Origin of the sequence: Streptomyces sp. NPDC007901 (assembly GCF_042959465.1) — a bacterium.
Taxonomy (GTDB): Bacteria; Actinomycetota; Actinomycetes; order Streptomycetales; family Streptomycetaceae; genus Streptomyces.
The window spans coordinates 54782-166148 of record NZ_JBIBKW010000001.1; the positions used below are offsets into that span (position 1 = coordinate 54782).

The 111367-nt window shown below is 70.4% G+C and carries 118 protein-coding genes and 1 pseudogene (1 of these 119 only partly in view); 69 read left to right on the forward strand and 50 right to left on the reverse strand.

Annotated elements, in window-relative coordinates:
- Positions 1–66: 66 nt before the first annotated feature.
- The 6 genes from ACFZDK_RS00290 to ACFZDK_RS00315 form a co-directional block, all read right to left on the reverse strand.
- Positions 67–2688, reverse strand: a complete 2622-nt coding sequence (locus ACFZDK_RS00290) for a hypothetical protein (RefSeq protein ID WP_390968296.1) — start codon at positions 2686–2688, stop codon at positions 67–69.
- Positions 2685–4361 carry a substrate-binding domain-containing protein gene (locus tag ACFZDK_RS00295; protein WP_390968298.1) on the reverse strand — a complete coding sequence of 559 codons (1677 nt, stop codon included), beginning with the start codon at positions 4359–4361 and terminating at the stop codon, positions 2685–2687. Before ACFZDK_RS00295 ends, ACFZDK_RS00290 begins: the two co-directional genes overlap by 4 nt.
- Positions 4361–5872 (reverse strand): phosphate ABC transporter permease PstA, encoded by a 1512-nt coding sequence (pstA, locus tag ACFZDK_RS00300; RefSeq protein WP_390968300.1) that lies wholly within the window; start codon positions 5870–5872, stop codon positions 4361–4363. Before pstA ends, ACFZDK_RS00295 begins: the two co-directional genes overlap by 1 nt.
- Positions 5873–5874: 2 nt before the next feature.
- The gene (pstC, locus tag ACFZDK_RS00305; RefSeq protein WP_355709858.1) at positions 5875–6849 is read right to left on the reverse strand and encodes a phosphate ABC transporter permease subunit PstC; all 975 of its coding nucleotides are present in this window, start codon (positions 6847–6849) and stop codon (positions 5875–5877) included.
- Positions 6850–7149: 300 nt separating this feature from the next.
- A complete protein-coding gene (locus tag ACFZDK_RS00310) occupies positions 7150–7800 on the reverse strand; it encodes a hypothetical protein (protein ID WP_390968302.1) in 651 nt (216 codons plus the stop codon).
- Between the two features lie 185 nt (positions 7801–7985).
- Positions 7986–8531 (reverse strand): hypothetical protein, encoded by a 546-nt coding sequence (locus tag ACFZDK_RS00315; protein ID WP_390968304.1) that lies wholly within the window; start codon positions 8529–8531, stop codon positions 7986–7988.
- A gap of 166 nt (positions 8532–8697) precedes the next feature.
- Here ACFZDK_RS00315 and ACFZDK_RS00320 point away from each other — a divergent pair, with 166 nt between their 5' ends.
- The 5 genes from ACFZDK_RS00320 to ACFZDK_RS00340 all read left to right on the forward strand — a co-directional run bounded on the left by ACFZDK_RS00320 (position 8698) and on the right by ACFZDK_RS00340 (position 12629).
- Entirely contained in the window at positions 8698–9720 is a 1023-nt protein-coding gene (locus ACFZDK_RS00320; protein ID WP_390968306.1) for a cytochrome c oxidase assembly protein, read from the forward strand.
- Between the two features lie 91 nt (positions 9721–9811).
- A complete protein-coding gene (locus ACFZDK_RS00325; RefSeq protein WP_390968308.1) occupies positions 9812–10306 on the forward strand; it encodes a MarR family transcriptional regulator in 495 nt (164 codons plus the stop codon).
- Between the two features lie 136 nt (positions 10307–10442).
- Positions 10443–11252, forward strand: a complete 810-nt coding sequence (locus ACFZDK_RS00330) for an MBL fold metallo-hydrolase (RefSeq protein WP_390968310.1) — start codon at positions 10443–10445, stop codon at positions 11250–11252.
- Complete coding sequence (locus ACFZDK_RS00335; RefSeq protein WP_390968312.1) at positions 11243–11665, forward strand: nuclear transport factor 2 family protein; 423 nt, start codon at positions 11243–11245, stop codon at positions 11663–11665. The genes ACFZDK_RS00330 and ACFZDK_RS00335 overlap by 10 nt, the downstream gene beginning before the upstream one ends.
- Positions 11666–11837: 172 nt before the next feature.
- The gene (locus tag ACFZDK_RS00340; protein WP_390968314.1) at positions 11838–12629 is read left to right on the forward strand and encodes an SAM-dependent methyltransferase; all 792 of its coding nucleotides are present in this window, start codon (positions 11838–11840) and stop codon (positions 12627–12629) included.
- Between the two features lie 28 nt (positions 12630–12657).
- On the opposite strand, the gene ACFZDK_RS00345 is transcribed toward ACFZDK_RS00340, so the two are convergent.
- A complete protein-coding gene (locus ACFZDK_RS00345; RefSeq protein WP_390968316.1) occupies positions 12658–13179 on the reverse strand; it encodes a hotdog fold thioesterase in 522 nt (173 codons plus the stop codon).
- A gap of 51 nt (positions 13180–13230) precedes the next feature.
- Positions 13231–13734 (reverse strand): winged helix-turn-helix transcriptional regulator, encoded by a 504-nt coding sequence (locus ACFZDK_RS00350; RefSeq protein ID WP_390968317.1) that lies wholly within the window; start codon positions 13732–13734, stop codon positions 13231–13233.
- Positions 13735–13896: 162 nt separating this feature from the next.
- Between ACFZDK_RS00350 and ACFZDK_RS00355 the strand changes: the two genes are divergently transcribed.
- From ACFZDK_RS00355 to ACFZDK_RS00375, 5 genes are all read left to right on the forward strand, one after another.
- Positions 13897–15534 (forward strand): MFS transporter, encoded by a 1638-nt coding sequence (locus ACFZDK_RS00355; protein ID WP_390968319.1) that lies wholly within the window; start codon positions 13897–13899, stop codon positions 15532–15534.
- A gap of 160 nt (positions 15535–15694) precedes the next feature.
- Positions 15695–16102 carry a hypothetical protein gene (locus ACFZDK_RS00360; protein WP_390968321.1) on the forward strand — a complete coding sequence of 136 codons (408 nt, stop codon included), beginning with the start codon at positions 15695–15697 and terminating at the stop codon, positions 16100–16102.
- Positions 16103–16211: 109 nt separating this feature from the next.
- The gene (locus ACFZDK_RS00365) at positions 16212–16694 is read left to right on the forward strand and encodes a hypothetical protein (RefSeq protein WP_390968323.1); all 483 of its coding nucleotides are present in this window, start codon (positions 16212–16214) and stop codon (positions 16692–16694) included.
- A gap of 280 nt (positions 16695–16974) precedes the next feature.
- Positions 16975–18006, forward strand: coding sequence for a cation diffusion facilitator family transporter (locus ACFZDK_RS00370; RefSeq protein WP_390968324.1), 1032 nt, complete (start codon positions 16975–16977; stop codon positions 18004–18006).
- A gap of 117 nt (positions 18007–18123) precedes the next feature.
- The gene (locus tag ACFZDK_RS00375) at positions 18124–18813 is read left to right on the forward strand and encodes a M24 family metallopeptidase (protein ID WP_390968326.1); all 690 of its coding nucleotides are present in this window, start codon (positions 18124–18126) and stop codon (positions 18811–18813) included.
- Between the two features lie 40 nt (positions 18814–18853).
- Here the strand turns inward: ACFZDK_RS00375 and ACFZDK_RS00380 are convergent, their stop codons facing one another.
- On the reverse strand, positions 18854–19525 hold the full coding sequence (locus ACFZDK_RS00380; RefSeq protein WP_390968328.1) for a hypothetical protein: 672 nt from the start codon (positions 19523–19525) through the stop codon (positions 18854–18856).
- A 302-nt stretch (positions 19526–19827) separates the two neighbouring features.
- Here ACFZDK_RS00380 and hemL point away from each other — a divergent pair, with 302 nt between their 5' ends.
- The 8 genes from hemL (at position 19828) to ACFZDK_RS00420 (ending at position 27872) form a co-directional block, all read left to right on the forward strand.
- The gene (hemL, locus tag ACFZDK_RS00385; RefSeq protein ID WP_390968330.1) at positions 19828–21156 is read left to right on the forward strand and encodes a glutamate-1-semialdehyde 2,1-aminomutase; all 1329 of its coding nucleotides are present in this window, start codon (positions 19828–19830) and stop codon (positions 21154–21156) included.
- Entirely contained in the window at positions 21153–21845 is a 693-nt protein-coding gene (locus ACFZDK_RS00390; protein WP_390968332.1) for a histidine phosphatase family protein, read from the forward strand. Before hemL ends, ACFZDK_RS00390 begins: the two co-directional genes overlap by 4 nt.
- A gap of 146 nt (positions 21846–21991) precedes the next feature.
- Positions 21992–23257, forward strand: coding sequence for a hypothetical protein (locus ACFZDK_RS00395; RefSeq protein ID WP_390968334.1), 1266 nt, complete (start codon positions 21992–21994; stop codon positions 23255–23257).
- A gap of 78 nt (positions 23258–23335) precedes the next feature.
- Positions 23336–23926, forward strand: a complete 591-nt coding sequence (locus ACFZDK_RS00400; protein ID WP_390968336.1) for a redoxin family protein — start codon at positions 23336–23338, stop codon at positions 23924–23926.
- A gap of 1 nt (position 23927) precedes the next feature.
- Positions 23928–24692, forward strand: coding sequence for a cytochrome c biogenesis protein CcdA (locus tag ACFZDK_RS00405; RefSeq protein ID WP_390968337.1), 765 nt, complete (start codon positions 23928–23930; stop codon positions 24690–24692).
- 3 nt (positions 24693–24695) lie between these two features.
- Positions 24696–26402, forward strand: a complete 1707-nt coding sequence (locus ACFZDK_RS00410) for a cytochrome c biogenesis protein ResB (RefSeq protein WP_390968339.1) — start codon at positions 24696–24698, stop codon at positions 26400–26402.
- Complete coding sequence (gene ccsB / locus ACFZDK_RS00415; protein WP_390968341.1) at positions 26399–27493, forward strand: c-type cytochrome biogenesis protein CcsB; 1095 nt, start codon at positions 26399–26401, stop codon at positions 27491–27493. Before ACFZDK_RS00410 ends, ccsB begins: the two co-directional genes overlap by 4 nt.
- 25 nt (positions 27494–27518) lie before the next feature.
- The gene (locus ACFZDK_RS00420; RefSeq protein ID WP_390968343.1) at positions 27519–27872 is read left to right on the forward strand and encodes an SRPBCC domain-containing protein; all 354 of its coding nucleotides are present in this window, start codon (positions 27519–27521) and stop codon (positions 27870–27872) included.
- 95 nt (positions 27873–27967) lie between these two features.
- Here the strand turns inward: ACFZDK_RS00420 and ACFZDK_RS00425 are convergent.
- The 4 genes and pseudogenes from ACFZDK_RS00425 to ACFZDK_RS00440 form a co-directional block, all read right to left on the reverse strand.
- Positions 27968–28216 (reverse strand): annotated as a pseudogene (locus ACFZDK_RS00425) (hypothetical protein); the annotation flags it as partial.
- A 124-nt stretch (positions 28217–28340) separates the two neighbouring features.
- The gene (locus ACFZDK_RS00430; protein ID WP_390968345.1) at positions 28341–28946 is read right to left on the reverse strand and encodes a hypothetical protein; all 606 of its coding nucleotides are present in this window, start codon (positions 28944–28946) and stop codon (positions 28341–28343) included.
- Positions 28947–29007: 61 nt separating this feature from the next.
- Positions 29008–29988: a 2-oxoglutarate and iron-dependent oxygenase domain-containing protein gene (locus ACFZDK_RS00435; RefSeq protein ID WP_390968347.1), complete on the reverse strand. Its 981-nt coding sequence runs from the start codon at positions 29986–29988 to the stop codon at positions 29008–29010.
- Positions 29981–30433 carry a deaminase gene (locus ACFZDK_RS00440; RefSeq protein WP_390968349.1) on the reverse strand — a complete coding sequence of 151 codons (453 nt, stop codon included), beginning with the start codon at positions 30431–30433 and terminating at the stop codon, positions 29981–29983. The genes ACFZDK_RS00435 and ACFZDK_RS00440 overlap by 8 nt, the downstream gene beginning before the upstream one ends.
- A 111-nt stretch (positions 30434–30544) precedes the next feature.
- Here ACFZDK_RS00440 and ACFZDK_RS00445 point away from each other — a divergent pair, with 111 nt between their 5' ends.
- The 3 genes from ACFZDK_RS00445 (at position 30545) to gcvH (ending at position 33625) form a co-directional block, all read left to right on the forward strand.
- Positions 30545–31936, forward strand: a complete 1392-nt coding sequence (locus tag ACFZDK_RS00445) for a PucR family transcriptional regulator ligand-binding domain-containing protein (RefSeq protein WP_390968351.1) — start codon at positions 30545–30547, stop codon at positions 31934–31936.
- 201 nt (positions 31937–32137) lie between these two features.
- Positions 32138–33148 carry a CorA family divalent cation transporter gene (locus ACFZDK_RS00450; protein WP_390968353.1) on the forward strand — a complete coding sequence of 337 codons (1011 nt, stop codon included), beginning with the start codon at positions 32138–32140 and terminating at the stop codon, positions 33146–33148.
- Between the two features lie 87 nt (positions 33149–33235).
- On the forward strand, positions 33236–33625 hold the full coding sequence (gene gcvH, locus ACFZDK_RS00455; RefSeq protein ID WP_390968355.1) for a glycine cleavage system protein GcvH: 390 nt from the start codon (positions 33236–33238) through the stop codon (positions 33623–33625).
- A gap of 23 nt (positions 33626–33648) precedes the next feature.
- On the opposite strand, the gene ACFZDK_RS00460 is transcribed toward gcvH, so the two are convergent.
- The 3 genes from ACFZDK_RS00460 to ACFZDK_RS00470 all read right to left on the reverse strand — a co-directional run bounded on the left by ACFZDK_RS00460 (position 33649) and on the right by ACFZDK_RS00470 (position 36210).
- A complete protein-coding gene (locus ACFZDK_RS00460) occupies positions 33649–35055 on the reverse strand; it encodes a cytosine permease (protein WP_390968356.1) in 1407 nt (468 codons plus the stop codon).
- A gap of 155 nt (positions 35056–35210) precedes the next feature.
- Complete coding sequence (locus ACFZDK_RS00465) at positions 35211–35453, reverse strand: chaplin family protein (RefSeq protein WP_390968358.1); 243 nt, start codon at positions 35451–35453, stop codon at positions 35211–35213.
- 106 nt (positions 35454–35559) lie between these two features.
- Complete coding sequence (locus ACFZDK_RS00470) at positions 35560–36210, reverse strand: NAD(P)H-dependent oxidoreductase (protein ID WP_390968360.1); 651 nt, start codon at positions 36208–36210, stop codon at positions 35560–35562.
- 100 nt (positions 36211–36310) lie between these two features.
- Between ACFZDK_RS00470 and ACFZDK_RS00475 the strand changes: the two genes are divergently transcribed.
- Positions 36311–36664: a winged helix-turn-helix transcriptional regulator gene (locus ACFZDK_RS00475; protein ID WP_390968362.1), complete on the forward strand. Its 354-nt coding sequence runs from the start codon at positions 36311–36313 to the stop codon at positions 36662–36664.
- On the opposite strand, the gene ACFZDK_RS00480 is transcribed toward ACFZDK_RS00475, so the two are convergent.
- On the reverse strand, positions 36661–37065 hold the full coding sequence (locus ACFZDK_RS00480) for a hypothetical protein (protein ID WP_390968364.1): 405 nt from the start codon (positions 37063–37065) through the stop codon (positions 36661–36663). The genes ACFZDK_RS00475 and ACFZDK_RS00480 overlap by 4 nt on opposite strands.
- Before the next feature lie 105 nt (positions 37066–37170).
- On the opposite strand from ACFZDK_RS00480, the gene ACFZDK_RS00485 reads away from it, so the two are divergent.
- Together ACFZDK_RS00485 and ACFZDK_RS00490 are read left to right on the forward strand one after the other, a co-directional pair.
- Positions 37171–38064: a Scr1 family TA system antitoxin-like transcriptional regulator gene (locus tag ACFZDK_RS00485; RefSeq protein ID WP_390968366.1), complete on the forward strand. Its 894-nt coding sequence runs from the start codon at positions 37171–37173 to the stop codon at positions 38062–38064.
- Positions 38027–38137 carry a DUF397 domain-containing protein gene (locus tag ACFZDK_RS00490; RefSeq protein WP_390970024.1) on the forward strand — a complete coding sequence of 37 codons (111 nt, stop codon included), beginning with the start codon at positions 38027–38029 and terminating at the stop codon, positions 38135–38137. Before ACFZDK_RS00485 ends, ACFZDK_RS00490 begins: the two co-directional genes overlap by 38 nt.
- A gap of 3 nt (positions 38138–38140) precedes the next feature.
- Here ACFZDK_RS00490 and ACFZDK_RS00495 read toward each other — a convergent pair whose 3' ends face one another.
- Positions 38141–38668, reverse strand: coding sequence for a peptidoglycan-binding protein (locus tag ACFZDK_RS00495; RefSeq protein WP_390968368.1), 528 nt, complete (start codon positions 38666–38668; stop codon positions 38141–38143).
- A gap of 251 nt (positions 38669–38919) precedes the next feature.
- On the opposite strand from ACFZDK_RS00495, the gene ACFZDK_RS00500 reads away from it, so the two are divergent.
- Positions 38920–39135, forward strand: coding sequence for a LamG-like jellyroll fold domain-containing protein (locus ACFZDK_RS00500; protein WP_390968369.1), 216 nt, complete (start codon positions 38920–38922; stop codon positions 39133–39135).
- A 16-nt stretch (positions 39136–39151) separates the two neighbouring features.
- On the opposite strand, the gene ACFZDK_RS00505 is transcribed toward ACFZDK_RS00500, so the two are convergent.
- Entirely contained in the window at positions 39152–39418 is a 267-nt protein-coding gene (locus tag ACFZDK_RS00505) for a PLD nuclease N-terminal domain-containing protein (RefSeq protein ID WP_365692644.1), read from the reverse strand.
- A gap of 86 nt (positions 39419–39504) precedes the next feature.
- Between ACFZDK_RS00505 and ACFZDK_RS00510 the strand changes: the two genes are divergently transcribed.
- On the forward strand, positions 39505–39999 hold the full coding sequence (locus ACFZDK_RS00510) for a DUF3515 family protein (protein ID WP_390968371.1): 495 nt from the start codon (positions 39505–39507) through the stop codon (positions 39997–39999).
- A gap of 13 nt (positions 40000–40012) precedes the next feature.
- Here ACFZDK_RS00510 and ACFZDK_RS00515 read toward each other — a convergent pair whose 3' ends face one another.
- Entirely contained in the window at positions 40013–40573 is a 561-nt protein-coding gene (locus ACFZDK_RS00515) for a redoxin domain-containing protein (RefSeq protein ID WP_390968372.1), read from the reverse strand.
- A gap of 64 nt (positions 40574–40637) precedes the next feature.
- Between ACFZDK_RS00515 and ACFZDK_RS00520 the strand changes: the two genes are divergently transcribed.
- From ACFZDK_RS00520 to ACFZDK_RS00560, 9 genes are all read left to right on the forward strand, one after another.
- A complete protein-coding gene (locus ACFZDK_RS00520) occupies positions 40638–42095 on the forward strand; it encodes a menaquinone biosynthesis decarboxylase (protein WP_390968374.1) in 1458 nt (485 codons plus the stop codon).
- Entirely contained in the window at positions 42092–42994 is a 903-nt protein-coding gene (gene mqnP, locus ACFZDK_RS00525) for a menaquinone biosynthesis prenyltransferase MqnP (RefSeq protein ID WP_390968376.1), read from the forward strand. Before ACFZDK_RS00520 ends, mqnP begins: the two co-directional genes overlap by 4 nt.
- Positions 42995–43040: 46 nt before the next feature.
- Positions 43041–43613 (forward strand): Uma2 family endonuclease, encoded by a 573-nt coding sequence (locus tag ACFZDK_RS00530; protein ID WP_390968377.1) that lies wholly within the window; start codon positions 43041–43043, stop codon positions 43611–43613.
- A 55-nt stretch (positions 43614–43668) separates the two neighbouring features.
- Positions 43669–44313: a UbiX family flavin prenyltransferase gene (locus tag ACFZDK_RS00535; protein WP_390968379.1), complete on the forward strand. Its 645-nt coding sequence runs from the start codon at positions 43669–43671 to the stop codon at positions 44311–44313.
- Between the two features lie 60 nt (positions 44314–44373).
- Positions 44374–44829, forward strand: coding sequence for an Lrp/AsnC family transcriptional regulator (locus ACFZDK_RS00540; protein ID WP_132787112.1), 456 nt, complete (start codon positions 44374–44376; stop codon positions 44827–44829).
- Positions 44830–44867: 38 nt separating this feature from the next.
- On the forward strand, positions 44868–46031 hold the full coding sequence (mqnE, locus tag ACFZDK_RS00545) for an aminofutalosine synthase MqnE (RefSeq protein ID WP_390968380.1): 1164 nt from the start codon (positions 44868–44870) through the stop codon (positions 46029–46031).
- Between the two features lie 183 nt (positions 46032–46214).
- Positions 46215–46739: a GNAT family N-acetyltransferase gene (locus ACFZDK_RS00550; RefSeq protein WP_390968382.1), complete on the forward strand. Its 525-nt coding sequence runs from the start codon at positions 46215–46217 to the stop codon at positions 46737–46739.
- Between the two features lie 80 nt (positions 46740–46819).
- Positions 46820–47131 carry a DUF4229 domain-containing protein gene (locus tag ACFZDK_RS00555; protein ID WP_390968384.1) on the forward strand — a complete coding sequence of 104 codons (312 nt, stop codon included), beginning with the start codon at positions 46820–46822 and terminating at the stop codon, positions 47129–47131.
- A 40-nt stretch (positions 47132–47171) separates the two neighbouring features.
- A complete protein-coding gene (locus tag ACFZDK_RS00560) occupies positions 47172–47858 on the forward strand; it encodes a TetR/AcrR family transcriptional regulator (RefSeq protein WP_365692613.1) in 687 nt (228 codons plus the stop codon).
- On the opposite strand, the gene ACFZDK_RS00565 is transcribed toward ACFZDK_RS00560, so the two are convergent.
- The 5 genes from ACFZDK_RS00565 to ACFZDK_RS00585 all read right to left on the reverse strand — a co-directional run bounded on the left by ACFZDK_RS00565 (position 47824) and on the right by ACFZDK_RS00585 (position 52639).
- A complete protein-coding gene (locus ACFZDK_RS00565; RefSeq protein ID WP_390968386.1) occupies positions 47824–48228 on the reverse strand; it encodes a hypothetical protein in 405 nt (134 codons plus the stop codon). The genes ACFZDK_RS00560 and ACFZDK_RS00565 overlap by 35 nt on opposite strands.
- Complete coding sequence (locus ACFZDK_RS00570; RefSeq protein ID WP_390968388.1) at positions 48225–48839, reverse strand: hypothetical protein; 615 nt, start codon at positions 48837–48839, stop codon at positions 48225–48227. Before ACFZDK_RS00570 ends, ACFZDK_RS00565 begins: the two co-directional genes overlap by 4 nt.
- 25 nt (positions 48840–48864) lie before the next feature.
- A complete protein-coding gene (locus tag ACFZDK_RS00575) occupies positions 48865–50157 on the reverse strand; it encodes a DUF6716 putative glycosyltransferase (protein ID WP_390968389.1) in 1293 nt (430 codons plus the stop codon).
- 215 nt (positions 50158–50372) lie between these two features.
- Entirely contained in the window at positions 50373–51209 is an 837-nt protein-coding gene (locus tag ACFZDK_RS00580) for a MaoC/PaaZ C-terminal domain-containing protein (RefSeq protein ID WP_390968391.1), read from the reverse strand.
- Between the two features lie 128 nt (positions 51210–51337).
- Positions 51338–52639 carry a 3-oxoacyl-ACP reductase gene (locus ACFZDK_RS00585; protein ID WP_390968392.1) on the reverse strand — a complete coding sequence of 434 codons (1302 nt, stop codon included), beginning with the start codon at positions 52637–52639 and terminating at the stop codon, positions 51338–51340.
- 361 nt (positions 52640–53000) lie between these two features.
- Here ACFZDK_RS00585 and ACFZDK_RS00590 point away from each other — a divergent pair, with 361 nt between their 5' ends.
- The 3 genes from ACFZDK_RS00590 to ACFZDK_RS00600 all read left to right on the forward strand — a co-directional run bounded on the left by ACFZDK_RS00590 (position 53001) and on the right by ACFZDK_RS00600 (position 57263).
- Positions 53001–54905: an AMP-binding protein gene (locus ACFZDK_RS00590; protein ID WP_390970026.1), complete on the forward strand. Its 1905-nt coding sequence runs from the start codon at positions 53001–53003 to the stop codon at positions 54903–54905.
- Positions 54906–55059: 154 nt separating this feature from the next.
- Positions 55060–56043 carry a DUF1259 domain-containing protein gene (locus ACFZDK_RS00595; protein ID WP_390968394.1) on the forward strand — a complete coding sequence of 328 codons (984 nt, stop codon included), beginning with the start codon at positions 55060–55062 and terminating at the stop codon, positions 56041–56043.
- Positions 56044–56069: 26 nt separating this feature from the next.
- Entirely contained in the window at positions 56070–57263 is a 1194-nt protein-coding gene (locus ACFZDK_RS00600) for a cytochrome P450 (RefSeq protein WP_390968396.1), read from the forward strand.
- 42 nt (positions 57264–57305) lie between these two features.
- Here ACFZDK_RS00600 and ACFZDK_RS00605 read toward each other — a convergent pair whose 3' ends face one another.
- On the reverse strand, positions 57306–58028 hold the full coding sequence (locus ACFZDK_RS00605) for a TetR family transcriptional regulator (protein WP_390968398.1): 723 nt from the start codon (positions 58026–58028) through the stop codon (positions 57306–57308).
- 91 nt (positions 58029–58119) lie between these two features.
- On the opposite strand from ACFZDK_RS00605, the gene ACFZDK_RS00610 reads away from it, so the two are divergent.
- Entirely contained in the window at positions 58120–58980 is an 861-nt protein-coding gene (locus tag ACFZDK_RS00610) for an NAD(P)H-binding protein (protein WP_390968400.1), read from the forward strand.
- A gap of 81 nt (positions 58981–59061) precedes the next feature.
- On the opposite strand, the gene ACFZDK_RS00615 is transcribed toward ACFZDK_RS00610, so the two are convergent.
- Entirely contained in the window at positions 59062–59700 is a 639-nt protein-coding gene (locus ACFZDK_RS00615; protein ID WP_390968402.1) for a methyltransferase domain-containing protein, read from the reverse strand.
- 45 nt (positions 59701–59745) lie between these two features.
- Positions 59746–60162: an ATP-binding protein gene (locus ACFZDK_RS00620; RefSeq protein ID WP_390968403.1), complete on the reverse strand. Its 417-nt coding sequence runs from the start codon at positions 60160–60162 to the stop codon at positions 59746–59748.
- Between the two features lie 133 nt (positions 60163–60295).
- Here ACFZDK_RS00620 and ACFZDK_RS00625 point away from each other — a divergent pair, with 133 nt between their 5' ends.
- The 3 genes from ACFZDK_RS00625 to ACFZDK_RS00635 are packed head-to-tail and all read left to right on the forward strand — an operon-like array spanning position 60296 to position 64554.
- On the forward strand, positions 60296–61162 hold the full coding sequence (locus ACFZDK_RS00625; protein WP_390968405.1) for a Scr1 family TA system antitoxin-like transcriptional regulator: 867 nt from the start codon (positions 60296–60298) through the stop codon (positions 61160–61162).
- Entirely contained in the window at positions 61159–61401 is a 243-nt protein-coding gene (locus ACFZDK_RS00630) for a DUF397 domain-containing protein (RefSeq protein ID WP_390968407.1), read from the forward strand. The genes ACFZDK_RS00625 and ACFZDK_RS00630 overlap by 4 nt, the downstream gene beginning before the upstream one ends.
- Positions 61402–61413: 12 nt before the next feature.
- Positions 61414–64554, forward strand: coding sequence for an NACHT domain-containing protein (locus tag ACFZDK_RS00635; RefSeq protein WP_390968409.1), 3141 nt, complete (start codon positions 61414–61416; stop codon positions 64552–64554).
- A 44-nt stretch (positions 64555–64598) separates the two neighbouring features.
- Here ACFZDK_RS00635 and ACFZDK_RS00640 read toward each other — a convergent pair whose 3' ends face one another.
- Both ACFZDK_RS00640 and ACFZDK_RS00645 read right to left on the reverse strand, forming a co-directional pair.
- A complete protein-coding gene (locus ACFZDK_RS00640; protein WP_390968410.1) occupies positions 64599–64913 on the reverse strand; it encodes an AzlD domain-containing protein in 315 nt (104 codons plus the stop codon).
- A complete protein-coding gene (locus tag ACFZDK_RS00645) occupies positions 64910–65581 on the reverse strand; it encodes an AzlC family ABC transporter permease (protein ID WP_390968412.1) in 672 nt (223 codons plus the stop codon). Before ACFZDK_RS00645 ends, ACFZDK_RS00640 begins: the two co-directional genes overlap by 4 nt.
- A gap of 68 nt (positions 65582–65649) precedes the next feature.
- On the opposite strand from ACFZDK_RS00645, the gene ACFZDK_RS00650 reads away from it, so the two are divergent.
- On the forward strand, positions 65650–66225 hold the full coding sequence (locus ACFZDK_RS00650; RefSeq protein WP_390968414.1) for a helix-turn-helix domain-containing protein: 576 nt from the start codon (positions 65650–65652) through the stop codon (positions 66223–66225).
- A gap of 93 nt (positions 66226–66318) precedes the next feature.
- Here ACFZDK_RS00650 and ACFZDK_RS00655 read toward each other — a convergent pair whose 3' ends face one another.
- Entirely contained in the window at positions 66319–66522 is a 204-nt protein-coding gene (locus tag ACFZDK_RS00655; RefSeq protein WP_007490911.1) for a cold-shock protein, read from the reverse strand.
- Positions 66523–66835: 313 nt separating this feature from the next.
- Here ACFZDK_RS00655 and ACFZDK_RS00660 point away from each other — a divergent pair, with 313 nt between their 5' ends.
- The 7 genes from ACFZDK_RS00660 (at position 66836) to ACFZDK_RS00690 (ending at position 76935) form a co-directional block, all read left to right on the forward strand.
- Entirely contained in the window at positions 66836–67684 is an 849-nt protein-coding gene (locus tag ACFZDK_RS00660) for an MqnA/MqnD/SBP family protein (protein WP_390968417.1), read from the forward strand.
- Between the two features lie 42 nt (positions 67685–67726).
- Positions 67727–69304 (forward strand): protein kinase, encoded by a 1578-nt coding sequence (locus ACFZDK_RS00665; RefSeq protein ID WP_390968419.1) that lies wholly within the window; start codon positions 67727–67729, stop codon positions 69302–69304.
- Between the two features lie 304 nt (positions 69305–69608).
- Entirely contained in the window at positions 69609–74075 is a 4467-nt protein-coding gene (locus ACFZDK_RS00670) for an FtsK/SpoIIIE domain-containing protein (RefSeq protein ID WP_390968421.1), read from the forward strand.
- Between the two features lie 183 nt (positions 74076–74258).
- A complete protein-coding gene (locus ACFZDK_RS00675) occupies positions 74259–74561 on the forward strand; it encodes an SAV_915 family protein (protein WP_390968423.1) in 303 nt (100 codons plus the stop codon).
- Positions 74554–76011: a hypothetical protein gene (locus ACFZDK_RS00680; protein ID WP_390968425.1), complete on the forward strand. Its 1458-nt coding sequence runs from the start codon at positions 74554–74556 to the stop codon at positions 76009–76011. Before ACFZDK_RS00675 ends, ACFZDK_RS00680 begins: the two co-directional genes overlap by 8 nt.
- A gap of 25 nt (positions 76012–76036) precedes the next feature.
- Positions 76037–76636 carry a DUF3592 domain-containing protein gene (locus ACFZDK_RS00685; RefSeq protein WP_390968427.1) on the forward strand — a complete coding sequence of 200 codons (600 nt, stop codon included), beginning with the start codon at positions 76037–76039 and terminating at the stop codon, positions 76634–76636.
- A complete protein-coding gene (locus ACFZDK_RS00690) occupies positions 76633–76935 on the forward strand; it encodes a hypothetical protein (RefSeq protein ID WP_390968430.1) in 303 nt (100 codons plus the stop codon). Before ACFZDK_RS00685 ends, ACFZDK_RS00690 begins: the two co-directional genes overlap by 4 nt.
- A gap of 86 nt (positions 76936–77021) precedes the next feature.
- On the opposite strand, the gene ACFZDK_RS00695 is transcribed toward ACFZDK_RS00690, so the two are convergent.
- Positions 77022–77282, reverse strand: a complete 261-nt coding sequence (locus tag ACFZDK_RS00695) for a WXG100 family type VII secretion target (protein ID WP_352225532.1) — start codon at positions 77280–77282, stop codon at positions 77022–77024.
- 203 nt (positions 77283–77485) lie between these two features.
- On the opposite strand from ACFZDK_RS00695, the gene ACFZDK_RS00700 reads away from it, so the two are divergent.
- Together ACFZDK_RS00700 and ACFZDK_RS00705 are read left to right on the forward strand one after the other, a co-directional pair.
- Positions 77486–77746, forward strand: a complete 261-nt coding sequence (locus ACFZDK_RS00700) for a hypothetical protein (RefSeq protein WP_365692566.1) — start codon at positions 77486–77488, stop codon at positions 77744–77746.
- 40 nt (positions 77747–77786) lie between these two features.
- Positions 77787–78626, forward strand: coding sequence for a hypothetical protein (locus tag ACFZDK_RS00705; protein ID WP_390968433.1), 840 nt, complete (start codon positions 77787–77789; stop codon positions 78624–78626).
- A gap of 106 nt (positions 78627–78732) precedes the next feature.
- Here ACFZDK_RS00705 and ACFZDK_RS00710 read toward each other — a convergent pair whose 3' ends face one another.
- The 15 genes from ACFZDK_RS00710 to ACFZDK_RS00780 form a co-directional block, all read right to left on the reverse strand.
- Positions 78733–80169 (reverse strand): PE-PGRS family protein, encoded by a 1437-nt coding sequence (locus ACFZDK_RS00710; RefSeq protein ID WP_390970028.1) that lies wholly within the window; start codon positions 80167–80169, stop codon positions 78733–78735.
- A gap of 277 nt (positions 80170–80446) precedes the next feature.
- Complete coding sequence (locus ACFZDK_RS00715; RefSeq protein WP_390968435.1) at positions 80447–81127, reverse strand: hypothetical protein; 681 nt, start codon at positions 81125–81127, stop codon at positions 80447–80449.
- A 107-nt stretch (positions 81128–81234) separates the two neighbouring features.
- Positions 81235–82050 (reverse strand): hypothetical protein, encoded by an 816-nt coding sequence (locus ACFZDK_RS00720; RefSeq protein ID WP_390968437.1) that lies wholly within the window; start codon positions 82048–82050, stop codon positions 81235–81237.
- Entirely contained in the window at positions 82031–82357 is a 327-nt protein-coding gene (locus ACFZDK_RS00725) for a hypothetical protein (protein ID WP_390968439.1), read from the reverse strand. The genes ACFZDK_RS00720 and ACFZDK_RS00725 overlap by 20 nt, the downstream gene beginning before the upstream one ends.
- Positions 82358–82397: 40 nt before the next feature.
- Positions 82398–83894, reverse strand: a complete 1497-nt coding sequence (locus ACFZDK_RS00730; RefSeq protein ID WP_390968441.1) for a C2 family cysteine protease — start codon at positions 83892–83894, stop codon at positions 82398–82400.
- Complete coding sequence (locus ACFZDK_RS00735) at positions 83894–84271, reverse strand: hypothetical protein (RefSeq protein WP_390968443.1); 378 nt, start codon at positions 84269–84271, stop codon at positions 83894–83896. Before ACFZDK_RS00735 ends, ACFZDK_RS00730 begins: the two co-directional genes overlap by 1 nt.
- 151 nt (positions 84272–84422) lie before the next feature.
- Positions 84423–85052, reverse strand: a complete 630-nt coding sequence (locus ACFZDK_RS00740; protein WP_390968445.1) for a hypothetical protein — start codon at positions 85050–85052, stop codon at positions 84423–84425.
- 36 nt (positions 85053–85088) lie between these two features.
- Positions 85089–87074 carry a hypothetical protein gene (locus ACFZDK_RS00745; RefSeq protein WP_390968447.1) on the reverse strand — a complete coding sequence of 662 codons (1986 nt, stop codon included), beginning with the start codon at positions 87072–87074 and terminating at the stop codon, positions 85089–85091.
- Between the two features lie 53 nt (positions 87075–87127).
- Positions 87128–87460 (reverse strand): hypothetical protein, encoded by a 333-nt coding sequence (locus ACFZDK_RS00750; protein WP_390968449.1) that lies wholly within the window; start codon positions 87458–87460, stop codon positions 87128–87130.
- 19 nt (positions 87461–87479) lie between these two features.
- Positions 87480–88565: a hypothetical protein gene (locus tag ACFZDK_RS00755; protein WP_390968451.1), complete on the reverse strand. Its 1086-nt coding sequence runs from the start codon at positions 88563–88565 to the stop codon at positions 87480–87482.
- Positions 88556–89233, reverse strand: coding sequence for a hypothetical protein (locus ACFZDK_RS00760; protein WP_390968452.1), 678 nt, complete (start codon positions 89231–89233; stop codon positions 88556–88558). The genes ACFZDK_RS00755 and ACFZDK_RS00760 overlap by 10 nt, the downstream gene beginning before the upstream one ends.
- A 474-nt stretch (positions 89234–89707) precedes the next feature.
- Positions 89708–90031, reverse strand: coding sequence for a hypothetical protein (locus ACFZDK_RS00765; RefSeq protein WP_390968454.1), 324 nt, complete (start codon positions 90029–90031; stop codon positions 89708–89710).
- Positions 90028–90375: a DUF6247 family protein gene (locus ACFZDK_RS00770; protein ID WP_390968456.1), complete on the reverse strand. Its 348-nt coding sequence runs from the start codon at positions 90373–90375 to the stop codon at positions 90028–90030. The genes ACFZDK_RS00765 and ACFZDK_RS00770 overlap by 4 nt, the downstream gene beginning before the upstream one ends.
- A 29-nt stretch (positions 90376–90404) precedes the next feature.
- Positions 90405–90782 (reverse strand): hypothetical protein, encoded by a 378-nt coding sequence (locus ACFZDK_RS00775; protein WP_390968457.1) that lies wholly within the window; start codon positions 90780–90782, stop codon positions 90405–90407.
- Entirely contained in the window at positions 90782–91120 is a 339-nt protein-coding gene (locus tag ACFZDK_RS00780) for a hypothetical protein (protein ID WP_390968459.1), read from the reverse strand. The genes ACFZDK_RS00775 and ACFZDK_RS00780 overlap by 1 nt, the downstream gene beginning before the upstream one ends.
- 157 nt (positions 91121–91277) lie before the next feature.
- On the opposite strand from ACFZDK_RS00780, the gene ACFZDK_RS00785 reads away from it, so the two are divergent.
- Both ACFZDK_RS00785 and ACFZDK_RS00790 read left to right on the forward strand, forming a co-directional pair.
- Positions 91278–91574, forward strand: coding sequence for a GntR family transcriptional regulator (locus tag ACFZDK_RS00785; RefSeq protein ID WP_390968461.1), 297 nt, complete (start codon positions 91278–91280; stop codon positions 91572–91574).
- A gap of 455 nt (positions 91575–92029) precedes the next feature.
- Positions 92030–92680 carry a hypothetical protein gene (locus tag ACFZDK_RS00790; RefSeq protein ID WP_390968462.1) on the forward strand — a complete coding sequence of 217 codons (651 nt, stop codon included), beginning with the start codon at positions 92030–92032 and terminating at the stop codon, positions 92678–92680.
- Between the two features lie 3 nt (positions 92681–92683).
- Here ACFZDK_RS00790 and ACFZDK_RS00795 read toward each other — a convergent pair whose 3' ends face one another.
- Both ACFZDK_RS00795 and ACFZDK_RS00800 read right to left on the reverse strand, forming a co-directional pair.
- On the reverse strand, positions 92684–94795 hold the full coding sequence (locus tag ACFZDK_RS00795) for a hypothetical protein (protein WP_390968464.1): 2112 nt from the start codon (positions 94793–94795) through the stop codon (positions 92684–92686).
- A 48-nt stretch (positions 94796–94843) separates the two neighbouring features.
- Positions 94844–95161, reverse strand: a complete 318-nt coding sequence (locus ACFZDK_RS00800) for a hypothetical protein (RefSeq protein WP_390968465.1) — start codon at positions 95159–95161, stop codon at positions 94844–94846.
- Positions 95162–95571: 410 nt separating this feature from the next.
- Between ACFZDK_RS00800 and ACFZDK_RS00805 the strand changes: the two genes are divergently transcribed.
- The 11 genes from ACFZDK_RS00805 (at position 95572) to ACFZDK_RS00855 (ending at position 104259) form a co-directional block, all read left to right on the forward strand.
- On the forward strand, positions 95572–96240 hold the full coding sequence (locus tag ACFZDK_RS00805; RefSeq protein WP_390968467.1) for a hypothetical protein: 669 nt from the start codon (positions 95572–95574) through the stop codon (positions 96238–96240).
- Entirely contained in the window at positions 96240–97265 is a 1026-nt protein-coding gene (locus tag ACFZDK_RS00810) for a hypothetical protein (RefSeq protein ID WP_390968469.1), read from the forward strand. Before ACFZDK_RS00805 ends, ACFZDK_RS00810 begins: the two co-directional genes overlap by 1 nt.
- A gap of 451 nt (positions 97266–97716) precedes the next feature.
- Complete coding sequence (locus ACFZDK_RS00815) at positions 97717–98442, forward strand: hypothetical protein (RefSeq protein WP_390968470.1); 726 nt, start codon at positions 97717–97719, stop codon at positions 98440–98442.
- Positions 98443–98459: 17 nt separating this feature from the next.
- Entirely contained in the window at positions 98460–99299 is an 840-nt protein-coding gene (locus ACFZDK_RS00820) for a hypothetical protein (RefSeq protein ID WP_390968472.1), read from the forward strand.
- Positions 99296–100603 carry an ATPase, T2SS/T4P/T4SS family gene (locus tag ACFZDK_RS00825; protein ID WP_390968474.1) on the forward strand — a complete coding sequence of 436 codons (1308 nt, stop codon included), beginning with the start codon at positions 99296–99298 and terminating at the stop codon, positions 100601–100603. Before ACFZDK_RS00820 ends, ACFZDK_RS00825 begins: the two co-directional genes overlap by 4 nt.
- 6 nt (positions 100604–100609) lie before the next feature.
- Positions 100610–101608, forward strand: a complete 999-nt coding sequence (locus ACFZDK_RS00830; RefSeq protein ID WP_390968475.1) for a type II secretion system F family protein — start codon at positions 100610–100612, stop codon at positions 101606–101608.
- A complete protein-coding gene (locus tag ACFZDK_RS00835; protein WP_390968477.1) occupies positions 101605–102528 on the forward strand; it encodes a type II secretion system F family protein in 924 nt (307 codons plus the stop codon). Before ACFZDK_RS00830 ends, ACFZDK_RS00835 begins: the two co-directional genes overlap by 4 nt.
- Positions 102529–102617: 89 nt before the next feature.
- Complete coding sequence (locus ACFZDK_RS00840) at positions 102618–102869, forward strand: hypothetical protein (RefSeq protein WP_390968479.1); 252 nt, start codon at positions 102618–102620, stop codon at positions 102867–102869.
- Positions 102870–102901: 32 nt separating this feature from the next.
- Positions 102902–103372, forward strand: coding sequence for a TadE/TadG family type IV pilus assembly protein (locus tag ACFZDK_RS00845; protein WP_390968481.1), 471 nt, complete (start codon positions 102902–102904; stop codon positions 103370–103372).
- Positions 103373–103801, forward strand: a complete 429-nt coding sequence (locus ACFZDK_RS00850) for a TadE/TadG family type IV pilus assembly protein (RefSeq protein ID WP_390968482.1) — start codon at positions 103373–103375, stop codon at positions 103799–103801.
- A complete protein-coding gene (locus tag ACFZDK_RS00855) occupies positions 103798–104259 on the forward strand; it encodes a pilus assembly protein TadG-related protein (protein WP_390968483.1) in 462 nt (153 codons plus the stop codon). The genes ACFZDK_RS00850 and ACFZDK_RS00855 overlap by 4 nt, the downstream gene beginning before the upstream one ends.
- A gap of 3 nt (positions 104260–104262) precedes the next feature.
- Here ACFZDK_RS00855 and ACFZDK_RS00860 read toward each other — a convergent pair whose 3' ends face one another.
- Positions 104263–105801: a sigma-70 family RNA polymerase sigma factor gene (locus ACFZDK_RS00860; RefSeq protein ID WP_390968485.1), complete on the reverse strand. Its 1539-nt coding sequence runs from the start codon at positions 105799–105801 to the stop codon at positions 104263–104265.
- Between the two features lie 222 nt (positions 105802–106023).
- Here ACFZDK_RS00860 and ACFZDK_RS00865 point away from each other — a divergent pair, with 222 nt between their 5' ends.
- The 4 genes from ACFZDK_RS00865 to mqnC form a co-directional block, all read left to right on the forward strand.
- Positions 106024–106374, forward strand: a complete 351-nt coding sequence (locus tag ACFZDK_RS00865; RefSeq protein ID WP_390968487.1) for an SsgA family sporulation/cell division regulator — start codon at positions 106024–106026, stop codon at positions 106372–106374.
- A 228-nt stretch (positions 106375–106602) separates the two neighbouring features.
- Positions 106603–109560, forward strand: a complete 2958-nt coding sequence (locus ACFZDK_RS00870) for a hypothetical protein (protein WP_390968489.1) — start codon at positions 106603–106605, stop codon at positions 109558–109560.
- Complete coding sequence (locus ACFZDK_RS00875; RefSeq protein WP_390968491.1) at positions 109557–110459, forward strand: prepilin peptidase; 903 nt, start codon at positions 109557–109559, stop codon at positions 110457–110459. Before ACFZDK_RS00870 ends, ACFZDK_RS00875 begins: the two co-directional genes overlap by 4 nt.
- A gap of 72 nt (positions 110460–110531) precedes the next feature.
- Positions 110532–111367: the 5' portion of a cyclic dehypoxanthinyl futalosine synthase gene (mqnC, locus tag ACFZDK_RS00880; RefSeq protein WP_359210281.1), read on the forward strand. The gene runs 364 nt beyond the window's last position; 836 of the gene's 1200 nt are visible here — the first part of the coding sequence; it begins with the start codon at positions 110532–110534; the stop codon falls past the right edge of the window.

Consider the following 111367-nt stretch of genomic DNA (forward strand, 5'->3'; position numbering starts at 1 on the left):
GGAGCACTTGGCTCCGGTGGGGCTCTGACGCCCCTCGGGACGGCGCCCCTTCAGGGGCGCGGGGCGCTATCCATGTGCGGCTCCGCCGCGTGGGCGCGACCAGCCACGACGCGCCCGCAGCCGACGAACTGCCGCCACGGCGGAAGCCATCGACAGCCGCCGCCCGCCGGCGAACGGTGCGCCGACCCCGGCGACCGCCCCGAGCGCGGCCCCCGCCGGAACGGCGTACCGCAGCGGGTTCGCCGGGTCGGCCGGCGTGTTACCCGCCGCCGTCGTCTCCAGCGCCTTCCCACCGTCGAACGACGCCTTCACACTCGGCGTCGCACTGGCACCGTCGCCCGGCGTGCCCGTGCCGGCACCGCCTCCCGTGGTCCCCCCGACGGACGCGTCCGTCCCGGACGGCCCGCCGCCCGAGGTGTCCGTGCCGCCGCCGTCCGCCGAGCCGCCGCTGTCGGTCGACGTCGGACCGGCGTAGGCGAGCAGCGCGTTCGCCGCCTTCACGGTCTGCGCGCGCAGCTTCGTGGAGAGCGGGGCATACCCCTCGGGCAGCTTGCCCGGGTCGGCGCCCAGGGTCTGCCCGGTGCCGGAGGCGTATCGCAGCAGGGCCGCGTAGTCCTGGCGGGCGGCCTTGCTCACCTTGCCGGGCCGGACCGCCGCGTACACCAGCTCGGCGAGCGGGTAGGCGGCCTTGGCCGTGGCGTTGTCCGGGGTGATCTCGGCGACGCCGCTGCCGGAGGCGGTCGCGGCGGCCGCGGTCAGCCCGGCCGCGGTCGGGGCGACGTACTTGCCGGCGGTGTTCTTCAGCTGGGCGGTCTGCAGGCCGTACCGGGCGGCGGAGGCCGCGTCGGTGATCGTGATGATGAACCGCGAGCCGACCGTCTGCGGGCCGGGGCTCTTGTACGCCTGCGGGCTGGACAGCGCGTCCCAGGTGGACTTCCACAGGGTGTCCGCGCGCCGGGTGTGCAGGGCGCCGGCGTGCATGTCGTCCACGTAGGGGTGGAAGTCGGTCATGCACTGGGTGGCCGTGGACGGGGCGTCCGAGCCGGGCGGCACCGTGCACCACGGGTCGCTCTTCGGATAGTCGTCGGTGCTCGACGGGTCGAAGGCGACGCCGGTCGGGTTCAGGTCCTTGTTGGTGCTGTAGTACGGGTTGACCCGCATGCCGTCGTCGTCCGGGACACCGGCGAGGAACTGCCGGGCGTCCTTGTCGGCGAGGACCCACTGCCAGATCGCACGGGCGGTGTCGGAGTGGCCCAGCGAGGTGATCAGGTCGGTGTCGGTGGCCGGGGTCTCGGCGACCGACAGGTACCGGAACTCCGGGTTCAGGGCGATGAACTCGGGGTCGGAGGCGATACCGGCCGGGTTGGTCTTCGCCCAGCCGTACCCCTTGGCCGCCGTGCCGTTGATGATCGAACCCCAGGTGGAGTTGCGGTACGACTCGGTGAGGAGCTTGGCGACCAGGCGGGCGTCGAGCTTGAGGGACTCGACCTTGGTACCCGCGAGTTTCTTGATGCTGTCCGGTGCGTCGGACTTGGCTCTTCGCTCGATCGTGAAGCCGATGACGGCTCCGGAGAGCGCGACCGGCGCGTACGTCGTCGTCCCCGACGGCGCCGTGGTGCCCGCGTCGGCGCCCAGCTTGCGGGTGGTGAAGGCCATGCCCGTGGACGAGGCGTCCGAGGTCAGCCGGGACCGGGTGTCGGGCTCGCCGAGCTCGGTGTAGCCGTAGACCTTGCCGGTGGAGCAGAGCTGGGCCTGCCAGCTGGTCATCGCGTCCGCCACCAACTCACTGCCGGTGGTGGGGCGCTCGTCGGCGCCCAGCGCGCAGTTGGTGCCGACGCTGTTGAAGTTCAGCTTGATCGCGATCCGGTTCTTCCAGTTGGTGGAGGAGACCGGGGAGCCCGCGTTGACCTGGCTCGTGTCCGCGTACGGCTTGCCGTCCAGGTCCAGATGGCCCTGCGGGACGATCACCAGCCAGCAGGAGCGCGGCTTGCTGACGCCGTCGGTGGTCACCGGCTCGCCGCAGCCGAGGTGGGGTGCCTCGTTGGCGGTCTGTACCTCGAAGTACTCCTTGCCCGTGCCGTTGGTGCCGGTGCGGGCGAAGTCGATCTCGTTGGTGGTGTTGTAGTTGAACAGCGCGTTGTTCTGGGTGTTCGTGGTGATCGTGGTGCCGTCGACCGACTTGAAGGGGACCTCGCCGCCGGCGTTCGGGTTGGCGGCGCCGTACCGGTTGTCCTGGCCGTAGTTGGTCGGGTCGGCGCTGTAGAAGACCTGCCGGGTGTCGTCCAGGGCGTTGCCCGGCCAGCTGGTGCGGTTGGTGGTCGGGGAGGCGCCGTACTGGCACTGGGTGCGCGGCGGGCCGGGGTTGGCGGCGACCGTGCCGTCGTCGTCGCCCCAGCACTGCATGATCTGGACGAAGTCGGTGTTGAACTGAGTGCCCGCGAAGGTGGTCGCGGTACCGCCGGTCCAGCTCACCGTGACGGCCTGGCTGGTGAGGTTCTTGGTCTGGGAGACCGTGAACTTCATGTCCTTGAACTCACCGCGCCCGGAGACGGTCACGGCGGAGCCGGTGGCCGCGGTCGCGGTGGGCGCGGTCTGGGCGACCGCGAGTCCGGCGAGGGCGCCGACGGTGGCGCCGGCGAGCAGGCGGACCAGCGTGTTGCGTATCCGGGTGCGACTTGTCCGTCTCATCGGGAACCCCCGTCGTCGGAACGCTTGTTGCCCACCAGCCGGGAGACCACCGAGGGCAGCAGGAGCAGGCCGAAGACCAGCAGCGCGGCCAGCAGCATCAGCGTCTGGGTGCCGGTCCAGCCGTGCCCGGTGGCCACCGCGACGGGCTGGGCGAGGGCGACCGTGCCGCCGGCCGCCGCCGCACCGGTGCCGCCGGACGCGGAGCCCGTGGAGCCGTCCGGGGAGATGGTCTGGCCGGTGTCGGGGTCGACGGAGGGCTGGGCGCTGCCGCCGCCGGTACCGCCGGTGCCGCCGGTCGAGGCGTCCGTGGAGCCGGTGCCGCCGGTGGTGCCGCCGGTGCCGGCGGAGCCGCCGCTGCCGGAGCCGCTGCCCGAGCCGGACTTGGCGCCGCCGCTGCCGCTGGTGCAGGGCGCGGCGCCCTTCTTGTCGCAGGCGGCCGGGTAGGGCGCGGTCTGCGCGAGCTTGTTCTCGCCGTTCGCGGTGAACGTCGGGTTGTTGCAGTTCTTGATGTTGATGTTCTGCGCTGCCACGCCCGGGATCCGGCGGATCTGGTCGAAGCCGGCCTGGACGAGGTTGATCGGCAGCGGCGAGTAGCCGAGCTTCGGGGCCTGTTGCTGGCCCTGGCACATGAAGTAGTAGGAGAACGCGCCGAGCGTCTTGCCCTTGGCCTTGGTGAAGGTGCCCTGCACCTTCAGCGGCAGGATCATGTACGAGTAGCTGGACAGCGGGTAGTTGCGCTTGTCGCTGTCGTTGTAGACGCCGTTGAGCTGCTGGGTGAGGTAGTCCGCCGAGTTCTTGTTCGTGTTGATCTGCGCCTTGAGGAGGGAGACCGCCACGTTCTGCGGGGTCGGCTCGGTGTAGTAGCCCGCGTGGTTCAGGATCTTGGCGACCGGGTAGTGCGCGTTGAGCGCGTACGAGTAGTTGACGTACCCGATCGCGCCCTCGCCGTAGTTCTGGGCGACGTAACCGGCGACACCGAGGTCACCGGACTGGGCGATCATGCCGGAGACGGTCGGGTAGTACGACGTCTGCCCGCACGCTCCCGAGCGGCCGACCTTGGCGCAGTAGGCGTTCCACAGCGCCTTGTGCTGGTTCGCCATCCACATCGTGAACTGGGCGGTGGAGCCGGAGCCGTCGGAGCGGACGACGGGGACGATGGTGCGGTGGGGGAGCTGCAGCCCCGGGTTGTCGGCCTTGATCACCGGGTCGTCCCAGGTCTTGACGACCCCGGTGAAGATCTTGGTGACCACGTCGCCGGAGAGACGGAGGTTGGTGACCCGCTTGCCGTTGACGGTGAGGTGGTACATGAACACCGTGCCGCCGGCCACGATCGGCATGTAGGCGTAGGAGCCGGACGCGGGGCGCTCGGCCGCGCTGCCGTCGGTGGGGTTCGTCTGGAACGGGATGTCGGAGACGGCGAAGTCGACGGTGCCGGAGAGGAACTGGCGGCGGCCGTCGGAGGAGCCGGTGCCGGCGTAGCTGATGCGCATGCCGTACTGGTTGACGGCCCGGCGCCACTCGTCGACGGCGTTCTCCGCCCAGGTGGAGCCGGCGCCGGCGATGGGGGTGTACGTGTCGGCGGCGGCCGGGGTGCCGGCGATCGTGCCGAGGATGCCTATCAGTGCGGCCAGGATGCCCAGCCGTCGTAGGGCGTTGATGACTTGGCTGGACATCAGTGACTGTCTCCTGTTGCGGGGTCCGTGTTCCCACCCGCACCACCCGTGCGGGTTTCGTCGTCGGGTGCGGGTGGCCCCTGCGGGGCGGATTCGCCGTCGGCGGGTGCGGGTGCGGGTGCGGGTTCGGGGGCTTGGCCGTCGTTGCCGGGTGCGCGTTCGGGGGCCGGTTCGCCGTTGTCGGGTGCGGGTGCGTCGTGGCTGGTCGCGCCGTTCTCCGCGCCCCCGAGAAGGGCGCTGGTCTCGCCGGAGTTGTCCGTGGCCGTGGGCTCGAACAGCTCCAGGCCCGGGGTGTGGAGTTGGCTGAACCGGTCGGTGTCGCGGCGGGAGGCGCGGGCGGCTCGGCGGGCCTGGCGCTTGCTCTGGTGGCCGGGGCCGCGGCCGCCGATGACGCGGGCGATGGCGAAGAGGATGAGGACGAGGGCCATGAGGACGGCCGCGGAGCCGAAGCCTCGGGCGATCATGGTCGGTTCGGGGGACTTGACGAAGTTGAAGACGGCCAGCGGGAGGGAGACCATCGGGCCGTTCGTCGGGTCGGCGTTGAGCGCGGCGGTGAAGCCCGCCGTGAGGAGGACCGGGGACGTCTCGCCGATACCGCGGGCGGTGCCGAGGATGACGGCGGTCGCGAGTCCGGAACGGGCCGTCGGCAGGACCACGTGCCAGACGGTCCGCCAGCGGGGCGCGCCCAGGGCCTCCGAGGCCTCCGTCAGGTTGCCCGGCACCAGGCGCAGCACCACGTCCGCCGCGCGGATCACGATCGGCAGCATCATCACGCTGATCGCGAAGCCGGCCGCGAGGCCCGACTTCTGCATGCCCAGGCCGAGGATCCAGACGGCGTACACCATCAGGCCGGCCACGATGGACGGCAGCGCGGTCATCGCCTCGACGATCGTGCGGACGAACCGGGAGAAGCGGCCCGGGATCTGGTTCAGGTACACCGCGCAGGCCAGGCCCAGCGGGACCGTGATCGCCAGCGCGATGGTGATCATGATGAGCGTGCCGACCATGGCGTGCGCGATGCCGCCGTGGGTCAGCGGGTCGAGGGGGCCTGCCGCCTGCATGTCCTGGGTGAAGAAGTTGCCGTGCGGCAGGGCCTCGCGGCCGCGCCAGGCGGTGAAGCCGACCACCATCGCGAGCGCGCAGAACATCAGCCCGCCCGCGGTCCACAGGACGACGGTCATCACCCGGTCCCGGACCGCCTGCGCGTCCTCCTCAAGCCCTGTCAACACCGCGTAGATACCGAGGAATGCGAGGTACGCGGTGACGAAGAAGCCGAATGCCCCGGAGAAAGGGGCGAGTTCGCCGAAGAGGAGGACGGTGACGCACAGCCCGGAGGCGGCGGCGCCGAGCAGCGACAGCACACCGGAGCGGGTGAACCCGCCGATCCGGCGCGGCACGTCGGGGAGTTCGGCGGCGGGGCCGGCGGTCGCGGGACCGGTCGCGGGGGCGTCCTGGGGAGCCGGCCGAGGGGCGTCCTGGGGGACGTCCTTCTCAAGGTCTACGACGGTCATCGTCACGCCTCGCTCTGTGCGCCGGACCGTGACCGGGCCACGATCGAGGAGGCGGTGAAGTTGACCGCCAGGGTCAGCAGGAACAGCGCGAGGCCCGCGGCCATCAGTGCCGACATGCCGAAGGTGGAGGCATCGCCGTAGTGCAGGGCGATGAGGGAGGAGACGGAGTTCGAGCCGGTCTGCAGGATGTGCGGCTGGATGGTGAAGACCGGGGAGATGATCAGGTAGACCGCGATGGTCTCGCCGAGCGCCCGGCCGAGGCCCAGCATGGTGCCGCCGATGATCCCGCCCATGCCGTAGGGCAGCACGACCGCGCGGATCATGCCCCAGCGGGTGGCGCCGAGCGCGTAGGCGCCCTCGCGTTCACCGGCCGGCGCCTGGGCGAACACCTCGCGCATCACCGAGCACTGGATCGGCGCGACCATCAGCGCGACGACGATCCCGGCGACGAAGGTGGACGCGGTGTAGACGCTCTGGGAAGCGAGTGGTTCGCCCGGCTGAGTGCCGTCGACGTGCAGGAAGGGGATCCACCCGAACCAGTCCGACAGCCAGCGGGACAGCCCGATGACGTGCTGCTGGAGGAAGAACAGGCCCCACAGGCCGTAGACCACGGACGGCACGGCGGCCATCAGGTCGACCATGGTGACGAGCGTCCGGCGCAGTCCCCGGGGGGCCACGTCCGAGATGAACAGCGCGGTGCCGACGGCCAGCGGCACGCTGATCGTGACGGCGACGGCGGCGATCAGCAGCGTGCCGGTGAGCACGGCCGCGATGCCGAACTTGTGGACGTCCGGCTGCCACTGGGCGGTGGTGAGGAAGGCCCAGACGCCCCGGGCCCTCAGCGCCTGTCCGGCGCGCAGGAGCAGGAACAGCCCCACGGCGGCCATGATGGCGAGGACGACGCCACCGGTGGCCGTCAACTGGTACCGGAAGATCCGGTCCCCGAGCCCTCGGGCGGTCGACAGCCGCCTGGGCACGGGTCTCTCGGATTCCGCCCCGGCGGAACCCTCTAGCGCGGACACCACTGTGCCCCCCCTGTTCGGAAACGATTCGCCCCACACGGCTCCGAATCGGGGTGCCGCGCCGCAGAGTCAATGGCCGGTTCCTTGCGCACCAACGCGTCGAAAGTGGAGAGCGCGTGAACAGTGCATGCCATTTCAGTGGGGGAGATGTGGGTGGCTGTGTACTGGAGGGTCCTGAGGGGCAAAGCTTTCGCGGCCCTGTGCCGTCCGGCGTGCGGTCAGGTGTACGGCGGAGGTGCGGCCGTGCGAACGACTTCAGCCGCGGGCCGCGCGGTCCAGGGCGCGGACGGCGGCCTGCTCGTCCTGTCCGAGGAGCGCCTTCTCCAGGCTGTGGTCGTCATGTCGGGAGAATCGTTCCCCCTCCGCGATGTCGTCCTCGCCGAGCACCCGTCCGCACCACTCGCCCCGGTCGCCGGTGTGGTCGTCGAAGGGCACGGCGGCGCCCTCGCCGAGCACCGCCCAGGCTCCCTCGTGCCAGCGCACGGCGAGCAGATAGGTGTGTCCGGCCTGGAAGCGGGGCGAGTCGACGGCCATCTGCGCGACCCGGGTGCCGCTGGGCCGGTAGGCCTTCCAGCCGGGGGCGACCAGGTCGAAGCCGGAACCGAGCGCGTGCCGGGGCGACTTGGCCGACCACAGCCGGCGCTCGGTCCGGAAGCTCACCAGCCGGTCCGCCGTGTAGGCGACGGCCCCCTTGGCGTAGTCCCGCCGGTTGGTGTCCCGCTCCCGCGTCGGACTGGCGACGACGACATGATCGGCGTACGACACCCAGTCCTGCGCGGTCTGTGAGGGGTAGAGCTCCCCCGACGGGCCGCACCCGGGCACCGACTCCAGCCCCGGTCTTCCGACCAGCGCCCCGGCGAGAACCCCGACGGTGGCCAGCAGCGCGGCGACGGGCCGTGCCGGCATGCGCCGAGGCGCGACGAATCGTTCCCCCATGGTGAAAAGCCCCCCGTGTTCCCCGTGTCCCCGTGCGGCGGTGGAGCTCGTCAAGATCCACAGGCCGCCTTGATCACTGTAGGCACGGCCGACGGAAAGTGAACAAGGGTCACCTCGGCCTGGCACAGAACTGTGACGCGGGCCGGGCGAGCGGCTCAGCAGCCCTCGTGGGCCGGGACGAACTCCAGCCGTGCGTGGTCGTCGGCGGCCCGGGCGTCGTCGTAGACCGTACGGCCGACCTGGTACCAGACGTCGTCCGTCTTCTGGTCGCCGTTCACGTCGTCCAGCTCCACGCACCACTCCTCCGCGCGGACGGTCCTGCGGTAGGTCTCCGTGCCGCTGCGGACCTTGGTGCAGGACCGGTACCGCTCGGTGGTGTACCAGGTGCGGGTCCTGCGCTTGCTGCCGCTCCCGCTGCTGGAGGTGTGCCGGACCCGGCGGGTGCTGGTGGCACACTTCCTGACCAGGTGCGGCCGGGTGGCCCTGGCGGTCTTCGCGGCGATGTGCCGGACGTCGTCCTTCAGTCCGTGGACGGTGTCGTCCTGGGCGGGGGCGGAGGTGGTGGCGCCGGTGCCCGTGTCGTCCTGCTCGTAGGTGACGCCGTCGTCGAACCCGCTCTCGTCCCCGCCGCTGGAGCACGCGCCGAGCGCGCCGATCAGAATCGCGATGGCCCCGCTCACGAAGAGCCGCTTACCGAACATGAATCCCACCCCTGTGAACCTCTGCGAACTGCGCCGATCACCGGTCTGATGATCGCGCCGATTCTGCAGGCCACCCCTGTGCGAGGGCCGGGCGGGCCCGGTATAGCGTCGCGCAGTGGGCCAGACCTGACCCGTTTCGTCCCGGATCTTGAGGAGCGTGAGCCGGATGGCCGAGCTGACCGTGGGCCGGCTGCTGACGTCGTGGCAGCTGGACGTACCGGCGCTGCTGCTGGTCCTGGCCCTGGGCGGGCTGTACGGCTGGGGCGTGACGCGGGTGCGCGGCAGGGGGGAGCCCTGGTCGGCGGCCCGCACCGCCGCCTTCACGGTCCTGGGCCTCGGCGCGCTGGTGGTGGCGACGATGTCGGCGCTCGCCGTCTACGACCACGTGCTCTTCTGGCCGGCGGCCGTCCAGAACATCCTGCTCGACCTGGTGGCTCCGCTGGGCCTGGCCCTGGGCGACCCGCTCCGGCTCGCGCTGGCGGCGCTGCCGGACGGCGCGGCGGCCCGGCTGCGCCGGACGATGACCGGCCGGGTGCTCCGGGTCCTGACCTTCCCGCTGGTCAGCACGGCGCTGGTGCTCGCCACCGAGCTGACGGTCTACTTCACCCCGTACTTCGCCACCGCCCTGCGGGTCGGCTGGCTGCACGAGCTGATGTACCTGAACCTGCTGGCGGCGGGCTGCCTGTTCGTCGTACCGGTCCTGACCCGGGAGGAGACCCTCCCCGCCTGGTGCACCCATCCGGTCCGGGCGGCCCTGGTCTTCCTGGACAGCGTGGTCGACGCGATCCCCGGGCTCGTCGTCATGACGCACGGCACGCTGATCGCCGGCGCCTGGTACCTGCACCACCATCCGTCCTGGTCCCCGGACGTCCGCCACGACCAGCAGATCGGCGGCGGCGCGATGCTGGGCATCGCCGAACTGGTCGCCCTGCCCTTCCTGCTGGCGATCCTCTTCCAGTGGGCACGGGCGGAACGGGTCCAGACGGCGGCGCTCGACCGCCACCTGGACCGGCAGCAGGCCGCCGCGGCCCCCGCCCCCACTCCTGCCACCGCCCCGGCCACCGTGTCCGTCCCGGCCGCTCTGTCCGCTCCTTCCGCCCCGGCCGTCGACCGGGTCCGCCCCTGGTGGGAGACGGAGGAGAACGAGGTGGCCGCCCGGATCCGCCGGCAGCACGGCGAGACCGACTAGCGCTGCGGCGGCACGCGTTGGCCGGTCCGGTCCCGCTCGGGGATGATCGGACGGAAGCGGGTGCGGGTACGAGGAGAGGGGTTCCGGGGTCGTGGACGAGCAGGTGGAGATCTCGACGCCGCGGGACGCCGCGAACAACCCGTTGGTGCTGGCCTTCGGGCGGTTGCAGGGGGCCGCGAACCGGCTGGAGTACCTCCTGGGGCGGTCCCTGGAGCAGGAGTGCGGGATCAGCCACCTCATGTACGAGGTGCTGCTCATCCTGGGGCGGGCGGGCGAGCCGGGACTGCCGATGCGGGCGGTCGCGCAGGAGCAGGTTCTGACCACCGGGGGAGTGACCCGGCTGGTGGACCGGATGGAGGCGGCCGGGCTGGTCGAGCGGGCGGAGGATCCCGCCGACCGGCGCGGCCGTCTCGTCCGGCTGACGGCCAAGGGCGCGGAGACCGCCGTGGCCGCCTCCCGGGTGCACGTGGAGAACATCCGCCGTTTCTTCCTGGAGCCGCTGCCGCCGGAGGACCGTGACCGGTTCGCCGAGGATCTGCGGATCCTCAGCCATGCGGCGCGGGACGTGCTGCCCCGGCTGCCCTGACCCCGGATGCGGGTGTGACGGGAGCCACACGCACAGAGAAATACCTGACGTGTCAGTTACTGTTCTGTCAGATGAATCGCTCGCCTTCGGCGGCCCTCCTTACGCCGCCCTCTCCCTCTGCGTTCAGGAGCACCCCATGAGCCCCGCCCTCGACTTCACCGTCCTCGACCTGGACTTCCCCGCCGGCTCCCGGAACAAGACGGCCACCCTCGTCACCGGCGAGCACGAGGCCCTGCTCGTCGATGCCGCCTTCACCCGCGCCGACGGCCACCGCCTCGCCGCCGCGGTCCTCGACTCGGGCAAGAAGCTGACCACCGTCTTCGTCAGCCACGGCGACCCCGACTTCTACTTCGGCGCCGAGGTCCTCGCCGACGCCTTCCCCGACGCCCGGTTCGTCGCCACCCCGATCACCATCGAGCACATCGCCCATTCCTACGAGGGCAAGCTGAAGGCCTGGGCGGCGCTCGGCCCGAACCTCCCCACCCGCCTGGTCGACCTGGAGCCGCTGACCGGCGACCTCACCCTGGAGGGTCACCGCTTCGAGCTCCGGGGCGGCCCGGCCGGGCTGCCCGACCGCCACTACCTGTGGCAGGCCGGGCACCGCGCCCTCCTCGGCGGTGTCCTGCTCTTCCAGCGGGAGCACGTGTGGGTCGCCGACACACCCGCCCCCGAGGACCGTTCGGCCTGGATCCGGCTGCTGGACGAGATGGCGGCCCTGCGGCCGGAGCTGGTCGTGCCCGGGCACCGGCTGCCCGGCACCCCGGCCGACGTCACCGCCGTCACCGCCACCCGTGACTACCTGCTCGCCTTCGAGGAGGAGCTGGGCCGGGCCGCGGACGGTGCCGCGCTCACCGAGGCGCTCGTCGCCCGCTACCCCGACCACGGCATGCTGATCGCCGCCCAGATCGGTGCGAAGGTCGCCAAGGGCGAGCTGAAGTGGGGCTGACCGTGAGCGAGTTCGCCCTGTCCGCCGCCCCCGCCGACGTCGTACGACGGCAGTACCTCGCCTCGGCGGCCGGTGACCTGGCCGCCCTGCGCGCCACCCTCGCCCCCGACGTGGAGTGGACGGAGATGGCCGGCTTCCCGCTGGCCGGCACCTACCGCACCCCCGAGGGCGTCACCGCCCACGTCATGGAGAGGCTCGGCGAGGAGTGGGACGGCTGGACCGCCCACGACGACACCTATGTCGTCGACGGCGAGAACGTCGTCGTCCTCGCCCGCTACACGGCCGTCAACAAGGCCACCGGGCGACCGGTCGACGTCCGGGTCGCCCACCACTTCGTCGTACGCGGCGGCCTGATCGTCCGCTTCGAACAGTTCGTGGACACCGCGCTGGTCCGTGCGGCCATGACCGGCTGACCGGACGCGCACCCGGACCCTGCCGTACGCCCGACCGTGCCAACTCCCCGCGGTGTGGCCTACGGCAGGGTCCCGCGCACCCCAAGTCTCCCCTTGCGCAAGGCAGATGGGATGTCCGAGTACGATCGCCGCGAACCCGGTCCGAACCTTCCACCGGCGCGATGGAGTTGCCATGCCGACCAGCCCTCAGCCGTCCTCCCCGATCGACACCAGCAGGGCGCATCCCGCGCGGGTCTACGACTGGCTGCTCGGCGGCAAGGACAACTACCCGGTCGACGAGGCGGTCGGTGAGAAGCTGCCGCCCGAGGCGCGGGACGCCGCGATGCAGAACCGTCGGTTCATGAACCGGGCGGCCGCGTGGCTCGCGGCGCAGGGCGTCGACCAGTTCCTGGACATCGGCACCGGAATCCCGACCGAGCCGAACCTCCACCAGATCGTGCAGGACGTCGTGCCGTCGGCGAAGGTCGTCTACACCGACAACGACCCGATCGTGCTGCGGCATGCCGAGGCGCTGCTGATCTCCCGCCCGGAGGGGGCGACCGACTACATCCAGGCGGACGTGCGCGACCCGGAGGCCATCGTCCGGCACGCCCGGCACGTCCTGGACTTCGACCGCCCCGTCGCCCTCTCCCTCATCGCGCTGATGCACTTCATCACCGACGAGCAGGACGCCCACGGCATCGTCCGGGCCCTGATGGAAACCCTGCCGTCGGGCAGCTACCTGATCCTGTCGCACGCCGCGTCCGACGTGTACCCGGAGCTCGCCGCGCAGGTCGTCGCCGAGTACGCCAAGGGCGGGATCCGGCTCGCCTTCCGCTCCCGCCCGGAGGTGGAGCGCTTCTTCGACGGTCTGGACCTCGTCTCCCCCGGCCTGGTGACGGCGACGCAGTGGCTCGGTTCCGCACCGGCCCCGGAACCGGAGCCGGACGCCGGTATCTACGCGGGCGTGGCCCGCGTCCGCTGACCCTCCGCCTGCCCCGGCGGCGGAGCCGTCAGCGGGCCGCGACCGGGAAGAGCAGGCAGCTGCTGGTGGCGTGGGCCAGCAGCCGGTCCTCGGAGTCGCGGAGCTCGGCCTGGGCGAGGGCGGTGCGGCGGCCGTTGTTGAGGACGGTGCCGATGGCGCGGACCTTGCCGGTGTCGACGGTGATCGGGCGCAGGAACTTCAGGGTGAGGTCGATCGAGGTGTACCCCGTGCCCTGGGGCAGCACGGACTGCACCGCGCAGCCGGCCGCCGAGTCGAGGAGCGTGGCGTAGACGCCGCCGTGGACGCTGCCGATCGGGTTGTAGTGCTCCTCGCCCGGCACCAGCACGAAGACCGCCCGGCCGTACTCGGCCTCCTCCAGGGTGAAGCCCAGGGTGGCGGCTATCGGCGGGGCGGGCAGCCGCCCGGCCAGGATCTCCCGGAGGAAGTCGAGGCCGCTGTGGTGCGGGACGGCGCCGGCGGAGACGGCGGGGTCCTCCCAGCCGAACGTGCGTGACCTGGACCCCTGCCCGGGGTTCGCGTCGTGGGTCAAGACAACTCCTCGTAGTGCGTTCTGGTGGGGTGGTTCCTGCTGCCGCCGGGTTCAGCGGCCGTCCGGGCCGACCCGGATGAGACCCGGCCCGGCGTCGACGAACGACTCCCCGCGCCGGACGTCGTGGCCGTCGTCGCAGCGCAGCACCGCGCGCACCGGGGCACCGCAGTCCTTGTGGCGGACGACGAGCGGGGGCCCCTGTTCGTCCGCGGCCCAGGTGTCGCCCCACTGCCGCAACGCCGAGAGGACGGGCAGGAAGTCCCGTCCCTTCTCGGTCAGTTGATAGGCGTACCGGGTCCGCTGGCCGGGTTCCTGGTAGGGCACGCGTTCCAGGAGCCCGGCGGCGGTCAGTTCCTTCAGGCGCGCGGAGGCGGCGGGTTCGCCGATGCCCACCCGCTTGGCGAAGTCGTCGAAGCGCCGGGTACCGAAGAACGCCTCGCGCATGATCAGCAGCGCCGTGCGGGTGCCGGCGATCTCCAGGGTCCGGGCGACGGAGCAGTTGGCCATGGACCAGGCGTCCCGGTCCCGCAGCAGGCCCTTCGTCTCTTCGTCCACCGCCGCGTCCTCCACCGCTCCACCTTCCGGCTGGCTTGCCTCGCGCGAAGTCAGCCTATAGCGTCGCAGCTGACTTCTGTAATCGTCAGTCAGGTCGGGTCTCCGGGGCGCGCCGCCGCCTGCCGCCCGCTGCCCGCAGCCCGGCTCCGAGACGAGGACACCATGGCACCCGACGCTCCGATCCCTTCTCCCGCTCCTGGCCGGCTCAAGCAGTCCGACCGGCACCCCGGCGACCGCCTCCCCTCCCACCAGCCGCACCAGCCGCACCAGCCGCACCAGCTCTCCCGGCGTGCCGCGGCCGTCACGCTCGTCGCGATGTGCCTGGGTGCCATGACGACGTTTCTGCTGATCACCGCGTCGGTGTCGGCGCTGTCGGCCATCCAGGACGACCTGCGTGTCTCCCCGACCGGCCTGGTCTGGATCCCCTCCGCGTACACGCTGCTCGTGGCCAGCCTGGTGATGTCCGCGGGCACCCTCGGCAACCGTTACGGCCGCAGACGCGCCTTCCTCGCCGGCGCCGCGGTCATGATCATCGGGTCGCTCACCGTCTACACCGCCGGGTCGACGGGAGGCGTCATCGCCGGCCAGCTGATCTCCGGCCTCGGCGGCGCCCTCATCCTGCCCAACAGCCTGGCCGTCCTGGGGGCCGCCTTCCCCGACCCGCACCGGCGCACCGAGGTCGTCACCGCCTGGGCGGCCGCCTCCGGCATCGGACTCGCCGCCGGCCCGCTGATCGCGGGCACCCTGCTCGACCACTTCCACTGGAACACGGTCTTCCTGTCGACCGCCGCCCTCGCGGTCGTCACCATGGCCGCCGCCGTCTTCGTCGCCGAGTCGCGCGGCCCCGCCGGCAAGCTCGACATCCCCGGCCAGGTCCTGGCCGCCCTCGGCATCGCCGCCCTCGTCTACGCCCTCATCGAAGGCGGGCACGACGGCTACACCAGCCCCCGCATCCTCACGGCCTGGATCGTCGCGGCCGCGGCCCTGGGCGGCTTCGTCCTCGCCGAGCGGGCCGCCCGCACCCCCATGCTGGACATGAGCCTGTTCCGGTCGCCGTCCTTCAGCGCCGTCATGTTCGTCGCGGCCGTCTCCCTGTTCGGCTTCACCGGGGTGGCCATCCTCTCGGTGCTCTTCTACGAGCGCGTCCAGCACCTGTCCGCCCTGGACGTGGGCTGGCGGCTGCTGGCCTTCTTCGGCGTCTACGTCGTCGTCGCCTACGCCACCGGACGCGTGATCCGCCGTACCGGCTTCAAGCTCCCGCTCACCCTGGGCTTCCTCGTCGGCGCCGCCGCCACGGCCGGGTTCACCACGCTGGAGCCGACCACCCCCTACGCCCGCGTGTGGTGGCTGTACGTGCTCTTCGGCGCCGCGTCCGGGATGGTGGCCGCGCCGAGCACCGCCGCCGCCCTGGTCAGCGTCTCCCACGAACACGCCGGCATGGCCTCCGGAGCCGTCAACGCCTTCCGCCAGATCGGCTCCGTCACCGGCTCCGCCCTCCTCGGTGCCCTTCTTGCCAGCCGGCTCCAGTCCGGGCTGCCGGCCCAGCTCGACGCCCACCACGTCCCCCGAGCCGCCTGGCCCGCCGTCGAGCACGCCGTCGCCACGGGCACCGGCGGCCACGGGGCGACCCCGCCGAACGTGACCGCCGCGGTCGGCGACGCCTTCACCTCCGGCGTCCACGCCGGCATGACCGTCGTCGCCGCCGTCTTCCTCTGCGCGGCCCTCGCCTCGGCCCTGCTGATACGCAACCGACCGCACCACACCACCACGACGACGGCGACGTCCGGCAACGGGAAGTAGTGCTCTCCGGGGGAGAGCGGGTCTGCGTGCCCCCGCGCGCCGTCTGTACCGGCTGTACCGGGATGTTCGGGTGAGGTGTGCCGCGTGTTGCCCACATCACCTTGTGGGCCTGTGAGTTCGGGCCGGGCGCGGGGGGCGGGCGGGTAGCGTCGTGACGTCGGTGGGAGCACACGTCGGGAGTTCCGTGGTGGTACGGCGCATGGCGGCGGCAGTGGTGCTGCTGGCCGCTGCCGTACTCCTGCACATCGCGGTCCCCCACCACACCTCCTACGCCGTGCACACGGCGGCCGTGACGGCAGCACCTGTGCTCGCGGCGGAGCCGGCGGGGGCCGCCGGTGCCGGTTCGGTCCACGTGGACGCGGCGGCGGACTCGCCGGTCCGTGCTCCGCGCACCGGCCAGCACGCCGTCGCGCCGTCGCCCGCCGAGATCCCGTCGACCGGTACCGCGACGGTGGCGGACGCCGACGCACCGGCCCGCGCGGTCCGTCCCCGTACGGCGAGGGATCCCCGGAGTCCCGCCGCGGCCCACACCCCCGACGCGGCCGCCCTCCAGACGTTCCGCCGCTGACCGGCCACCCCACCCCGCCCCACGTGCTGAACACCCGTCGGTGTTCGGCCGTACCCCCCTTCAGGGGTCCCCCTTCACCCGCGCAACCGCGATGAATCGGAGCCGTCCCGTGCCCCAGCAGCAACGACGTTCACCCACTGGCCGACTGGTTCGCGGTGCGGCCGTCGTCGGCAGCCTCGCCCTCCTCCCGCTGACCGCGGCCTGCAGCGGTGAGGACGACGCCACCGACGAGAAGTCCTCCGGGAAACGGACGGTCTCCGCCCAGGAGGCCCAGGTCGTGGCGCCCGCCAAGGTCGAGGTCATCGCCAGCCTGACGCAGTGCAAGGCCAAGATCCGGGTGGACGCGGAAGAACTGCGCGAGGGCGTGTGCCACACCAAGGGCGGCGACTACCTGATCACCACGTTCCCGGAGCAGCGGTTCCAGGACACCTGGCTGGAGACGATCAGCATGTACCAGGGCACCTACCTGGTCGGGACGCGCTGGGTGGTCAGCGCCCAGCCGAAGGTGCTCAAGGAGTTCCGGCCCAAGCTCGGCGGCGACATCGTGCACATGACCGGCATGGGCCCGGGCGTCACGCAGAGCCCCTCCTGACCACGGCCCCGGGGCGGCGCGCGGAACGCCGCCCCGGGGCCCCGGGGCAACTCCGCGCGGCGGCCGAGCGGCGCCGGCGCCCGGCGGGACGAGTGAGAACGTTCAGCCGGACAGCCCGTCCGAAACGGGCCCGGCCGCCTCCCGGGCAAGTCGCGTTTCCGCAGGCCAGGGCCGTGCTAACGGAGATGACAACGGTCACCGGTGCAGCCTTTGGCGTTCACCCCGGCCATGCGTTTCACTGCGAGGCGGAACACCCGACGCGAGGGGCGAGGCAACCGCCATGGGCGATCACGATCACGGGCACGACCACGGCCATGGCCACGGCGAGGGCGGACACGGCGGGCACTCCCACGGCGTCTCGGCGGACGCCGACCGCCGCTGGCTGGCCTTCGCCCTCACCCTCATCACGGTGTTCATGGCGGCGGAGGTCGTCGTCGGTGTCGTCGCCGGCTCCCTGGCCCTGATCTCCGACGCGGCGCACATGCTCACCGACGCCGCCTCGATCGTGCTCGCGCTCGTCGCGATGCGGCTGTCGGCCCGCCCCGCCCGTGGCGGCTTCACCTACGGCCTCAAGCGTGCCGAGATCCTCTCCGCGCAGGCCAACGGCCTCACCCTGCTGCTGCTCGGGACCTGGCTGGCGTACGAGGCGGTGCGGCGGCTGATCAGCCCGCCCGAGGTCGAGGGCGGCCTGATGCTGGCCACCGCGCTCACCGGGATCGTCGTCAACGTGGCCGCCACCTGGTGCATCTCCAGGGCGAACCGCAGCTCGCTGAACGTCGAGGGCGCCTACCAGCACATCCTCAACGACCTGTTCGCGTTCATCGGTACGGCGATCGCCGCGCTGATCGTCGTCCTCACGGGCTTCGCCCGCGCCGACGCGATCGCCACGCTCGTCGTGGTCGCGCTGATGTTCAAGGCCGGCTACGGCCTGGTCCGGGACTCCGGGCGGATCTTCCTGGAAGCCGCCCCGGTCGGCTTCGACCCGGACTCGATCGGCGACGAACTGGCCGACCGGCCCGCGGTCGTCGAGATCCACGACCTGCACCTGTGGACCATCACCTCCGGCGAACCCGCCCTCTCCGCCCACGTCCTGGTCGAACCCGGCGGTGACTGCCACGCCGTGCGCCGCGACCTCCAGCAGCTGCTGCGCGACCGGCACGCCATCACCCACGCCACCCTCCAGGTCGACCACCTCGGCGAGGACGGCGACAGCGAGGAACTGCTGCAGATCGCCACCCCCTCGACCGAACCGGCGGACCACTGCGACGACGCCCACGGCCCGGTCCACCGGCCCGGCCCGCACGAACACTGACGACAAGCGAACCGGTCATGATCCGGCCGCAGCCGGTGTCGGCGGGGTCGGCGTGCTCGGTTCCGTGAAGTCCAATGTGATTGACTCGGATGTTTATTGGAACGTACTTTCGCTGCCATGGCTCACGACGAACCCACCCGTGCGGCACGTCTGCTGGACGCCCAGGCCAAGGCCGAGCGGCTCTTCACGGAGATCGAGGCACGCGGCCTGGTCGCCCCCGGCGAGGGCGAGCGGGCGGTCAGCGACCGGGTGCGCGACCTGGCGAACGAACTCTTCGGCACCACCCGGCACTGGCACAAGCGGATCGTGCGCTCCGGCCCCAACACCCTGGCGCCGTACCGGGAGAACCCGCCGGACCGGGTCATCACCGCGGACGACATCGTGTTCGCCGACTTCGGGCCGATCTTCGAGGAGTACGAGGCCGACTTCGGCCGGACCTTCGTCCTCGGCGACGACCCCGACAAGCACCGGCTCCGCGCCGACCTGCCGAGGATCTTCGATGCCGGCAAGCGGCACTTCGCCGAGCACGGCGACATCACCGGCAAGCAGCTGTACGCCGAGGTGGAGCGGCTGGCCGCCGAGGCCGGCTGGGAACTGGGCGGCTGGCACGCCGGGCACCTGGTCGGCGAGTTCCCGCACGAGTGGATCGACGGCGCCGACACGGAGTCCTACATCACCCCCGCCAACGACACCCCGCTGCGCCGCACCGACAAGGCCGACCGCACCTGCCACTGGATCCTGGAGATCCATCTCGTCCACCGGGAGCGCCAGTTCGGCGGGTTCCACGAGGAACTGCTCACCCTCTGACAGCGCGCCGACGCGCCCCCGAACAGAACGAAACCTCAGGTCAGGGCCACACCAGGCAGTACGGCTGATGCCCCGCCTCATGCAGCCGATGCGAGAAGTCCTGCCACTCGTGCAGCAGCTGGTACACGTTGAACGCGTCCCTCGGGCCGCCCCGGTCCGGGACTGTCGACCAGATGAAGGCCGCCGCGCCGACCGCTTCCTCGCCTATGCCGCGCAGCGGGTCGACGACTGTCATGGGGAGCTTGACCACGGCGTAGTCCGGGTGCAGGACGACCAGTTCCAGCGGTGGCACCTTGTGCAGAGGTACGCCTTCGATGCCCGTCAGCACCATCGCGGCCATGGTCTCCGGCTTGATCTTGGTGAACATGCCGTTCATGCCGAGCTCGTCGCCGCCGAGTTCCTCGGGACGCATCGAGATCGGGACACGGGCCGCGGTCGCGCCGTCCGGTGCGCCGAAGTATTTGTACGTCACCCCCACCCGACCACCATTCCTGCTCCCGCTCTCAGAACGGTCGATCGCGCGATCGATCCGCCGGCCCCTTTGGTCCCACTGATCGATACGTCGGTCGCGCCGCTCCGACTCACTCGGTACGCCTTGTTCCTGACGTGCTGCTTCCGCCGCTTCCTCCGCCTCGCGTCGGTGCCTTCCCCGATGGGCGCGTCGAGGACCCAGGTCATCGGTCCCCTCGCCCAGTCCGCCACCGCGATGCATATCTCCACCCGACTGCTTTTCTAGGACGCGTGGCCCCCGCCGCGCAACCCGATCATCGTGTCAGTGACCTCCCCCACGGCCGCCCGCCGAAACGTGCGTCGAAACATCAGTCCGCAGGATCTTTACAGCCTCCGGCCGCCTGCGTACCGGATGAGCTGGGTGTATCGGATCACAGTCTCGCAGATGCCCCGCCCGCCGACCGGAGACTGCCGTCCTCCGCTGCGAGAAGACCACCGTCCTCCGCCTACCCTGAGGAGGTCACCCAGCAGCCGGAGTCCGAGAAGTCGGAGAAGTCGCACGTCATGAGTGCCCAGAGCGAAAAGCCCTATCCCTACGACGCGCCCGTCTCACAGGCGCTCTTCGACCGTGCCTCCGTCGTCACGCCCGGTGGTGTGAACTCGCCGGTGCGTGCCTTCCGTGCCGTCGGCGGCACGCCTCGTTTCATGGTCTCCGGCAAGGGGGCCTACCTGACCGACGCGGACGGGCGCGAGTACGTCGACCTCGTGTGCTCGTGGGGGCCGATGATCCTGGGGCACTCGCACCCCGAGGTCATCGCCGCCGTCCAGGACGCCGTCTCCCGCGGTACCTCCTTCGGTACGCCCGGTGAGGGTGAGGTCGCCCTCGCGGAGGAGATGGTCGCCCGGATCGAGCCCCTGGAGCAGGTGCGGCTGGTCAGCAGCGGGACGGAGGCGACCATGTCCGCCATCCGGCTCGCCCGCGGCTTCACCCGGCGCACCAAGGTGATCAAGTTCGCCGGGTGCTACCACGGACACGTCGACAGCCTCCTTGCCGCCGCCGGGTCCGGCGTCGCCACCTTCGCGCTGCCCGACACGCCCGGAGTCACCGGTGCCCAGGCCGGGGACACGATCGTGCTGCCGTACAACGATCTCGAAGCCGTGCAGGAGGCCTTCCACCGGCACCCCGGCGAGATCGCGTGCGTGATCACCGAGGCCTCGCCGGGGAACATGGGCGTCGTGCCGCCCGCGCCCGGGTTCAACCAGGGGCTGAAGAACGCCTGCCGCGAGAACGGCGCGCTGTACATCTCCGACGAGGTCATGACCGGGTTCCGGACGAGCCGGGCCGGATGGTTCGGGATCGACGGCGTGGTGCCCGACCTGATGACCTTCGGGAAGGTCATGGGGGGCGGCTTCCCGGCCGCGGCCTTCGGCGGGCGGGCGGACGTCATGGCGCACCTCGCCCCGGCCGGTCCCGTCTACCAGGCCGGCACCCTCTCCGGGAACCCGGTCGCCACCGCCGCCGGGCTCGCCCAGCTGCGGCTGCTCGACGACGCGGCGTACGACAAGGTCGACGCGGTGTCGGAGCAGATCCGGGGGCTGGTCGGCGAGGCGCTGAACAAGGAGGGCGTCGCGCACCAGGTGCAGACCGCCTCCAACATGTTCTCCGTCTTCTTCACCAACCGCCCGGTGCGGAACTACGAGGACGCGCGGGCCCAGGAGTCCTTCCGGTTCACCGCCTTCTTCCACTCCCTCCTCTCCGACGGTGTCTACCTGCCGCCGTCGTCCTTCGAGTCCTGGTTCGTGTCCACGGCCCACGACGAGCGGGCCATCCAGAAGATCGCCGACGCCCTCCCGGCGGCGGCCCGAGCGGCCGCGGAGGCCACGGCAGCATGAGCGAGCAGAGTGAGCAGCGGGACATCACCGTCGTGCATGTGATGCGGCACGGGGAGGTCGCCAATCCGGAGGGCGTGCTGTACGGGCGGCTCCCCGGCTATCACCTCTCCGAGCTCGGGCGGCAGATGGCCGACCGGGTCGCCGAGCACCTCGCCGGCCGGGACGTCACCCATGTCGTCGCCTCCCCGCTGGAGCGCGCGCAGGAGACCGCGACCCCGATCGCCAAGGCGCACGGGCTCGGCCTCGGCACCGACGAGCGGCTCATCGAGGCGGAGAACATCTTCCAGGGCAAGACCTTCGGGGTCGGCGACGGGGCGCTGAAGAACCCCGCCAACTGGAAGTACCTCGTCAACCCTTTCCGGCCGTCCTGGGGCGAGCCGTACGTCGACCAGGTCGTCCGGATGCGGGGCGCGCTGGACGCGGCCAAGGACCAGGCGCGCGGTCACGAGGCCGTGCTGGTCAGCCACCAGCTGCCGATCTGGATCCTGCGGTCGTACGTCGAGAAGCGCCGGCTGTGGCACGACCCGCGCAAGCGGCAGTGCACCCTCGCCTCCCTGACGACGTTCACCTACGAGGGCGACAGGATCGTTTCCGTGGGCTACTCCGAGCCCGCCATCGACCTTGTTCCGGCCCATCTGCGCGCCGGTGCCAAGCCGGTGAAGGGGAAGGACAAGGCCTTCGGGGCGTGAGCCGGGTGTGAGCTCAAGGTGACGTACGGTACATAGCCGTACGTTCGTGATATTTGTCGTGAAATACAACAGACGCTGCGGAACCCGCTTGTTCGTCACGCCCTCTGACTGGGTGACCACCAGAGGACGTGACGAATCGGGGAAGCATGCGGACCATCACGCGAAGGGGAATGCTCGGCGTCGGCGCGGGTGCCACGGCCGGGCTCGCGCTCGGGCTCAGTGGCTGCGGCACTCTCACCCCGTCGGACGGACCGACCCCCGCCGCCGGTTCCACCAAGCGGCCGTCGGGCAGGGCCTCCAGGAAGCCCAACGCCCGTCCCCTCGGTGACGGCTCCACCTCCGACACCGGACGGCAGCCCCATCAGCCCGCCGCCCCCGAGCCGCTGGAGCCCGGGCAGACCCCGCCGCAGTTCGTGATCTTCTCCTGGGACGGCGCCGGCGAGGTCGGCAACGGCCTCTTCCCGCGCTTCCTGGACCTGGCCAGGGAGCACGGTGCGTCGATGACCTTCTTCCTCTCGGGCCTGTACCTCCTCCCCGAGTCGAAGAAGCGGCTCTACGACCCGCCGAACAACCCCCGCGGCGCCTCCGACATCGGCTACCTCACCGACGAGCACGTCAGGGCGACCCTCACCAACGTCCGCCGCGCCTGGCTCGAAGGGCACGAGATAGGCACCCACTTCAACGGGCACTTCTGCGGCGGCTACGGCACGGTCGGCAACTGGACGCCCAAGCAGTGGCGCAGCGAGATAGACCAGGCCAAGGCGTTCGTGAAGGGCTGGCGGACCAACACCGGCTGGACCGACCTGCCCGCCCTGCCCTTCGACTACGACAAGGAACTGGTCGGCGGCCGTACGCCCTGCCTGCTCGGCCAGAACAACCTGCTGCCCACCGCCCGCGAGCTGGGCTGGCGCTACGACGCCTCCTCGCCGGGCGGCCGCCAGGTCTGGCCGACGAAGAAGCTGGGCATCTGGGACCTGCCGTTGCAGCAGATACCGTTCCCGGGGCGCTCCTTCGAGGTCCTCTCCATGGACTACAACATGCTCGCCAACCAGTCGGTGAACTCGACGAAGGCCCCGGCCTACAACTACCCGGGCTGGCGGCAGCAGTCCGGGCAGGCGTACATAGCGGGATTCGAGCGGGCGTACAAGACAAACCGGGCGCCGTTCTTCATAGGCAACCACTTCGAGCAGTGGAACGGCGGCATCTACATGGACGCCGTCGAGGAGGCCTTCAAGCACATCGCCCGGGAGAAGGAGAAGGGCGCCGACGTGCGCATGGTCTCCTTCCGGCAGTTCGTGGACTGGATGGACGTCCAGAAGCCGGAGGTGCTGGAGCGGTTGCGCACGCTGGACGTCGGGCAGCGCCCGACCGGCGGCTGGAGGTCATTCCTCAAGCAGGGAACCCCGGCCTGAAAGGGTTCCCGAAAGGGGCCGTTCCCGGACCGAGGGGGGTGCGCAAGATCCCCAGAACGGGCATGCGAAACTTTTCACATGAGTACCCGTAGCCGCGCCGTCCTGCTTGGCGCCATGGCCGCCGCGGCGGCCCTGACCCTGTCCGCGTGCGGCAACGGCGGCACCTCGGGCGGAGGCGGCAACACCAACTTCGTCACCGGCAAGGACGGCATCGACACGGTCGCGAAGGGCCACCGCGCGGCGGCCCCCGACCTGTCGGGCAAGACCATCGACGGCAAGACGCTGGACGTGGCGAGCTACAAGGGCAAGGTCGTCGTCATCAACGTGTGGGGCTCCTGGTGCAGCCCGTGCCGTGCCGAGGCGCCCTACTTCGCCTCCGTCTCCAAGGACTACGCGAGCAAGGGCGTCCAGTTCGTCGGCATCAACACCCGCGACACCAGCACCGGTTCCGCGGTCGCCTTCGAGAAGCAGAACGGCATCGAGTACCCGAGCCTGTACGACCCGACGGGCAAGCTGATGCTCCGCTTCAAGAAGGGCACGCTCAACCCGCAGGCGATCCCCTCCACCCTGGTCCTCGACCGGCAGGGCAACGTCGCGGCGCGCTCGCTGGCCGCGCTCAGCGAGGAGAACCTGCTGAAGATGATCAAGCCGGTCGTCGCGGAGAAGTGACGTGAGCACACTCGCCGCCGCCGTCGGCACCAATGGGACCGTCCTCAACGGCGCCCTGCTGGTCGCCCTGCCGATCGCGCTGCTGGGCGGACTCGTCTCCTTCTTCTCGCCCTGCGTGCTGCCCCTCGTCCCCGGTTACCTCTCGTACGTCACGGGCGTCGCCGGCACCGATCTCGCGGAGGCCCGGCGTGGCCGGATGGCCACCGGCGCCGCGCTCTTCGTGCTCGGCTTCACCGTCGTGTTCGTGTCGAGCGGCGCCCTGTTCGGCTACTTCGGCCAGGACCTGCAGGAACAGTCCGGCACCCTCAACAAGGTGCTCGGCGTCCTGATGATCGCCATGGGGCTGTTCTTCATGGGCCTGATGCCCTGGTTCACCCAGCGCGAGTTCCGCTTCCACCGGCGTCCGGTGGCCGGCCTGCTCGGGGCGCCGCTGCTCGGCGCGCTCTTCGGGATCGGCTGGACCCCGTGCATCGGCCCGACGCTCGCCGCCGTGCTGAGCCTCTCCTCCCAGCAGGGCAGCGCGGGGCGCGGTGCGATACTGACCGTCGCCTACTGCCTGGGACTCGGTGTGCCCTTCGTGCTCACCGCGATCGCCTTCCGCAAGGCGCTCGGTGCCTTCGGCTGGGTCAAGCGCCACTATGTCTGGGTGATGCGGATCGGCGGCACGATGATGATCGTGACCGGTCTGCTGCTGCTGACGGGTGCCTGGGACCGTCTCGTGCAGGACATGCAGTCCTGGTCCGCCGGCTTCACTGTGGGGATCTGATCGATGAGCAAGACCGAAACCGACAACGGCGAGCAGGACCTCGGAGCGGCCGCCTCCCAGCTCTCCACCGCCCCCGTCGAGGAGTCGGCGATCGTCCCCGGTCTCGGGGTCGTCGGCTGGGCCCGCTGGTTCTGGCGGCAGCTGACCTCGATGCGGGTCGCGCTGCTGCTGCTCCTGCTGCTGTCGCTGGGCGCGATCCCCGGCTCGCTGATCCCGCAGAGCGGCGCCGACATCTCCAAGGTCGCCGGCTTCCGCAAGTCCCACACGACGCTGGCGCCGATCTACGACAAGCTCGGCCTGTTCCACGTCTACAGCTCGGTGTGGTTCTCGGCGATCTACATCCTGCTGTTCGTCTCCCTCATCGGCTGCATCATCCCGCGCGCCTGGCAGTTCGTGGGCCAGCTGCGCGGCCGCCCGCCGGGCGCCCCCAAGCGGCTGGACCGGCTGCCCGCGTACACGACCTGGCGGACGGCGGCCGAGCCGGAGGAGGTCCGCGAGGCGGCCCTGAAGCTGCTCAAGAAGCGGCACTTCCGCGCGCACCCCGTCGGCACCGCGGTCGCCGCCGAGAAGGGCTATGTCCGTGAGTTCGGCAACCTGGCCTTCCACATCGCGCTGATCGTGCTGCTGGTCGCCTTCGCCTCCGGCCAGATGTACAAGTCGGACGGCACCAAGCTGGTCGTCGAGGGCGACGGGTTCGCCAACTCGATCCTCCAGTACGACGACTTCAAGTCCGGCTCGATGTTCAGCACCGACGACCTGGTGCCGTTCAGCTTCGACCTGAAGAACTTCTCCGCGAGCTACCAGACGAGCGGCCCCAGCAAGGGCACCGCGGTCTCCTTCAAGGCGGACATCGACTACAGCGAGGGGGCCTACGGCAAGTCGAAGCGGACCACCATCAAGGTGAACGAGCCGCTGCACATCGACGACGCCAAGGTCTACCTCGTCAGCCACGGCTACGCGCCCGTCATCACGGTCCGCGACGGCAAGGGCAACGTCGTCTACCACGACGCCGTGCCGCTGCTCCCGCTCGACGCCAACGTCACCTCCCAGGGCGTGGTGAAGGTGATGGACGGCTACAAGAACGCCCAGAACGTCAGCGAACAGCTCGGCATCTCGCTGTTCTTCCTGCCGACCTACGGCGGCGGCTCCTCGGTGCTGTCCAGCTTCCCGGCGCTGAACAACCCGGTGCTGAACCTGACGCCGTACCACGGCGACCTGGGCGTCAACTCCGGCATCCCGCAGAGCGTGTACCAGCTGGACAAGTCCCACATGAAGGAGTTCAAGGACTCCAAGGGGGCGCAGTTCCGCGACAACCTCAAGCCCGGCCAGACCATGCAGCTGCCGAACGGCGCCGGCTCCGTGACGTTCGAGAAGGACGTCAAGGAATGGGCCGGCTTCGAGATCGTGCAGGAGCCCGGCAGCGGCTGGGCGCTGGCCGGCGCGGTCGCCGCGATCTTCGGCCTGGCCGCCTCGCTGTTCATCCAGCGCCGCCGCGTGTGGGTGCGCGCGGTGCAGGGGCCCGACGGCGTCACCGTCGTCGAGATGGCCGGCCTCGGCCGCAGCGAGTCCGCGAAGGTGCCCGAGGAACTGGGCGACCTCGCGGGCATCCTCTACGACCAGGCACCAGGGGCCCCCGACCCCGACACCGAAGACCCCGCAGAATCCCCCGACCCCGAAGTCGTACCTTCCGAAGGGGCTGAGAAGCGATGACTTCCGCCGCCGCAACGACCCTCGCCGCGACCAACGAACATCTGGCGAGCATGAGCAACACGCTCATCTACTCCTCGATGGCCGTCTACACGCTGGCCTTCTTCGCGTACATCTTCGAATGGCTGCTCGGCAGCCGCAGCCGGGTGGCCCGTACGGCCAACGCGCTGACCGCCACGGCGGAGACGAAGAAGGCGCCCGCCGTCACGGTCAAGAAGGCCGGCGGCACCGCCGTACTGGAACGCCCGCAGGTCGTCGTGCGGTCCGCCGCGGGTTCGCGGGACGTCCCGGACGGCCCCGGCGCCCACGGCGGCGACGAACAGGGCGACCTCTACGGCCGGATCGCGATCTCCCTCACGGTCCTCGCCTTCCTCGTGGAACTCGCGGGCGTGATCGCCCGCGCGGCCTCCGTGCAGCGGGCGCCGTGGGGCAACATGTACGAGTTCAACATCACGTTCTCCACGGTCGCGGTCGGCGTCTACCTGACCCTGCTGGCCCTGAGGAAGAACGTCCGCTGGCTCGGCCTCTTCCTGATCACCTCGGTCCTGCTGGACCTGGGTCTCGCGGTCACCGTCCTCTACACGGCGAGCGAGCCGCTGGTCCCGGCCCTGCACTCGTACTGGCTGTACATCCACGTCTCGACGGCCATCTTCTGCGGCGCGGTCTTCTACGTGGGCGCGATGGCCACGGTCCTCTACCTCTTCAAGGACTCCTACGAGAGCAAGCTGGAGGCCGGCGGCAAGCCCGGCCGCTTCGCCACCTCGGTCCTGGAGCGCCTGCCCGCCTCCGCCTCCCTCGACAAGTTCGCCTACCGCGTCAACGCGGCGGTCTTCCCGCTGTGGACCTTCACGATCATCGCGGGCGCGATCTGGGCGGGCAGTGCCTGGGGCCGCTACTGGAACTGGGACCCCAAGGAGACCTGGTCCTTCATCACCTGGGTCGCCTACGCCTGCTACCTGCACGCCCGCGCCACCGCCGGCTGGAAGGGCCGAAAGGCCGCCTACCTGGCGATGATCGCCTTCGGCTGCTGGCTGTTCAACTACTACGGCGTCAACATCTTCGTCACCGGCAAGCACTCCTACGCGGGCGTCTGAGCCGACAAAGGGCGACACTGGTGCCATGGCCGTCCTTCAGCTGCTGATACGACTGCCGAGGCCGATGGACCAGGTCTGGCCGAGCCTCTCCACTCCGGAGGGCCTGGCCGCCTGGTTCACCCCGGCGGACGTCCTGCAACCGAGACTGGGCGGCACGGTCACCTTCGGTGATCTGGGCACCGGCACCGTGACCGCCTGGGACGTCGACCGGATCGCCGAGTACACCGTGGAGGGCGGCGGCCGGATCCGCTTCCACCTGGAGCGCGACGGGGAGAGCGGTACGGCCCTGCGCTTCACCCACGAGTTCAAGGGCGAGGTGGACACGGAACAGGCATGGCGGACGCGTTTCGAACGCCTGATCGACTCCTTGGCTTCTTGATACGCCCCGGCTGAAGCGCCCCGTCAGGGGCGCGGGGCTGTGTCACTTTGCGGCTCCGCCGCGTGGGCGCGACCAGCCCCCACCGAACCCGCGGCTCACGACGGCGGCAGACACTCCGAACCCGGCGGCTTCCCCTCCGGCCACGCGATCGTCACGAACCGCGACCCACCCTCCGCCCGCAGCTCCACGATCGGCACCGCCTTGTCGTACGGGTTCCCGTGTGCGTCGAGGCAGATCCACCCGCTCGCCCCGGCCACCCGCAGCGACCCCTTCACCAGCGGCCACTGCAGACCCACGTCGGCCGGCGTCGGCACCCGCCGGCCCTCCGGCACCGCCTCCCGGATCCAGCAGGGCCCGGACCAGATACCGCTCGGCGTGCTCGCGGGAGGTGCCGCCGGCCCGGAAGTGCCCGGAGAGCAGGATCAGCCCGCGCTGGGCGTGTCCGCCGGCGTTGGGGTAGGTGCGGTATCAGACGGACGCCTTCTGCTGCCGGCGGCTGGCGAAGCCCTCGGCGACCGACTCCAGGGTGGCCTCGATGGCCCCGGAGACCAGCGGCCCGGTGCCGGTCGCGGCGGCCACCACCTTCGCGGTCACCTTCCCGGCCCAGCGCCCGGCGAGCCCGCTGATCCACGAGCCGCTCTCGTTCAGCAACAGGATCCGCTCCACCTCGCGCCGGATCCGCTCCGAGTCCGCGTCGCCCCAGCCGCCCGCGGCCACCGCGACCAGGCCCGACATCAGCCGTGGGAAGGTGATCCGCCCGGCGCCCGTCACCGGCTCGGCCAGCTGCTCGGCGATCACCAGCAGCGCCTGCGCGACCGGCGACCAGGACTCGGCGGGCCGCTCGGCCGGCGGCCCCGCGAACTGCGGCTCCGCGCAGTCGACCAACGCGACCGGGGTGTGCCCCTTGTACGCGTCCCGCAACTCGCCGAGCACCGCGCTCTTGCCGAGCCCCCGGGCACCGGTCAGCACCACGAACGGCAGCTCACCGGGGTGTTCGAGGGGATGGGCACGGTGCTGGTACGGCCGTAACCCGACGATCCTCGGCACGAGCCCGGCCGGCTCGACGTCGAACAACGCCCCACGCCCGTGCAACCGTCTGTGCAACTGTTGGGTCACGAATCCTGACGCTGTGAGATCAGCCGACGGTGATGGAGTCGAGCTTCCCCCGCAGATAGACGTGCGAGTCGACCGCCGGGTACGCCACCCGGCCGACCGGGGCCGGTACGGACTCGACGAGGGTGCCCGGGGTGCACTCGCCGAAGTAGACGAGGGACATCAGTTCCTCGGCGGGGGCGTCGGTGGGCGGCGGCAGTACCCGGTGCCGTCCGGAGCGCCACCGGTCGCCGGTCCAACGGGCCATCAGGTCGCCGATGTTGATGGTGAAGGCGGCCGGGTCGAAGGGAGCGTCCTCCCAGCCGCCCTCGTCGGTGTACACCTGGAGTCCGCCCTTGCCGGCCTGCCGGTCCAGGATGGTCACCGTCCCGAAGTCGGTGTGCGGACCGATCCGGAACTGGCCGGGCTCGGGCTCGCCGATGACGTCCGTCCCCGGGTACCAGTTGATGTTGAAGCCGTACGTCGGATGGTCCATGTGCCGGGAGAAGAAGTCGGGTTCCAGCCCGAGGGCGTACCCCAGCAGGGACAGCAGCTCCTTCTCCAGCCCGGCCATCCGCTCCAGGTACTCCTCGCAGAGCGTCCGCAGGGCGGGGATCTCGTCCGGCCACACGTTGGGGGCGTACCACTCCGCGTTGACCGCCGGGTCGTCGAAGGGCTCGTGGGTCGCGAAGGTCAGCGACTCCTTCAGGTCGGGCGGGGTCTCGGTGCCCTCCGAGTAGCCGTTGGCCTCGGCCTTCGGCCCCAGCCAGCCCCGGCCGCCGACCTTCACCTCGTACGCCTGCTTGACCTCGGCCGGCAGCGCGAAGAAGGCGCGCGCGGCCTCCCGTACGGAGTTGCGCAGCTCCGGGTCCACGCCGTGCCCGGTGACCAGCAGGAAGCCGGCGGTCTTCAGGGCCGCGTCGACGGTCCGGGCGATCTCCTGCCGGGCGGCCTCGTCACCGTCGAGCCAGGGCCGCAGGTCGATGGTGGGGATACGGGGGCTGGAGCTTGTCGTGTCACTCATCGCCGATGTCCTCGTTCCACAGGGCCGGATTGTTGTCGATGAAGTCGCGCATCAGGCCGGTGCACTCCGGGTCGTCCAGCAGGACGATCTCCACACCGTGCTCGGCGAGCCAGTCGTGGCCGCCGTGGAAGGTGGCCGCCTCGCCGACCACCACCCGCGTGATGCCGAACTGGCGGACCAGACCGGAGCAGTACCAGCACGGCGACAGGGTGGTCACCATGGTGGTGCCCCGGTACGACCGCTGCCGGCCCGCCGCGCGGAAGGCGGCCGTCTCCGCGTGCATGGAAGGGTCGTCGTCCTGTACCCGCCGGTTGTGCCCGCGGCCGAGCAGCGCGCCGTCGGCGCCGTAGAGCGCGGCGCCGATCGGGATGCCCCCCTCGGCGAGGCCGGCGCGGGCCTCGGCGACGGCGGTGGCGAGCCAGGCCCGGGCTTGTGACTGATCCATGTCTCCACTCTCCTGTGGCCGAAACACGAGGGCAACGTGCGGAAAGTACCCTCCGGGCAACCCGCGGCCGGACGAAATGTCAGGGCCCGTGCCCGTCCCCTGGAGGTCCCCGTGCCCGCACTCACCCTCCGCGAAGTCCTCGCCCTCGACCCGGTGCGGGCCGCCCGCCCCGAACTGCTCGCCGGGGAGGACGCCCTCGACCGGCCCGTGCGCTGGGTGCACTCCAGCGAGGTCTACGAGGGCGCCAACTTCCTCGACGGCGGCGAACTCCTGCTCACCAACGGCTTCGGGCTGACCGACGCGGGCGAGGAGGTCCGCCGCCGCTATGTCCGTGAGCTGGCCGCGCGCGGTGCGGCCGGACTCGCCGTGGAGGTCGGCCGCTCCCTTCCCGCCATGCCCACGGAGGTCACCGACGAGGCCCGCCGGCTCGGCCTGCCGCTGCTGGCCCTGCACCGGGTGGTGCCCTTCGTCCGGATCGCGGAGGCTGCGAACCGCGCGATCGTCGCCCGCGGACTGGCCGGGCGGTCGGTGGTACGGCCCTGGGGCGACGACCACACGGCGGCCCTGCTGGCCGACCTCGCCGACCGCGCCGCCCTCAACCAGCCGGAGGTGGAGGCCCGGTCGGCGCTCGCCGGGTTCCATCCGGGGCCCGGTTCCCGCCTGATCGGGGTCTCGGTCCACGGACCCCGCGAGACCGGAACCGTGGACCGCGCGGTCCGCCTCCTGAGCGGCGCGACGGTACTGCGCGCCGCGTTCCCCGGCGACGTGCTGGCGCTGATCGCCCTGCCGGGCGCGTACCGCGGGCGGAGTGGGGGTGGTGGCGCTGACGGCGGGCGCGGAAACGTGGCACGGGGTGGGGCTGTCGACAGCGGCCGAAGGGGTGCCGGGCGGGGTGGCAGGGGTGCGGTGCCCGGCGGGGGGCTCGGTGCCGGTGATCCGGTCCGAGCCGTGCAGGAGGCTTTCCGTACGGCCGCCGGTCCCGGGCTCACCGTAGCCCTGGGACACGCCGTCGAGGCCGACGGCGGCTGGCTGCACTGGAGCGAGACGCTGCGCGCGGCCCGTACCACCCTGGAGCTGGCCCTGACCGTGCCGTCCGCCGAACCCGCCGTTCCCGAGGGCCCGTTGGTGACCTCCGCGCGCGCCCTCGCCCTGGAACGCGAGCTGACCCGGGGCGGCACCGCCGCCAACCGCGACCGCCTCGCCGCCCTCGTCCGGCACACCCTCGGCCCACTGCTGGCCTGGGAGGCGGCCCACGCCAGCGACCTGGTCCGCACCCTGGAGGTGCATCTGCGGCACGGCTGCTCCCCGACCCGCACGGCCGCCCTGCTCCACATCGGCCGCCAGTCCCTGTACCAGCGCCTGGAGCGCATCGAGTCCCTCCTCGGCCTGGAGATCGACGACCCGGACCTGCTGGGCGAGCTGCTGACGGCGGCCTGCGCGCACCGGGTGGTCCGGGGCGTGAGTACGACGGCGGCGGCGGGCCGGCTGCGCACGGTCGCCTGACGGAACCCCGTCACCGCGCCCGGAGCGAGGATGCGGGTCCGGCCCTGCTCCACCCCGCGGCAGATGATCTGGGCCGCCTTGGCCGGGCTGGTCGGGGTCATGGCCTCGGACTCGGCCGGCCCTCACCCGTTCGGGGCCGTCCCGCGCGGCAGCCGAGGGCATCCGGATGCGCCGGGCGCCCGCCGCACACACGCTGAAGGTGTGGGCCACGGGACCAGTGGTGAGGCGATGATCGTGACGGTGGTGTCGGTGCCGGACGGGGGCACCGCGCGGATCTCCGTGGCGGAGGCGCGGCAGCGGCTCGCCACCGACCGCTTTCTGCTCCTCGACGTCGAACTGCCCGACGAGGAGGGCCCGGCGGCGGCGGACGAGCCGGTGGCCCGCCGGCTCGGGCTGGAGGACGAGGACCTGGGGTGGTTCGGTAGACGGGACGAGTCCGCGCGGGCCGAGTTCCTGGGCGAGGTCGCCGGGTTCGTCGTGCCGGTCGTGCACGACGGTGACATCGCCCAGGTGCACGCCCTGGCCTCGGAGCGCTTCCTGGTGGTCGCGCACTGGGGCCGCCGGGCCGGGCTGGCGGCGGCCATCACGGCGCAACTGCGGCGGGAGCGGCCCTCCGACGCCGTCGCCTCGCTGTTCCTGCTGCTCCAGGAGTCGCTGGTGACGTTCCGCCGGGCCGCGGTGCGGGCGGTGCTGCGGGTGGAGGAGCTGGAGGACGACATGTTCGAGGGGCGGCGGCCCGAGCAGATCTACCTGCTGTCCCAGGAGCGCCGCTGGTCCGCCCGGCTGCACCACGCGCTGCTGCCCTATCTGCAGGTGGTCGAGGAGGTGATCACCCGCAGGATGATGAGCCCGGACTTCCCGGTGGAACGGCAACGCCTCGCCCTGGAGTTCCAGCGCACCGCACGCCTGGTGCTCGCCGACATCGAGTCCCTCCAGGACGCCGCCCGCCGGGCCTTCGCCAGTTACGGCTCCCTGGTCGCGGGCGAACAGAACGGCGTGATCAACCGGCTGGCGATCGTGTCGGTGATCTTCCTGCCGCTGTCCTTCCTGACCGGGTTCTTCGGCATGAACTTCGAGTTCCTGACGAACCGGCTGGAGACCCGGGACGAGTTCTGGTTTCTCGCCGTGGGTCTCCAGCTGGTCGCCGCGCTCGGCTCGCTGCTCCTGCTGCACCGCAGCCGCATCTGGCGCCGCCTGCGCGACGACGACTAGGTCACCCGGGTGGTGTATCCGGTCCGTTACGCAGAGCGAGAGAGGTGGCAGGCTGATGGCGCCGACCGACTTCGAAGGAGCTGTGCCATGGCCATCTACCCGACGGACTACAAGTACACCCGGGGCCACGAATGGGTCCGCGTCGACGGCGGCACCGCCACCGTCGGGATCACCGAGTTCGCCCAGAAGCAGCTCGGTGACATGGTGTTCGTGGACGTCCCGACCGTGGGCCGGACGGTCGAGACGGGCGAACCTTTCGGCACCGTGGAGTCCGTGAAGTCGGTGAGCGACCTCTTCATGCCGGTGGGCGGCAAGGTGGTCGCGATGAACGAGGAGTTGAGCGACGAGCCCGAGTTGCTCAACTCCGAGCCGCACGAGGCGTGGGTGATCAAGATCCAGGTCACCGACAAGGCGGCTCTCAAGGAACTGCTGAGCGCCGACCAGTACGAGAAGTACCTCGCGTCGGAGGCCGACTAGCGCCCCCGGTCAGCCGGTCCGGGTCACGGCGTCGGCCGGACCCGGCCCCGGCTCCGCAGCGCCGCGTACAGCAGCGCGCTCACCGCGAAGCCGACCACCGGGGTGATGTCGCCGAAGGCCGGGTGGTGCTTCGGCACCCAGCCCACGTAGTCCTCCTGGTTGGAGAAGAGCGGGACGGACACCACCACGCCGATCAACAGGGAGGCGAGCCCTGGCCAGTTGGTGAAGGAGTGGTCGGTCAGCCGGGCGGCGAGTTCCGCGTCGGTCGCGGTACGGCGCTGCAGCCACCGCTCGACCAGGACCACGCCCAGCCAGGGCGCCACCCAGTACGCGATGACCAGCAGGAACGCCTCGTAGGCCGCGCCCGCGTCGTCCAGCGAGGCCCAGGCCGCCGCCGTGCCGGCGATGCCCGACACCACGACCAGCGCGCCGCGGCTCAGCCAGGTGGGGAGCTTCAGGCCGAAGGAGGCGATGGAGATCGCTCCGGAGTACACGTTGAGGGCGTTCGCCGAGACCCCGCCGAGCATGATGGCGATCAGCACGAGGTCGCCGAGCCAGCCGGGGAGATGGCCGGTGAAGGCGGCGGTCGGGGTGGCGTCCTTCGGGGCGAGGATGGTGGCCGAGGCCGCGCCGATGACGGCAACGATCGACACGGACACGAACAGGCCGACGGCCGGCCAGAGCACCGTCCGCACCTTGTCCGCCGTACGCGGCAGATAGCGCGAGTAGTCCGAGGCGTACGGGTTCCAGCCGGCCGCGTAGCCCCAGGCCGCGCTGAACGCGAGCAGGAAGCCGCCGATGCCGCCGCCCGAGCCGCCTCCGCCGAGGTCGGCGTCCTTGAAGGTCCACACCCCGGCGAGCAGGAAGATCACCGCGAGCCCCGGGAACGCGTACTTCTCGAAGGTGTGCACGAAGTTGTGGCCGATGAAGCCGATCAGGATCTCGGCGACCACCACGAGGAGAAGCGAGGGGAGCGGGCGCAGTCCGGTCAGCGTGTTGAGGGCGAAGGCGGCGCTCACGCTGTTCACCGCGAACCAGCCGACGCCCGCGAGCAGTCCGTTGGCGGCGGAGGGCAGGATGTTGCCGCGGTGGCCGAAGGAGAACCGGCCGATCACCATCTGGGGGACGCCGAACCGGGGGCCGTCCAGGGACAGCACACCCTGGGTGACCGCGCCGAGCGCGGTGCCGAGCAGGATCGCGGCGGTGGCCGTCCAGAAGTCCAGGCCGAAGAAGAGGACCGCGATCACGCCGATGTAGACGGTCGCGAACTCGATGTTGGGGGACGCCCAGGTCCACAGGAGCTGGAGCGGGCTGCCGTGGCGTTCGGCGTCGGGGATCGGTTCCGAGCCCGCCGCCTCCACGGCGATGACCCGGTCACCGTATTCGGGTGCGCTACTGGTGGTGGTGGAACCGGCGGGAGCAGTCGTCATACGAGGTAAGTGTCGGGTTCGTTCCCGGTCCGGCCCAGAGGCGCACTGTCCGCTTCGGGCGGCTCACCGGCGTACAACCTGCACGTACGCGAGGAACTTCCGGAGGCGCGTCGTCCTCCGGAAGTTCCTCGAGCATACGGCTTCCGCGGCCGGGGTCAGCCGTTCTTGCAGGTGTTGCCGATGGCCGGGCTGAGCAGGCCGATCACGTTGACGGTGTTGCCGCACACGTTGATCGGGATGTTGATCGGCACCTGGACGACGTTGCCCGACAGGATGCCGGGGCTGTTGGCGGCGAAACCCTTGGCCTCGGCACCGTTGTCGGCGTAGGCGGCGGTGGAGCCGGCGAGGGCGAGGACCGCGGTGACGGCGCCGGTGACGGCGAGGGAACGGATGCGCATGACTGCCTCCTGGGCATCGGGGGGCGCAACCCGTCCATCACAACCGCACGCCACCGGCATGCGCTGCTGGGCCGATCGGCGCAATCGGACCGGCGGGCGGGTGGCGCTACGCGGCGAGACGCTCCGCGAGGGTCTTCGCCTTGGCCGCCGCCTCCTGGAGGGCGCGCTCCCGGGAGGCCTCGTACAGCGGGACGAGCTCGGCCATCGCCGGGTTCTGCGGAGCCATCGTCAACTCCGGGACGATGAAGTCGAGTTCCAGGCCGAGCCCGTCGCCGAGCGCCGCCGCCAGGTAGTTCTGCACGTACTCGAACGGCTCGCGCGGGGTGCCCGGCGCGTAGGAGCCGCCGCGGCTGGCGACGACGGTGACCGGGGTGCCCTTGGCGGAGGGGTTCTCGCCCATCGTGCGGCCGAAGAGGATCACGTTGTCCAGCCACGCCTTGAGCGTCGAGGGGATCGTGAAGTTGTACATCGGGGCGCCGATGAGCACGGCGTCGGCCTGCTCCAGCTCCTCGATCAGCTTCACCCGCTCCGCGAAGGCCGCCGCCTGCTCCGGGCTGTGGGCGGCGGGGTCCATGAAACCGGCGGTGTGCGCGGCCGCGGTGATGTGCGGCACCGGCTCCACGGCGAGGTCGCGGTAGACCACCGTGCCGTCGGGGTGCTGTTCCTGCCATGCCTTGCGGAAGGCGTCCGTGACGGAACGGGAGGAGGAGGCCTCGCCCGGGAGGAGCGAGGAGTCGATGTGCAGAAGGGTGGCCATGAGAATCTCCGAGTGGCTGAGGTTTCGTACTCAGCTATAGATAACACAGGTACTTACTTTTTTTCACCCCCTTTCCTCTCCAGGGCTGTACCCTGATGCCATGGCGTTGGAGCAGGCCCATGACCCGGAACAGTGCAAAGCCGTGGACACCGGCATCACGCGCGTCTTCCAGGTGCTCGGCAAGCGCTGGAACGGCCCGATCCTGTCCGTCCTGATGGACCAGCCGACGCACTTCGCCAACCTGCGCCGCGCCATCCCCGGCATCAGCGAACGCATGCTCTCCGACCGGCTCACCGAACTCGGCGCCGCCGGCCTCCTCGTCCGCGAGGTCGACGAGGGCCCGCCGCTCCGCGTCTCCTACCGCCTCACCGCCGCCGGCGCCGCCCTCGAACCCTCGCTGAAGGAACTCGGCCAGTGGGCGAAGGTCCACCTGCCGGACGAACCGTCCTGCTAGCGTCCCGGCGTCCCCCAGTGGTCCCCGCGCAGATGTCTGCGCAGGAGCACGGTGGCGTCGGTCGTCCCGCTCGCGTCGGCCCCCGCCTCGGCGGCATCCCGCCGCCCGGCGAACTCCGCGCAGGCGACGCAGCCGGGCACCGGCTCCGGGGCGGGCAGGTCCGGCACCGGGTAAGTGAGGGCGGTGGAACGGCGGTTGGCCGCCCGCACCTCCGCGCTGAGCCGTTCCTCCGCGGTCGCCGGGCGGATCAGCTCCGGCCGCGTCTCCCACTCCCGGCCGCCGCCGAGCGGTCGTAGCAGCGCGTAGGGGCCCGCCGCCCCGCGGTACTCGCCGACCTTGTCCCAACGGGTGTCGTAGACGACCGTTCCCGCCGGGATCTGACGTTCGGTGTCCTGGTCCATGCGCTCTCCGTGACTCTGGGTGTATCGAGCGTCGCGGAGGGGAACGGTCGGTATCAATGCCCGGCGCGTGACACCGGGCGTTGTCACGGAAGGGGGCTCGGGACGGTGACCACCAACGCCGCCATTTTCGGGGAGCTGCTACGGCACTTCCGCGAGGCTGCGCTCCTGACGCAGGAGGCGCTGGCCCGGCAGATCCCCTGCGACCGGTCACTGGTGGCGCGCGTGGAGGCGGGGACGCGGGTGCCGCAGGACACGTTCGCGAAGAGGGCGGACGAAGTGCTGGGCACCGGCGGGGCGTTGGGACGGCTGTGGGGGCTGGTCGACTGGTATCCGCAGGTGGAGCATCCGGACTGGTTCGCGCGCATGGTGGAAATGGAGGCGAAGGCTGTTGCGCTGTCCGCCTACCAGTCCATGGTCGTGCCCGGTTTGCTGCAGACCCCGGACTACGTGCGGGCGCTGGTCTCCCGGAGGGCCAGCGGTGACGTGCTCGACAACCGGGTTCGAGCCCGCCTGAGTCGACAGCCGCGCTACCTCGCCGAAGGCGGACCGACGTACATCGCCGTACTGGACGAAAGCTGTCTGCGCCACCCGGTGGGTAGCCCCGCCGTGATGCGGGACCAGTGTGCGCATCTGCTGCGGGTGGGACAACTCCCCAACGTCCGCATCCAGGTGGCTCCGAGCGGTCGATTCGATCTCCATCGCCCCAACCAGCCGATGTCGCTGATCACATTGCCCGACGGCGACCGCTGGATCTACTCGGAGTCGCTGAGTCGCGGCTATTTCAACAACGATCCGGACGCGTACGTCGAGATGAGCCGTATCTATGATGTGCTCAGGGCGGACATCCTGTCGGCTCGCGAATCCGCCGTCTGGATCAGCGACTTGATGGAGGGCTACGGTGACCTCAGTGACGTGGATCAAGAGCAGCCACAGCGGCGACGACGGCGGCGACTGCGTCGAAATCGCCCCCGAGTTCACCTCCGTCGTCCCCGTCCGTGACAGCAAGAACCCCGACGGCCCGGTCGTCGTCGTCGACCGGGCCGCCTGGGACGCCTTCGTCTCGTCGCTCTGACCGTCAGCCGCAGGCCGCCGCCTTGGTGTACGAGGCGTCCTTGTAGCCGATGCTCGTCGACTTGCGGACCTCGTAGCGGCCGTTGTTGAGGTTGATCTTGAACCAGACCTTGCGGGCGATGCCCTTGTAGTAGGCGACCTCGTAGTGGCCGCTGTAGTAGTCGTGGACGAGGCGGTTGTCGGCGCTGGAGAAGCTCTTCTTGCCGGCGATGCCGTCCACGGCCAGGTGGTAGTAGTCCTGGAACATCTTGGTCGCGGTCTTCGTCCTGGCGCCGAACCGGCAGTCGATGTCGCGGGCGTTCAGGAAGCCGTCGGCGAAGAGCACCGCCTGCCACAGTGCCGTCGCGCTGCTGTGGGCGTGCGAGGAGGTGCTGAGGGTGCCCTCGTCGCCCCAGTCGCCGGTGATCGGGCCGGAGCCCATCGTGACGTAGCCCTGGGACGTGCTCGCCGACGCCGGTGCCGTGCTTGCCGCCACCCCGCCCGCGAGGGCCGTCGCGAGGACGACGGCGGCGGTCCGCTTTCGAACGGACATGGTGTTCCCCCTTCGTGTCGGGCCGCCCCCGTGCCGGCCGGCCCTCGGTACACCGGGAACGTAGGCGCCGGACCGGGGGCGGCGCGTCCCGTGGGGGTTTGAGTTCCGGGGACGGCTGCAACCTCCGTCGTACGCCCGCGCACCACGCTCGGTTGACACGGTGTCCTTGAGGGCAGACCAGGGGGCAACTTGCCGGACGGGGACGGGATTTGGTCATCCTCGGCATCGGGCCCGCCCTATGCTGACCGGGTTTGCGGGAGTCGGTGGCGCGGGAGGGATCGTGGCAGCTCTGGAGCCCGGTGACCCGCGCCCTGTCGTACTCCGTCCCCGAGCCGGGGGTCTGGACCCACCTGGTCGGTGTCTACGAGGGCGGCCGCAACCAGCTGGTCCTGTATGTCGACGGCACCCAGGAGGCCGGTGTCAACGACACCAACCCCGTCGCCGCCCAGGTCAGGGTGCTGCTGTAGTGGCCCGCGGCCGGTGTCAGTCGGTGCGCGGGTCGTCAGGCTTCAGGGACTTCAGGAACTCCGGGTTGTCGTCCGGCGCGACCCACCGCTCCCGCGGCTGCCGGCTCCGGCCCGCGACCAGCCAGGCCACCGGGCCGACCAGGACCTCCCCGAACAGCAGGATGACGAAGACCCACGCCAGTTTCGGCATCCCGCGGACCTCGTCCTCGGGGGTGTTCAGGCAGTCCACGAAGGCGTAGATCCACAGCGCGAGGACCAGCAGGAAAGGCAGATACCTGAGCATGGCGGCCAGGGTAGCGGGTGGGTGGGGTCCGTGACCGGGGGCACGGGCATGATGGGTGCCTTCGGGCGGGAGGGGGAGCGGTGAGGGTGCGCGGGTGGTCCCGCAGGGGCCGGGCCGCGGTGGGTGTGGCGGTGGCCGGCCTGCTGGCGGGTGCCGGACTGGTGGCGGGCGAACTGGACTCGCCGGTGTTCGGCCTGGCACAGGGCCCACGGGCCGGGGACCCGGCCTGCGCGCGGCTCGCCGACCGCTACCCCGACCGCCTCGGCGGCGCCGACCGGGACCGGGTGACCTTCGCGGGACTCGCGGTCTGGGGCCACGGCGAGGTGGAGCTGCGCTGCGGGGTGAACCCGCCGGGCCCGACGACGGACGCCTGCGTCAGCGTGGACGGCGTGGACTGGGTGTGGCGGGAGCGGGCCGGGGACGGCGCCCGCAAGGACCTGGTCACCTTCGGCCGCAGCCCGGCCGTGGAGGTCTCGGTGGCGAACTCCGTGACCGCCCTGGACACGGTGCTGCTGGACCTGAGCCATCTGGTGACGCCGATCGCGGCGCACGCCAAGTGCCTGGAGAGCACCGGGGGTTAGTACCGGGGGTTGGTCAGGACTTCGCGGCCTGCTCCGCGAGCAGCGGCCGGACGATGGCGCGGACCTCGGCCCCATTCAGCGGGCTCAGGTACTTCGCGGCGATCCTCCCGTCGCGGTCGATGAACAGGGTGTACGGCAGCGCCTGCGGCAGATACCCCTTCGGGAACCGGACGAGCTTGCGGCTGCCGGGGTCGTGCAGGCTCGGGTAGACCAGCCCGTGCTCCCGCTGGAACGCCCGTCCGCTGTCCCGCCGGGCCTCCGTGTCCACGCCCAGCACCTGGACGCCCTTGGCCGCCAACTCCTGCTGCGCCTTGGACAGTTCCGGTGCCTCGGCCCGGCAGGGGCCGCACCAGGACGCCCACACGTTCAGGACGACGACCTTGCCCCGGTACTCCGCGAGGCTGACCGTGCCGCCGTCCAGGCTGCTGCCCGACAGGTCGGGCGCCGCCTTCCGCTCGGCGACCGGGACGCGGGTCAGCGGGGAGACGGCGGAGCCGCCGGCCTCCTGCCGGGGCGCACAGGCGGCGAGCACGAGCAGCAGGGCGAGCAGCGGTATCCGGCGATGACCTCTCACGGCCGACGAGTATCGCAGGGGGCGGTGACCGGGGTCGGACCCCGGGTGGCCGATACTGGGACACATGGCTTACGACGATCTTCGCTCCCTGCTCAGGGCACTGGAGCGCGAGGGAGACCTCAAGCGTGTCAAGGCCGAGGTCGACCCGTATCTGGAGGTCGGGGAGATCGTCGACCGGGTCCAGAAGTCCGGCGGACCGGCGCTGCTCTTCGAGAACGTGAAGGGCTCCGCGATGCCCCTCGCGATGAACGTGTTCGGCACCGACCGGCGGCTGCTCAAGGCCCTCGGCCTGAAGTCGTACGGCGAGATCTCCGAGAAGATCGGCGGGCTGCTCCGCCCCGAGCTGCCGCACGGCTTCGTCGGGGTGCGCGAGGCCTTCGGCAAGCTCGGCGCGATGGCGCACGTACCGCCGAAGAAGGTGAAGTCCGACAACGCGCCGGTGCAGGAGGTCGTGCTGCAGGGCGACGAGGTCGACCTGGAGCAGCTCCCGGCCCTCTTCACCTGGCCGCAGGACGGCGGCTCCTTCTTCAACCTGGGCCTGACCCACACCAAGGACCCCGAGTCCGGCATCCGCAACCTCGGCCTCTACCGGCTCCAGCGCCACGACAGGCGCACCATCGGCATGCACTGGCAGATCCACAAGGACAGCCGCAACCACTACCAGGTGGCGGCCCGGCGCGGTGAACGCCTCCCGGTCGCGATCGCCTTCGGCTGCCCGCCCGCCGTGACCTACGCCTCCACGGCCCCGCTCCCCGGTGACATCGACGAGTACCTCTTCGCCGGGTTCATCGCGGGCAAGCGGATCGAGATGGTCGACTGCAAGACGGTCCCGCTCCAGGTCCCGGCGCAGGCCGAGGTCGTCCTGGAGGGCTGGCTGGAGCCCGGCGAGATGCTGCCCGAGGGCCCCTTCGGCGACCACACCGGCTTCTACACCCCGCAGGAGCCCTTCCCGGCCCTGAAGATCGACTGTGTGACGATGCGGAAGCGCCCGCTGCTCCAGTCGATCGTCGTCGGCCGCCCCCCGACGGAGGACGGTCCCCTGGGCCGCGCCACGGAACGCTTCTTCCTGCCCCTCCTGAAGATCATCGTCCCGGACATCGTGGACTACCACCTCCCCGAGTCCGGCGGTTTCCACAACTGTGCGATCGTCTCGATCGACAAGAAGTACCCGAAGCACGCGCAGAAGGTCATGCACGCGATCTGGGGGGCGCACATGATGTCGCTCACCAAGCTGATCGTGGTCGTCGACTCCGACTGCGACGTCCACGACCTGCACGAGGTCTCCTGGCGGGCCCTCGGCAACACCGACTACGCCCGCGACCTCACCGTCGTGGAAGGCCCCGTCGACCACCTCGACCACGCCTCCTACCAGCAGTTCTGGGGCGGCAAGGCGGGCATCGACGCGACGAAGAAGTGGCCCGAGGAGGGCTACACCCGGGACGGGGGCTGGCCGGACATGGTCCTGTCGGACCCGGATACGGCGGCCCTCGTGGACCGCCGCTGGAAGGAGTACGGCCTGTGAGCTCCGCCTCCGCAGCCCTCCCGCAGCCGGGACGGACGAAAGCCTTCCTGCGCCTGGTGATGATCGAGCACTCGGTCTTCGCCCTGCCCTTCGCGTACATCGCCGCGCTGACCGCGATGTTCGAGCTGGACCGGAACATCCACTGGGGGCGGCTGCTCCTGGTCACGATCTGCATGGTCGGCCTGCGCACCTTCGCCATGGCCGTCAACCGGATCATCGACCGCGAGATCGACGCCCGGAACCCGCGCACCGCCCACCGTGAACTGGTCACCGGCGCGATGAGCGTGAAGCACGCCTGGACCGGTGCGCTGATCGCGGTCGCGGTCTTCCTCGGCTCGGCGGCCCTGCTCAACCCCCTCTGCCTGGCCCTGGCCCCGGTCGCCGTGATCCCGATGGTCGTCTATCCCTACGGCAAGCGGTTCACGAACTTCCCCCAGGCGATCCTCGGCCTCGCCCAGGCCATGGGCCCGATCGGCGGCTGGCTGGCGATCACCGGCGAGTGGTCCTGGGACGCGGTGATCCTCGGCCTCGCCGTCGGCATCTGGATCGGCGGCTTCGACCTGATCTACGCCTGCCAGGACGTGACGACCGACCGCGAGATCGGCGTCATGTCGGTCCCGGCCCGCTTCGGCATCCCGGCGGCGATCTGGGGCGCGCGGGTCTGCCACGCGATGGTCACGGCCCTGTTCGTCTGGTACGCGATCGCCACCGACGCCGGCGCCTTCTTCTGGCTGGGCCTGGTGATCGTGGCCGGGGCCTTCCTCTACGAACACTCCATCGTCCGCCCCCACGACCTCTCCCGTCTCAACCGCGCCTTCTTCAGCGTCAACGGGTTCATCGGGATTGCCCTGTTCGTGTGCGCGCTGCTGGATCTTCTGGCTCGGGGTCTGAGCGTCTGAGTACGGTGCGGCCTACCATCGAGGACAGGACACCAGGGAGGCCACCGTGACCGTCTCGGACCTTGACCGCCTGCACTCGCAGCTCAGCCGGTTCGAGGACATGTTCCCCGGCTATCACATGGAGATTGTCGAGGGCAACGTCGTGATGAGTCCGGTCAAGCCTCACCATGCGGAGACCATCCGACTGGTGTGGAATGCCCTCCGTGAGCAGGTGGCCGAAGAGTGGGGCTTCACCAGCGACGTCGCCTTCCCCTTCGACGAGGACAACGAGTTCTGCCCCGACCTGGCGATCATCCCGGCCGCGGAGGTGTCGAAGAACGAGGGCGCCTACCCGCCCGATCTCATCGAGCTGGTGGTCGAGGTCGTGTCCAAGGGCAGTATCCGCCGGGACTACGAGGTCACATCGCGCTGGTACGCCTCGCGCGGTATCGCCAACTACCTGATTTTCGATCCCCTCCAGGGGCATGTCCTCACACTCTGGAACCCTGGCCCCAACGGCTATGCGGGCCGGGACACCCTTCCCTACGGCCCCGAACTGATCGTCGCCTCGACGCTCGGCAAGCTCACCCTGTCCACCTCCGGTCTTCCCGTCGACCCGAAGGCGCCCGACCGATCCTGAGCCCTCCCACCCGCACCGGTACGCTCAAGATGTGAACGCAGGAGAAACGCAGCGCGTGCCTTGGATCGTGGGGGTGTCCGGGGCGTCCGGTACGCCGTATGCCGCCGCTGTGCTGCGTGCCCTGCTGGCCGCCGGGGAGAGCGTCGACCTGGTGGTCTCCCGGGCCTCGCGTCTCACCCTGCTGGACGAGACCGGGATCTCCTTCCGGGACGCCCACTGGCGGGACGACCTGGGGGAATGGCTGGCGCGGGGCGCCGACGGCAAGCCGGGGACCTTCGAGGCGGACCTGGCACGGGTGCGGTACTGGAACGCGGGGGACCTGGCCGCCGGGCCGTCCTCCGGGTCGTACCGGACCAAGGGCATGCTGATCGTGCCGGCGTCCACCGCCGCCGTCGCCGGGGTCGCGCTCGGACTCTCCAAGGACCTGCTGCAGCGGGCGGCCAGTGTCACCCTGAAGGAGCGCCGGCCGCTCGTGGTGGCCGTCCGCGAGACTCCGCTGGGCGGGCAGACCCTGCGCCACCTGGTCACCCTGGACGACCTGGGGGCGGTCGTCGTCCCCACCTCCCCGGCGTTCTACGCGGGAGCCACGCACATCCAGGACCTGGTGGACTTCGTCGCCGGGCGGGTGCTGGACGCGGCGGGCGTCGGGCACCGGCTCTACCGCCGCTGGGAAGGGGACCTCGGCGGCGGAAGCAAGTAGCTGTACCTCTGCAGTACCTCTCATCTACTTCGGGATTTTTCAGCGGAAGGCTTCGATCGCATGGACGCCGTGGACAGGCAGCTCATCCAGGCCCTGAGGGAGAACGGCCGGGCCTCGTACGCGGAGCTGGGGCGCCTCGTCGGACTGTCGGGACCCAGCGTCACCGACCGCATCAACCGGCTGGAGGCGGCCGGCGTCATCACCGGCTACCGCGCCACCGTCGACGCGGCCTCGCTCGGCCTCGGTGTCATCGCCCTGATCGGCATCTCGCTCTCCGACGCCGCCGACCACGAGGACGTGGCGCAGCGGCTGCGGGACCTGCCGGAGATCGAGGACTGCTGGTTCATCGCCGGCGACGACTCCTTCATGCTCAAGGTGCGCTCGACGGACGTCGACGGCCTGGAGAAGACCATCCGGCGGCTGTCCGGCACGAAGGGCGTCTCCCGGACCCGTACCACGATCGTGCTGTCCACGAAGTGGGAGAACCGGGTGGGGGAACTTCCGGAAGAGGTCTAGGCGTACGGTTGGTCAGGCTGTCGTAGAAAGGGTGAGGTATGGACGTCGGGCTCAAGCGTGAGCTGGAGGAGAAGGTCCGCTCCGGTGAGCGGCTGTCCCGCGAGGACGGCATCGCGCTGTACGAGTCGGACGACCTGGCCTGGCTGGGCGGCCTCGCCCACGAGGTGCGCACGCGCAAGAACGGTGACGTCGTCCACTTCAACGTCAACCGCCACCTCAACATGACGAACGTGTGCACCGCGTCCTGCGCGTACTGCTCGTTCCAGCGCAAGCCGGGCGAGAAGGACGCGTACACGATGCGCATCGAGGAGGCGGTGAGGCTCGCCAAGGCGATGGAGGGCGAGAACCTCACCGAGCTGCACATCGTCAACGGCCTGCACCCGAACCTGCCGTGGCGCTACTACCCGCGGTCGCTGCGCGAGCTGAAGGCGGCCCTCCCGAAGGTCTCCCTGAAGGCCTTCACGGCCACCGAGATCCACCACTTCGAGACGATCTCCGGGCTGTCCGCCTCCGAGATCCTCGACGAGCTGATCGACGCGGGTCTGGAGTCCCTGACCGGCGGTGGCGCGGAGATCTTCGACTGGGAGGTCCGCCAGCACATCGTGGACCACCGCACCCACTGGGAGGACTGGTCCCGGATCCACCGCCTGGCGCACGAGAAGGGTCTGAAGACCCCGTGCACCATGCTCTACGGCCACATCGAGGAGCCCCGCCACCGCGTCGACCACGTCCTGCGCCTGCGTGAGCTCCAGGACGAGACCAACGGCTTCCAGGTCTTCATCCCGCTGCGCTACCAGCACGACTTCGTGGACATGAAGGACGGCAAGGTCCGCAACCGCCTCCAGGCCCGCACCCAGATGGCGACCGGCGCGGAGGCCCTCAAGACCTTCGCGGTGTCCCGGTTGTTGTTCGACAACGTCCCGCACGTCAAGGTCTTCTGGGTCATGCACGGCGTCCAGACCGCGCAGCTGGCGCTGCAGCACGGCGCCGACGACATGGACGGCTCGGTCGTCGAGTACAAGATCACCCACGACGCGGACAACTACGGCACGCCGAACAAGCTGACCCGTGAGGACCTGCTGGACCTCATCCGCGACGCCGGCTTCCGCCCGGTGGAGCGGAACACGCGGTACGAGATCATTCGCGAGTACGACGGCCCGGACCCGGCGCGTCGCGAGTCCCCTCAGCCGATGCGGGTGTGAGGGGGCCGACGGTCCGATTTCGAGTGCGGGTGCGTGGGGGCTGATCGCGCAGTTCCCCGCGCCCCCAAAGGGGCGCGGGGAACTGCGCGACAAGCCACGACGCACCCGCACCCGAACACGCACCTCGGTCCGCATGGCGAGTAGTCGTCGCACGCCCCTCTGTGTAATAGATACCATCCCGCCATGTCCCTTACCTTCACCCTCGATCCCGCCGTCACCCCCACCCTCCGCGACGGTGTCCTCAGCCTGTGGACGGACGTGTCGAACGCCGGCGGTGCCGTAGGGTTCGTCGCGCCGGTGACGGCGGAGGAGATCCGGCCGGAGCTGGTGAAGCACCTGGCGGCGATGGCCGAGGGACGGCACCGGCTGCTCGTGGGGCAGGACGAGACCGGTGCGGTGGCCGCCACCGCGTTCCTCTCCTTCAACACGCACCGCCTGATGAAGCACTGGGTGTGGCTGTACACGGTGATGGTGCACCCGACGCACCAGGGCCGGGGCCACGGGCGGGACCTGCTCGCGGCCGCCGCCGACGAGGCCCGCCGCTTCGAGGGGATAGACGCGATACGGCTCACCTGCCGCGGCGGCCACGGCCTGGAGCACTTCTACGGCTCCTGCGGCTACAAGGAGGTCGGCCGCGTCCCCGCCGCGATCCGGGTCGCGCCCGGCGACGACCGCGACGACATCACCATGCTGCTCCCGCTGGGCTGAACAGACCCCGGTGCAAGATCGGTCCCACCCCGTGCTTCACTGGACGGTGCCCTTTTTCGTCATCGGAAGACTGGATTGAGATGCTCCGCTACACGCTGATGCGCCTCGGTATCTTCGCGGGCTGCCTCCTCCTCGTCTGGGGCCTCGTCTACGCCGGCGCGTTCCCGCGTGGCTTCGGCGACTCCAACTTCCTGTGGGTCCTGCTGCTCTCCCTCGTCCTGTCGGCGCCCATCAGCTTCGTCGTGCTGCGCAAGGAGCGGGACCGCGCCTCGGTCAAGGTCTCGCAGCGGGTCGACCGGATGAAGGCCAACATCGAGGCCAACCGCAGCCAGGAGGACGAGGCCGTGGACGAGGCGACCCAGGCGCAGGGTCAGGCCCAGACCTCCTCCTGAGCGGCGCCCGCGCCTCCGGGCCCAACTAGGCTGGGTCTCCATGGGGACCGTGAAGACCAAGCGGATGCCGCGCGCGGTACGGGAACAGCAGATGCTCGACGCTGCCGTGCGGACCTTCGGCCAGCGCGGCTACATGGCCGCGTCGATGGACGAGATCGCCGAACTCGCCGGTGTCTCCAAGCCGTTGGTGTATCTGTACCTCAACTCCAAGGACGACCTGTTCACGGCGTGCATCCGCCGTGAGGCGAAGGCGCTGACCGAGGCGGTACGGGCCGGTGTGCACCGCGAGCTGCCCGCCGACCGGCAGCTCTGGGACGGGCTGCGGGCCTTCTTCACCCACACCGGCGAGCATCCCGACGGCTGGTCGGTGCTGCATCTGCAGGCACGGACGCACGGCGAGCGGTTCGCTTCCGAGGTCGCGGCGATGCGCACGGAGATCGTGGAGTTCGTGACCCAGCTCATCGTCGTCGCCGCACGGGAGGCGCACCGCGATCCCGACCTGGCGGAGGGCGAGGTGGCGGGCCTTGCCGAGGCCCTGGTCGGCGCGGCCGAGTCCCTCGCCACCTGGGCCAACGCCACCCCCGGTGTCACCGCGCACCAGGCGGCGGCGACCCTGATGAACTTCTCCTGGGCGGGGCTGGGCAACCTGATGGAGGGCCGCGCGTGGTCCCCGTCGCACCCGTCCCGGTCCGTCAGCGCGGGTCCCAGGACGTCGTCGGCCGGATAGCCGTCACCTCGTCGAGGAAGGCCGCCGCCCGCTGGGACGTCCGTGGCCGCAGCCATGTGGTGGCCTCCGCGCAGACCGTGATCTCCACGCCCGTCCCGGCCAGTACCAGCGGCAGCGTCCGCAGCACCGACGACGGCAGGCTGATCAGCTCGGCGGCCACCGGTCCGCGCAACAGCTCCAGCTCCAGGGGCAGTTCGGGACGTACGATCTCCAGCTCGCCGTACTCGGCGAGCAGCCGCAGCTTGTCGGGGTCCTCGCGGCGGTGGGCGTAGTAGCGCTCGACGTTGCGCTGGTGGGCGATCGACGTCACCTCCTCGGCATAGCGTTCCGTCCCGATCAGACCGGTCTCGGCGAGCGAGCTGCCGATCATGTCCGTGCCGGGCCGCACCTGCGGCGGGCCGAAGCGGTCCCGGGCCCAGGTGTAGGCGTTGCCGGAGGCGACGGCGCCGGGCGGCAGGCGCAGCCTCTCCGACAGGAGAAGACCTCCAGCCGCCGTCCGTCGCCGGGGGTCAGCCGGCGGCCGGTACGGGCCGCCGCGTGCGAGGCCCGGCCGCGATGGTGCCGGCGGACCAGCGGGCGGCCGGCGAGCAGCGCACGGGACAGCTCCAGCGTGGCCGTGCCGTCGTCGACGAGGACCAGGTCACGGGCGGGGGAGAGCGGGAGCAGCCGCTGGATCACGCCCGAGAACGGGTCGCCCACGACGAGCCGGTCGGCCGTCGCCGGCCTCGGCCCGAGCGCCGTGACCGCCCGCGCGAAACCGACGGGCACGCGGCGGATGTCGTAGTGGCCGACGGCCGGCCCCTCCGCCTCCGCCAACTCCGCCGTCACCCGGAGCTGGTGCCGGGTGACGGCCTCCCGGGGCAGCAGCACCGCGACCTCGCAGAGCGCCGGGTCCGGTGCCCCGTCGCGCTCGCCGAGCGCCCACTCCAGCAGGTTCAGCAGCTGGGCGGGGGACTCGACGAGCGCGAGGGTGCGGCTCATGAGACACCGGCCCGGGAGGCGGTGTTCACACGGCACCCCAGCGGCGCAGGGCGGGCGCGAGCCGCTGGTGACCGACGCGGTACAGCTTCTTGGCCCCCCGCCGGGCGACCCGTCGTACCGCCTTCTTCATCCGCCCCGTACCGGCGGTGCCCAGCGGCGCGGGCAGCGGGCGGCCCTCCTCGTCGAAGCCGTTGTGGCGGAGGATGGTGCCGAGGTAGATACCGGCGGACTGCGCCGTGTAGTAGGGGCGCAGCGGGGGCAGCGGGCCGGCGGCGCGCAGCGCGGCGACGCGGGCCCGGGCCGCCGCGTACGGGTCGCTCTTGCCGATGCCCTGGGCCGCCGCCCACTCCGGGTCGGGCTGCGGGAGCGTGCCCGCGTCGATGTCGTCCCAGGAGGCGAGGCAGCCCGAGTGCACGAAGTAGTGGTTGCCGTGGGCCTCGCGGACGCCGAAGTCGGTGAGGATCGCGGTGGGTATCCGCCGGTGCATCGACTCCAGGGCGGCCGTCGAACTCACCGTGACCAGCAGGTCGGTACGGTCCAGTACGTCGCCCATGTTGCCGTAGGCGAGCTGGAGGTTGGCCGGGGCGGGTGCGGCGAGGGAGTCGACCAGATGCTGGTAGGGGTCGGCCTCGACATGGGTGGTCTGCTCGCCGGGCAGGCTGCGCAGCTTCACCAGCACCAGCCGCTCCGGGTGCAGCCGGGCGTGCGCGGCGGCGCGCTCCAGGAGGCCGAGCCGGGACGGCCGGTCCTTGGGCACGGAGGGCTGGACCGCGAAGGTGACGGTGAACGGCCGGTCGGCGGACGGCCGGTAGGGGGCGCCGGACAGGAACGGCAGGGCGCACTCGACGACCGAGTCGGGGTCGACGTCGACGCTCTCGAAGACGGACCGGAAACGCCGGTGGTCGTGGCCGGAGTTGGCGAGTACCAGATCCGTGCCGGCCCGGGTCAGCAGACCGTCGACCATCTTCTCGTAGACCACGCCGACGTACCCGCTGACCGTGACCGGCCGGTGCTCCCGGTCCGCCCAGGCACGTCCCAGGCTGTGGACGAGCGCCAGCACCGTGCCGCCGGCCACCGCCAGCACCACCAGGTCGGCGTCGGCCAGTTCCGCGTCGTCGACCAGCCCGGCGGCGGGTGTCTCGCGCCGGGTGTCGGGCACGATGCCGATCTCGGCGAGCTGCCGTTCGGTGGGAGTGGACCGGGAGCTCAGGAAGTACGCGTCGAGTGCGTGCTCGGGGGCGAGTTGCCGGGCCACCGACGCACCCCATTTCCAACGGGTGTCCGAGTCGGCGAGTACTGCGACGCGTCCGGGAGGCATGCTCAGTGCCTTTCGTGCAGTGGATCAGAAAGTGAGCAGAGGCTAAGAACGCTGTCTAAGCGCAGTATTAGGGAATCCTTTATGCCATCTTGGACACGCTGGGAATCCGATGTGGAACCGGCCTCGGCCGCCTTCTCCACCTGCGGGTTCGCGAGGCGCTGACAGGTGCCTCACAGAAAGGCGAAACATATTCTTTGTACAGCGTTGGCAGAGATTCAGGAGATCCTTGGGGCTACGCTGCCCTCCACATGGACCCGGTCTCCGCTCCGCAATTGAAAACGGCCGCCCTCCGCCGCGTATTCGACCGTCCCCGGCAACGGCACCGGTGCCCGGAACTCCGCCCGCACGGTCGCCGCCGTCGGCACCCCGTGCGCCGCGAGACAGCGGGCCGCGGTCCACATCCCGTGCGCGATCGCCCGCGGGAACCCGAACAGCCGGGCGGTGAGCGGGTACAGGTGAATCGGGTTGCGGTCCCCGGACGCCGCCCCGTACCGCCGCCCCACGTCCCCGGCCAGGTGCCACTCGGCGAGGACGGGGAGCGGGCCGCCCGGCGTCTCCCGGGGCGTCTCCCCGGCACCCCGGCTCCCGTGCCGCGCCAGATAGGTGCTCCGCGACTCCCACACCACATCCCCGCCGGCCCGCATCCCGGTGACGACCGTCGCCTCCGTACCGCGCCGGTGCGGACTCAGCTTCTCGATGTGCACCGCCAGTTCGTACGTCGCGTCACCGGGCAGCTCCGCCCGCCGCTCGATCTCGACCGACGTGTGCACCAGCCCCAGCAACGGCAACGGGAACTCCCGCGCACTCATCAGCCGCATCGCCAACGGAAACCCCAGCACATGCGGATAGGTGACGGGCAGCCCGTCGTCACCGGTCCCGAACCCGCAGACACGTTCATAGGCGGCGAGTTTCCGGAGATCGGGGCGGAGCCCGGGGAGCACGAGCCGGGTACGGGGGAAATCCGCGTTGGGCGCAGGCCTCTTGAAGGGCGACCGCAGCGCACCGAGGGCGAGCAGGGGGCCGAGGGAAGGGGTGCTGGTCAGGACAATCACAGGCTTCGCCTTTCAATACCGTCGGTGGAATCGCCCTGCCTTCAGGGGCGCGGGGCTGTGTCCGATATGCGGCTACCGCCGCGTGGGCGCGACCAGCCCCCACCCACCCGCACACGACCGAACAACCGCTACGCCCCCAAAAAACTCTGCCCACACACCCGCACGACCTGCCCGTTCACCGCCCCCGACCCCGGCTCCGCCAGCCACCCCACCGTCTCCGCCACATCCCCGGGCACCCCACCCTGCGCCAGCGAGTTCATCCGCCGCCCCGCCTCCCGGATGAGCAACGGAATCGCGGCGGTCATCCGCGTCTCGACGAACCCGGGCGCGACGGCGTTCACCGTCACCCCGTACTCGGCGAGCGCCCGGGGCGCCAGGCTCCGCACCAGCCCGACGACCCCCGCCTTGCTCGCCGCGTAGTTCGTCTGCCCCGCGTTGCCCGCGATCCCGGCGATGGACGCGGTGGTCACGATCCGCCCGCCCGCGTTCAGCGCGCCCCGCTCCAGCAGCGCGTCCGTCGTGCGCAGCACGCTCCCGAGGTTCACCTCCAGCACCGGACTCCACCGCTCGGCGGGCATGTTGACCAGCCGCCGGTCCCGGGTGATCCCGGCGTTGTGGACGAGCACGTCCAGCCCGTCCGGCAGCGCGTCGGCGATCCGCGCCCCCGCGTCGGCCGCGGTGATGTCGAGGGCCAGCGCGCTCCCGCCGAGCCGCTCGGCGAGCGCCCGCGCGTCCGCCTCGGCCGCCGGTACGTCGAGTACGACGACCCGTGCCCCGTCCCGCGCCAGCGTCTCGGCGACGGCCGCGCCGATGCCGCGCGCGGCCCCGGTGACCAGCGCGGTGCGCCCCGCGAGCGGGAGTCGCGGGTCGTCGGGTACGGCGAAGGCGCCCGCCCCGACCTCGATCACCTGTCCGCTGACGTAGGCGGAGCGGGGCGAGAGCAGGAACCGCAGGGTGGACTCGGCGGCCGTGGCGTCGGTCAGCCGCAGGAGGTTCACCGTCCTGCCGCGTCCGATCTCCTTGCCCAGGGACCGGGTGAACCCCTCCAGCGCCTGCTGGGCGGCGCCCTGGTGGTGGTCGGCGGGGTCGAGCGGCGCGCCCAGCACCACCACCCGGCCGCTCGTGGCGACGGACCGTACGACGGGATGGAGGGCCGCGTGCACCTCGGCCAGCGCGTCGACGTCCCGCACCCCGGAGGCGTCCAGGACGACGGCGACCGGGGTGCCCGAGTCATCGGTCGGCAGCCCCGTGCGGGCGAGGACCGGGGCCAGGTCGAGAGCGGACTTGCCGGCGGTGAGATGCAGCAACTCCCCATCCAGGGAGGGCGCTTGCGACGGCCGTACCAGCCGCGCCGGCTGCGGCAGCCCGAGCCGCCGGGTGAGGAAACGGCCCGGTGCGGTGGCGGTGAAGCCCAGATAGCGGTCCGTCATGTTCGTCCCCCGGATGGCCCGATTTCTGACTCTGGAGTAAGGTTACCGTAGGTAAGTCTAAGTCACAGCTGTCAAGAGCCGTCAGTCGTGCCAAATGTGAGAGACCCTCACGTAACCTCCGGGAATGCACAGGCCCGGCCCCGGACCATCCCGGAAAACGCACAACCCCGCCACAGCAGGCCCGTACGCTTTCCTGTCTAACCGCCGGTAACCCCTTTCCGAGGCCCGGCCCCGGTGAACGCCTCGGTGCGCGAGGCGCGTACGACATGCAGCAAGCAGTTCACCCGCTGCACGCCCGAGGAGCCGCCCCGTGTCCACTTCCTCTTTCCAGCACGCCGCCCCCGTCTCCTCCGGTGTCGCGATCCAGGCCACGGACTACGACGGGAAGCCGATCCTGGTCGAGCCCCAGGTGCAGCGGCTGGACGGCGCGGTGCGGGAGGCGTACGTACCGCCGTTCGCGCCGCCGGTGCGGCACGGCTCGCTCGCCGACCTGCCGTTCGAGAACGCGGAGAGGGCCCCGGGCGCGGTGGTGCTCAGCCGCAAGCCGGCCGACGGCGAGGGCCGTTGGGAGCAGGTGACGGCGAGCCGGTTCGCCGCGCAGGTGCAGGCGGTGGCGAAGGGGCTGATCGCGGAGGGGCTGATGCCGGGCGACCGGATCGCCGTCATGGCCCGCACGACGTACGAGTGGACGCTCCTCGACTTCGGCGCCTGGGCGGCCGGCCTGGTGACCGTCCCGGTCTATCCGACCTCGTCCGTCTTCCAGACCCGCTGGATCCTGCACGACTCAGGTGCCGTCGCCCTGGTCACGGAGAGTGCCGCCCAGGCCGCCGCGCTCGGCCCGGAACTCGACCGGCTGCCCGATCTGCAGCACCTGTGGGTGATGGAGAAGGGGCACGTGGACCGGCTCGCGGAGGCGGGCGAGCATGTCAACGACGCCGAAGTGGGCGTCCGGCGGGGCATGCTGGGCCCCGACACCCTCGCCACCCTGATCTACACCTCGGGCACCACCGGCCGCCCCAAGGGCTGCGCCCTCTCGCACGGCAACTTCTTCGCCGAGGTCGACAACGCGATCGAACTCCTCTACCCGATCTTCAAGGCGCGCAACGACGAGGAGGTCTCCATCCTCCTCTTCCTGCCCATGTCCCATGTCTTCGGCCGGATGGTGGCGATCGCCTGCATCCGCGCCGGGGTCCGCCTCGGCCACGCCCCGAGCCTCAAGGCCGAGGACCTGCTCCCGGACCTCGCCGCCTTCAGGCCGACCTGTCTGCTGACCATCCCGTACATGCTGGAGAAGGTCTTCAACACCGCCCGGGCGAAGGCGGAGGCGGGCGGCCGGGTCTCCGTCTTCGACCGGGCCACGAACGTCGCCCAGAAATACGGCGAGGCACTGGAGGCCAAGCAGACCGGCACCGGCAGCGGCCCCGGCCGCGCCCTGAAGACGGCCCGCACCTTCTACGACCCGCTGGTCTACCGCCGTATCCGCACCGCCATGGGCGGCAAGGTCCGCCACATCATCTGCGGTGGCTCCCCGCTGGGCCGCCGGCTCGCCGCGTTCTACGCCGGGGCCGGCATCGAGATCTACGAGGGCTACGGCCTGACCGAGACCACCGCCGCCAGCACCTGCACCCCGCCCCTCAAGCCCCGCCTCGGCACGGTGGGCTGGCCGATGCCCGGCACCAAGGTCCGGATCGCCGCCGACGGCGAGATCCTGGTCGCCGGGGACCATGTGCTGCGTGGCTACTGGGACCCGGCCGCCGGCGGGGTCGTCCCGGCGACCCGCGACGGCTGGCTCGCCACCGGCGACATAGGCGAGTTGGACGACGAGGGCTACCTCACCATCACCGGCCGCAAGAAGGAGATGCTGATCACGGCCGGCGGCAAGTCCGTGGCCCCCGCCCCGCTGGAGAACTGGCTGCGCTCGCACCCCCTCATCTCCCAGGTGATGCTGGTCGGCGACGGACTGCCGTACGTCAGCGCGCTGATCACCCTCGACCGGGACGGCCTCACCCACTGGCGGCAGATGAACGGCAAGCACCCGGTGCCGCCGGAACTCCTCCTGGACGACGCCGAGTTGCGGGCGATCCTGCAGCGGGCGGTCGACGAGGCCAACAAGCTGGTCTCCCGCCCCGAGTCCATCCGCCGCTTCGTCATGCTCCCCGTCGACTTCACCGAGGAGGCGGGCCACCTCACCCCCTCGATGAAGCTGCGCCGGGAGGCGGTCATGAAGGACTTCGCGGCGGAGATCGAGGGCCTGTACGCGAAGTGATCCGCGGCCGTTGCGGAAGGTGATCCGCGGCCGCCACGCGGAGTGGTCCGCCTCCGTGCCCGGTGACTTGTGTTAGTCCACCCGGCCCCACCGGCGCGATGGAATCACGGGACCCGCCCGGGACCCGTGATTCCATCGCGCCAGGAGGTGAACCATGGTTGACGACCGGAAGCAGGAAACGCTCCCCGGACCGGCCACCACCCGTCGCCGCATCCTCGCTGCGGGTGCCGTGGCCCCCGTCCTCGCGAGCGCGGCGACCCCGCCCGCGCGCGCCCTCTCCCACGAACACCCGCGCGGCCTGGTCGAACCCGAGCTGACCCAGCTCGCCGACTGGGTGGATGTGACCAAGGCTCTGGGGCGGCCGGGCGACATGAAGCGGTACATGTACCACACCGGCCTGCCCCGCCGGGACCTCAAGGTGGTCTCCCGGGGCGTGCGGGTCGAGACCGCGCTGGCCCTCGGCACTCACATCGCCTTCGTCCGGTACAAGGACGGCAGTCACCTGCTGATGGGCGACGCCGTGGTCACCGAGCACGAACTGGACGGCTTCACCGACGCGCTCCTCGCGCACGGCATCGCCATCAACGCCGTACACAAGCATCTGCTCTCCCACCAGCCCGCCCTGTGGTGGCTGCACCTGCACGCCCACAGTCACGACCCGGTACCCATCGCCAGGGGACTGCGCGCGGCTTTCGACCGTACCGGCACCCCGCCCGACCAGCCGCCCACCACCCCGACGCTCGACCTGGACACCAAGGGCATCGACGACGCCTTCGGCAGCAAGGGCTCCCAGGACGAGGGCATCTACAAGAGCGTCTGGGCGCGCGCGGAGCAGATCGTGGACGGGGGCATGATCCTGCCGGCCGGCCTCGGCTCGGTGACCACCATCAACTTCCAGCCGCTCGGCCGGGGAAGGGCCGCGATCAACGGTGACTTCGTGATGACCGCGGGCGAGGTCCAGCCGGTTCTGAAGATCCTGCGCAAGGGCGGGATCGGCATCGTCGAGCTCCACCACCACAACCTGACGGACGAGCCGCGCCTGTTCTTCCTCCACTACTGGGCGATCGGCGACGCCGTGCGGCTCGCGAAGGACCTGCGCGCCGCCGTCCGCGCAACCAATGTCGTGCCGTTCCACTGAGCGGCCGACCGACGAAGGAGAAGAACGTGCGGGCGATCGACTGTCCCTTCGGTTTCAGCGAGGCCCTCGAGTTCGATCCGGCCCTGGCCGGCTTCACGGAGCGCGAGTCCCTCGGCACCATCCGGCTGCCGTACGGCGACTCGGACGCCTGGCTGGTCACCAGATTCGAGTCGGTGCAGCAGGTGACCACGGACCCCCGGTTCAGCCGGGCGGCGATCATCGAGTACGACTATCCGCGCCTGACGGCCGAGCCGATCGTCTCCCCGGAGTCGATCAACGTGATGGACCCGCCGCACAGCAGCCGGATCCGGCATCTGGCCACCCAGGCCTTCTCCCAGCAGCATGTGGACCGTATGCGGGACCGGATCGTCCTCCTCACGGACCGGCTGCTGGACGAGATGGAGTCCGAGGGCACGCCGGCCGACCTGGTCCGGCACCTGTCCGACCCCCTTCCCCAGCACACGATCATGGACCTGCTGGGCATCGAGCGCGCGAAGTGGCCCCGGATGCAGGAGCAGGTCCACCGGCTGCTGGTGCTGGGCGCGGGCAACCGCGACGTGGCCCGCGCGGCCAAGCAGGACCTGACGGCCTACTTCGGCGAGCTCGTCACCGAACGCCGGAAAGCCCCCGGCACGGACCTCGTCAGCCTGCTCGTCGAGGCACGGGACGGCGACGACCAGCTCGACGACAGGGAACTGGCCGTCCTGCTGCTGACGCTCACGCTCAGCGGCCAGGACACGGCGACCTGCCAGATCAGCAACATCATGTACCTGCTGCTGACCCGCCCGGAGCTGGCGGAGTACGCCTACGCGCACCAGAAGGACCTGACGGAGTTCCTCCACGAACTGCTCCGGTACATCCCCTTCCGGAAGGGCGTGGGCATTCCCCGGGTGGCGCTGGAGGACGTCGAGCTCGACGGGGTGCTCATCCGGCGCGGCGACTTCGTCCACGTCTCGTACCTGACGGCCAACCGCGACCCCGACCGCTACCCCGATCCGCACGAGATCGTGCCCGACCGTCCGGTCGCTCCCCACATGACGTTCGGCTGGGGCGGCCACCGGTGCATCGCGGTTCCCCTGGCGATGGCCGAACTGGAGGTCGCCGTGGGCCGCCTCCTGGACCGCTTCCCCGACCTGCGCCTGGCGGTGCGGCCGGAGGAGGTCCGCTGGGACACCGAGACCATCCGCCGCTTCCCGCTGGAGCTGCTGGTGGCCTGGTAGTCCGTACGACGGGGCGCCCGGCGGCCGGCGCGCGGTGGTGTCCTATGCGTCGGTGGCCAGGCGGTCCAGCCACTCACTCATGAGGTGCTGTTCGGCCCGGCTGAGGGCGGTCTGGTCGGAGAGGCCGGCGCGCAGGGCCCGGGCGGCGCCCGCGGGGCCGGCGGTGCGAACGGCGGGCTCCTCCGTGGTGACGGCCGTGACCATCGCCTCGCGGAGGGTGGTCAGCAGGGCCGGGTCGCGGTCGGCCTCCGGCATGGAGAGCCAGGTGAGGACGGCGCCGCGGGCCGTGGCGTGGATGACGTTGGCCGCGAGGGTCTCGCCGACCCGCAGCCGGCCGCCGACGGCCAGCCGCCGGACCCGGCCGCGGAGGATCTCCAGCCCGGTCCGGAAGGCCGGCGAGTCGCTGCGCGCGACGTCGCCGTACATCAGCGAGTACAGCGCGGGGTTCTCCAGGCCGAACCGGACCGCCAGGTCCCAGCCGTCCCGCAGGTCCTGGATCGGGTCCTCGGGGTCCGGGACGACGCGCTTGCTCGCGAGGAAGGCGGCGAAGCCGTGCTCGGCCACCGCTTCCAGCAGCCCCTCCTTGTCGCCGAACAGCCGGTAGATGGCCGGGGGCTGGAGCCCCGCAGCGACGGCGACCGCGCGGGTGGTGACGGCGTCCCGGCCCTCGCGCTCCAGCAGCCCGATGGCGGCGTCGATGACGCGCTGCCGGGTGTCGGGGGCGGAGCCGGCGGCGGCGTTCGGGTCACGTGATCCGGAAGGCATGTATCAACGATATCGCCTTCTTGATTCCATCGTTAGTATCGGTGTTATCGTTATGGTGTTTCCGCTGCTACCACCATCGTCGGAGGACATCGTGATCATCGTGACCGGAGCCACCGGACAGCTCGGCGGCCAGATCGTGGAGCGGCTGCTGGCCCGCGTACCGGCGGACCGGGTCGGCGTCAGCGTCCGCGACCCGAAGAAGGCGCAGGCCCTCGCGGACCGGGGCGTGCGGGTACGGCAGGGCAGCTTCACCGAACCGGACGGCCTGGCGCACGCCTTCGAGGGTGCCGCCCGGATACTGATCGTCTCCGTCGACCGGATGGGCGAGGAGACCGTGCGGCAGCACCGCACCGCCATAGCCGCGGCCGTCGCGGCCGGCGCCCGCCGGATCGTCTACACCGCCCAGATGGGCGCGAGCCCCACCTCCCGCTTCCAGGCCTGCCGCGACCACGCGGCCACGGAGGAGGCCCTCGCCGCCTCCGGCATCCCCTGGACCTCCCTGCGCAACGGCTTCCACGCGGCCAGCGGGCTCGACTTCCTCGCCCCGGGCCTGGCCGGCGGGGAGGTGGCCCTGCCCGCCGACGGCCCGGTCTGCTGGACGGCGCACGCCGACCTGGCGGAGGCGGCGGCGGTGATCCTGGCGGACGAGGCACACCGGTTCGAGGGGCCGACGCCCCCGCTCACCGGGACCGAGGCGCTCACCTTCGCCGACCTCGCCGCCCTCGCGAGCGAGCTCACCGGCCGTACCGTCACCCGGACCACCGCACCGGACGCCGCGTTCCGCGCCCACCTGGTGGCCGGCGGCGTGCCCGCCGAAACGGCCGGCCAGCTCCTGAGCATCTTCACCGCCGCCCGCGAGGGCGAGTTCGCGACCCCCGGGCCCGCGCTGGCCCAGCTGCTCGGCCGCGAACCCGTCTCCGTGCGCACCCTGCTGCGCGAGCGGCTCGCCTAGGGGCGGCCACCGGTTGTAATGCGAACTGCTCACGTCCGGGAGGACGGGCTGAACGCGTGGCCGCGGGTCTACGCCGACCCGCTAGCGCTCGGCCAGCAGAAAGGCCTGCGGGCTGAGCTCCCCGAGCCCCGCGTCCGGCTCCCGCACCGTGCTGGAGTACAGCGTGAACCCGGCGTCGGCCAGCAGGGCCGTCATCTGCTCCGGCCGCCGCCGCAGGAAGTCCAGGGTCACCGGATGCCCCCAGGGGTTCTCGTGCCGCCGTGCCACGTCCCCCACCTGGAACGCCAGGAGCAGCTGCCCGCCGGGCCTCAGCACCCTCCCGAACTCCCGGAACAGCGCCGGCAGCCGGTCGTCCGGCGTGTGGATGGACGAGTACCAGCACAGCACTCCGTCCAACGCCCCGTCCGTCGTCTCCAGTTCCAGCATGGAGCCCTGGACGAAGCGCAGTTCGGGATTCTCGCGGCGGGCGATGGCGAGCATCGACTCCGAGAGGTCGAGACCGAAGACCGACAGGCCCAGCGCGGCCAGCCTGCCGGTGGTCCGGCCGGGACCGCAGCCCAGGTCGGCCACCTCGCCACCCGCTCCCACCCGCTCGGCGAACACACCCAACACGGCCCTTTCCACAGGCCTGTTGGTGAGCTCGGCGCGGAACTGGTCGGCGTAGTCGAACGCGACCGCGTCGTAGAAGGTACGGGTGGCGTCCAGGAAGTCGGCTGTCATGCCGCGGACCCTAACGGCCGCCACTGACAAGGCCCCCTGGAGGATCTAGAGCGCGAGCTCGGCCCACACCGTCTTGCCGACGTCCCGCTCGGTGACTCCCCAGGTACGGGCCAGCAGGGATACGAGCACCAGCCCCCGCCCCCCGTCCGCCTCCGGATCCGTCACGAACCGCAGTCCCCGGTCGCCCCTCGCGTCGCTCACCTCGACACGGAGGGTGTCGCCGTCGGCGAGCAGCAGCAGCCGCACCTCGAAGTCCCGGCCGGGGACGCGACCGTGGGTGACGGCGTTCGCGGCCAGCTCCGCGACCAGGTGCTGGGCGGTGTGGTTCAGGTCGCCGTCGTAGGGATGACCCCAGGTGTCCAGCGCGTTGGCCACGAGGCGGCGGGCCAGGCGCGCGCCGCGCGGGGTGGCGCTCAGACGCTGGGTCAGTTCAGCGGTAGGGGTGGAGATTTCGGCGTTCACGTGACAGAGCGTGGTCGGTTCTCCCTACGCTGACCAGGGGCGATCGCGCGACTCACGGTGACCGTACGGGTGTGTCGGGTGAGGCGTACGGCTCGTCGGCCGTGACCACGAGGACGTCAAGGCGGTGGGGTGCGTGACGGACGTACAGCAGGAGCGGAGGCCGGAGACTCCGGCGGAGGCGGACGGGACGACGGGGCTGATCACAGCCCTGGGCAAGATGCTGAAGCTGCTGCGCGAGCGAAAGGGGCTCACGCAGAAGGAGTTCGGGGCGACGGTGGGGTACGGCCCTGACGCGATCTCCGCGATGGAGAGGGGGGTGCGGGTTCCGCAGCCGGACATGTTGGTGAAGGCGGACGAGTTGTTGGGGGCCGGGGGGCTGCTGGTTGCGGCGATCCCTGAGCTGAGGGAGGCGATGAAGAGGGCGCGGACCAGGCATCCCGAGTGGTACAGGGGGTATGCGGTGCTTGAGGCGGAGGCTGTCGAGCTACACCACTACTGCAACCACGCGGTGCACGGTCTGCTTCAGACCGAGGACCACGCGAGGGCCGTGTTCGCCAAGCGCCGCCCGTTCCTGGACGAGGAGACCATCGAGAGGCGGGTCGCCGACCGACTCTCGCGACAGCAACTGTTCGAGAAGTGGCCTTCGCCCGCCGTCAGTTACGTGCTCGAAGAGGCGGCGCTGGATCGGCCGATCGGCGGCCCGCACGTGCACAAGGCGCAGTTGGAGCGCTTGTTGCGCGTCGGTGCTATGCGGAACGTGGAGATCCAGGTGATGCCCACACGGGTCGAGGAACACCCGTGCCTGGGCGGGGCGTTCAACCTACTGACGCCACAGAGGCATCCTCAGGTGGCCTACACGGAGATCCAAGGGTTTCCTCGGCTGATCACTGACGCCGAGGAGGTCCGGAAGATCGCGGACCGCTATGGGATCATGCGGGCGGTGGCTCTCCCGCCCCTGGAAACAAGGGCGTTGATCGAGAGGAAGCTGGAGGAGCTATGACCATAGTGGACCTCGCCTGGTTCAAGTCCAGCTACAGCGACGGTGAGGGCGGCGATTGCGTCGAAGCCGCCTACACCTGGCGTAAGTCGTCGTACAGCGACGGCGAGGGGGGTCAATGCCTCGAAGTCCGCACCCACCCCTCCGCCATCCACATCCGCGACTCAAAACGCAGAACCGACCACCTGACCCTCTCCCTCTCCTCCTGGTCGGCGTTTCTGACGGGGATCGCCTCCTTGTAGGGGGCCACGGCGATGGGGGACGGGGGAGGATCGACGGTTCTGGCCCGGGTCGGCCTGGTCGCGCTCACCGTGGCGCCGCCGGGGGCACTCGCGGCGGTGAATCCCTCCGCCGTTGCGCGGCACCCGGTCCTCGCGGCCTGCGCCCTCGTCGGCTACGAGGTGCTGGTGGTCCTGACCGGGTTCGCGGGCAAGGTCTTCGGCGAGTTGCAGGGCCGCTGGGTGACGCGGGTCGCCGACGCAGTCGACCGCTGGCTGCAACGGCGGACATCGAGGTTCGAGCAGTCGTACCGGCGCCACGTCCGCAGCACGCACCGCTTCGTCGATCTCAAGGGGCTGGCCACGCGCGGGGATTACACGCCGGGGCTGGAAGAGGTCTTCGTCGATGTGAGCGTGGCGCCGGGACCGGTGCACACGGCGGAACGGGAGCCGCTGGCCGGTGCCGTACCCGGGCCCGGAGCGCGGCAGTCGATCGACGCGTTCCTGGGCGAGGAACAGGGTGCGTGCCTGGCGCTGATCGGCGCACCGGGCACGGGGAAGACGACGCTGCTCAAGCACTTGGCGCTGCGGCTGGCGGACCGTTCGCACGGCCGGGTCGGACGGCCCCGTCGCGACCTGCCGGTACTCCTCTACCTGCGCGACCACACGGAGGCGATCACGGCCGACGCCTCCCTCACACTCCCGCAGGTCATCGCGGCGTCGGCGGGCGGGTTGGAGCCACCGGAGCCGGAGGGCTGGTTCGAGGAGCAACTGCGGGACGGGCGTTGCCTGGTGCTGCTCGACGGTTTGGACGAGGTCGCCCGCGAGGAGGACCGCAGCCATGTCTCCGCGTGGGCGGAGAGACAGATCGAGCGCTACGAACGCAACGACTTCGTCCTCACCTCCCGCCCGCACGGCTACCGGACCGCCCCGCTCAACCGCGCCCGCGTGCTCCAGGTGCGCCGCTTCACCGGCGAACAGATCTCCCGCTTCCTGCACGGCTGGTACCGGACGATCGAGCGCCTGAGCACGGGCGTGCACGACGCCGGGGTGGAGACACGGGCGGCGGCGGAGGCGGAGGACCTGATCCGACGCCTGCGTGACCGTTCGGTGTTGTACGACCTGGCGGCGAACCCGCTCCTGCTGACGATGATCGCGAACGTGCACCGTTACCGGGGCGCGCTGCCCGGCAGCCGGGCGGAGCTGTACGCGGAGATCTGCCAGGTGCTCCTGTGGCGCAGGGCCGAGGCGAAGAACGTGGCGACGGTGGCGGACGAGCTGCCTGGGGCGAAGAAGGAGGTGGTGCTGCGGGAACTGGCGTACACGATGATGGCCGAGGGGCGTCGCGACATCGCCGCGGGGCAGGCCGCCGAGCTGCTGGAACCGGCGCTGGCCAGGGTCGCCGCGACCACCGCACCGGACGCCTTCCTCGCCTCCGTGGTGACCAGCGGACTTCTGGTGGAGCGCGAACACGGCCTGTACGCCTTCGCCCACCTCACCCTCCAGGAACACCTCGCGGCTCTGCACATCCAGCACCACCGGCTCGTCGACGTGCTCGTCGCCGGGATCGACGCCGACTGGTGGCGGGAGACGACGCTGCTGTACGCGGCCCGTACGGATCCGGCCCCGGTCGTGGAGGCGTGCCTGACGGCGAACACCACTCGGACGCTGGCCCTGGCCTTCGACTGCGCGGAACAGGCCACGGAACTGTCCCCGGTCACAGCGGACCGCCTCGACGCCTTGCGCCGGCAACTCCTGGACGAGCCGCCCGGCTCCCCGCGCCGCCGCCTGATGACCGCGGTCACCGTCACCCGCCAACTCCGCGACACGGTACGCCTCACCGACGACGCCCAGGTCACCGTCCGTCCCGTCACCCGGGAGCTGTACGCCCTCTTCTCCGGTAAGCCGGCCGGGCAGAGGCCGACGGACCCCGCCGTGGGCATCACCCGCACCGAGGCGGTGGATCTGGTCGGCTGGATCAACGACCTCCTCCCCGAGGGCACCACCGTCCGCCTGCCCACCTACGCGGAGGTCACCGACCCGGCCTTCACGTTGACCAGCCGCTCACCCGAACACAGCGTGTGGCACGCGGCCATGGAGTCGGGGGCTCTGCCCGAGCTGTGGGTTCCGGACGGCCTGCCACATCCGTGGTCAGGTGGGACGAGCGCTCCCGAGGGACGCGACCTGGTCGCCCTCACAGCGACCCTGGCACACGTCCGGGGCCTTGGTGATGCCGAATTCACCACCCCCGACTACGGCCCCGACGCCACCATTGCCCTGGCGCTCGCTCTCGCCCGCAACCTCGACCGTGCCGTCCGCCTCGGCCTGGATCACGTGGACGGTCTGTACGTCGACTTGCGAGATGTCCTCGCAGTCATGGTCAGCGGCCTGTCCCAGGAGGCCGACCTCCGTCTGCACCGTGCTGCCGTTGTCGCCGACGACATACTCGCGACCACTGCCCAGGACGGATCAGAGGTTCTCCCCGCCGCTCGGGAGATCGCCGGCGTCGTTGCCGACCGGCCCACCGACCTCTCCCTTGCTCTCGGCATGGCCCACGAAATCCTCCTCGCTTCCGGCTACGCCCCCGCCCCGGCTTCTCTCTCCGGGGTGATCGCTCGCAGCCGGGCCGTCGCCGACGACCTCGACCGGCTCTACCCCGCTCCGCCCGCCGAGACGGACCTGCTTGAAGCAGCCTTCTCCGCCAACCGGCTTCTGTGGTTGCTCATGCTCGGTGAACCGGACCCTCCGCCGCGGGACAGAAGACGCCTGCGCGCATCCGACGGCAGCGTGGCCGACCCGCTGAGCGCGCAGACGCGTCATCTCCTCACGGTCTACGACGACGAGATCACCCCCACGCTCGAAGAGGCCGTCGCACACACGCCGGCTTCTGACAACCGGCCGAAGTACGGAGGCGTGCTGATGAGTCGGCTGGCGCGACAACTGGAGTCGCTGGCCCGATGCCTGCCGGATCCCGATGCCGGAGAAGGCCTCTGGCGGGTCCACGTCGCTCACATGCAAGTCACCGCATTCACGCTGGCCGCGCTGGCCGACGACGACGACTTCGCCCCCGCCCTGGCCGCCCACTACCGCCGGGTCGCCGCCGGTCTCCAGATCCTCCGCCACCGTGCCGAAGGCAAGATCACCCCGACCGAAACCCTGATCCTCGTCCTCTCCTGATCGGTGGTGGAGCAGAAGCTGAACCCCGCCGCCGACGACGGCCCCTACCTCAGCCCCGCCGCCCGCAGCGCCGCCGTCACCGCCGCCGCCCCCATGACCACGACCACGAACGGCGCCCTGCGCCAGGCCAGTACGCCGGCCGCCAGCACCCCGGCCGGGCGGGCGATTCCCGCGAAACCGCCGCCCTCGGTCAGCGCCCCGGTGGCCAGCAGGGCCCCCAGGAGCACCACCGCCCCCGCCGACGCCAGCTCCTGGACCCGTACCGGGATCTCCACCCGGCCGTGCAGCGCCGGGCCCACCAGGCGGAAGGCGTACGTGCCGAGAGCGAGGGCCAGGATCATGACCACGGTCGCGTTCATCGTCGTATCCCCGGAAGAGTGAACAGGCCCAGCAGGGCGAGGAGGACCGGAACCCCGGCCGGGACGGCGGGAGTCACCGCCAGGGCGATCGCCGCGCCGACAAGGGCCGTGCGCCGTACGCCCCGGTCCGAGCGGAGGGCGGGCAGGACCAGGGCCACGAGCACCGCCGGGAACGCCGCGTCCAGGCCGTAGCGGCCGGTGTCGCCGAGGGTGCTGCCCGCGAGGGCGCCGGCCAGCACCCCCGCGTTCCATACGGCGAACAGCCCGAGCCCCGAGATCCAGAACGCGGCACGGCGGCGGGCCCGGTCCGGCTGGGCCAGGGCGAAGGCGACCGTCTCGTCGGTGACCAGGTGGGCGCCGAGGAGACGGGTGGCCCGGCCGGGGCCGAGGAGGTCGGCAACGGCGAGGCCGAACGCGGCCGTACGAGTGTTGAGGAGGAGGCCGGTGGCGGCCGCCGCCAGCGGCCCGCCGCCGGCGAGGAGGACACCGACCGCGCTGAACTGGGCCGAGCCCGCGTAGACGACGAGGGACATCAGGACCGGGACCCACACGGGCAGGCCGCCGGCCACGCTGACCGCGCCGAAGGAGACGCCGACGATCCCGCCGGCCAGCCAGACGAGTGAGCTGTCCCGGACCAGTGCCGTTTCTGTTCGGTGTGGCGAACGCATGTTCTCTACAATGAACAAGGCGGCAGTTGTTCGTCAAGGCGAACGATCGTACTGATGGAGCGAACGCGATGTCCGAGACCCCACCACCCCTACCATCCCGGCTTCCCCTCGACTGGATCGCCGCGTCCCTCAAGCGGGAGCGGGCCCGGGCCGGGCTCTCGCTGTCCGAGCTGGCCAAGCGGGCCGGTATCGCGAAGTCCACGCTGTCGCAGCTGGAGGCCGGCAGCGGGAACCCGAGCGTGGAGACGCTGTGGTCGCTGGGGGTGGCGCTCGGCGTGCCGTTCAGCGTGCTGGTCGAGCCGCCGGTGTCCGCCGTCCGGGTGATCCGGGCGGGTCAGGGGCCCACCGTCGCGTCGGAGCAGGCCAGCTTCGCCGCCACCCTGCTGTCGGCCTGCCCGCCCGGCGCCCGCCGGGACGTCTACCACCTGCGGATGGAGCCGGGCGCGGCGCGCGAGTCCGAGCCGCACATTCCGGGGACCGTCGAGCATCTCGTCGTATGCGGCGGGCGGGTCAAAGCCGGGCCAAGGGGAGAAACCGTCGAATTGAACCCCGGGGACTACCTGACATATCGCGGAGATGTTCCGCACGCGTACGAGGCGCTGGCGCCGGACACGTCGTTCGTCCTTGTCATGCAGCACGTCTGAGGGGCCGGGGAAAGGCAGGAGCCCCGTCGCCGTACGGCGCGGGGCTCCTTGGGTACTGCACTCAGTCTGCGATCAGACTTGGGATTTCCGTGATCAGACGGGGGTGACGTTCTCCGCCTGCGGGCCCTTCGGACCCTGCGTGACGTCGAAGCTCACCTGCTGGTTCTCCTCCAGGGAGCGGAACCCGTTGGCGTTGATCGCGGAGTAGTGGACGAAGACGTCGGGGCCGCCGCCTTCCTGGGCGATGAAACCAAAGCCCTTTTCGGCGTTGAACCACTTCACGGTTCCGGTAGCCATAAGCCCTCCTTGGGCTCAAAAGGGTCGCCCTGCTCCAGAACCTGCAAGTGTGAAAACAAACTAAGTGCCGCACAACTGCATATGTCTGAAAACGACGAGAGCCCACGGTTACATGCTCCGCAGGCTCTGTACTGCAAGGGAAACCAAACTGCAACTTGCGGCGAGCCTAGCATGTGGGCAGCCGAAAGCAACAGAGGCCAAGATCATGTCACCCGGAGGTTTGAATGGCCTCGCGAGTGGGTTGACGCCCGGAGCGGTGTCGACGGCGGGGGCGGGTCCGAGCACGGTACCCCACGGGGTCTAGTCTCGCGATGTGGACAATTCTCGCACCCGGCCGCGCGTCGGCCACATCCAGTTCCTGAACTGCCTGCCCCTCTACTGGGGGCTCGCGAGAACCGGCACCCTCCTCGACTTCGAGCTGACCAAGGACACCCCTGAGAAGCTCAGCGAGCAGCTGGTGCGCGGTGACCTCGACATCGGGCCCATCACCCTCGTCGAGTTCCTGCGCAACGCCGAGGACCTCGTGGCCTTCCCGGACATCGCCGTCGGCTGCGACGGCCCGGTGATGTCCTGCGTGATCGTCTCCCAGGTCCCGCTGGACCAGCTGGACGGCCGCCGGGTCGCCCTCGGCTCCACCTCGCGCACCTCGGTCCGCCTGGCCCAGCTGCTGCTCGCCGACCGCTACGGCGTCCGGCCCGACTACTACACCTGCCCGCCCGACCTCAGCCTGATGATGCAGGAGGCGGACGCGGCGGTGCTCATCGGCGACGCGGCCCTGCGCGCCAACCTGCTGGACGGCCCGAGCTACGGCCTCCAGGTCCACGACCTCGGCGCGCTGTGGAAGGAGTGGACGGGCCTGCCGTTCGTCTTCGCGGTGTGGGCGGCCCGCAGGGACTACCTGGAGCGCGAGCCGCAGCTCACCCGCGAGGTGCACGGCGCGTTCCTCGACTCCCGCAACCTCTCCCTGGAGGAGGTCGCCAAGGTCGCCGAACAGGCCGCCCGCTGGGAGGCCTTCGACGAGGCGACCCTGGCCCAGTACTTCACCACCCTCGACTTCAGCTTCGGCGCGGCGCAGCTGGCCGCGGTGACCGAGTTCGCCCGCCGGGTCGGCCCGACGACCGGGTTCGCGGCCGACGTGAAGATCGATCTGCTGACGCCCTGACACCCCTTAGGCTGCTGCGTGGACTTACTGGGGGGTGGGCACATGCAGCCGCTCGCGGGCGACGAACCCACGACCGTCGGGCCCTACCGGCTGCTCGGCCGGCTCGGCGCCGGCGGCATGGGCCGGGTCTATCTGGGCCGGTCGGCCGGCGGCCGGACCGTCGCCGTGAAGATCGTGCACCCGCACTTCGCGCTGGACGAGGAGTTCCGGGCCCGCTTCCGCCGCGAGGTGGCCGCCGCCCGGCGGGTCGGCGGCGCCTGGACGGCCCCCGTCCTGGACGCCGACCCGGACGCGCCCGTGCCGTGGGTCGCCACGGCCTACGCGGCCGGACCCTCGCTGGCCGCGGCGGTCGCCGACGGCGGCCCGCTGCCGGCGCACACCGTACGGGCGCTGGGCGCGGGCCTCGCGGAAGCGCTGGCCGCCGTGCACGAACTGGGCCTGGTGCACTGGGACGTGAAGCCCTCGAACGTCCTCCTGACCCTCGACGGCCCCCTCCTCATCGACTTCGGCATCGCCCGCGCCACGGACGGCACCGCATCGCTGACCTCCTCCGGGGTCTCCATCGGCTCCCCGGGCTACATGTCCCCCGAGCAGATCCTCGGCAAGGGCGCCACCGGTGCCGCCGACGTGTTCTCCCTCGGCGCGGTCCTGGCGTACGCGGCGAACGGCGAACCGCCCTTCCCCGGCGACTCCTCCGCCGCCCTGCTCTACAAGGTCGTCCACGAGGAGCCCGAACTCGGCGCGCTCAGCGGTGAACTGCGGTCGGTGGCCGAGGTGTGCCTCGCCAAGGAGCCGGGGGACCGGCCGGGCCCGGCGGAGGTGGCCCGGCGACTGGCTCCGGAGGGGGCCGCGCGGCTGGTGACCGGCGGCTGGCTGCCGGGGGCGCTGGTGGAACGGGTCAGCCGGAGCGCCGTACAGGTGCTGAACCTGGAGACGGCGGAGGTGGCGGTGCCCGCCTCCGGGCCCGTGGAGTTCAGCAGCCCCTCGGTGGGGACGGGTCCCTCGGCGGGGGCGGAGACGGTGGTGCCCGAGCCGCGGGACGTGCCGCCCGGCGGGGTCTCGGTGAGCGTCGCCGCGACCTCTGCGCCGGGGGCGGGCGGCCGGGGCCGCCGGGTGAGCTGCACGGTCGCGCTCGCGGTCGCCGGGGCGCTGGCCGCGGTGACCGTCGGACTGGGCTTCCTGGTGGGGCCGTGGAGCGGCGACGGCAGCGACAACAGCGCGAGCGCCGACAGTTCGGGCGCCAGCGCGGCCGCCCAGGGCGACGGGCGGATCCCGGCCGCCTACCTCGGCACCTGGGAGGGCACGGCCACCGCCCTCTCCGGCAACCTGCCCATCGGCACCTTCCGGGTCAGCGTCGCCCAGGCCGCCGTGGGCGACGAGTTGGGCCGGCTGCGCCAGACCGACCAGCTCGGCGGCGTCTGCACCGACGTCCTCACCCTGAAGGCGGTCACCTCCACGAAGCTCGTCGCCTCCTCCGCCGGCGTCGAAGGCAACCACGACGGCTGCGACCCCGGCCCCAACACCGTGTACCTGACCCCGAGCCACGGCGACCTGGTCTACACGTCGGACAGCTCGGCGGAGGGGAACCCGGTGGCGGTGATGTCGAAGGCGGGCGACTGAGGCACAGGGGCGCGGGCCCGGCGCCCGCTCCCGCTTCCTCGGTCACTACTGTGGCTGCGCCGGCGAACACGCGAAGTGAAGAGGACGGGGGAAGTCCGCGTGAGGGTGACGGGGGGAAGCCCGCCATGACGCACTGCGGCCCGACGTTCCAAGGGACTTGGACAGCCACCGCACGCGCTTCCGGCCCGATGCCGAGCTCGCCCGCGGCCTCCGGCCGGCCGAGCGCGCGGGCCGTCGCCGGCATTAGTCTCCGTTAGCTGAAGTAACGAACGTGGCCACAGGGGCCGACGGGAGGATGACCGCCATGCGGATGCTGGTCACGGTCGTGCGGGAAGGCGGTGAGCCGCACGACGTTGTGATCGCAACGGACGAGACGGCCACCGCCGGCGATGTCGCCGAGGCACTGGGGGAGGCGCTGCGGCCCCCCGGTCACGACATGAGGAACGTGGTGCAACTGCCGGGCACCGCACCGGCCCCGATACCCGGCTACGGCGCCGGCACCGGGGCGGCCTCGCTGTGGGCGGACGGCGTGCCCTGCGATCCGGCGGCACCGGCGGCCACCGTGCTGCGCGACGGCATGCGGGTCTCGGTCGACGACTCGATCGGCCCGCTGCTGCGCAAGGGCGAGCCCGTCGGCCAGTTCGAACTCCGGGTGGCGGGCGGTCCCACGGCCGGCCGGGTGGTCCGGCTCGGCGTCGGCGCGGCCACCGTGGGTTCGGCGCAGACCTGCACGTTCCCGCTGGCCGACCCCACGCTGCCGCCGCTCGCGCTGCGGGTGACCATCGATCTCCAGGGCACCACCACGATCACCGCCGAGGGCGGCGCCGAGATCCTCCTCGACGACGAGCCGGTGGACGCGGCCACGGCCACCCCCTGGCCGCTCGGCGCCGTCGTCCGCGCCGGCGACTCGCTGCTCGTACTGGACCGGGTGGCCGAACCCGACGCGCATCTGTCCCAGATGAGCGAGGGCGGGCTCGCCTACAACCGCCCGCCCCGGCTCTCCCCGCTGCGGCCCCGCCGCCGGCTGGTGGTGCCGGTGGCGCCCGGCAAGGGTGAGAAGGCCAAGTTCCAGTTCCTCATGGCGATCATGCCCATCTTCTTCGGTGTGGGCATGTACTACGTCACCAAGCAGGTCTACATGCTGGCGTTCTGCCTCATGAGCCCGCTGATGATGCTCGGCCAGTGGATCAGCGAGAACCGCGAGGGCAAGAAGAAGGACAAGACCTCGGCGAAGCAGTACAAGAAGGACCTCGCCGAGCACCGGGCCCAACTCGCCGTCCTCGGCAAGGAGGAGCAGCGCGCCCGCCGCGCGGACGCCCCCGACCCCGCCGAGATCCTGCTCTTCGCCACCGGTCCGCGCCGCCGCCTGTGGGAGCGCCGGCTGACCGACCCGGACGCGATGCTGCTGCGCATCGGCGTCGGCGGCCTGGAGTCCGACGTCGAACTCGCCCTGGCCCGCGGCGGGGTGTCGCACGACGACGAGGCCCCGCAGCCCCCCGTGCTGCCGGACGTCCCGGTGACGCTCCCCTTCACCCGGCTCGGCGTCGTCGGCATCGCCGGGGACCGCGCCCGCGCCCTGGCCACCGCCCGCTGGCTCGCCGTCCAGGCGGCCGTCCTGCACAGCCCCCGCGACCTGTCCATGGTGACCCTGGCCGCCACCCAGGCGGCCGGCGCCGAATGGCACTGGGCGCACTGGCTGCCGCACACCGACCCGGAACAGGGCCAGGACTGCGTGGCGCTGACCGGCTTCGACTCCGAGAGCATCACCCGCCGGGTCAACGAACTCCTCAACGAGCTGACCCGCCGCAAGGCCGCCCGCGAGCAGCAGAACGCCATGGGCCAGCTCTACCCGGACCCCAACATCCTGCTGATCCTCGACGGCGCCCGGCTGCTGCGCCGGGTGCCCGGCGTCCCCCAACTCCTCACCGAGGGACCGCAGTACGGCATCACCGCGCTCTGCGTCGACGAGGACGAGCGGCTGCTCCCCGAGGAGTGCAAGGCCGTCGTCGCCTGGTCCCCGGACGCCGCCCACCACGTCCGCGTCCGCGGCTACGGCATGGAGGGCGTCGGCGACATCCTGGCCGACCAGGTCACCTACGAGTGGTGCGAACTGCTCGCCCGCTCCCTCGCCCCCGTGCGGGACGTCAGCCGCGACGACGCGGGCGCCGCGCTCCCCTCCTCGGCCCGCCTGCTGAACCTGCTGGGCCTGCCCGACCCGACCGGCGCGGACGTGGAGCGCATCTGGCAGGCGGGCGGCGCCACGACCGCCGCCGCCATCGGCGTCGCCGCCGACGGCCCGTTCGTCCTGGACATCCGCAGGGACGGCCCGCACGCCCTGGTGGCCGGTACGACCGGTGCCGGTAAGTCCGAACTCCTCCAGACGATCATCGCCTCCCTGGCGATGGCGAACCGTCCGGACGCCCTCAACTACGTCCTCATCGACTACAAGGGCGGCAGCGCGTTCATGGACTGCGCCCGGCTGCCCCACACCGTCGGCATGGTCAGCGACCTCGACGCCCACCTCACCGAGCGGGCCCTGGCCTCCCTCGCCGCCGAACTGCACCGCCGCGAGCGGATCCTGTTCGAGGCCGCCGCCAAGGACATCGAGGACTACAACGACACCCGCAGGCTCCGCCCCGAACTGGAGCCGATGCCCCGACTCGTCCTCGTCATCGACGAGTTCGCATCCCTCGTCGCCGAACTGCCCGACTTCATCGCGGGGTTGGTCGACATCGCCCGCCGGGGCCGCTCCCTCGGCGTCCACCTGGTCCTCGCGACCCAGCGTCCGGCCGGTGTGGTGAGCGCGGACATCAGGGCCAACACCAACCTGCGGATCGCCCTGCGCGTCACCGACGCCTCCGAGTCCCAGGACGTCATCGACGCACCCGACTCGGGAGCCATCGCCAAGTCGACCCCCGGCCGGATGTACGTCCGTTCCGGTGCCCAGTCCCTGGTCGGCGTCCAGTCCGCCCGGATCGGTGGCCGCCGCCCGGCCACCGGCCGGACCGGCCCGAAGGCGACGCTCACCCCGCTGCCCTGGAACGCCTACAGCCGCCCCCTCCCCAAGCAGGCCCAGGCCGACGACGACGGCACGATGGTCACCGACCTGGCCGTCCTCGTCGACGCCGTCCGCGACGGCGCCGCCCGCATGGGCTTCGGCGAACAGCGCAGCCCCTGGCTGCCGCCGCTGGCCGAGCAGGTGACGCTGGCGGAGCTGGAGTCGTACGGCAGCGGGGTGCCGGCTGGTGCCGACGTGGCGCCGGTCCCGTACGGCCTGATCGACCAGCCGGCGCGGCAGAGCCGTACCCCGCTCGTCCTGGACCTGGTCCACGGCGAGCACACCCTGCTGCTCGGCGGCGCCCGCTCCGGCCGCTCGACGGCCCTGCGCACCCTGGCCGGTTCGCTGGCCCGCGCCACCTCCCCGCACGACGTGCACCTCTACGGCATCGACTGCGGCTCCAACGCCCTGCTCCCGCTGATGCGCCTGCCGCACGTGGGCGCAGTCGTGACCCGCGACGAACCGGACCGCGTACGACGTCTCATCGACCGTCTGCTCGCCGAGATCGCCCGCCGGCAGCGCCTGCTCGCCATGGAGGGCGCCTCCAGCGCGGCCGAACAGCGGGCCACGGCCGCCCCGGAGGACCGGCTGCCGTGGATGGTGCTCCTGCTCGACAGCTGGGAGGGCTTCGCCTCCACCTTCGAGAGCTACAACTACGGCTCGCTCCTCGAAGCGGTCCAGCGAATGTTCCGTGAAGGATCCGCGGTCGGTCTGAAGGTGGTCATGACGGCCGACCGCAGCGGCCTCAGCGGCCATGTCTCCTCGGCCTTCGCGGACCGGCTCGTGCTGCGCTTCGCCGACCCCAACGACTACTCCACGGCCGGACTCCAGCCGCGCGAGGTCCCGAAGAACATGCCGCCGGGCCGCGCGCTGCGGATCACCGACACGGGCGTGGAGGAGACCCAGATCGGCCTGCTCGCCGAGGAGCCGGCCGGCCAGGCCCAGGTGCGCGCCCTGCGCGAGATCGCCGAGGAGGCACGGGCACGGTACGCCCGTATCCCCGTCGGCCGGCGCCCGCTGCGGGTGGACGCGCTGCCCTCCCGTATCACCGCGTCCGAAGCGCTCTCCCTGGACGCCGACTTCACCCCGCCGTCCCGGCTGTGGGCGCTGGTCGGCGTCGGCGGCGACGAACTCCACCCCGTCGGCATCGACCTGGAGGAGAACGGCCCCGGCTTCGTCATCGCGGGCCCGCCCAAGTCCGGCCGCTCCACGGCGCTGCTGGCCGCGACGGAGTCGCTGCTCCGGGCCGGCACCCCGGTGGTCCTGGTCGCCCCGCGCCGCTCCCCGCTGCGCGACCTGGAGGGCCGCGACGGAGTCCTCGGCCTGCTCAACGCCGACCACCGCGAGGACGACCTCACGGAGTTGACGGACAAGGCGCCGAACGGCTCCTACGCCGTCGTCGTCGACGACGCCGAACTCCTCTACGACACCAGCCTCGACGAGGCCCTGGAGTCCGTGGTCCGCAAGGCCTCCGACGGCGGCATCGGCCTCGTCGTGGCCGGTACCACGGACAGCCTCTCCGGCCAGTACCGGGGCTTCGCCGTCGAGACCCGCAAGTCCCGCAACGGCCTGCTGCTCACCCCGCAGAGCCCCTCCGACGGCGAACTCTTCGGCGTCCGTCTCCCCGCCAACAGCGGCGGCGGCACGGCGGGCAGCGGACTGTTCGTCTCCGGCGGTTCGTTCATGCCGGTCCAGGCGGTCCTGAACGGCTGACACCGTGGCCCGCTCCCTCCGGGGAGCGGGCCGTCGCCGTCGTAAGCCGTGTGCTGCGCTTGTGCGAATTGCCCAAACCTTAGGAATCCTCATACCTGGGCCAGGGTTCGCCCTTCATAGGCTGACCGGATGAATGCGGCAGAGCCTTCCCCCATACCCCCGGATGTCCTGGTACTTCCCACCATGGCGGATGTGCCCAGGGACGCGCAGGGTACGCCGCTGCTCGAAGGCACCGTCGACGTGATGCTGCTGCGTGTGGAGGCGGAGCCGGGAAAGCCGGGAAAGCAGGGGGAGCCGGGCGGGGAGCGACGCGTTGCGATCGCGTTCTCCACCGTCGTCGGACTCGTCGAGGCGATGGGCGAGGAACAGCCCTGGGTGGCGATCCCGACCGCCGAACTCGAGACGGCACTGCGGGGCTCGGGCGCGCAGGCCGTCCTGCTGGACCCCCGGCTGCCCGACGGCGCGGGAGCCCCGGACCGTGACTGACCCGAACTTCTCGGGGATCAACCCGGACAACCTGATGGGGACCATCAACAGCCTGGTGTCGGGCAGCAAGACCCTGCACCAGGGAAAGGCCGCCTACGCCGCCCGGTTCCAGAAATTCGGCCTCGACACCGCCGCCCTGACCGAGATCGAGAAGATCGCCTCCTGGGTCGACGGCGAACTGCCCATGCTGCGCCGCCGCCAGGCGCTCGCCGCCGCGATGGAGTTCCACGGCGTGGGCCCCAAACCCACCATGGTCGAGCTGCGCGAACCGGTGTGGACCGTCCAGCAGGCCCGCGACCAGGGCGCGGACCTCGCCAAGGAGGCGGGCGCCCTCGCCGACATGGACCCCGCCGACGCCGGTCCCGAGTTCCACCGCATCGCCGCGGTACTGGCCCAGCACAAGGGCGACCCCGACTTCGACTCGTCCTTCTACGCGAAGATGGACCCGAACCTGGTCAAGAACCTCCCCATGGCCATCGCGACGTCCGGGGCGCCGACGGCCGAGGAGGACACCAAGGTCTTCGGCGCGGCGTTCACGGCCGCGGTGAACGCGGACCAGCCGGCGCCGGGCTTCGACAAGGTGCTCGACCTCTTCCACGGCGACATCCCCAAGGACGAGCCGGGTGCCGTCTTCAACCGGGCCCTGATGCAGGGGGACGACCCCGACCTGTGGGACACCGCCTGGAAACACCTCAAGAAGGCCGTCACGGACCTCGGCGACCCCAAGGCGACCTGGACCGTCCACGCCGGTCTGCTGGCGAGCGTCATCGGTTTCCAGTCGCACCTGTCCGAGCAACTCTGGGACGAGGCGGACAAGTTCTCCCAGGAGGCCAAGGCCGCCTACGAGAAGCGCGTCAACGCCATGACCCCCCAGGAACGGGCCCAGTTCCGCAAGGAGACCCGCGCCGCCGCGAAGGCCTCCAAGGCCGCCTCCCGCGAGGCCGAGCAGATCTACGGCAAGTACGGCCTGGGCTCGCTCTCCCGCTTCATGGAGACGACGGTCGGCGACTCGGGCCGCTGGCTCGTCGACAAGGCCCCCTTCATCCGCGGTTCGGCGAGCGACGCCGGATGGCTCGGCAAGGTGTTCAAGACGGGCGACCGGCTGCCCCTTGTCGGCACCCTGCTGACCATCGGCGGTATCGCCTACGACATCAAGGTGAACCACTCCGACACGGACGTGGCCGTCACCTCGAACGTCGCCTCCATGGGCGTCGGCATGGGCGCCACCTGGGCCACCGAGGCCCTCATCACCGCCGCCGCGGGCGGCCCGGTCGGGTGGGCCGTGGGAGCGGGAATCCTGGTGGGTGCCGGGCTTGGCTACGCTGCCTACTACGCCCTCAACACCGACACCGGGAAGAAGGCCGTCCACGCCGTCACCAACGCGGTCAAGGACGTCGGCAAGGGTCTGGGCAGCGCCGCCAAGACGGTCGGCGGCTGGCTCGGACTCTGATCACGGGAACCGGAAACCGGAAAACATGGCGAAGAAGAAGAGGACGCGGCGAGCGCCGGGCGACTGGACCCCGCCTCCGAAGGCCGCCGAGCAGAAGACACGGCTGGACCGGACCCGCAGGAAGTTCGCCGACGCCCGGCGTCCGGTGCCGCAGCGGCGGCTGATCGCCACACTGTCCGTCCTGTTCGTCGTGGCGCTCGGCGGTTTCCTCGTGTTCTTCCTCCCGTCCCACGAGCTCGTCGGCGATCTGCGTTCCCGGGGGGTCGCCACCTGGGCGGAGGTCACGTCCTCACCCCGGGACAAGTTCGGCAGCCCGGGGAACATCAGGCTCCGCTTCGACGTGGGCCGGCGCGAGGTCGACACCACGCTCAGCGACTGGGGCGGCAAACGCCCCGACGGGCTGACGACGGGAAGCACCGTGTCGGTGACCTACGACCCGCACGACCCCACCCGCGTACTGACGACGGCGTGGGTGAAGCACCCGCCGGCCATGACACTGCCGATGCTGGTCTTCCTGGTCCTGACCCCGTTCTTCCTGGCCGGGGCGGTCTTCCTCACCGTCCTGCGGCACAGACTGCTGGCCGCCCGCAAGCACGAGAACGAGCAGGAGGGGGAACTCCGTTGACCGATCCCGACCCGAAGGTCCCCAACCCGAGAAAGGCGGACCTGGTGCGGCTCCGCGGCGACCTCGCCAAGGAGGTGGACGGCTTCCGCGACGCGCTGAAGCGCCCGACCGCGGACATGGGGGGCGACAAGGTGTGGGTCGGCAGGAACGCCCGTGCCTGGCAACAGGAGTTGGACGGCCGTAACAGGCGACTGCGCGACCAGGTGGACAAGTTGCTGCCGGTGATCGACGCGGCCATCAGGAACGAGCCCGACCAGGTCTCCCAGGCCGACGCACGGATGTACCACCACGGGGCCTGAACACGCCGCCGGGGCGCCGCCCGAGGACCCGCAGGTCTCCGGCCGGCGCCCCGGTGAGCAGCGTCATCCGCGCGGATCGCCCGGAATCAGGTGGCGCGCTCGATGTTGTCCGCGCTCGTGTTGGCCGACTTGCTGGCCTCGTTCAGCGTGTCGACCCACTTCGAGAACGTCGGCTTGACGTCGTGCCAGTCGTGCCGGAAACGGTCGGCCTTCGGGCCCTTCCAGAAGCCCTCGCTGTTGCCCGTCCGCGCGTCCAGGTCCTTGATCAGGGCCTGCAGGTCGTGGGCCTTGTGAGCGAAGAGCTTGGAAAGCTCCCGGAGTTGCTGGAGATCTGCACCGCGATCCATGGCGATCCTCCCCGTGGTTAAGCGGCAACCGGACTGTCCGTTTGCAACAGTGGACGCTACCGCACCGTCCGTAGTTCCCGTCCACCGCTGCCGAAGATGGGATCTTCCGGTGAACAAGTCGTGTTCGTCGCGGTCGGGGGGCAGGACAGGACGTAACCGTGCATCGGTATGCTGAGGCGGTCGATACAGCGGGGGAGGCTGCTATGGCAAATCCTGACATTCAGGAACTCAACCAGCGTGCCAGTCAGTTGAGGTCCCTGGCGGACCACGTCGACTCCCTCCTCGCCGCCGCCAAGCAGCACAGCACCACCGGGATGAAGTCCTGGTCGGGCCCGAACGCCGACGATGTGCGCGGCAAGCTGAAGAGCTGGCAGACGACGTGCGGCACGGTGGCCCAGTCCTTGCGGGAAGAGGCCCAGCAGTGCACGAACGACGCCAAGGACCTGCAGAACCCCAAGAAGTGAGCCGGCGCCCGAGCCGCTTCACGAGAGGAACCCCGGACCAGTGCCTTCCTACGACAGCTCCCGCGCGCGCTTCCGCCTCGCCGACCGCCACATCGCGGTCTTCGCCCACCTCCTGGACGGCGAGACACCGCCGGAGGAACTCTGGGAGTCCCTCGTCGAACTCCAGCGGATCGGCCTGGTCGGCGAGGAGGGCGAACTGGCGCCCCTGCTGCGCGACCTGCTCGGCGCCCTCGCGGATCCCATGGTCATGGTCCAGGTGGAGATCACGGGCCAGCACGGCCCCGTCAACCACGGGGTGATCGTCGGCCAGGAAGCGGTCTTCTCGCACGACGGCTGGCCCGGCGAGGAGGAGTCCGAGTACGTCTCCATCGAGCCCAACACCCTCGTCTGGGAACTCTCCCGCAAGGTCAACCTGCACCGCGGCGACAAGCCCGAGCAGGACGCGCCCGAGGTCCGCCTGACCACGAAACTCGCGGCCCTCGACGCCGCGTTCACCGCCCTGGAGCAGCCCGGCCAGGACGACGACGCGACCCGCGACACCGTCCGCAAGGCCCTGACCGAGGCCGACCCCGACCTCAAGGACGGCCCGCTCGCCCAGTTCCTCGAACTGGTCGTCTCCCTCAACGCCACCTGGCGCATCACCACCGCCTGGGACGGCCGCCACGACGACCAGCCCTCCACCATGATCCGCGCCCTCGCCGTCTGGGACTGCGGCCCCCTCGGCTACTGGATCCGCGAACAGCCCGAAGAACCCATCATGCCCGGCCAGGTAAACCCCGACAGCCCCCTCGTCCTCGTCAACTCCCACTCCGCCGAGGTCTGGGAAAAGATCACAGACCTCCTCCCGGACCGCGAAGAACTGCTGATCGCGGGGGAGTGACGGCAGCCTCTGCCCCGGACCGGACATGAGGAACGTCAACCCCGACGACCGTTCGCGTGACACGGCAGGCCGTGGCGCCGACCGGTAAGTTGGGGAGGGGACCGGCTCAGAACCAGTTCATCGGGTTCGCCTTGGACTTGGCGATGCTCTTGCCCAGGTCGCCGACCTTGTCGCCGACCCACTTGGTGGCTTCGCCGGCGCCCTTCTTGATGTCGTCCCAGTGTTGGACGATCTTGGCGCCGCCGTAGATGATGCCGGTGCCCACCGCGAGGCCGATGGTGATCGGGTTGGGTGCGATCATCGCGGCGGTCAGGGAGGCGTTGAAACCGACCTCCGCCACGTCGGCGACGTACGCGGCGCCCTTCTTCTTGAAGGCGTCGACCGGGTTGCCCTGAGAGATGACGTTGGCCGCGCTGAAGCCGGTCGAGACCACGCCGCCCACGATGCCCGCGCCGCGGAGGAAGCCGGCGGTCTTGGCGGCGGTGCCCAGACCGAAGCGCAGGGCGCCGGCACCGCGCGCCGCACCCGTGGCCTCCGCCGCGGAGTTGGCGAACCGCTGGCTGTTGGCGGCCTTGCTGAAGACCTTGATCAGGCTCGCGTTGCCGGCCCGGGCGACCGGCTGCCCCGCGTGCGTGAAACCGCCGTACATCTTGGCGGCCTCGTCCGAGCCGACCAGGAAGTCGATGACCCCGTTGGCCCGGAGGCTCTGCATGAGGGGCGTGCTGCGCGCCCAGTTGTAGCTCTGCCCGATCAGGTCACCGCGCAGCCCACTGGTCAGGGGGATGCGGGAGAGGTTCTGGTAGGCGGTGCTACGACCGAAGAGCGAGCCCAGCTGACCCGGCAGCCAGCTGCCGGGGGCGCTGAGGGAGCGGATCTTCGGCGTCCACTTGATCAGGCCGTTGCCGGCCGACCGTATGAGGCCGTTGTCGGAACCGCGCAGCACCACACCGAGCCGCGTCTTCCACGTCCGCAGCGCACCGGCCTTGAGCGAGTTGCCCAGCAGCGTCTTGGTCAGCGAGGTGCCCTGGATCGTGACGACCGCCGTGGCCGCGGTCACGGAACCCCAGTCGCCGTAGAGACCGATCATGGTGGCGATCGTCTCCTCGTGCGGCTGGAGACCGGGTATCTGCGAGATCGCGTGCGCCTCGAGCCGCTCGATCCAGTCCGCCAGGGACTCGTCGGGCTGCCGCTTGAACTTGTACGCGTTCGGATCGTCGCTGGCGGCAACGGAGTTGGCGAGCAGCAGCACGTCCGGGCCCAGGCCCTCGCCCTTGTACTTCTCGAGGTCCTTCGCGGTGAACCCGGCCCACAACATGCCGGCCTGCGGATCCCCGCTCTCCAGCCGGGCGAAGGTGGCGCGCTTGCGCAGGTCCGGCGCGGTGTCCGTGGTCCAGGAGCGCAGCGGTCTGAGCGAGGTCAGCTTGCTGGACACACCCAGCCGGGAGGCCCTCGTGAACGCCTCGTCCAGCTTGTCCTGCACGCCGCCGCGACCGTCGAGCAGCTTGGCGAGCTGGTCGAGATCGTCCGGATTGACGCTTCTCATGCCCATGCTTCATTCCCCCCAGAGCACTTCGAACCAGAGCACCTCGAACGCCGGCCGTCGGATGGCGGCCGTGAATCGGCGCACCATGATACGGACGCGGTAAGAGCGGGGTGAGAATCAGGTGTGGCGAAGCGGTGCGTATGCGCACCTTCACCGATCACCGATCACCGATTACCGATCGCCTACGAGGGCGAACGCGAGGGCCAGTCGGCGGTCGACCCGGCCCGCCCGCACCGTCACCTTCTCGCTGCCCTCCGACCGTGACCGTGACAGGGGCTCAGGAGCGGGCGCGCAGCAGCGCGTACGCGAAGACCAGCCGCCGGTCCAGCCACGCGGCCCGGACCAGGAAGCGCCGGTCGGCATCGGACGTCAGCACCAGCTCGCCGTCGGCCTTCCACTCCAGCGCCCGGGACTTGGCGGGCTGGTCACCGCCCTCCGCCCCCAGGTCCGCGACGGCCTGCACGGCGCCCAGCAGGAACTTGCCCGCACCCTTCTGGACCATCTCGGTGACCCCGCCCTTGGCCCACTCGGCACTGCTCACGATCTCGGGACGACCGGGCTGCTCGATACGCCAGGTCGGCTTGAGGGCGTGCTTGAGCGGCGGGATACGGCGGACCGCGCCGACCACCTGACCCTGTCCGTCCAGGACCGGATAGCGGCGGGCGCCGTCCGCCTCCTCGGGGTCGCCGACCGAGCACAGCGGACGGCGGCCCTCCGCGTCCTCGTACAGCCGCAGGTCCTCCGCGGTGCCCTGCGGGGGGAGGAACGCGCACGGAGCATTGACCTTCTGCGCGCCTCCACCGTGCGGAACCCGCACCGCCCTGACGCCGAGCACGGCCCGCTTCCGCTGGAGCGTGACGGGGCGTTCCTCATCGGTGAGGGCGAACTCCCAGGCATCGGCCCAGGGCACGACGGGAACGGGCGGCTCGTCGACGTTCTTGCTCCTGCCGAACACCATCTGTCTCCACGGTCGCCGGTTCGAGGGGGGGCGGGGCACCGGTCGTACCACCACACCGGGCAACTCTAGCCGCGGCCCCGCCGAGCGCCGGTTCGGCCGCCGTCCCGTTACGCGCTCGTGCGCGTCATCCGTACGACGCCGTCCGCGAGCTCCGACACCTTGAACAGGACGCCCGCGAACTCGACCGTGTCACCGACCCGGACGTCCTTGTACACGGCCACCGGGATCCCGGCGCAGTTCGCGCCGACCCCGGCGGTGCCGGTCCTGGTGTCGACGTAGGAGACGGTGATCGACAGTCCGGTGGGGAAGGTCTTCACACCACCGTTGCGGAGCAGGGAGAGCGTGCTCCCGTGGGCCGGGAACCCCTTTGCGGCCGCGGCCAGCACGGACGGGTTGGTGGAGAAGCACAGGCCGTCGTCCGCCGCGCCGCCCTTGGACTGGAGGGACGTGGGGGCCGCGGCCAGGGCGGCCTTGTCCTTCGCGTCCTGCGGCTCCAGCACGACCCGGTAGGAGCAGATCTGGCTGACTGTGTAGGCGTGCCCGGCGAGGGTGACCGTCTGCCCGGGCTTGACCACTTGCTGCTTCTGGCCGTCGGCGTAGCTCGCGCCCTCGCGCAGGGTCGCGGTGCGGGTCGTACCGTCGGCGGTGGCGGAGTCGTACTGCACGCCACCGTCTCCGCCGCCGGGGAGCCGGAACCCGCCGCCGCGCAGTACGTGCAGCCCGTCGGCTGCGGCCTTGCCGACGCACACCGGGCCCTTGTCCTTCGCCGCTGCCTGTGTGGTCGCGGGCGCGGCGGTCGTCGGGCCGTCACCGCCGGTTCCGTCGGACGACGATCCGCAGCCGGACAAGGCCAGGGCCAGCAGGGCGGCCGTGACCGTGCCCGCGATGCCGTACGTACTCGACTTACTGGCCGGCCTGAGCACCGGTCGCCTCCTTGTTGCCGTCGGTCACGCGCTCCAGCGTGATGTGGGTGCGGTACTCGACCTCCGTGACGCGCCAGGCGTCGCCGGTGATCTCCACGATGTCGCCGGGGGCCAGGTCGTCGTACTCGGCGAGGGGGCTGCCTTCGCGGCCGATCCGGATCCGGCCGTGTACCGACGGTTCGCGGAAGACGGCCGCCACGACCTGGTGGGCACGGCCCTCGTACCGGACGTCGTACGGGATGTGGTGGCGCAGCACCCAGCGGCCGTCGATCTCGAAGGGGTACTTCACGTGCGGGCGCTCGGACACATCACTCACCTGTGGGATCTGCGGGGGAATCGGTCGGACATCAGGGCGCATCGAAGGCCTCGGCTCCCCCGAAGTACTTGTCGAACTGATCCTGCGACACCGTGATCGGCGGATAGCCGGACACGCCCCACGGGTTGCCGAGGACGACCTTGCCGTCGGCGGTGAAGCCGCGCACGTAGTACGCGTGGTCGGTGCAGTAGGTGTTGCCCCACTCCTTGGGATGGTCCTTGTCCAGGTTCTCGTCGTCCGGAGTGGAGACGGTGACGACCTTGCCGGAGTCGAAGGCCTTCTTCAGGTCTGCCAGGTTGTTGTCAGAGTGCTTGCCGATGCCCAGGAAGCCACCGGTGGTGAGGTCGTCGCCTTCCTTGCCCGTCAGATACGGCGCGGACTTCTTGGGGTCGTCGCCCTCGATACCGCCGTAGCCGCGCTTGTCGTCGCCGTCCTCCGAGTAGACCATCGCGAAGGCCTTCTCGTAGTAGGCCGGCCAGGACTCGCCGTTGCCGTACGTGGTGATGGGGGAGCCGTTGCTGTCGGTCGGCAGGTCGGCGGTCATGGTGACCCACTGGTAGGTGCCGTTCTTGTCCCAGACGCGGACGCTGACCGTGCCGTTGGGGTTCTGCTTGATGCCTTCCTCGATGAACTTCGGGTCCTTCTGGGCCAGGCCGGCGAGCGAGGCGACGTACCAGCAGTCCCCGAACTGGCGCTGGTTGACGTCGTCCGCCGAGACGCCGTCGACGATCAGCGGGTCGGTCGGCGTCTCCCAGTGGATGCCGCTGTTGGTCTGGCCGTTCTGGCTGTTCCCGCCGTTCTGCCAGGCGGCGGTGTTGGTGACGTCCGGCTGCATGCCGGGGAACGCCGTCTGGAACTTGCCGAAGTTCTCCGGGCTGATCTTGGACAGCATCCGGCTGAGCGTGTCCCGGCGCTTGTCCTCCGGCAGGCCGTTCTCGTCGAACGGGTTCCAGAACGAGTCGTCGGTGTTGCCGAGCAACTGGCTGTAGAAGGCGAGGTCCTTGGGGGAGGCCTTCGACACGAGGGCGTCCATCTCGGCGGCCGTCAGCCCGTCGAGCTCACCGGAGACCTTCTCCAGGTCGTCGCGGTTGCCGTCGGTCCCGAAGTCCTTGCCCTGCAGCTCCTGCAGATGACGCAGCGCGTCGTCGACCTTCTTCGCGTCGGGTGGGTTCTCGTCGAGGAAGAGGTCGCTGTCGTTGACGGGGTACCCCCGCGCGGCCAGCTCCTGCACTCCCTCGATCTGCTTGATACGACGCTTCATCGACGCCTGCATGTCGCCGAGCTCGGCGCCGAGGGAACCCGGCAGCCGCCGCCGTCCGCCGAAGACGGCCGGCATCGGGATCACGTCCCCGACGAGATCCTGGAGGTCGGGATCGCGGGACGCGTTCTGCCCGGGCGGCAAGTTCTGCTGGGCGCTGGTCAGGACGGAGGCGAGCTGGGTGTGCAGCCGCCCGGACTGTCCGGCGAGCGTGTCCAGATCGTTGGCGAGCCCGGTCAGCTTGTCGGCGTCGAACCCTCTGAACGCCATCAGTTGCCGCCGCCCGCGCCGCCCGCGCCGCCCGTCCCGGCCTTCGCCTTGTCCTTCTCCTTGGCCTGCCGGTCCAGCTCGTCGGCCTGCGCCTCCCAGCGCGTGGCATCGGCGAGCAGTGCACCCGCCATGCCGCTCAGGCTGCCCTGCCGCTTCTGCAGGGTCGCCGTGCACTCGTCGGCGAACGGGCCCTGCCAGATCGCGTTCGCGTCGTCGCCGGTACGGAAGGCGGCGGCGCGCGGACTCGCCTTCTTCACGGCATCATCGAGATACGGCCCGAGCCGCCGCGCTATGGACCGAGCCTCCCGCGCACACCCACGCAGCGTCTCGGCCCGCTTCTTCAGTTCTACGGCGTCGCCGCCGCCCGTGGCCGCCATGTGCGGTCCCTCCCCCGTTGCCTGCCTGTTGTTCCGTCGCAAGGTGATTCACGACAGCGCTGCAGAAGCATACGAGCAGCGCACGGACCCCGCGATTGCCGCCGGGAATCTCCTTGACCGCCACAACGCCGTCACATGGCGCGCCCTGTTCTCAGACCGGCAACCGGGACGGGAGATCGCATTTCGCGTCCTTGTGGGCTTGACGTGCGAAGGAGGTGGCCAGGTCGATGAGCGTTTTGCGTGCTTCTTTGTCCGATGCTTCGAGCGGTTTCAGGGCGTGGGCGAAGACGGTCATGTTGTACTGGGCGTTGCTTGTTTTCTCGTGGGCGTAGCAAGGGACCCAGATCGCGGCGACTTCGGCGTTGGATACGCCTTTGACTCCGGCGTCGAAGTAGGTGATCTTACCTCCCGAGTTGGGAGGGATTTCCGTATCGGCCCATTCTTTCCAGGGTCTGGCCGAGCTCACGGTGGCCTGAAGGTAAAAGAGGGCTTTGTTGTCTTCAGTTTTGACTGCGCATACGCTTCTGAACTCCCAGCTCTGAGTGGGTCTCCATGTCTCCGTGAAGTTGTACTCGGAAGCATCGGGCAGTATCGAATTGAAGATCTTAGCCGTCCCCTGCCGGTTGGGGACATGCTGGCAGACATCGTCGGCTTGGATGTTTCCGCGTTTCTCGAAGGCCCCAAGGAGGTAGGCCACGAGCACGGCACCGCCAGCAAGGGCGATCACCGCGCCGTAGATGTACGGGTTTCGCAGAAGTCTGCGTCGAGTCGGCTCCGTCAAGGTCGATCCTTCAGTCGCAGGAGAGTGTGCGGGCGGCTACTTATTGGCGTCGCTGTTGTCGATCAGGGCATCGGCGTCACTGAAGCCCAGACCCGCCTTGTCGCCGGACCTGGACGCGGCCGCATCATCGCCAGTGGCGGCTTTGACGGATTGCTCCGTCGTCAGAGCTGCCGAGTTCTGAAGCTGATCCATGCGGCGTACGTTGTGGTAGACCTGCTCCTTTTCTTGAGATCCGTCCCCGTCGAAGCCATCGAGAATGCCATTGAAGATCTCGCCCGCAGCTGTGCCAGCCAAGCCTCCCGCATACACTCCTGCCGTACCTGTGAACGGTGCCGTGGCGACGGACACGGTGCTTCCGACCAAAGAACCACCCCATAGGCTTGCCTTGTCCTTCCATGCACCGTCTCGTGCATTGGCGTCGGCGTTGTCCTTGTCGGCTTGGAACTTCTGGCCATTGGCGATGACGCCCTGGAACAGTCCGGTCTGATAGGCGAGCTTGTCGATGGTGGCATCGGTCGACTGTGGATAGGCGTTGGGGTGTTTCTCCTGTGCCTCCATCAGCGCGGCAGCGTATACGTGCTGAGAAACGTTGAGCCGGTCGTACCCTTCCTTGTTACGGGACACTGCGTAGAGGAACCGCGTCGCGTCGTACGTTCGGATCTGGGCGGTAGCCCCGGAAGTCGGGTAGAGCTTGTCCTTGTACATAGGATCCGAGTCCAGGCTCCGTTGTAGATCCGGCATGTACTCGGCCGAGATGTTCGCGAAGCTGTCCGAGAGGAAGGAGTGGTCGAGGAGGCGGTCCTGGTCTTTGGACACCGACTCCACGAGGGCACTGAACAAACCGGCTTGTTCTTTTGAGTGTTTGATGTCCTCGGCCGTGGCCTGTTCGCCCGGGCGGTGGCCGGTGGTGGCTGCCTCAAGGGCGAGGCCCATTGAATTGAGGCCCGTCACGCTCTCCTTGCCCGGCTCGCTGTCGTCCGGCCACTTGCGGTCTTCGAATAGGTACTTGAAGTTCGTTTCCGGCTTGCCGTCGTCGCCCTTCTGCTGCGCGGTGAAGAACTCGGTCGCGGCGGCGGGACTGTTGGCGAGTGCTTTCATGTAGCCGGTGAGCGGGTCGTTGCCCTCGTCGTTGCCGACGTGGTTGACCGTGCTCGTGGTGCCCCAGCCGGATGCGTAGGGCTGGCCGGCGCCGTCCAGGATCCGCTTGTCCTCCTTGACGAGCGCTGTTCCGTAGTTCACGAGGAACTTGTCGTCGTAGTCGCCGTATCGCATGAGGTTGCTCATGACGATGAAGCCCTCGGGACCGCCGGAGTCGCCGGCCGGGGCGGGGCCGGGGTCGCGGATCGGCTTGTCGCCGATCGCGACCATGTCCTTCTTCCACTTCTGCATCGCCGGAGAGTCGGAGTTGGTGGCCGCCGCCACGGTGAGACTCAGGTTCTTCTGCATCTCGTCGAGGTCGCCGGCGCGTGCGAAGTCCGAGGTCTCGCCGTATCCGGCAGGCCTGTCGAGGTTGCTCATCTCATCCCAGAGCTGCAGTGTCTTCCGCGCTCCGAGAGCCCCTACGACCTTCTCCGCGAAGGGGTACTCGTCGTAGTTCTGAGCGAAGAGCTCGTTCAACTCGTCGAACTCCTCGGGGCTCAGATCCTCGGGGTCCTTCTTCGCCAGTTCCGTGGCGCGCTTGGCGGCTTTGGCCGCCGCGGCGTTGGCGGCACGGCTGACCTTCCCCTCGTCGATCTGGACCATGCCCTTGAATCCGGGGTACGGATCGTCGTCCATGTTCATCGCCAGGTGGTAACGCCGCTTGAGCATGGGCAACTCGTCCTGCGCCCAAGACGCCACGCGCAGCACATCGGCCAGTTCCTGGGTGCCGATGCCGTAGTAGGCGAGCTGCGCCTTGTAGTAGGAGGCCCGGTCCTGCAGAGTCTCCTGATCGCGTCTTACGGAGTCGATCGTGCCCTTGAGCTTGTCCGGGTCGATCCCCGAGAAGACTCCGCTGCCGCTTCCCCCGTCGTCCGGGCGCATATCCAGTTCCTCCGTCTTTCCTCGTGTCGCTTTTGCCGCTTCTGGACGGACGGTCAGTACATGCGCCTGTTCCGGTTCATCGAAGTGGCTTCCTCCTGCGTGACCTTCTCCGGCATGCTGTCGATCTCGCGCTGGATGTCGTCCAGAACCGTGGCGATCCGAGTGCGTACCACCTTGCGGTGGCCGGCCGTGTCGTTGTGCCATTTGTCGGCGTTCTTGCCGACCCAGGACTTCGAGGAGTCCCGGCCGCCCTTGCCGACGTCCGTCACCGCCCTCTTGAAGGCGTCGACGAAGTCGCCACGCTCCTTCTCCAGTTGCGTCTTCAGCTTCTGCAACCGTTCCCGTTCCGGGTTGTCCACCTTTGGCTTGTCGCCGTCGGTTCCCATGCTCCTACCCATCGGTGTGTCAGTGGTTGACGGCCTGGATCTCCTGGACCGTGATGTCCTGAGTGGTGCCGAAGGTGCCGTTGGGGAAGCGGCCGTCGGCGCCGCCGGTGCCGGTCCAGGTGATTTCCCAGGTGATGGTGGCCCGGAGCTTGAAGGTGCCATTGCCCGAGGAGCGGAGGTATTTGAGGCCGCACGGCGGAGTCTCGTCGGCCTTGCCCTGGGCGTAGGGCTCGCCGATGGAATGGTCGGCGTTGATGACGCACTCGCCGGAGGCGGGGAAGGTCTCGGCGTCCGTCGTGCCGGGTTCGAGCTTGAGGGAGAGAGGCTTCGCGGTGGTCGTGGACCGGATGCTGAAGCCGGGGACGTTGATGGCCGCCGTGGCCTGGACCTCGTTGAAGACGGCCTTGTCGAGCCAGGCCCATGTCGGCAGGTTCACCTTGGTGGTGGTCTCGGGCGCGAGGGTCACCTTGGTGTCGGGCAGTTGCATGTGCTGGTAGGCGAGGGCGGCGAGGATCTTCGGGCTGATGGCCTCTTCGTACCGGGCCGGTGGGGTCTCGCCGTTGTCGACCCAGAAGGGGAGGTCGTTGCAGGAGCTCCGTTTGAGTACGTCGGGTTCGTCGGGATTCTCGACAGCGGCCCAGAACATCCCCTCGCCGTCCTTCTCGACGTTGTAGTCCTTGTAACCGGGGGTGTCGGTCCAGCCGTACCCGTCCTCGTAGTGGCGCTGCATCTCGCCGATCGCCGCGCCTGCGGTGCCGCCCATGCCGGGCGTGTTCTTGGCGCTCTCGATCTGCTCGGACATCTTCTTCTTGAAGTCCTTGGCGCCGAGGTAGGGGGCGTACCAGCAGGGTGGGGGTGTCCAGTTGACGTCGGAGGACGTCACGTTGCCGGCGCTGCCGTCCTTGGTTACGGAGCCGGAGTACTGGATCTTGGCGGCGGCGTAGATGCCGGTGTCATCAGGCCCGCCGGACTGCTCTGTGTCGGCGCCTCTGTCCTTGCCCGTCGGCCCTGCCGCGTAGGCCGGTTCCGTGAGGAAGAGGATGCCGAGAGCCAGAGTCAGGGCCCCGGTGCCGACCAGTATGCGTCGCGATACGCTCACTGGCACTTCGCCGCCTTGGTCTGGACGTACACCTTGGATGCCTGCCACAGGTCATCGGCTGTGGGGAGCTTCACCATGACGATCTTGAAGTAGTCGAAGTCCGCAAGACTGGGCTTGGTCTTCAGGACCTTCCCCGTCTTGATCTCCTTGCCATAGAACTTGCTCGAGTCCACACAGAACGCGACCTCCACGGCCTGACTGTTCGTGGTGGACCGAGTGCTGAGGTCGTAGTGGCGCTCCGTGCCGGTCGCCGTCCAGCCGCCCTTGATCCAGTCGTTGATCTGCACCTGCGCGTAGTGGAGCCCGTCACCGGTGGCATACGCGGCCAGGGCCGCGTCCTTGGTCGAGCGCTTGTCGATGCCCCGGTAGATGGCACGGAGGAAGTTCGCGGCATCCGCTGTAGCCGCCGCCTCGTTCTTGTCCTTCGGCTTGTCCCAGTCGAAGACCATGGTCAGGTCCATGTCCTTGGGCAGCGAGACGTCCACGCCATCTGGCTTGTCCTCCGCCGGCGCTCCCGAAGCGGATGCCGAAGCCGTCGGTGTCTTCGTGCCCTGGTCGGCACCGGCGATCTTGTCCTTGTCGCTGGCCTTGTCGTCACCGCTTCCGCAGGCGGTCAACAGCAGTGCTGCCGTGGCCGCCAGCGCGGCAGCGACGGGCAAAGTACGGCGCTTCACAGTGAACTCCCCGTGAGAAAAAAGACCATTCAAGAGGTCCGACGGTATCGGGGAGGTTCTCGGTTTCGCCAGAGCGAACTTCGCTGTGAATGGTGATAATCCTGGGCGCATGGGGTGGTTGGCGGCGTGACCTGTGTCCTGATCGTGCCTGCACGGATGACGGCCTCAGATGCGTAGGTGAGCTGTGTCCGGGCTGTTGTGAGGCCTGAGTTCCGTTTCGCTATGGAGATGCCTTGCGTCTCGGGCGGGCGTACGGCGGGTAGGGCGATACTCACGGTCACCGCCCGCCACACTTGTCCATCTCACCCTCCTTCCTTGACGTATCCCGCTTACAGCGCGGAAGCGACCCGCGCGCAAGTGAGTACCGCGCGCGGGTCGCAGAAACGTGTGGAACAGGCGGGCCACTGGCGAGCGGCCCGCTCGAAGCCGATCGCTCGGTGAGGCTCTGCCGCTCCCGGCGTGGTCAGCTTCGGTTCACTGCCAGAAGACCTCCACCACGGTGATCTGTGGGTCCTCGGCTCGCGGGATGAAGGTGTAGATCAACCAGCCTCGGTGGTTGTCGAAGTAGAGAATCCGAGGCCCTTTGGGATCGCTGGACCGGACGGGTTCGACGTGCATGGATTCCGCAAGGCCAGCATCGGCGGCGATCCCCCGGAAGTAGGGATCTCTGGCGGTGACCAGTTCGGCGCGGGCTTCGGCGACCTTCTTCTGTACGTGCTCGGGCAGCGCCTCAAGGCGTACGAGAGCGTCGAGCCGCCAGTCCATCTGCCAGGGCGGCCCCATGAACGCGTCTGTCACTGGCCGGGCTCCAGCTCCCGTGCGCCGTAACGGATTTTCGATGCCTCTTCGAGGAGTGCCTTGGCCACGGAGTAGTCGGTGGCGTCCTCCGCTCGGCGGTAGAGGTCGGTCACGTGGGCGTCCAGCTCCGGATCACGTGCGATCGCGTACTCGACCCACCAGCGAGCCAGGAACGCGGGCAGGGGGCCGATGTCGTAGGTGTCGGCGATGGCCCTCTTCCAGTGCGCGTCGAAGTCGGGAAGCAGCTGAGGGGTATGCCGTGCGATCGCCTCGCGCAGGGCCTTCGGGGTGCGTTCCGGCATGGGCGGGACGATCGGTGTCGGTTCGGCGGCGTGGGCGGTCATGGCCGGTGAACTCCTTCGATGCGTCGTGGTTACGACCATAGTCCGCTCCTTGCGTTGCGCGCGGCCTGCCCGAGGGTGCCGTCGTTCTCCTCGCCTCGGTGCGCTCCGACCAGGCGCATGCCCCGGGACTCGGCAACACGCAGCGCGTCGGTGAGGCACTCTGCGAGCCGGATGCCGGCGTAGCGGACCTCGGTGTACTGCGACATCGGGTCGTCCAGCACCTGGCGGGCATGGCCGAGAACGTCGGTGCCTGTGGCGAGCTGGGCGACCTCCAGGTCGTCGGCGAGGCGGGAGAGGTAGCCGCCGCCGTTGTCCGTGACCAGGTAGCAGGGCTTGCCCTCGGGCGTCGGCCAGGGCAAGAGGCGGGGCGCGGGTGCGTCGTTCGTGCCGTTGGTCTCGTGCTCCATCAGGCAGCCGCCTCCGGCGCGCCGATCACGCGCTGGTCGAGGTCGATTCCGAAGTCGGCGGCGAGTACGAGGGCGAGGCGGCGGCGCTGCTGGAGAGCGGTCTCGCGCTCGTGGGCGGTGAGGTAGGGGCGGATCAGGGCGGAGTCGGTGCCGTCGAGGAGGGTGCCCAGGCCGTACGGCGACCGGTGGCCGGGGAGCTGCGGGGGCTCGATGGTGAGGGGGCAGCGTACGAGGGTGAGGTGGACGTGAGGGAAGGGAGGCCGGCGGCGCCGTTTCCCGGTGCCGGGGGAGAAGAGGAGGCGCAGCCAGTGGAGGGCGCGGGGGATAAGGTCGTGCACGTCGACGCTCCTTGTAAGCGTTGGCCATGCCCCGGGAGGTCTAGCCACCTCGCCGGGGTCTGTCGTCTTTGACGCTACACAGATCTATAGCCCTCTGCATACAAGTACAGAGGGATCCACTCGATTGTGCAGGTCGCTATCGCTCTACGTTGGACGTATGAGCGATACGGAAGAGCCGATGACCCCGCTGGACCCGATGAGCGCCAGACCGCTCTACGTGCAGCTGGCCGACGTCATCGCCGAGAAGATCGCGTCTGGAGACTTGGCGCCGGACAGGCCCATCCCCTCCGAGAACCACCTTGCTGACGAGTACGGCGTGGCACGTCTCACCGCACGGCGTGCCGCACAGGAACTGCGCGAGCGCGGCCTGATCGTCACTGTGCGCGGCAAGGGATCCTTCGTCGTCGAACAGCCAACTGTTGATGCACCGGAAGAGAGTGAATCGAACACCTGAAGATGCCGCGTGTTGTCTCGCGCGGCCTCTTCGGCTGTCCTTGAGCCGCGTCTGCCGCTGCGCCCCGGCAGTCGACTAGCTGAATCTCGGTACGCGAGTGACGCTCGGCGGTGCCCTCGACCGAGCGGTCGGCATCAACTGCACGGGCGTTCAGATGGCCGCGTCTGTTGTCGCGGCACCGGGGCGTTCAGGGGCATGTCGGGACCTCGGACACCGTCCGCGGACCTGAACGTACGACCTGGGCAAGGGCGACAAGGGCTACGAGGTCAACAGCAAGGGCTTCGGGCTCGGTTGGGCTGGGCGGAAAGCTGGTCCAGGTCCTCACGGCTCGTCGTGCTCAAGTGCAGGTGGGTGATTCGTGCAAGCACGCAGAAGCTTCGCTACCGGATTGCGTGGGGGCGTTATGGTCAACCTGCTGTGGCCGTGCCCCTACCACTACCACCAGAGGAACACTCATGACCGACTCCTCGTACAGCGACGACGCCCAGGTGGCGTCCTCCTCTGCTCGGTCGGCGCCGGGTGCCGGGCAGCAACGCGGTCGAAGGCGGCTGATCGTGGGAGGCGTAGTGATCGTCGCTGCCCTGCTCGTCGGTGGGGGGACATGGCTGGCGACGAGGGGAGGTGGCGATGAGTCTGGGCAGAAGGCTCCGGTGGTGCCGACCGCCTTTGCGGGGTACAAGGAGGCGAAGCCCAGCGATACTGAATGGACCGAAATCGGCTCGGACTCGATTAATACTGACATCGCCAAGGGGCGGGTCAATCTGACCTATCGGGCGTCCGGTGGGAAGGCGCTGATAATCCGTGCCCAATACTGGCCGAATGCCACGCTCAAACCGGCGGGACCGGGCGAGGAACTCCGTTCGGTTTATAATTCGACGATCGATTCGCGACAGATCAAGACGTATCCGGCCGGCGCTGTGGGCGGGAAAATTCTTTGTGCGGACGTCACCATTGGCGCGGTCAAATTCACCACGTGCGGCTGGCACAACGACACGACCGATGTCACCTTGGCGCTCAAGCTCAACCACTATGAGATCGTATCCGCCCAAACGCCCTCCTATCTCCGGACCTTCATCAACTCCCTACAAATCAAGCCCTCCAAGTGAGAGTCAGTCAGGGATATCCTGGAACTGCTGAGCCGTCGCGAACCCATCGCCTTGTACTTTTGTGACCACTGCATAGTCTTGCAGCCATTTTGAATAAGCGTTCAGTTGCCGCGGACTCATCTTGTCCGGGTCCATTACCTGACCCGCAGGGGTCAGAAAGTTGTCGGCCGGGCTCTTGATGTAGTTCTTAGGGTCGCCTGTGTACACCGTGCCCTCCTTGTGGTGCGGCCCGACGGTGACCGGTTTGGTCAGGGTGGGGTCGAACCCGGGCTGCACGCCGCTGGCTGGGTCCCCTGCGACCTGGCCGTTCGCGAGTTTCCGGTAAAGGTCACGCCACGACGTGTCCAGTTCGGCCTCGGACAAGCTCTTGTATTTGTCCGCGAGGCCACCCGGCGCCTCCTCGGGCTTGACGCTCCACTGTTCCGCCAGCCAGTCCGTGAGTAGGCCCTTCGCGGAGTCGCCGAGGCCAGTGAGCTGTTCCTTACCCATGTCGGCGACGGCGGTGGTGCCGCCCGTTGCAGCTGCTTGCACCCCGTCGGCTGCTGTCTCGATCAGCGTCTTGCGGAATTCGTTCACGCTATCCGCCCAGGCATCGGCCTCGTCTTCCATGGACTTCTTCGCGTAGGTGAAGGCTGTGCCGTACGCCTTCATCATCAGGCCGCGCTTCATGCTCAGGTACTGGATCGCGTCGTTGTTCGTACGGTCCGTGTGCACGACCTGGCTGTCGATCTGATTTCGGTACGTGTCGAAGAGCGCACTCATCTCGCCCGCCGCCCGAGGATCCCGAGCCGCCTCGTTCATCAGCGCCTGCCACATCGGCGCCCCCGCCTCCAGGCCGAAGCGGGACGGATCCTGGCTGTTGAGGAATGCCTTCTCGTCCCACTTGGACGCGTCCTCGGCGAAGCCGCCCGTGGTCGCGTCGCCCATCCAGAATTTGTCGGCGACCGGGGAGGTGATCCCGTTCTCCAGGTCCTTCCAGTGTGAAGTGATCAGCTGTGAATAGAAGTAGTCCACCCCCTCGATCGGGTGGAGGTTCTGCTCGTCGCCGTTCATGTGCTTGTAGTTGTCGAACATGAGGTGCGCGGTCAGCTTCTCGGCGAGGGCTTCGTTCGTCTGGCGGAGGTCGATGGTCGCCGAGTGCAGCACCTTGACGAGGGCAGCCGAGCGGGACTTGTCCCAGGAGCCGGCCGGGTTGTAGAGCATGCTCTGGATGGTGTCGTAGTCGTGGCTCATCCATTCGCCGGACGCCTCGGGGTTGGCGGCGATGGCGTTGAACAGCTGGGCGTAGTGGTCGGCTTCCCAGGGGTTCTTGCCGCTGCCGTTCATCCACTCGTTCTCGAAGGTCTTCTGGTCCTTCGAGAAGACCCGGTCGCCGAGTGCGACCAGGAAGTCCTTGTCGTAGGTACCGTCGGCGAGAAGGGGCATCAGCCGGTCGGGGCGGAAGCCGCGCTGCGGATCCATGGCGAACTTGTCGAACCACTTGCTCCAGGAAGCCTGCTTCTCCTGGGCGGTCTGACCTTCGAAGGCCACCTGGGTAAAGGTGCCGAGCGTCCTGGCGACGAGATTCCGGTCGTGGGTCAACGCGTCCGGGTGCTTGTCGTAATAGTCGTCGTAGGGATCGTTGTCCATCTCGTTGGACAGCCACACCAGTTTGTCGGGTCCGAGCGTGCTGTAGAAGGCCTTGACGAAGTCGGCGTCGTCGGCGTTCGCTTCCAGGGCGGCGAAGAGTTCCGCGGAGCTGCTGCCGCTGAAGTCCTTCTTGAACCGCTCCGCCAGTGCCTTGCCGTTGCGCTCGGCGGCCGCCTTCTGGCCGACCATGGCCTCGTCGATCGTCACCATCGCCGTGCCCTTGGGGGCATTCGGGTAGGGCTTCCCACCGTTGCCGTCGCCGGTGACGGCCAGGGCGAGGTGGTAGCGGCGGATCAGCAGGGGCACCTGGTCGTCCAGCCAGCCGCAGATGCCGAGCAATTGGGACAACGGCTGTGTGTCGATGCCGTGCCGCTCGAAGCTCGACTTGATCCAGGACACGCTCTGGCGCATCCGTTCCTTGTCCGACTTGACCGAGTCGATCATGCCGTTCAGCGCCTTGGAGTCGATCCCCGAGAACTCGCCCATGCTTCTCTCCCCGTTGGTGGTGCGTGTGCTGTCACCGCATGACCGGCGTCAGAAGCCCTGCAGATCCATGCGCATCATCTTGGCCTCGCCCGGGGTCACCTTCTCCGGGCACTTGGCGATCTCCGCGTCCACTGCCGGGATGAGCTTCTCCACCAGGAGCTTCATGTGTGACCGACGGCCCTCGAGGTCCTTGGCCCAGTCACTGGCTGCCTTGCCTGCCCAGACCCGCTTGCTGTCCATGTCCTTGGCCGCGGTCTCGAGTTGCTTCTTCAGCATCTCGGTCTCCGCTCCGAGGCTGTTCTTGAGCCTCTTCAGGGAAGCCAGATACGGATTCTCCACTTTCGGCTGGGCGTCTGGCTCTCCCACGGTCGTCCCTCCCGAAGTCGCTGCTGCGCAGGCTGCGTTGCATGATGTCACGCAGGAACCGGGCCGGGCATGCGGCCCGGTGCGGCCGACTCGACCTCGGTGTTCGCCGTCCAGCGCGCGAGAGCCGAACGTGCCCTGGCATGGCCGCAGCTCCTGATGGCTGGCCTGCCCTTTCCCGATGGCTGCTTCAGGGGGCCGCAGTTCACCCTGTATCCACCGTCATCCGAAGGATCGAGGGATCGGCCGGGTGATCGACGCTCCTTGGCGGACACACCCGGTTTCCGCTTGTGAAGATGTCTTCACGGACTTCACGGAGTCGCATCGGTCTCTCGAGGGGCTTGGTCCCGCATCCGTCACTCATGGGATCATCCCTTGGTACGCCGACCACCTACCTCTGAGGACAAGCACTCATGCTGACCACGCGACGCAGGACGGCCGTGGCCGGCCTTCTTGCCGCCCTCGCCGTCTCGGTGACCGGTTGCAGCAGCGACTCCGGCGACAGCTCGGCGAACGACAAGATCAAGGGGGCGGACAGCAGCGAGTCGGCTTCCCCGTCGCCCTCTGCTTCCGTGTCGGCCGACAAGAATGCGCCGAGCTTCGACTACCCGACGGACATCACCGTGGCGGTGGACCGGGAATCGGTAGGGGACGGCACCAAGGACGCGGTTCTGCGGGATGTGGCGTACGCGGCCCAGGCCCGCATCGAGGCCTTTGGCAAGGGGAGTGGGCAGACCGCCAACCTGAACCGTTACTTCGCTGCCAATGCCCGCATCTTTTGGGCGAACCGGGTTGCCGAGTTCAACAAAAAGGAAGGGCTCACGCTGACCGGCCACTACCGGTACTACGGCTTCAAGGTTACGGACGTTGCGAACGGCAAGTCGGCGGCGGCCAGCTACTGCGAGGACCAGAGCAAGGCCTACGACAAGGTGATCAAGACCGGAAAAGTGCAGCGCACGCAGGCGAGCGACAAGAGCTTCGTCCTGTACACGGTCCAGGCCCAGCGGGACTCTGCCGGTGACTGGCAGGTGACGCAGCAGAGTTGGAAGAAGGGGGATGCGGAGTGCGTGCAGGGCCAGTGATGAACGTGGTTCGTCCAGGCGTCCGAACGGCTGCTGCCATCGGTCTCGTCCTGGCGCTGGGGGCGAGTTTCCCGGCCCATGCGGATGACAGCTCAGGAGGTGGCACCGACACGACCGGAACTGGTCCGACGGGCCAGCCTGATTCCGACTCCAGCGCGAGTTCCGGCAAAGGCGTCATCGGCGCCCACATCCAGGTCCGCCAGAGCAAGACCGGCAGCTCCTCCCACTCCACCTCCAAAGCCACCTCCTCGAACGCGAACTGGAAGCCCCCGGTCTGCTGGTACGAGCCGATGTACACGCCCGAGGAGTACGAGGAGTTCATCAAGTCCGCGTACAAGGGCGCGCAGGAACCCGCGGCGAGCTATGCGAAGAAGCGGGAGGAAGAGGACTACCACAAGGGTGACAAGGGCCTGTGGTGGCAGGTGCAGTTCCGTAACGACGCTTACAACGAGGCCTGCCCCGTCACCCCCGACAACTGGGAGATCTGGGTCCCGCAGGCCCAGCCGAAGCAGGACCCGCACCAGCTGACCCCGCAGACGCTCTCCGAACTCGCCTACAACTCGACCAAGCTGCCCACACCGCCGGTGGAGCTGAGCCCCAAGGGTGACCAGCTCGTCGTGAACCTCGGTACGAGAGTCAAGCTCGACGGTGACTTCGACCGCGTCTGGACGACCGCCAGCATCAACTACAAGGGCGTCCAGATGGCCGCGACCACCGTCGCGACCCCCGTGGCTCTGCGGATCGACGCGGGTACCTCGGACGCGGACCCGCAGACCTGTACGTACGACCTGGTCAAGGGCGACAAGGGGTACACGGTCGACAGCAAGGACGCGGGCTGCAACGTGACGTACCTGAGGTCGTCGGGGAGTGGCACCTATCCCTTCAAGGCCGCCATCACCTGGCAGGTCACCTGGACGGACTCCGCCGATCCCGACGGACCGGCGCAACAGCCGGGCCTGCCGGACGGGTTGTCCACGTTCGAGCAGGATGTGACGGTCCATGAGATCCAGTCGGTGAATCGGTAGCAATCGCGAGCGAGCGGGCGGGAGTCGCCGGGCGTGGTCGGCGGACCGTCATGTCGTGGCATGAGTCGGTCACATCGATGTGAGTGATTCGTGCAGGCCTCACGGGCGGTCGGTGAGGGGAGGGGGCGGGGGTGGGGTGTGGCGTGGGCGTTCTGGATTCGCCCGCGCACAGTTCAGGCCCCGCCGATGTCCCCCTACTCCCAACAGGCCCAACCCTCCCCGCCGTTGCAGATCGCAACGACGATTTCGGTGAGGTCAAGGTGTTCGGGCGCGCCTTGAGGGGCTTATGGGTGACTGATACGGTGCGATCGCTTGACACTCGCCCTGCGGCAAAGTATTTGGCCGAGTCCGGGTGATTGGTGTCGAGTGTCCGCTTTCACGGTGGTGAGGGCGTTGACGCTGTTTCAGGGTTCTTGACAGACGAAGTCTGGTTGTAACGGGGAGCGGTTGCGTGAAGATCCAAGAGCGTACGGGGGCGGGCGCCGGTCGTTCCGCCGGTCCGGCTCAGCCTTCGGTCGGTGACCGGCTTCCCACCGCCCCCCGGGAGCGCAAGCCCGCGCTGGCCGCGCTGGCCGTGCTGTTGATCCTGCTCGGCGCGCTGGGGGCGACGACGCTCGTGCTGCAGGCCGGCAACCGTATCGAGGTCATCAAGGTCACCGAGGAGATCCCCGCCGGGTCCTCGGTGACCAACAGCAACGTGACGTCCGTGATGGTCGCGGCCGACGACAGCATCAACTACGTCAGGTGGTCCCAGCTCGGCAGCCTGAAGAGGCTGAAGGCCATCAACACCATCCCGGCCGGGGCCGTCGCCGTCGGCGAGATGTTCGGCAGCGGGAGCGGGCTGGCCGCTGGGAAGTCCACCGTCGGACTGGCCCTCAAGGAAGGCCAGTATCCGAACGGCCTCAAGGTCGGCGACACGGTCGCCGCCTACCGTGTCGTCACCAACAACTCCTCCTCGACCAGCGGCTCCTCCTCCTCTTCCGCGGACGACAACGGCTCGCTGATCGTGGGCCAGGCCAAGGTCACCGCCGTGCCGTCCGCCAAGAGCGGCGAGCTCGTCAGCAGCACCAACTACGCCATCACGCTCGCCGTCGACACCGACAAGGCGGCGGACCTGGCCCAGGCCGCGTCCAACGGCCAGGTAGCCCTGGTCAGCGTCCCCGGCAACGGCAACTAGAAGGCGGCCGACACCCCATGGCGCTCATCGCAATCGCCGCCGACAAGGGTTCGCCCGGCGTCACCACCGCGGCCGTCGCGCTGGCCGCGGTCTGGCCGCGTCGCGTGCTGCTCGCCGAGGCCGACCCGGCCGGCGGTGACTTGGTCTACCGCAGTGCCGCCGCGCACGGCGGACCGCTCAACCCCAACACCGGCATGCTGTCCATCGCCGCCACCGCGAGGCGCGGTCTCGTACCTGATCAACTCTGGGACCACGTGCAGCCGTTGAGCGGCGGGCTGGAAGTGCTGGTCGGGCTCGGTATCGCCGAGCACGCCGCCGGTCTCGCGGGGCTGTGGCCCACCCTCGGGCATGCCTTCGCCTCCCTCGCCGACTCCCCGAACGCCCCCGCCGACGTGATCGCCGACTGCGGACGGATCAGCGGCGACACCCCGGCCGTGGAGATGTTCCCGCACGCCGCACTCGTGCTGCTCGTCTCGCGCGCCGAGCCCGAGGCGCTCGCCCGGGTCAGGGACCGGGCCGGGGCGCTCGCGCAGAAGCTGCATGGCGGTCCGCGCGGCGCCGCCGCCCTCGCCACCCCGCTGATCGGTGTCGTCCTGATCGCCGACCCGGCCGGCTCCGGCAAGCTGGTCAACCAGGTCAACGACATGCTCGTACACGCCCAGACCGGCGCCCGGGTGGTCGGCACCATCGCCGACGACCCGGCCGGCGCCGACCAGTTGGCCGGCCGCAAGCGCGGGCGGCTCGACAAGTCCCTGCTCATCCGCTCGGCCCGCAAGGTCACCGCCGACCTCCACCAGCAGTACGGCGCCGCCTGGTCCGTACCGAACCAGGCGCCCCACGCGGGAGCCGGCCGATGACCGCTGTCGACCACCAGTTGGTCAAGCGGTTCCGGCAGGACGCCGGCGACCGTATCGCCGAGCAGCGCCGCCAGGACCAGGCGTCCGGCGTGACGCCGATGTCCACCGAGGACGAACGGCAGTACGCCCGCGCGGTCATAGCCCAGATCCTGGAGGAGTACGCCCGCGCGGAGATCAACGCCGGGCGGACCCCGCTGGACGCGGAGACCGAGGAGCAGTACGCCGCCGCCGTGCACGCCGCGCTGTTCGGCGTGGGACGGCTGCAGCCGCTGCTCGACAACCCGGAGGTCGAGAACATCGACATCAACGGGTGCGACCAGGTCTTCGTGGGCTACAGCGACGGCCGTGAGGTCAAGGCGGACCCCGTCGCCGAGACCGACGAGGAGCTCATCGAGCTCATCCAGGTGCTCGGCGCGTACTCGGGTCTCTCCTCCCGGCCGTTCGACTCCGCCAACCCGCAGCTCGACCTGCGGCTGCCCGACGGCTCCCGGCTCTCCGCCGTCATGGACGTCACCCGGCGGCCCGCGCTCTCCATCCGTCGCGCCCGCATGGGCAAGGTCTTCATCTCCGACCTGGTCGGCAACGGCACGCTCACGCCCGAGGTCGCGCACTTCATGGCCTGCGCCGTCCGCGCCCGCAAGAACATCATGATCGCGGGGGCGACGAACGCCGGTAAGACGACGCTGCTTCGGGCCCTCGCCAACGAGATCCCGCCGCACGAGCGGCTCATCACCGTGGAGCGGGCCCTGGAGCTCGGACTCGACACCTTCCACGACCTGCATCCCAACGTGGTGGCGTTCGAGGAACGGCTGCCCAACTCCGAGGGCCAGGGCACCATCAGCATGGCGGAGCTGGTCCGGCGGTCCCTGCGTATGAACCCCTCCCGGGTCATCGTCGGTGAGGTCCTCGGCGACGAGATCGTCACCATGCTGAACGCGATGTCGCAGGGCAACGACGGGTCGCTGTCCACCATCCACGCCAACAGCTCCAGCGAAGTCTTCAACCGCATCTCGACGTACGCGCTCCAGGCCTCCGAGCGGCTGCCCATCGAGGCCAGCCAGATGCTGATCGCGGGCGCGGTGAACTTCGTCGTCTTCATCCAGCGGCGCAACAACTACCAGACCGGCGGCCGGCTCCAGCGCATGGTCACCTCGGTCCGCGAGGTCAACGGCGTCGACGGCCGGGTGCTGTCCAGCGAGGTCTTCGCGGAGGCACACGACGGCCGGGTCGTACCGCATGCGCCCATAGCCTGCCTGGAGGACCTGATGGCCTACGGCTACCAGCCGCACGGGGCGTGGGGGTGACGTGACATGAACCTGGGTTCCCTGGGCTCCATGGGCGGGCTCTTCTCCACGCCGGTCCTCGTCGCCCTCGGCTGCGGTGTCGCCTTCGGCGGCGGACTCGCGCTGCTGATCCTGGCGATCCGCGGCCTGCCCGCCAAGCCCGACCACGAGAAGCAGAAGGCCAACGAACGGGCCGCCGAGCTGATCAGGTTCGCCGGTCAGCGCGGCTCCCTGGCTGCCATCGTCGGCCTGGTCGTGCTGCTGCTGACCCGCTGGGCGGTGGCCGGCATCGCCGCCGGTGTCCTCGTCTTCTTCTGGGACAAGCTGTTCGGCGGCGCCGCCGAGGAGCGGGCCGCGATGAAGCGCGTGGAGGCGCTGGCCTCCTGGACGGAGTCGCTGCGCGACACGATCGCCGGTGCGGTCGGCCTGGAGCAGGCCATCCCCGCCTCGGCGCGGGCCGCTGCCCCGATCCTGCGGCCGCACCTCGACGCCCTCGTCGACCGGCTGCGCGCCCGCACCCCGCTGCCGGACGCGCTCCAGCACCTCGCCGACGAGATCAACGACGCGTCCGCCGACATCATCGTGGCCGCCCTCATCCTCAACGCCCGGCTGCGCGGCCCCGGTCTGCGCCAGGTGCTCGGCGCGCTCGCCAGGTCGTCCCGCGAGGAGGTCGACATGCGCCAGCGCGTGATGGCCCAGCGGGCGTCCACCCGGCGGTCGGTGCAGATCGTCGTCGCCGTGTCGGTCGCGTTCGTGCTCGGCCTCGCCGTCTTCAACCGCGACTTCGTGTCGCCGTACGGCACCGCCGTCGGCCAGCTCGTACTCGCCCTGGTCTGCGGGCTGTTCGCGCTCGGCTTCTGGTGGCTGCGCAAGCTGTCCACCATCGAGACCCCGGAACGGTTCCTGGTCCGCGACCAGTCCTCCGTGCAGTTCGTACGACCGCCCCGCACCGCACCCGGCGCACCGGGCGCTCCCGGCGCACCGGGCCAGCAACAGCTCCCCACCGAGGAAGGGGCCCGCCGATGAACCTCACGATGCCGATCGTCGTCGGCGTGATCCTGGGACTGGGCGTCTACGCCCTGATCCGCGCCCTGATGCCGTCCAAGCGCAGCGCGGTCGCGCAGGTCGCCCGGATCGACGCGATGCGGGCGCGCGGCGCGGCCTACGAGTCCGCGCGGCCGGCCCAGGACACCGGCCGGCTCGGCTCGCTGCGGGCCGAAGTCGGCGACCGGGTCGCCGAGTTCTACCGGCAGCAGGGCTGGGAACAGCGCTCGCTCCGTGCCGACCTCGCGGTGCTCGACCGCAGCTGGGAGAAGTTCCTGGCGACCAAGGTGCTGCTCGCGGCGGCCGGCCTGATCTTCGGCCCGTTCCTGTTCGCCGTCGTCTACACCATGGGCTTCGGGCACAGCCCGGTCATCCCGGTCTGGCTCTCCCTGGCCTGCGCGGCCCTGTTCTTCTTCCTGCCCGACCTGGAGGTACGACGGGACGCGGCCGAGAAGCGCCGGGACCTCAGGCGTGTCATCGGGGCGTACCTCGACCTGGTGTCGATGAGCCTCGCCGGCGGCCGTGGTCTGCCCGAGGCCCTGATGGCGGCCGCCGAGGTCTCCGACGGCTGGGCCAACCAGCGGATCCGCAACGCCCTCTCCGACGCCCGGATCACCGGCGTCAGCCAGTGGCAGGCGCTGGGCGCGCTCGGCGAGGAACTCGGCGTGGAGGAGCTCAAGGACCTCTCCGCCTCCCTCGCCCTGGTCGCGGACGACGGCGCCAAGGTCCGCGAGTCCCTCGCCTCCCGCGCCGAGACCATGCGCCACCGCGAACTCGCCGAGATCGAGGGCAGCGCGGGCGAGAAGTCCCAGTCGATGCTCGTCGCCCAGCTGCTGCTGTGCGCCGGCTTCCTGGTCTTCCTGATCTTCCCGGCGGCGATGCGGGTGTTCCAGGTGAGCTGATGTTCTGTGCCTCGGGACGAGGCGAGATGAGCTGAGACGAGCTGATTCGAGAACCTTCGCCAACTGCTGTATCGAGAGGACAAGTCATCATGAACCGACGGAACGTCAGCACCGGGATCCCGGCAATGGACTTCCTGGTCACCTTCCTGCAGGCCCGCGTGGAGCGCGCCCGCTCCGGTGAACTCGACCGCGGCGCCTCCGCCGTCGAGTGGGTCATCATCTCGGCGGTCGTGGTCGCGATCGTCGGCGTGGTGGCCGCCATCATCAACGCCGCGCTGAGCGACGGCGCCAACAAGGTCGGCAACTGCATCAAGGGCGCCAACGCCAGCGGAACCTGCTGATCGACGACGTACGTACGACGGGGGTGACGGGGATGCTGGTGGGCGTGAGCAGAGGCCTGCGCGGCTGGGTACGCCGCCGGGCGGCCGCCGCGCGCGGCGACTCGGGCGGCTCGGGAGACTCGGGCATGACCGCCATCGAGTTCGTGCTGCTCACCCCCGTCCTCTTCTTCATGATCTTCGCGACGGTGCAGTTCGCGTTGTACTTCTTCGCCGACCACGTGGCCCAGGCGGCGGCCCAGGCCGGCGCCCGCAAGGCCCGTGCCACCGCCGACGCGGAGCCCGGTGCCTGGCGCGGCGAGGCCCAGGACGTGGTCGACTCCTACATCAGCCAGCTCGGGCCGCAGCTGGTCCTGTCGCCCGACGTGAAGATGATCCAGCCGGAACAGAACACGGTCGGCGTCGAGATCTCGGCCCGCATCCCGACGGTGTTCCCGGGCCTGGACCTGACGGTGCACGCGCAGTCGTCCGGGCCGGTGGAGCGATTCGTGGAGGACACGAACTAGATGTCCTCCCCGCAGAACTCCTCTCAGGCAAGAACTCCGGACGACCGGGGGCTGTCGACCATCGAGGTCGTCATCCTCGCCCCGGTCATGATCCTGTTCATCCTCGTCCTGGTCGCCTTCGGCCAACTCGTCGACGGGCGGGGCGCGATCGACGGTGCCGCGCGGGACGCGGCCCGCGCCGGGTCCATCCAGAAGGACCACGCCACGGCCATGTCGGAAGCGCAGAAGGCCGCCGACGCGGACCTGTCGGACGTCTGCTCCGGCCCGGTCTCCGTCGTACAGACCAGCCAGGGCTTCGAGCCCGACACCCTCTTCACGGTCGAGGTGAGCTGCGAGGTACGGGGGCTGGCCATGCTGGGCCTGGACATCCCGACGACGCTCACCGCGAGCTTCTCCTCACCGCTCGACCCGTTCCGGAGGGCCGCATGAGCCTTGCCGTGCTGCGCACTTGGTGGGCCGCGCGCCGGCTCCGTCTCGACGACCGGGGCTCGGGCGCCGGCGCGGTCATCATCTTCGCGCTGGTCTTCCTCTCCCTCTCCGCCTTCGTCATCGACGGCGGCCTGTCCATCTCCAAGCGCGAACGGGCCGCCGACATCGCGGAACAGGCGGCCCGTTACGCGGCGCAGGACATCGACAGGGACAAGCTGTACGAGGGTCAGGGCGGCGCGCCCATCAACTACGAGGACTGCGACGCCCGGGTGAAGACCTTCGCCCGCGAGATGGACATGTCCACCGCCGACATCGCCGGCACCCACTGCATCGCCGCCGACCCCCAACGGGTGCAGGTCGAGGTCCAGTTGACGTACCAGCCGGTCCTCACGGGCATGTTCTACGGCGGCGCGATCGTGGTGCACGGGCAGGCGACCGCCGAGAACGAGGTCGGCTGAGGGTCACCGGTCCTTCTTCGATGCGTGGTCCCGCTGTGCCGGGACCCGTGCGTCGGCCTCGGCTCCTCCGCCCCCTTTGCCCTTGCCGCCGTTGCCGTTGCCGTTGCCGTTGTCGTTGTCGTCGGTGTCGCTCGGCGGGGGCGGGCAGTCGTCGTCCGGCGGGGTGACCGGGTCGGTCGGTGCGGCGGGCGGGGTGTCCACGGGGGCCGGATCGGTCGGTTCGGCGGGCGGAGTGGGGTCCTCCGACTCGGCCGGGGGCGACGGAGGACTCGGTTCGGTGGGCTCCGCCGGGGGAGTGGGATCCGCGGGCTGCGACGGCGAGGGCGACGGCCCGGTCGTCTCGGGCGGCGCCGCGGTGTCACCGCCCCCGTCGTCTCCCGAGGTACTCCCGCCCGGGACCGGCGTGGCCCCGGTGGTGTCCGACGGCCCGGACCCGGCCGTACGCACCGGACCGGACTCGTCCCCGGCCCCGGCCGTCCCCGTGCCGTCGCCCGCCTCCGCGACCGCCTCCACCGGTTCCGTCGCGGGGGCGTCCGTAGGCACCGCCGGCGTCCCGGCCACCGGCACCTGGGCCACCGGCGCGTCCGCGACCGGTGTCCGCCGGGCGGGGAGCGAGGAGGAGTGGCCCGGGCCGAGGATGAGCACCAGCGCCGCCGCACCGGCCACCATCGCGCCCGCCGCGACCACCACGGGCGCCTTCGTACCGCCGACGGTGGTGGCCTGCCGTACACCGTGCAGCAGCCCGCTCCCGCCTGTGTGTGCGCCCGCCGAGGCCCCGGCGGCCGTCAGGGTGAGCAGGAACTTCCCCGCCGTCCCCCCGACCGCGAACACCAGCAGGGCGGGACCGACCAGCGCGGGCAGCCGGTCGTTGGCGCTCATCAGGGCGGCGAGCCGGGTCCGGCAGTCCTCGCAGGTGTCGACATGGCCGAGCAGCCGGTCGGACTGACGCTCCGTCGCGGCGCCGCGCACATACGCGGGCATCCGGCTCCAGTGGACCTGGCAGGCGGGATCGTCCGGGGCGCCGGTCTGGGTGCGCAGGAAGGCCTGCCGCATGCCCTCGCGGGCGCGGTGCAGGAGTACGGCGGTGGCGCCCTCCTTCGTGCCCAGCTGCGGCCCGATCTGCGCGAGCGGCTGGCCCTCCGCCTCGGCCAGCCACAGCGCCTTGACCCAGCGTTCGGGGAGTTGGGCCAGCACGCGCACGAGGAGGTCGACCGAGGAGACCTGCTCGGCGGGGTCGTCCCCGTGGCGGCCGGCCTCGGCGGGTTCGTCCTCGTGCGGATCCCGGGGCATCTCGCGGGCGGCCCCGCTCGCCGCGTACGCGAGATGCCGGACCGTCGTCGTCAGGTACGCCGACACGTTGTCGATCTCGTGCCCCTCGGCCAGCCGCCGCCACACCCTGAAGTGCGCCTCGGCGACCAGGTCTTCTGCGAGCCAGGCGTTCCTGGTGAGGGAGCGGGCGTACGCGACGAGACGCGGCTGCTGTTCCTCGTAGATCCGGGCGTAGGCGGTGGTGCTGATCACTGCAGAGGAACCGTCGTGCATGGCGGAACGCTCCAGTTGCCGGGCGTGGGGCGGGGAAAGGGTTTGTCAGGGTAGATGGCAAAACTTTCAAGCACAGTTTCAAGCGCATCAAGAAGTGACACAAGTCACTCAACTTGCGTGTGTTTCCCGCGTAATCAACCGGCCGCCGAGCGCTCTCACTTGTACGACCACTTTGACGACCCCCTGTACGACGGCCCGTCACCGCACCCCCGGAGAAGACCCGTGCCCATCACGCTCGAGCAGCCCACCGGCGCCCGCCTGCTCACCGCCGACGAACAGGAGGTGGCGGTCCCCGCGACCCTCCGCTACACCTCGGCCGACCCGCAGGCCGTGCACTTCGTCTTCCCGCCGTGGATCTCCCTGGACGGCGAGGAGGTCACCTGGACCTTCGCGCGGGCCCTGCTGGAGGAGGGCCTGGAGACCCCCGCCGCCCTCGGCAATGTGCACGTGCGTCCGTACGGCCCCTCGCGCACGGTCGTCGAACTCCGCGCGGAGGAAGGGGTGGCGGCGATCAGCTTCCCCACGTCGGTCCTCGCCCGCTTCCTGCTGTCGTCGCTGCGGGTCGGCGGCTGACCGGCGTGCGGGGGAGTGTGCGGGGTGTGTGGAGGGGTGGTGTGCGCATCCGGCGAGACAACTCATCTCAATCGGGAGCCTGTTGATCAAAGAGGGCAATCCGGGCGGTCGTTGGCCGCTCTCCCCTTCGACGCTGTCAGTCCCAGTCAATAGGATCGTCGGTGGGGGCTCGGTAGGCTCGCTGCGCCCCCGGCCCACCTCCTCCCCACACGACCCAGGACACCCGCCATGGCGCGACGCAGCACATCAAGCTCGACGGGAAGACCGACGGGGAACCCGTCGGGTCCGCGGAACCGGACCCCGCAGCCGGTGCGGCTGCGTCGGCGTACGTTCGGGGACTTCGTCAAGGCGTTCCTCGCCTTCGTGGCGCTGCTGCTGCTCGTCGTCGGCGTCCCCGGCGCCCTCGCGGTCACCGTCGGCTGGCCCCTGCCGACCAGCGCGCCCAGCATGGACTGGCTGTCGCAGCCGATCGGCGTCGACACGTTCCTCAACACGCTGACGGTCATCGTCTGGCTGGCCTGGGCCCAGTTCACGGCCTGTGTGCTGGTCGAGGTCAAGGCGGCCCTCTCCGGCGTCGGCCTGCCCGGCCGCGTCCCCGGCGCCGGCCCCAGCCAGCTGCTCGCCCGGCAACTCGTCGCCGCGCTGCTGCTGGTCGGCGCCACCGCCGCCAGCTTCACCCCCGGCCTCTCGCAGCTCGGCCACAGCCTGGAGGGCAACCAGAAGGGCACGGTGGCCACCGCCCAGGCCACCCCCGGCATCCTCGCCCAGCAGCAGGAGCAGGCGAAGAGCACCGCCGCCGCCCTCGCCGAACAGGCCGGGCATGTCGCGGCCCAGGCCGAGCACGGCTCCACCGCCGCCCACGGCGCGACGAAGTACTACCGGATCCAGCCGCCCGAGGGCCGCCACCACGACTCCCTGTGGGAGATAGCGCAGCGCCATCTCGGTGACGGCCGCCGGTACAAGGAGATCTACGAGCTCAACAAGGACCGCGTCCAGCCCGACGGCTCCCGGCTCTCCGAGGCCAGCCTCATCCGCCCCGGCTGGATCATGGAGATGCCCGGCGACGCCCACGGCGGCGAACTCGTCGAGAACCCCGACGCGCATGTCTCGCCGCACGTCCAGCAGCAGATCAGCGACTACGCCCGGACCGGCGACCACGCCCAGCAACAGGGCGGGCAGCACGCGGGCGGCGACGGCGCCACCGCCCAGATCACCGTGCCCGCCCAGCGCCCCGCGGGTCACGGCGGCGGCACGGCCGCGCACGCCCACGAAGCCGCCCACCAGACCTCCGGCGACTCCTCCTTCGGGCTGCCCGAGGCCCTCCTCGGCGCCCCCCTGCTCGCCGCCGGCCTGCTCGCCGCCCTCGGCCGCCGGCGCCGACAGGCCCTGTGGCAGTCGGCGCTCGGCGCCGTCGGCGGCCGGCGCGGCATGGAGCCGCCGACCCCGACCGGCGACGCCCAGGACGTCCAGGACGCCCTGCTGGTGGGCGCCGACCCGGAGGGCGTACGGCTGCTCGACCGGTCGCTGCGCGGACTGGCCGCCGCCCTCGCCGCCGAGTCCCGGCACCTGCCCGTCGTCTACGCGGCCTGGCTCAGCCACGGCGATCTGCACCTCCAGCTCGCCCAGCCGTCCGGGAACCCGCCGGCGCCCTGGCAGCCCGGCCAGGACCCCACGTTCTGGACGCTGTCCCGCGCGGACGCCGCCCGCTACGAGGACACCGACACCGCCGCGCCGTACCCCGGCCTGGTCAGCCTCGGCACCATGGACGACTCGCGGCTGCTGCTCAACCTGGAGGCCGTGCCCGGCATCGTCTCGCTGAGCGGCCGCGAGGCCGACCGGGCCGCCCTGTTCGCCTCGGTCGCCGCCGAACTCGCCACCAACGGCTGGTCGGACCGGATGACCATCACCCTCGTCGGCTTCGGCGCCGACCTCACCCCGCTCGCCCCGAACCGGCTGCGCCATCTCGACGACGTGGACGCGCTGTTCGAGACGATGGAGGCGGAGACCCGACAGCGGCGCGGCGCGCTGGGCGCCGCCGGGCACGACTCGGTCCTCGTCGGCCGCACCGGCCCGGCCCAGCACACCCGTTGGGCCCCGCACCTGGTGCTGCTCGCCGGCCGGCCGTCCGCCGAGGACGCGGTGCGGCTCGCCGAACTCGCGGCCGACGCCAGCCGGCTGGGCATCGGCTACCTGGTCGGCACCGACACCGGCGACCTGCCCGGCGCCGCCTGGGCGATGGAGGTCACCCCGGAGGGCAAGCTCCTCGCCCCGCTCCTCGGCCTCGAACTCGACGCCCAGCTGCTGCCGGCCGTGCAGCAGCGCGCGGTCGTCGAGCTGTTCGTCGAGGCCGACCCCGAGGGCGACCCGGACGGGCCGACCAACGCGCCGCCGTTCCTCGTCGACATCAGCGAGCAGGGCCGGCCGGCGGTGTACGCGCGGCTCGTCGGGCCGTACGAGATCATCGGCCTCGACACCCCCGACGGCGAGCGCAGCGCCCTGCTCCACGAGGCCCTCGCCCTGCTTCTCCTGCACCGCGAGGGCGTGCACCCGCGCGTGCTGTCGTCCGCGCTGTGGCCGCGCGGGGTGACGGAGGACGTCCGTGACGCCCTCCTGGAGCGGCTGCGCGGCTGGCTGGGCACCGACCCCGACGGCAGCCCGCGGCTGCGGACCGACGCGACCGGCCGGCTCGTGCTCGCCAAGACCGTCGTCTCCGACCTCGACGTCCTGCGCTCCCTCTACCACGAGGCCACCCAGGGCAAGGGCGTCGACAGCCGTGCGGTCCGCGGCCGCCTCCTCACCGACGCGCTCGTCCTGGTCCGCGGCCCGCTGCTCGCCGACCGCGCGGAGGGCCGCTACCGCTGGCTCACCCACGAGATCATCGACGCCCAGCTGCCGCTCCTCGTCGCCGACATCGGCCTCGCCCTCTCCGCGTTCCACCTGGAGAAAGACCGCGCGGAGAAGGCGATCGAGGCGCTCGGCGCGGCACTGAAGACCGCCGCGGCCGACGAGCGCCTCTGGAACGAGTTGCTGCGCGCCACGCACGCCACCGGCGACCCCGACCGGGTCCGCGCCCTCGCCGCCGACCTCATCGCCCGCAGCGGCGCGCGGGGCCTGCCCCCGCGCACCGAGGCCCTCCTCGACGAACTCCTCCCGACCTGGCGCGACAGCGCCTCCGCGACGGGATGACCGCCCTGGACACCCTGGATCTCGCCCTGCCCGTCACCGCCGCTCTCTGGGGCGCGGCGACGGGCACCGTCCTGCCCCGCGCCGCATACCGCTTCTCCACACCGGCGGGGGAGGACTGGCGCACCCACTGCCCCGCCGGCCACCCCCTCCGAGGCTGGCTGGGCCGCACCCACTGCGCCGCCTGCCCGACCACCACCCCGGCCGAGACCCCCGCGCCCGCGGCCGACGGCGAACCCGCAGCCGCCGCCGACGAACCCGCGGCCGCCGACGGCGAGGACGCCCCACAGGGGTCACCCGCACCCGACGACGAAAGCCGCACGGTTGGTGCGGGCGGGAAAACCAAAACCGCGACCCCCCACCAGCCCGCAGCCGCCACGCTCGCCCTGGCCACCACCCTCGTCTGCACCGCCCTCGCACTCGCCACCGGCCCCCGCCCCGAACTCGCCGTCTGGCTCCTCCTGGCCCCCGTCGGCGTACTGCTCGCGGTCGTCGACTTCCGCGTCCAGCGCCTCCCCGATCCCCTCACCCTCCCCCTCGCGGCCACCGCCCTCGCCCTCCTCGCCGTGGCCGCCCTGCTCCCCGAGCACGCCGGCCACTGGCGCACCTCCCTCTACGCGGCCCTCGCCCTCGGCGCCGCCTACTTCGTGCTCTTCCTCATCAACCCCGGCGGCATGGGCTTCGGCGACGTGAAGCTCGCCCTCGGCACCGGCGCCGCCCTCGGCTGGTACGGCTGGCCCACCGTGCTGCTCGGCACCTTCGCCGGGTTCCTGTTCGGCGCCCTGTACGGCGGCGCGCTCGTCGTCGTACGGCGGGCCGGGCGCAAGACGGCGATCGCGTTCGGGCCGTTCCTGATCGCGGGCGCGTTCGCGGGCCTCCTGGTCGGCGCGTACACAGCCTGAGGTCAGGCGGCGACAGGCGCTGGCGTAGGCTGGTTCGGTCCGTCCACAACCCCTGCCGAAAGGGATGCCCCGGTGACCGAGAAGGCCGACCTCCAGTCCGTTCTCGACCGTGCCGCTGCCGGTGGGCGGATCACCCCGGAAGAGGCGCTCGACCTCTACCGCGACGCACCCCTGCACGCGCTGGGCGCCGCCGCCGACGCGGTACGCCGCCGCAGGTACGCCGGTACCGAGCACATCGCGACGTACATCATCGAGCGGAACATCAACTACACGAACGTGTGCGTCACGGCGTGCAAGTTCTGCGCGTTCTACGCGGCCCCCAAGGACAAGGACAAGGGCTGGACCCGCGACCTCGACGACATCCTGCGCCGCTGCGCTGAGACGGTCGAACTGGGCGGCACCCAGATCATGTTCCAGGGCGGCCACCACCCCGACTTCGGCGTCGAGTACTACGAGAAGCACTTCAAGGCGATCAAGGACGCGTTCCCGCAGCTGGTCATCCACTCCCTCGGCGCGTCCGAGGTCGAGCACATGGCCCGGATCTCCGGGGTCTCCGTCGAGGAGGCCATCACCCGGATCCACGAGGCCGGCCTGGACTCCTTCGCGGGCGCCGGCGCGGAACTCCTCCCCGCACGCCCCCGCAAGGCCATCGCGCCCCTCAAGGAGAGCGGCGAGCGCTGGCTGGAGATCATGGAGACGGCCCACAAGCTGGGCGTCGAGTCCACCTCGACCATGCTCATGGGCACCGGCGAGACCAACGCCGAGCGCATCGAGCACCTGCGGATGATCCGGGACGTCCAGGACCGCACCGGCGGCTTCCGGGCCTTCATCCCGTACACCTACCAGCCCGAGAACAACCACCTGAAGGGCCGCACGCAGGCCACGCTCTTCGAGTACCTGCGGATGAT

Coding starts and splice junctions, on each gene's coding strand:
- ACFZDK_RS00290 (WP_390968296.1), bottom strand. CDS start 2,688: ATGAGACGGACAAGTCGCACCCGGATACGCAACACGCTGGTCCGCCTG.
- ACFZDK_RS00295 (WP_390968298.1), bottom strand. CDS start 4,361: ATGTCCAGCCAAGTCATCAACGCCCTACGACGGCTGGGCATCCTGGCC.
- pstA (WP_390968300.1), bottom strand. CDS start 5,872: ATGACCGTCGTAGACCTTGAGAAGGACGTCCCCCAGGACGCCCCTCGG.
- ACFZDK_RS00310 (WP_390968302.1), bottom strand. CDS start 7,800: ATGCCGGCACGGCCCGTCGCCGCGCTGCTGGCCACCGTCGGGGTTCTC.
- ACFZDK_RS00315 (WP_390968304.1), bottom strand. CDS start 8,531: ATGTTCGGTAAGCGGCTCTTCGTGAGCGGGGCCATCGCGATTCTGATC.
- ACFZDK_RS00320 (WP_390968306.1), top strand. CDS start 8,698: ATGGCCGAGCTGACCGTGGGCCGGCTGCTGACGTCGTGGCAGCTGGAC.
- ACFZDK_RS00330 (WP_390968310.1), top strand. CDS start 10,443: ATGAGCCCCGCCCTCGACTTCACCGTCCTCGACCTGGACTTCCCCGCC.
- ACFZDK_RS00340 (WP_390968314.1), top strand. CDS start 11,838: ATGCCGACCAGCCCTCAGCCGTCCTCCCCGATCGACACCAGCAGGGCG.
- ACFZDK_RS00355 (WP_390968319.1), top strand. CDS start 13,897: ATGGCACCCGACGCTCCGATCCCTTCTCCCGCTCCTGGCCGGCTCAAG.
- ACFZDK_RS00370 (WP_390968324.1), top strand. CDS start 16,975: ATGGGCGATCACGATCACGGGCACGACCACGGCCATGGCCACGGCGAG.
- ACFZDK_RS00375 (WP_390968326.1), top strand. CDS start 18,124: ATGGCTCACGACGAACCCACCCGTGCGGCACGTCTGCTGGACGCCCAG.
- ACFZDK_RS00380 (WP_390968328.1), bottom strand. CDS start 19,525: ATGCATCGCGGTGGCGGACTGGGCGAGGGGACCGATGACCTGGGTCCT.
- hemL (WP_390968330.1), top strand. CDS start 19,828: ATGAGTGCCCAGAGCGAAAAGCCCTATCCCTACGACGCGCCCGTCTCA.
- ACFZDK_RS00390 (WP_390968332.1), top strand. CDS start 21,153: ATGAGCGAGCAGAGTGAGCAGCGGGACATCACCGTCGTGCATGTGATG.
- ACFZDK_RS00395 (WP_390968334.1), top strand. CDS start 21,992: ATGCGGACCATCACGCGAAGGGGAATGCTCGGCGTCGGCGCGGGTGCC.
- ACFZDK_RS00400 (WP_390968336.1), top strand. CDS start 23,336: ATGAGTACCCGTAGCCGCGCCGTCCTGCTTGGCGCCATGGCCGCCGCG.
- ACFZDK_RS00410 (WP_390968339.1), top strand. CDS start 24,696: ATGAGCAAGACCGAAACCGACAACGGCGAGCAGGACCTCGGAGCGGCC.
- ccsB (WP_390968341.1), top strand. CDS start 26,399: ATGACTTCCGCCGCCGCAACGACCCTCGCCGCGACCAACGAACATCTG.
- ACFZDK_RS00420 (WP_390968343.1), top strand. CDS start 27,519: ATGGCCGTCCTTCAGCTGCTGATACGACTGCCGAGGCCGATGGACCAG.
- ACFZDK_RS00435 (WP_390968347.1), bottom strand. CDS start 29,988: ATGAGTGACACGACAAGCTCCAGCCCCCGTATCCCCACCATCGACCTG.
- ACFZDK_RS00440 (WP_390968349.1), bottom strand. CDS start 30,433: ATGGATCAGTCACAAGCCCGGGCCTGGCTCGCCACCGCCGTCGCCGAG.
- gcvH (WP_390968355.1), top strand. CDS start 33,236: ATGGCCATCTACCCGACGGACTACAAGTACACCCGGGGCCACGAATGG.
- ACFZDK_RS00460 (WP_390968356.1), bottom strand. CDS start 35,055: ATGACGACTGCTCCCGCCGGTTCCACCACCACCAGTAGCGCACCCGAA.
- ACFZDK_RS00465 (WP_390968358.1), bottom strand. CDS start 35,453: ATGCGCATCCGTTCCCTCGCCGTCACCGGCGCCGTCACCGCGGTCCTC.
- ACFZDK_RS00470 (WP_390968360.1), bottom strand. CDS start 36,210: ATGGCCACCCTTCTGCACATCGACTCCTCGCTCCTCCCGGGCGAGGCC.
- ACFZDK_RS00475 (WP_390968362.1), top strand. CDS start 36,311: ATGGCGTTGGAGCAGGCCCATGACCCGGAACAGTGCAAAGCCGTGGAC.
- ACFZDK_RS00480 (WP_390968364.1), bottom strand. CDS start 37,065: ATGGACCAGGACACCGAACGTCAGATCCCGGCGGGAACGGTCGTCTAC.
- ACFZDK_RS00495 (WP_390968368.1), bottom strand. CDS start 38,668: ATGTCCGTTCGAAAGCGGACCGCCGCCGTCGTCCTCGCGACGGCCCTC.
- ACFZDK_RS00505 (WP_365692644.1), bottom strand. CDS start 39,418: ATGCTCAGGTATCTGCCTTTCCTGCTGGTCCTCGCGCTGTGGATCTAC.
- ACFZDK_RS00520 (WP_390968374.1), top strand. CDS start 40,638: ATGGCTTACGACGATCTTCGCTCCCTGCTCAGGGCACTGGAGCGCGAG.
- ACFZDK_RS00540 (WP_132787112.1), top strand. CDS start 44,374: ATGGACGCCGTGGACAGGCAGCTCATCCAGGCCCTGAGGGAGAACGGC.
- mqnE (WP_390968380.1), top strand. CDS start 44,868: ATGGACGTCGGGCTCAAGCGTGAGCTGGAGGAGAAGGTCCGCTCCGGT.
- ACFZDK_RS00550 (WP_390968382.1), top strand. CDS start 46,215: ATGTCCCTTACCTTCACCCTCGATCCCGCCGTCACCCCCACCCTCCGC.
- ACFZDK_RS00555 (WP_390968384.1), top strand. CDS start 46,820: ATGCTCCGCTACACGCTGATGCGCCTCGGTATCTTCGCGGGCTGCCTC.
- ACFZDK_RS00560 (WP_365692613.1), top strand. CDS start 47,172: ATGGGGACCGTGAAGACCAAGCGGATGCCGCGCGCGGTACGGGAACAG.
- ACFZDK_RS00565 (WP_390968386.1), bottom strand. CDS start 48,228: ATGATCGGCAGCTCGCTCGCCGAGACCGGTCTGATCGGGACGGAACGC.
- ACFZDK_RS00570 (WP_390968388.1), bottom strand. CDS start 48,839: ATGAGCCGCACCCTCGCGCTCGTCGAGTCCCCCGCCCAGCTGCTGAAC.
- ACFZDK_RS00575 (WP_390968389.1), bottom strand. CDS start 50,157: ATGCCTCCCGGACGCGTCGCAGTACTCGCCGACTCGGACACCCGTTGG.
- ACFZDK_RS00585 (WP_390968392.1), bottom strand. CDS start 52,639: ATGACGGACCGCTATCTGGGCTTCACCGCCACCGCACCGGGCCGTTTC.
- ACFZDK_RS00595 (WP_390968394.1), top strand. CDS start 55,060: ATGGTTGACGACCGGAAGCAGGAAACGCTCCCCGGACCGGCCACCACC.
- ACFZDK_RS00605 (WP_390968398.1), bottom strand. CDS start 58,028: ATGCCTTCCGGATCACGTGACCCGAACGCCGCCGCCGGCTCCGCCCCC.
- ACFZDK_RS00615 (WP_390968402.1), bottom strand. CDS start 59,700: ATGACAGCCGACTTCCTGGACGCCACCCGTACCTTCTACGACGCGGTC.
- ACFZDK_RS00630 (WP_390968407.1), top strand. CDS start 61,159: ATGACCATAGTGGACCTCGCCTGGTTCAAGTCCAGCTACAGCGACGGT.
- ACFZDK_RS00635 (WP_390968409.1), top strand. CDS start 61,414: ATGGGGGACGGGGGAGGATCGACGGTTCTGGCCCGGGTCGGCCTGGTC.
- ACFZDK_RS00640 (WP_390968410.1), bottom strand. CDS start 64,913: ATGAACGCGACCGTGGTCATGATCCTGGCCCTCGCTCTCGGCACGTAC.
- ACFZDK_RS00645 (WP_390968412.1), bottom strand. CDS start 65,581: ATGCGTTCGCCACACCGAACAGAAACGGCACTGGTCCGGGACAGCTCA.
- ACFZDK_RS00650 (WP_390968414.1), top strand. CDS start 65,650: ATGTCCGAGACCCCACCACCCCTACCATCCCGGCTTCCCCTCGACTGG.
- ACFZDK_RS00655 (WP_007490911.1), bottom strand. CDS start 66,522: ATGGCTACCGGAACCGTGAAGTGGTTCAACGCCGAAAAGGGCTTTGGT.
- ACFZDK_RS00665 (WP_390968419.1), top strand. CDS start 67,727: ATGCAGCCGCTCGCGGGCGACGAACCCACGACCGTCGGGCCCTACCGG.
- ACFZDK_RS00670 (WP_390968421.1), top strand. CDS start 69,609: ATGCGGATGCTGGTCACGGTCGTGCGGGAAGGCGGTGAGCCGCACGAC.
- ACFZDK_RS00675 (WP_390968423.1), top strand. CDS start 74,259: ATGGCGGATGTGCCCAGGGACGCGCAGGGTACGCCGCTGCTCGAAGGC.
- ACFZDK_RS00685 (WP_390968427.1), top strand. CDS start 76,037: ATGGCGAAGAAGAAGAGGACGCGGCGAGCGCCGGGCGACTGGACCCCG.
- ACFZDK_RS00695 (WP_352225532.1), bottom strand. CDS start 77,282: ATGGATCGCGGTGCAGATCTCCAGCAACTCCGGGAGCTTTCCAAGCTC.
- ACFZDK_RS00700 (WP_365692566.1), top strand. CDS start 77,486: ATGGCAAATCCTGACATTCAGGAACTCAACCAGCGTGCCAGTCAGTTG.
- ACFZDK_RS00710 (WP_390970028.1), bottom strand. CDS start 80,169: ATGAGAAGCGTCAATCCGGACGATCTCGACCAGCTCGCCAAGCTGCTC.
- ACFZDK_RS00715 (WP_390968435.1), bottom strand. CDS start 81,127: ATGGTGTTCGGCAGGAGCAAGAACGTCGACGAGCCGCCCGTTCCCGTC.
- ACFZDK_RS00730 (WP_390968441.1), bottom strand. CDS start 83,894: ATGGCGTTCAGAGGGTTCGACGCCGACAAGCTGACCGGGCTCGCCAAC.
- ACFZDK_RS00735 (WP_390968443.1), bottom strand. CDS start 84,271: ATGGCGGCCACGGGCGGCGGCGACGCCGTAGAACTGAAGAAGCGGGCC.
- ACFZDK_RS00745 (WP_390968447.1), bottom strand. CDS start 87,074: ATGCGCCCGGACGACGGGGGAAGCGGCAGCGGAGTCTTCTCGGGGATC.
- ACFZDK_RS00750 (WP_390968449.1), bottom strand. CDS start 87,460: ATGGGAACCGACGGCGACAAGCCAAAGGTGGACAACCCGGAACGGGAA.
- ACFZDK_RS00770 (WP_390968456.1), bottom strand. CDS start 90,375: ATGACCGCCCACGCCGCCGAACCGACACCGATCGTCCCGCCCATGCCG.
- ACFZDK_RS00775 (WP_390968457.1), bottom strand. CDS start 90,782: ATGGAGCACGAGACCAACGGCACGAACGACGCACCCGCGCCCCGCCTC.
- ACFZDK_RS00785 (WP_390968461.1), top strand. CDS start 91,278: ATGAGCGATACGGAAGAGCCGATGACCCCGCTGGACCCGATGAGCGCC.
- ACFZDK_RS00790 (WP_390968462.1), top strand. CDS start 92,030: ATGACCGACTCCTCGTACAGCGACGACGCCCAGGTGGCGTCCTCCTCT.
- ACFZDK_RS00795 (WP_390968464.1), bottom strand. CDS start 94,795: ATGGGCGAGTTCTCGGGGATCGACTCCAAGGCGCTGAACGGCATGATC.
- ACFZDK_RS00805 (WP_390968467.1), top strand. CDS start 95,572: ATGCTGACCACGCGACGCAGGACGGCCGTGGCCGGCCTTCTTGCCGCC.
- ACFZDK_RS00810 (WP_390968469.1), top strand. CDS start 96,240: ATGAACGTGGTTCGTCCAGGCGTCCGAACGGCTGCTGCCATCGGTCTC.
- ACFZDK_RS00820 (WP_390968472.1), top strand. CDS start 98,460: ATGGCGCTCATCGCAATCGCCGCCGACAAGGGTTCGCCCGGCGTCACC.
- ACFZDK_RS00825 (WP_390968474.1), top strand. CDS start 99,296: ATGACCGCTGTCGACCACCAGTTGGTCAAGCGGTTCCGGCAGGACGCC.
- ACFZDK_RS00830 (WP_390968475.1), top strand. CDS start 100,610: ATGAACCTGGGTTCCCTGGGCTCCATGGGCGGGCTCTTCTCCACGCCG.
- ACFZDK_RS00835 (WP_390968477.1), top strand. CDS start 101,605: ATGAACCTCACGATGCCGATCGTCGTCGGCGTGATCCTGGGACTGGGC.
- ACFZDK_RS00840 (WP_390968479.1), top strand. CDS start 102,618: ATGAACCGACGGAACGTCAGCACCGGGATCCCGGCAATGGACTTCCTG.
- ACFZDK_RS00845 (WP_390968481.1), top strand. CDS start 102,902: ATGCTGGTGGGCGTGAGCAGAGGCCTGCGCGGCTGGGTACGCCGCCGG.
- ACFZDK_RS00850 (WP_390968482.1), top strand. CDS start 103,373: ATGTCCTCCCCGCAGAACTCCTCTCAGGCAAGAACTCCGGACGACCGG.
- ACFZDK_RS00855 (WP_390968483.1), top strand. CDS start 103,798: ATGAGCCTTGCCGTGCTGCGCACTTGGTGGGCCGCGCGCCGGCTCCGT.
- ACFZDK_RS00860 (WP_390968485.1), bottom strand. CDS start 105,801: ATGCACGACGGTTCCTCTGCAGTGATCAGCACCACCGCCTACGCCCGG.
- ACFZDK_RS00870 (WP_390968489.1), top strand. CDS start 106,603: ATGGCGCGACGCAGCACATCAAGCTCGACGGGAAGACCGACGGGGAAC.
- ACFZDK_RS00875 (WP_390968491.1), top strand. CDS start 109,557: ATGACCGCCCTGGACACCCTGGATCTCGCCCTGCCCGTCACCGCCGCT.